Origin of the sequence: Pseudoalteromonas sp. BZB3 (genome assembly GCF_040104455.1) — a bacterium.
Lineage (GTDB): Bacteria > Pseudomonadota > Gammaproteobacteria > Enterobacterales > Alteromonadaceae > Pseudoalteromonas.
In genome coordinates, this window is sequence record NZ_JBECOS010000018.1 from 57,672 (window position 1) to 140,512 (window position 82,841).

General features: G+C 41.9%; 71 protein-coding genes (1 of these 71 only partly in view). 28 read left to right on the forward strand and 43 right to left on the reverse strand.

The window, feature by feature from the left end; all coding sequences use genetic code 11:
* The 3 genes in view from ABMY35_RS19325 to ABMY35_RS19335 are tightly spaced (each overlapping or abutting the next) and all read right to left on the reverse strand, a layout consistent with a single transcriptional unit that may run on beyond the window.
* Positions 1-644, reverse strand: partial view of an HlyD family efflux transporter periplasmic adaptor subunit gene (locus ABMY35_RS19325; protein WP_138479115.1) — the 5' portion only. The gene continues 538 nt to the left of window position 1, outside the view; only the first 644 of its 1,182 coding nucleotides appear in the window; it begins with the start codon at positions 642-644; the stop codon falls past the left edge of the window.
* Positions 637-1,635: an HlyD family efflux transporter periplasmic adaptor subunit gene (locus ABMY35_RS19330; RefSeq protein ID WP_349287714.1), complete on the reverse strand. Its 999-nt coding sequence runs from the start codon at positions 1,633-1,635 to the stop codon at positions 637-639. Before ABMY35_RS19330 ends, ABMY35_RS19325 begins: the two co-directional genes overlap by 8 nt.
* A complete protein-coding gene (locus ABMY35_RS19335) occupies positions 1,632-2,306 on the reverse strand; it encodes an ABC transporter ATP-binding protein (protein WP_349287715.1) in 675 nt (224 codons plus the stop codon). Before ABMY35_RS19335 ends, ABMY35_RS19330 begins: the two co-directional genes overlap by 4 nt.
* 243 nt (positions 2,307-2,549) lie before the next feature.
* On the opposite strand from ABMY35_RS19335, the gene ABMY35_RS19340 reads away from it, so the two are divergent.
* Positions 2,550-3,566, forward strand: coding sequence for a hypothetical protein (locus tag ABMY35_RS19340; protein WP_349287716.1), 1,017 nt, complete (start codon positions 2,550-2,552; stop codon positions 3,564-3,566).
* An 81-nt stretch (positions 3,567-3,647) separates the two neighbouring features.
* Here the strand turns inward: ABMY35_RS19340 and ABMY35_RS19345 are convergent, their stop codons facing one another.
* Together ABMY35_RS19345 and ABMY35_RS19350 are read right to left on the reverse strand one after the other, a co-directional pair.
* Positions 3,648-5,456, reverse strand: a complete 1,809-nt coding sequence (locus ABMY35_RS19345; RefSeq protein WP_349287717.1) for an alpha-amylase family glycosyl hydrolase — start codon at positions 5,454-5,456, stop codon at positions 3,648-3,650.
* 73 nt (positions 5,457-5,529) lie between these two features.
* A complete protein-coding gene (locus tag ABMY35_RS19350) occupies positions 5,530-7,167 on the reverse strand; it encodes an alpha-glucosidase family protein (protein ID WP_138566319.1) in 1,638 nt (545 codons plus the stop codon).
* Positions 7,168-7,405: 238 nt separating this feature from the next.
* Between ABMY35_RS19350 and ABMY35_RS19355 the strand changes: the two genes are divergently transcribed.
* The 5 genes from ABMY35_RS19355 to ABMY35_RS19375 all read left to right on the forward strand — a co-directional run bounded on the left by ABMY35_RS19355 (position 7,406) and on the right by ABMY35_RS19375 (position 18,341).
* Positions 7,406-9,910, forward strand: coding sequence for a TIM-barrel domain-containing protein (locus tag ABMY35_RS19355; RefSeq protein WP_349287718.1), 2,505 nt, complete (start codon positions 7,406-7,408; stop codon positions 9,908-9,910).
* Between the two features lies 1 nt (position 9,911).
* Entirely contained in the window at positions 9,912-10,892 is a 981-nt protein-coding gene (locus tag ABMY35_RS19360; protein ID WP_349287719.1) for a glucokinase, read from the forward strand.
* Between the two features lie 194 nt (positions 10,893-11,086).
* Positions 11,087-15,241 (forward strand): response regulator, encoded by a 4,155-nt coding sequence (locus ABMY35_RS19365; RefSeq protein ID WP_349287720.1) that lies wholly within the window; start codon positions 11,087-11,089, stop codon positions 15,239-15,241.
* Positions 15,242-15,457: 216 nt separating this feature from the next.
* Positions 15,458-16,942 carry an MFS transporter gene (locus ABMY35_RS19370; protein ID WP_349287721.1) on the forward strand — a complete coding sequence of 495 codons (1,485 nt, stop codon included), beginning with the start codon at positions 15,458-15,460 and terminating at the stop codon, positions 16,940-16,942.
* A gap of 304 nt (positions 16,943-17,246) precedes the next feature.
* Positions 17,247-18,341 (forward strand): cytochrome c peroxidase, encoded by a 1,095-nt coding sequence (locus ABMY35_RS19375; protein ID WP_349287722.1) that lies wholly within the window; start codon positions 17,247-17,249, stop codon positions 18,339-18,341.
* A gap of 67 nt (positions 18,342-18,408) precedes the next feature.
* Here ABMY35_RS19375 and ABMY35_RS19380 read toward each other — a convergent pair whose 3' ends face one another.
* The 4 genes from ABMY35_RS19380 to ABMY35_RS19395 form a co-directional block, all read right to left on the reverse strand.
* The gene (locus ABMY35_RS19380; RefSeq protein ID WP_349287723.1) at positions 18,409-19,422 is read right to left on the reverse strand and encodes a LacI family DNA-binding transcriptional regulator; all 1,014 of its coding nucleotides are present in this window, start codon (positions 19,420-19,422) and stop codon (positions 18,409-18,411) included.
* A 244-nt stretch (positions 19,423-19,666) separates the two neighbouring features.
* Positions 19,667-20,113: an inner membrane protein YiaA gene (yiaA, locus tag ABMY35_RS19385; RefSeq protein ID WP_349287774.1), complete on the reverse strand. Its 447-nt coding sequence runs from the start codon at positions 20,111-20,113 to the stop codon at positions 19,667-19,669.
* 211 nt (positions 20,114-20,324) lie between these two features.
* Positions 20,325-21,722 (reverse strand): alpha/beta fold hydrolase, encoded by a 1,398-nt coding sequence (locus ABMY35_RS19390; RefSeq protein ID WP_349287724.1) that lies wholly within the window; start codon positions 21,720-21,722, stop codon positions 20,325-20,327.
* Positions 21,723-21,735: 13 nt separating this feature from the next.
* Positions 21,736-22,482: a helix-turn-helix transcriptional regulator gene (locus ABMY35_RS19395; protein ID WP_349287725.1), complete on the reverse strand. Its 747-nt coding sequence runs from the start codon at positions 22,480-22,482 to the stop codon at positions 21,736-21,738.
* A 242-nt stretch (positions 22,483-22,724) separates the two neighbouring features.
* Between ABMY35_RS19395 and ABMY35_RS19400 the strand changes: the two genes are divergently transcribed.
* Positions 22,725-23,075, forward strand: coding sequence for a hypothetical protein (locus ABMY35_RS19400; protein WP_349287726.1), 351 nt, complete (start codon positions 22,725-22,727; stop codon positions 23,073-23,075).
* A 72-nt stretch (positions 23,076-23,147) separates the two neighbouring features.
* Positions 23,148-23,984, forward strand: a complete 837-nt coding sequence (locus ABMY35_RS19405; protein ID WP_349287727.1) for a DUF2145 domain-containing protein — start codon at positions 23,148-23,150, stop codon at positions 23,982-23,984.
* Positions 23,985-23,994: 10 nt separating this feature from the next.
* On the opposite strand, the gene ABMY35_RS19410 is transcribed toward ABMY35_RS19405, so the two are convergent.
* The 3 genes from ABMY35_RS19410 to ABMY35_RS19420 all read right to left on the reverse strand — a co-directional run bounded on the left by ABMY35_RS19410 (position 23,995) and on the right by ABMY35_RS19420 (position 26,963).
* Complete coding sequence (locus tag ABMY35_RS19410) at positions 23,995-24,669, reverse strand: RloB family protein (protein ID WP_349287728.1); 675 nt, start codon at positions 24,667-24,669, stop codon at positions 23,995-23,997.
* The gene (locus ABMY35_RS19415) at positions 24,659-25,927 is read right to left on the reverse strand and encodes an ATP-binding protein (protein WP_349287729.1); all 1,269 of its coding nucleotides are present in this window, start codon (positions 25,925-25,927) and stop codon (positions 24,659-24,661) included. Before ABMY35_RS19415 ends, ABMY35_RS19410 begins: the two co-directional genes overlap by 11 nt.
* Positions 25,928-26,432: 505 nt before the next feature.
* On the reverse strand, positions 26,433-26,963 hold the full coding sequence (locus tag ABMY35_RS19420; protein WP_349287730.1) for a TetR/AcrR family transcriptional regulator: 531 nt from the start codon (positions 26,961-26,963) through the stop codon (positions 26,433-26,435).
* Positions 26,964-27,045: 82 nt separating this feature from the next.
* Between ABMY35_RS19420 and ABMY35_RS19425 the strand changes: the two genes are divergently transcribed.
* The 6 genes from ABMY35_RS19425 (at position 27,046) to ABMY35_RS19450 (ending at position 33,376) form a co-directional block, all read left to right on the forward strand.
* Positions 27,046-27,699: a glutathione S-transferase family protein gene (locus ABMY35_RS19425; RefSeq protein ID WP_349287731.1), complete on the forward strand. Its 654-nt coding sequence runs from the start codon at positions 27,046-27,048 to the stop codon at positions 27,697-27,699.
* Between the two features lie 1,281 nt (positions 27,700-28,980).
* Positions 28,981-29,235 carry a helix-turn-helix transcriptional regulator gene (locus tag ABMY35_RS19430; RefSeq protein ID WP_058031874.1) on the forward strand — a complete coding sequence of 85 codons (255 nt, stop codon included), beginning with the start codon at positions 28,981-28,983 and terminating at the stop codon, positions 29,233-29,235.
* Positions 29,236-29,772, forward strand: a complete 537-nt coding sequence (locus ABMY35_RS19435) for a hypothetical protein (protein WP_349287732.1) — start codon at positions 29,236-29,238, stop codon at positions 29,770-29,772.
* Entirely contained in the window at positions 29,753-29,929 is a 177-nt protein-coding gene (locus ABMY35_RS19440) for a hypothetical protein (RefSeq protein ID WP_349287733.1), read from the forward strand. The genes ABMY35_RS19435 and ABMY35_RS19440 overlap by 20 nt, the downstream gene beginning before the upstream one ends.
* Positions 29,930-30,139: 210 nt before the next feature.
* A complete protein-coding gene (locus tag ABMY35_RS19445) occupies positions 30,140-31,516 on the forward strand; it encodes a M23 family metallopeptidase (RefSeq protein WP_349287734.1) in 1,377 nt (458 codons plus the stop codon).
* A 309-nt stretch (positions 31,517-31,825) separates the two neighbouring features.
* Entirely contained in the window at positions 31,826-33,376 is a 1,551-nt protein-coding gene (locus ABMY35_RS19450; protein ID WP_349287735.1) for a Calx-beta domain-containing protein, read from the forward strand.
* Between the two features lie 124 nt (positions 33,377-33,500).
* Here ABMY35_RS19450 and ABMY35_RS19455 read toward each other — a convergent pair whose 3' ends face one another.
* From ABMY35_RS19455 to ABMY35_RS19465, 3 genes are all read right to left on the reverse strand, one after another.
* Complete coding sequence (locus tag ABMY35_RS19455; RefSeq protein ID WP_349287736.1) at positions 33,501-35,924, reverse strand: ABC transporter permease; 2,424 nt, start codon at positions 35,922-35,924, stop codon at positions 33,501-33,503.
* On the reverse strand, positions 35,917-36,606 hold the full coding sequence (locus ABMY35_RS19460; RefSeq protein WP_349287737.1) for an ABC transporter ATP-binding protein: 690 nt from the start codon (positions 36,604-36,606) through the stop codon (positions 35,917-35,919). The genes ABMY35_RS19455 and ABMY35_RS19460 overlap by 8 nt, the downstream gene beginning before the upstream one ends.
* A 63-nt stretch (positions 36,607-36,669) precedes the next feature.
* A complete protein-coding gene (locus ABMY35_RS19465; protein WP_349287738.1) occupies positions 36,670-37,917 on the reverse strand; it encodes an HlyD family efflux transporter periplasmic adaptor subunit in 1,248 nt (415 codons plus the stop codon).
* A 177-nt stretch (positions 37,918-38,094) separates the two neighbouring features.
* Here ABMY35_RS19465 and ABMY35_RS19470 point away from each other — a divergent pair, with 177 nt between their 5' ends.
* Together ABMY35_RS19470 and ABMY35_RS19475 are read left to right on the forward strand one after the other, a co-directional pair.
* Positions 38,095-39,465 carry a sigma-54 dependent transcriptional regulator gene (locus tag ABMY35_RS19470; RefSeq protein WP_349287739.1) on the forward strand — a complete coding sequence of 457 codons (1,371 nt, stop codon included), beginning with the start codon at positions 38,095-38,097 and terminating at the stop codon, positions 39,463-39,465.
* Positions 39,398-40,759 (forward strand): ATP-binding protein, encoded by a 1,362-nt coding sequence (locus ABMY35_RS19475; RefSeq protein WP_349287740.1) that lies wholly within the window; start codon positions 39,398-39,400, stop codon positions 40,757-40,759. The genes ABMY35_RS19470 and ABMY35_RS19475 overlap by 68 nt, the downstream gene beginning before the upstream one ends.
* Positions 40,760-40,818: 59 nt before the next feature.
* Here the strand turns inward: ABMY35_RS19475 and ABMY35_RS19480 are convergent, their stop codons facing one another.
* Entirely contained in the window at positions 40,819-41,877 is a 1,059-nt protein-coding gene (locus tag ABMY35_RS19480) for a kelch repeat-containing protein (protein ID WP_349287741.1), read from the reverse strand.
* A 383-nt stretch (positions 41,878-42,260) separates the two neighbouring features.
* Here ABMY35_RS19480 and ABMY35_RS19485 point away from each other — a divergent pair, with 383 nt between their 5' ends.
* Complete coding sequence (locus tag ABMY35_RS19485) at positions 42,261-42,578, forward strand: DUF952 domain-containing protein (protein ID WP_349287742.1); 318 nt, start codon at positions 42,261-42,263, stop codon at positions 42,576-42,578.
* A 57-nt stretch (positions 42,579-42,635) separates the two neighbouring features.
* Here the strand turns inward: ABMY35_RS19485 and ABMY35_RS19490 are convergent, their stop codons facing one another.
* The 10 genes from ABMY35_RS19490 to ABMY35_RS19535 all read right to left on the reverse strand — a co-directional run bounded on the left by ABMY35_RS19490 (position 42,636) and on the right by ABMY35_RS19535 (position 54,202).
* On the reverse strand, positions 42,636-43,757 hold the full coding sequence (locus ABMY35_RS19490) for an FAD-dependent monooxygenase (RefSeq protein WP_349287743.1): 1,122 nt from the start codon (positions 43,755-43,757) through the stop codon (positions 42,636-42,638).
* 92 nt (positions 43,758-43,849) lie between these two features.
* The gene (locus ABMY35_RS19495; RefSeq protein WP_349287744.1) at positions 43,850-44,944 is read right to left on the reverse strand and encodes a DUF5700 domain-containing putative Zn-dependent protease; all 1,095 of its coding nucleotides are present in this window, start codon (positions 44,942-44,944) and stop codon (positions 43,850-43,852) included.
* 153 nt (positions 44,945-45,097) lie between these two features.
* Positions 45,098-45,562: a nuclear transport factor 2 family protein gene (locus tag ABMY35_RS19500; RefSeq protein ID WP_349287745.1), complete on the reverse strand. Its 465-nt coding sequence runs from the start codon at positions 45,560-45,562 to the stop codon at positions 45,098-45,100.
* Between the two features lie 322 nt (positions 45,563-45,884).
* The gene (locus ABMY35_RS19505) at positions 45,885-46,478 is read right to left on the reverse strand and encodes a LysE family translocator (protein ID WP_349287746.1); all 594 of its coding nucleotides are present in this window, start codon (positions 46,476-46,478) and stop codon (positions 45,885-45,887) included.
* Positions 46,479-46,608: 130 nt separating this feature from the next.
* A complete protein-coding gene (gene prpF, locus ABMY35_RS19510) occupies positions 46,609-47,781 on the reverse strand; it encodes a 2-methylaconitate cis-trans isomerase PrpF (RefSeq protein ID WP_349287747.1) in 1,173 nt (390 codons plus the stop codon).
* A 47-nt stretch (positions 47,782-47,828) separates the two neighbouring features.
* Positions 47,829-50,420 carry a Fe/S-dependent 2-methylisocitrate dehydratase AcnD gene (gene acnD / locus ABMY35_RS19515; RefSeq protein WP_349287748.1) on the reverse strand — a complete coding sequence of 864 codons (2,592 nt, stop codon included), beginning with the start codon at positions 50,418-50,420 and terminating at the stop codon, positions 47,829-47,831.
* 158 nt (positions 50,421-50,578) lie between these two features.
* Positions 50,579-51,700 carry a 2-methylcitrate synthase gene (gene prpC, locus ABMY35_RS19520; protein ID WP_349287749.1) on the reverse strand — a complete coding sequence of 374 codons (1,122 nt, stop codon included), beginning with the start codon at positions 51,698-51,700 and terminating at the stop codon, positions 50,579-50,581.
* A gap of 84 nt (positions 51,701-51,784) precedes the next feature.
* Positions 51,785-52,663 (reverse strand): methylisocitrate lyase, encoded by an 879-nt coding sequence (gene prpB, locus ABMY35_RS19525; RefSeq protein WP_058032543.1) that lies wholly within the window; start codon positions 52,661-52,663, stop codon positions 51,785-51,787.
* Between the two features lie 58 nt (positions 52,664-52,721).
* The gene (locus ABMY35_RS19530) at positions 52,722-53,381 is read right to left on the reverse strand and encodes a GntR family transcriptional regulator (RefSeq protein WP_349287750.1); all 660 of its coding nucleotides are present in this window, start codon (positions 53,379-53,381) and stop codon (positions 52,722-52,724) included.
* Between the two features lie 611 nt (positions 53,382-53,992).
* Positions 53,993-54,202, reverse strand: coding sequence for a cold-shock protein (locus tag ABMY35_RS19535; protein WP_058031834.1), 210 nt, complete (start codon positions 54,200-54,202; stop codon positions 53,993-53,995).
* Between the two features lie 473 nt (positions 54,203-54,675).
* On the opposite strand from ABMY35_RS19535, the gene ABMY35_RS19540 reads away from it, so the two are divergent.
* Positions 54,676-55,803, forward strand: coding sequence for a GNAT family N-acetyltransferase (locus ABMY35_RS19540; RefSeq protein WP_349287751.1), 1,128 nt, complete (start codon positions 54,676-54,678; stop codon positions 55,801-55,803).
* On the opposite strand, the gene ABMY35_RS19545 is transcribed toward ABMY35_RS19540, so the two are convergent.
* On the reverse strand, positions 55,783-56,373 hold the full coding sequence (locus tag ABMY35_RS19545) for a DUF938 domain-containing protein (protein ID WP_349287752.1): 591 nt from the start codon (positions 56,371-56,373) through the stop codon (positions 55,783-55,785). The genes ABMY35_RS19540 and ABMY35_RS19545 overlap by 21 nt on opposite strands.
* Before the next feature lie 194 nt (positions 56,374-56,567).
* On the opposite strand from ABMY35_RS19545, the gene ABMY35_RS19550 reads away from it, so the two are divergent.
* Entirely contained in the window at positions 56,568-56,750 is a 183-nt protein-coding gene (locus ABMY35_RS19550; protein WP_349287753.1) for a hypothetical protein, read from the forward strand.
* 272 nt (positions 56,751-57,022) lie between these two features.
* On the opposite strand, the gene ABMY35_RS19555 is transcribed toward ABMY35_RS19550, so the two are convergent.
* From ABMY35_RS19555 to ABMY35_RS19565, 3 genes are read right to left on the reverse strand one after another with little or no spacing between them, the layout of a single operon-like run.
* Positions 57,023-58,153, reverse strand: a complete 1,131-nt coding sequence (locus ABMY35_RS19555; protein ID WP_138479187.1) for a sodium ion-translocating decarboxylase subunit beta — start codon at positions 58,151-58,153, stop codon at positions 57,023-57,025.
* An 8-nt stretch (positions 58,154-58,161) separates the two neighbouring features.
* Complete coding sequence (oadA, locus tag ABMY35_RS19560) at positions 58,162-59,943, reverse strand: sodium-extruding oxaloacetate decarboxylase subunit alpha (RefSeq protein ID WP_349287754.1); 1,782 nt, start codon at positions 59,941-59,943, stop codon at positions 58,162-58,164.
* 14 nt (positions 59,944-59,957) lie between these two features.
* A complete protein-coding gene (locus tag ABMY35_RS19565; protein WP_349287755.1) occupies positions 59,958-60,194 on the reverse strand; it encodes an OadG family transporter subunit in 237 nt (78 codons plus the stop codon).
* Positions 60,195-60,634: 440 nt separating this feature from the next.
* On the opposite strand from ABMY35_RS19565, the gene ABMY35_RS19570 reads away from it, so the two are divergent.
* Complete coding sequence (locus ABMY35_RS19570) at positions 60,635-61,108, forward strand: YcxB family protein (RefSeq protein ID WP_349287756.1); 474 nt, start codon at positions 60,635-60,637, stop codon at positions 61,106-61,108.
* A 30-nt stretch (positions 61,109-61,138) separates the two neighbouring features.
* Here the strand turns inward: ABMY35_RS19570 and csrA are convergent, their stop codons facing one another.
* The 7 genes from csrA to ABMY35_RS19605 form a co-directional block, all read right to left on the reverse strand.
* Positions 61,139-61,330, reverse strand: a complete 192-nt coding sequence (csrA, locus tag ABMY35_RS19575) for a carbon storage regulator CsrA (RefSeq protein WP_058031817.1) — start codon at positions 61,328-61,330, stop codon at positions 61,139-61,141.
* A gap of 91 nt (positions 61,331-61,421) precedes the next feature.
* Positions 61,422-62,642, reverse strand: coding sequence for an aspartate kinase (locus ABMY35_RS19580; protein WP_349287757.1), 1,221 nt, complete (start codon positions 62,640-62,642; stop codon positions 61,422-61,424).
* A 14-nt stretch (positions 62,643-62,656) separates the two neighbouring features.
* Positions 62,657-65,260, reverse strand: a complete 2,604-nt coding sequence (alaS, locus tag ABMY35_RS19585) for an alanine--tRNA ligase (protein WP_349287775.1) — start codon at positions 65,258-65,260, stop codon at positions 62,657-62,659.
* A gap of 4 nt (positions 65,261-65,264) precedes the next feature.
* Complete coding sequence (locus tag ABMY35_RS19590; protein ID WP_349287758.1) at positions 65,265-65,726, reverse strand: regulatory protein RecX; 462 nt, start codon at positions 65,724-65,726, stop codon at positions 65,265-65,267.
* Positions 65,726-66,532 carry a BPSS1780 family membrane protein gene (locus tag ABMY35_RS19595; RefSeq protein WP_349287759.1) on the reverse strand — a complete coding sequence of 269 codons (807 nt, stop codon included), beginning with the start codon at positions 66,530-66,532 and terminating at the stop codon, positions 65,726-65,728. The genes ABMY35_RS19590 and ABMY35_RS19595 overlap by 1 nt, the downstream gene beginning before the upstream one ends.
* Before the next feature lie 105 nt (positions 66,533-66,637).
* Complete coding sequence (ribA, locus tag ABMY35_RS19600) at positions 66,638-67,252, reverse strand: GTP cyclohydrolase II (protein ID WP_138561732.1); 615 nt, start codon at positions 67,250-67,252, stop codon at positions 66,638-66,640.
* 71 nt (positions 67,253-67,323) lie between these two features.
* Positions 67,324-67,830 carry a DUF3087 domain-containing protein gene (locus tag ABMY35_RS19605; protein WP_349287760.1) on the reverse strand — a complete coding sequence of 169 codons (507 nt, stop codon included), beginning with the start codon at positions 67,828-67,830 and terminating at the stop codon, positions 67,324-67,326.
* Positions 67,831-67,958: 128 nt separating this feature from the next.
* On the opposite strand from ABMY35_RS19605, the gene ABMY35_RS19610 reads away from it, so the two are divergent.
* The 3 genes from ABMY35_RS19610 (at position 67,959) to ABMY35_RS19620 (ending at position 69,850) form a co-directional block, all read left to right on the forward strand.
* Entirely contained in the window at positions 67,959-68,594 is a 636-nt protein-coding gene (locus ABMY35_RS19610) for a TonB family protein (RefSeq protein WP_349287761.1), read from the forward strand.
* 115 nt (positions 68,595-68,709) lie between these two features.
* Complete coding sequence (locus ABMY35_RS19615; protein WP_349287762.1) at positions 68,710-69,261, forward strand: sigma-70 family RNA polymerase sigma factor; 552 nt, start codon at positions 68,710-68,712, stop codon at positions 69,259-69,261.
* Positions 69,251-69,850 carry a hypothetical protein gene (locus tag ABMY35_RS19620; protein WP_349287763.1) on the forward strand — a complete coding sequence of 200 codons (600 nt, stop codon included), beginning with the start codon at positions 69,251-69,253 and terminating at the stop codon, positions 69,848-69,850. The genes ABMY35_RS19615 and ABMY35_RS19620 overlap by 11 nt, the downstream gene beginning before the upstream one ends.
* Positions 69,851-69,860: 10 nt before the next feature.
* Here ABMY35_RS19620 and ABMY35_RS19625 read toward each other — a convergent pair whose 3' ends face one another.
* Positions 69,861-71,234, reverse strand: a complete 1,374-nt coding sequence (locus ABMY35_RS19625; RefSeq protein WP_349287764.1) for a Na+/H+ antiporter NhaC family protein — start codon at positions 71,232-71,234, stop codon at positions 69,861-69,863.
* Between the two features lie 252 nt (positions 71,235-71,486).
* Here ABMY35_RS19625 and ABMY35_RS19630 point away from each other — a divergent pair, with 252 nt between their 5' ends.
* The gene (locus tag ABMY35_RS19630; RefSeq protein ID WP_349287765.1) at positions 71,487-72,341 is read left to right on the forward strand and encodes a MurR/RpiR family transcriptional regulator; all 855 of its coding nucleotides are present in this window, start codon (positions 71,487-71,489) and stop codon (positions 72,339-72,341) included.
* Here the strand turns inward: ABMY35_RS19630 and ABMY35_RS19635 are convergent.
* Complete coding sequence (locus ABMY35_RS19635; protein ID WP_349287766.1) at positions 72,338-73,486, reverse strand: DUF1343 domain-containing protein; 1,149 nt, start codon at positions 73,484-73,486, stop codon at positions 72,338-72,340. The genes ABMY35_RS19630 and ABMY35_RS19635 overlap by 4 nt on opposite strands.
* A gap of 55 nt (positions 73,487-73,541) precedes the next feature.
* Here ABMY35_RS19635 and ABMY35_RS19640 point away from each other — a divergent pair, with 55 nt between their 5' ends.
* Positions 73,542-73,817: a SelT/SelW/SelH family protein gene (locus ABMY35_RS19640; RefSeq protein ID WP_349287767.1), complete on the forward strand. Its 276-nt coding sequence runs from the start codon at positions 73,542-73,544 to the stop codon at positions 73,815-73,817.
* A 21-nt stretch (positions 73,818-73,838) separates the two neighbouring features.
* On the opposite strand, the gene ABMY35_RS19645 is transcribed toward ABMY35_RS19640, so the two are convergent.
* Positions 73,839-76,742: an EAL domain-containing protein gene (locus ABMY35_RS19645; protein WP_349287768.1), complete on the reverse strand. Its 2,904-nt coding sequence runs from the start codon at positions 76,740-76,742 to the stop codon at positions 73,839-73,841.
* Positions 76,743-76,866: 124 nt separating this feature from the next.
* Here ABMY35_RS19645 and ABMY35_RS19650 point away from each other — a divergent pair, with 124 nt between their 5' ends.
* Both ABMY35_RS19650 and ABMY35_RS19655 read left to right on the forward strand, forming a co-directional pair.
* On the forward strand, positions 76,867-77,484 hold the full coding sequence (locus tag ABMY35_RS19650) for a chemotaxis protein (RefSeq protein ID WP_349287769.1): 618 nt from the start codon (positions 76,867-76,869) through the stop codon (positions 77,482-77,484).
* Positions 77,481-78,212: an MBL fold metallo-hydrolase gene (locus ABMY35_RS19655; protein WP_349287770.1), complete on the forward strand. Its 732-nt coding sequence runs from the start codon at positions 77,481-77,483 to the stop codon at positions 78,210-78,212. The genes ABMY35_RS19650 and ABMY35_RS19655 overlap by 4 nt, the downstream gene beginning before the upstream one ends.
* Before the next feature lie 99 nt (positions 78,213-78,311).
* Here the strand turns inward: ABMY35_RS19655 and ABMY35_RS19660 are convergent, their stop codons facing one another.
* From ABMY35_RS19660 to ABMY35_RS19670, 3 genes are read right to left on the reverse strand one after another with little or no spacing between them, the layout of a single operon-like run.
* Complete coding sequence (locus tag ABMY35_RS19660; protein WP_349287771.1) at positions 78,312-78,662, reverse strand: VOC family protein; 351 nt, start codon at positions 78,660-78,662, stop codon at positions 78,312-78,314.
* Positions 78,663-78,698: 36 nt separating this feature from the next.
* Positions 78,699-81,200, reverse strand: coding sequence for an FtsX-like permease family protein (locus tag ABMY35_RS19665; RefSeq protein WP_349287772.1), 2,502 nt, complete (start codon positions 81,198-81,200; stop codon positions 78,699-78,701).
* A complete protein-coding gene (locus ABMY35_RS19670) occupies positions 81,190-81,903 on the reverse strand; it encodes an ABC transporter ATP-binding protein (RefSeq protein WP_138479226.1) in 714 nt (237 codons plus the stop codon). Before ABMY35_RS19670 ends, ABMY35_RS19665 begins: the two co-directional genes overlap by 11 nt.
* Here ABMY35_RS19670 and ABMY35_RS19675 point away from each other — a divergent pair.
* A complete protein-coding gene (locus tag ABMY35_RS19675) occupies positions 81,902-82,522 on the forward strand; it encodes an arylesterase (RefSeq protein ID WP_349287773.1) in 621 nt (206 codons plus the stop codon). The genes ABMY35_RS19670 and ABMY35_RS19675 overlap by 2 nt on opposite strands.
* The last annotated feature ends 319 nt before the right edge of the window (positions 82,523-82,841 follow it).

Here is an 82,841-nt window from a genome sequence, read left to right on the forward strand (position 1 = left end):
TCCATAGGGGCTTTGACTTTAAGCCTTTCGATGTCTTGCTTTAGTGCGTCTACTTCGGCCTTCAAGCGGCCTACTTTTCCTTCAGCCAATCGAATATTGAGCTCTTTGGTTTCTTTTTGAAACGCCAGTTTTTTTTGTGCCAGCGCTAGGTCATTTTTAGCAATGGTGAAATCTATCTGCGCCTTGCGCTTATCGTTGTCTGAAAGCGAATCATCGTTAATGTCGGCTTTACGCTCAGCAATATCAAAGTTCATCTGCGCTTCGGCAAGGGCTAGTTTAAGCTCTTCTTGGTTTTTAATTTCTAGTGCTTTTTGGTTCTCAAGTTCTTTGACTGCACGATCATATTCGCTGTTTTTATCAATTAAGCGATCGCGAACAGGTTTGTCGTCAAATGCCGCGACAACCTCACCCTTTTTAACTTGCTTGTTTTCAGGTGCTAGAAACTTCACCTTGTATTGCCACATGCGAGCAATGGAAGGAGGCGCAATCAGCGACTGCTTTGCTGACTCTAGTTCACCATTGGCCTGTACAGCCAACTGAAAACTGGTTTTCTCGACAGTGTGATAATCAAATTCATCACTGCCACAGCCTGCTAATGATAAAGCGACAATACTGGCTATTACGCCTAATTTAAATTTATTCACTTTGGCCTCCTTGTAAACGCACACGCCCAGTCATACCCGGCAGTATTTTTAGCTTTTGTGTTTCATCAAATGAGAAAACAGCACGATAATAGGCGTCTTTCCCCCATTCTTTACGTTCTTCAGGTTGTGTCGATAAATTAGTTAACTTGGCTGTAATAGGTGCTTTTTGGTAGGCGTCTAGGGTCAAATTAACGCTTTGGTCAAGCGTAAGGTGCTTATAATCAATTTCATGTACCCAAGCCTCAAGGTAGAGCCCTGTCATCGCTGGAATTTCTGCAATTTTCCAGCCTGGTTGTGCCGTCGCACCCGAAAATAATTTAGAGCCATACCAAGGGTGATTTGCATATAAGATCGGGCCTTGATTGGTTGCCTTATGGGTTAAGTCGTTTAAGCGTTCTCGGTTTTCTTTTAAGTTAATTTGTAAACGTGCGATTTCAATTTCTTGTTTACGAATATTCACCTGTGCTGTGGTTTTTGCTTCAGCTAGACTGGCTTTAGCTTTGTGTTTTTGGATCACCGCTTGCTCAAGTTTGAGCTGGTTTTCTTCGTAGTCGAACACGCTGACATGACTTTTCGGCACCGCGGCATCTATCTTCGCTTTTTCAAGTAAGAGCTCTGCGCGCGTTAACGCAAATTCAGCTTCTAAAATCGCCTGCTGACCTTTATTCTGCTGCCTTTTTAATTCATCTTGCGCATTATTAAGACTCACTTCATCTTGCTCTATGGTGCTGGCGATTGAGCCGCCTTCGAAAACCACCACCACATCGCCGGGCTTCGCCACTTCGCCTTCTGGCAACATCCATTCAATTTGCACACGCCAAGTATCACTTTGTGGCGAAAAGAAAGTTTGGCTATCACCGGCCTTGATTTCACCTGTGATGAAAATGCTTTGAACATCCTCTGCATAGCTATTAGCGCTGAGCATTGAGCTTGAAAGCAACATAGCCAAACACAATGGTTTTAATGTGCATCGTTTTAAATTAGCTTTCATCGGCGGCTGTCCTCTATTTTCACACCATCTTTCATTCGGATAATACGTTTTGCATACTCGGCAATATCGTCTTCGTGAGTCACCATCACAATGGTGTGCCCTTGATGGTGTAAGTCACATAGCAGTGACATAATTTCGTGAGAGGTTTTGCTATCTAAGTTACCTGTAGGCTCATCGGCAAAAATGACTTTTGGCTCATTCACTAGGGCTCTAGCAATTGCCACCCTTTGCCTTTGACCACCCGACATTTCATTCGGTTTGTGCCCTGCTCGATGATCAAGTCCGACTTTGGCAAGCATGGCTAAGCCTTTTTGCTTAGCTTCTTCTGGTGAAGTCTCGCTGTAACGCAGTGGCAGGGTGACATTTTCAAGTGCACTCAAGCGGGTTAAAAGGTGAAAGGTTTGGAAAATAAAACCGATACGCTCGTTTCTTATTTTTGATAAGTCTTCATCGCACATATCTTGAATAGACTGACTCGACAAAAAGTATTCACCCTGTGTCGGTGTATCAAGACAGCCTAAGATGTTCATGAGGGTTGATTTTCCCGAGCCCGAAGAGCCCATAATGGCAACAAATTCGCCCTCATCAATGGAGATAGAAACATCGTTTAACGCGGTGACTCGCGTTTCCCCATTGCCATATTCGCGATATAAGTTCTTAACTTCAATCACTTGCTACAATCCTTGATTATTATTTTTATAAGATATTCACCGTATACAATGTGAACAACTGAGTCAACTATCATAAGCGACTGATTTTAGTAACAATAAATCAAACTGTACCGATTTACCAAAAGTTAACTTTATAGTAAAAAAAGCGTTACCAATGAAACATAAAATGCAAAACAATAATGGTTACATTCCAAACCTGTTTCCACTATAGTAACTTTCAGGTTACGGAAAACAGTGATTGTTATGAGAAAAAGTCTTATATTTTTAAGTGTTTGTCTACTTGCCGCCTGTAGTAAAGAAAGTAAACTTGAAGAAAGTTACTACCAGGCTGAAGTACAAAGAGATCACCAAAGCCAATATCAATTCGCGCAGCAACTTGTTGAACTCGGTGAGACATCGTGGCAACAGCGAGCACACCAACACAAAACAGCCATTGATAAAGTCACACAATCACAAGCACACCTTATCCAGCAAGATCTGATAACGGCATTTAATTTAGCCGCTGAAGCTAAGAAATTAGACAATTCAATGGTGGCCGACACTGTTCTTAAACAGATCCTCAGTGACGACGCTTTACAAAAGTTAGTTAAAAGCACCTATACCTTATTAGACAAGCACTCTGCATTAATTTCACAAGGGCAGCAATTGCTAAGTGAAGCACCAATAGAATGGAATATCATTGAGTTAAACGAATTCTTATTTCAACTAAATTCACTGATTCAAAACTCAGAAAAAACAATTGCATTATCGCCTTGGCAGCAAAGCAATCAGGTTTACCATTTAATCACATTAAACACACAGCACATTGAGCAACTCAAGTTACTGCAACAGCAGCTTTTAAACAGGGTTAAAACAGCAACCTGTGATGCGCTCTGCGCTGGCTTAAAAGCTAACCTAAAAGACGCACAGAAAAATATTAAGCTATTCGATGAAGTCGCAGTAGAAAGCATGATGGCCTTTCCATTTGAGCAACAGCTTAAAAAATCAAGAGAATGGTTAGAATTAAACAATAATATTCGCATCACACTCGAAGAAGTCGATACAGTTCTTGGCGAGCATTATAGGGCTTACTATAAATCTTTACTTAGAGCGGTCAGAGGCCCAAAACATGATCAACAATATTGGCAATTTGCCGCTGAGGATGTCGACAGAGTAAGCAATGTCGAACAAGTCGAAGACGTGAGTTTTATTGCCATCGAGCTCTCGGCGAATTTAAAAACATTCTTAGAAAACTATGAACAGCTTGCGTTTTTGAGATAGCTAACTCAGGCAATGAAAAAAAGCCCCATCAGCATAAGCAAATGGGGCTTTTTTCGGTGTGATGAATTGGCCTTTATTTGGTTAATCTAGCTGATAAACGCTAAATCCAAGACCAGCTACTTGGCCTTTCTCACCTTCAGCTGATTGATAAATCAGTTTCGCATTTTCACTCATCCCAGTCGACTTAATACTCTGAGATTTCGTGCTGGTATTAAAGATAACCGCTAGGTTTTGCTTACCTTGCTCACCCTGATACGCTCGTTTGATGGCGAATAAGCCAGGCTCATCTTGTGAGAATAGAATGCTTTGCTCACCCTGACGTAGTGCGATATGCGCTTGATATAGCTCAGCATATTCAGCAAAACGCTGATAGAACAGGTGCGATGTATCAAAGTTGTCATCAGCTGTGGTTTTATCTGTGGCTAACAGGTCATCATCGTTATAGGTTTTAACCAATGATGGCATCATGTTTTGTCTTGAATCTTGGTCGCCACCGTCACCCACAAAGCCTTGCTCATCACCGTAGTAAATAACCGGTACACCACGGCTAAAGTACATCAATGCATGGGCTAATAGAGTACGTTCAACCATTTCGCTTTCACTATAGTTAAACTCGCTGCTCTTTAAGCGATATGCAATACGGCCCATATCATGGTTACCCGTAAAGCTCACAAGGTGATTGGCATTAAAACCATCTTCATGCTTGTATAAATGATCTTTCGCGAAAAGCTTTGTCAGTTCACTTGTGCCTTTTTGATTCACCACAACCGCTTCAATACTGCCTTGCAGTGCAAAGTCGAGTACCGATGGCATTTTACCTTCAGTTAAGAAAGTACTAAGTAGTTCTGGCTCAAAGCTATACGCTTCGCCATACATCATAAAGTTGTTGATACCTAATGAAGCAGCATGATCCATCAGTGCCGGCGAGAACTGCTCCCAGAATGACATGTCTACGTGTTTTACTGTATCAATTCTAAAACCGTCAGGCTTGAACTCGGTGATCAGGTTTTTGTAGATGTCGATCATGCCATCAACCACTTTTTGTTGTGTGGTGTCGACATCGTCTAACCCTGCAAAATCACCTTTGATTGAGCTTTCGCCAGACCAATGTGAGTCACCTTGGTTGTTATACAAATCAATGTCATTTAGCCAAGCGGGTACTTTAACGTCTTCTTCGCCTTTAGGGATCAGTGGCTTGTAGCGCTCGTTTTCTGGTGTATTGCTGTCTTTAAATTGACAGCGTTCACCTTCAACCAACCATCCTAGGCCATCTTTACCATGGCACTGTTCGTATTTGATCACGTCAGCCGTGTGGTTTGTGATGATGTCAAAGTACACTTTGATATTGCGTTCGTGCGCTTGGTCAATGAAGTTTTTAAGCTCAGCGTTTGATCCCCAGTGCGGGTCAATCTCGGTAAAATCTAAAATCCAATAGCCGTGGTAACCCGATGTATCGGCTTGCATTGCACGGTTACGTAGTACTGGCGTTAACCAAATCGCGGTAATACCCATGTTATCTAGGTAAGGCAGCTTTTTAGTTAAACCTGCTAAGTCACCACCGTGATACATGCCTTTGTGAGTAACGTCTAAACCACCACGTGATAGCGCACGTTTAGTGTCGTGTTCAGCTGCGCCCATATCGTTACTCGGATCGCCATTGTAAAAACGATCAGGCAATACAAAGTAGAATACTTCATCACGAAAGTCTCGTTGCTTATATGGTGTCAGCTTAGCCGCTTTACGTTCAAACTGTTCAACGCTGGTCGCTGCAACTGCGGTATTCGCCTGCACTGCTGACTCTTTTGCCGTATTCGCTGATTGGCTACACGCTGTAAGACCTGTCGCTAACATCAGCGATAAGGCAATTTTATTCAGTGGTGATTTAAACATAGGATCTCCTTTTTATACCAATCTTCTATATTAAATAGTCTTTTTAAAGGATTGGTATCATGCTTACTTTCAATTAAGAAAGCTTTGCATAAACGCTCGCAAACGCTGGCATTTCTAAGTTGTTGTCATTCATGGTCGCAGTCACAAGTTTGTGATCTGTAATAAGTGATAGCTCACTTACGCCTAACTGCTCAAGGCTGATTGTTTGCGCTTCATTACTTAGGTTAAAACAGACTAAAAGTGTTTGGCCATTGTAGCTACGTTTAAACGCAAGAATTGGCTCTGGCGTTTCAATAAATTCAATGTCACCGTAAAGAATAGCTTCGAAGCCTTTACGCCATGCACTGAAATGACGGTAGCTATTTAGTACTGAGTTTTCATCATGTTCTTGGGTATCTACTGCGGTAGTATAATGCGCTTCAGGCACAGGTAACCAAGGTTTAGTAGTACTAAAACCTGCATTGTCTTTTTGGCTTTCCCAAGGATGTGGAGTACGGCAACCATCGCGGCCTTTGAACTGTGGCCAGAACGTAATGCCATACGGGTCTTGTAAGTCTTCGTAAGCAATTTCAGCTTCAACTAGGCCAAGCTCTTCACCTTGATAGCTACAAACGCTTCCACGCAGTGATGAAATCATCGCATACAACATTTTCGCGAGAGTAGCATTGCCTTCAGCGTTTTGTGTTCTGCCCCAACGGCTCGCAACACGAATAACATCGTGGTTCGATACAGACCAACATGGCCAACCATCCGATACGCGTGCTTCTAATGACTCTACAACTTGCTTAATGTAGCTTGCTTTAAAGTCATCTGTTAGCAGGTCAAAGCTATACCCCATGTGAAGACGCTTATCACCTTGTGTGTACTCCGCCATGGTTTTTAATGAATCTTCAGACGAGATTTCACCAAGTGCGACTGTGCCCGGGTACTTGTCTAATAGTGCGCGAATGTCTTCCATAAAGCCCAAGTTTTCATCTTGGGTATTGTTGTAATAGTGATACTGATACGCATACGGGTTCTTTGAGTCAAAACCGATATTGGTACGCAGCTCTTGCGCTTTAGGCGGGTTGTCACGTAATTGTGCATCATGGAAGCAGAAATTAATCGCATCTAAACGGAAGCCATCTACACCACGTTTTAGCCAAAACTCAATATTATCAAGGGTTGCTTGACGTACTTCTGGGTTATGGAAGTTAAGGTCTGGCTGACTGGTTAAGAAGTTGTGCAGGTAGTATTGTTGACGGCGCGGTTCCCACGTCCACGCAACACCACCAAAAATCGACATCCAGTTATTTGGCGGTGTGCCATCTGGCTTAGCATCAGCCCATACGTACCAATCAGCTTTGTCATTAGTTTTATCTTCACGACTTTCTAAGAACCAAGCATGTTGATCTGATGTATGACTTAATACTTGGTCAATCATGATCTTAATGCCACGGTCATGGGCTTTGGCGATCAGCTCATCAAAATCTGATAACTGACCAAATAGTGGATCGATATCGCGATAATCGCTGATGTCGTAACCGAAGTCTTTCATAGGAGATTTAAAGAATGGCGATACCCAAATCGCATCTACACCTAAGCTTTTGATGTAGTCTAATTTTGCGATGATACCCGGAATATCACCGATACCATCTTGGTTGGCATCATAGAAGCTGCGTGGATATACCTGATAAATAACGGCGCCGCGCCACCACATTTGTTCTTTCATTTAAAACCCCAAAGACTCTTCATCATCGCCCTACACCTCATTTTGTTCTCAGTGTCACAGCTTAGTGGCACTTAGTTTTAAAAGACCCGAGGCATAATCGGATAGTCGTTATAATATTGTCATAAAGAATACGCGTTATGATTTTTTCGTAACAGCCTTTGCATACGTATTCAGGATTTGCAGTTTTATGAATGACGCTATGATGCAATCATCAAGAAAAATGACAAAGAGGTTGGGTGTGAGTAAAGTTTTTTTGGGTATTAGCCTAGTTACAGGGCTGCTTTTAAGCCCACTCATTGCAGTACAAGCTGTTGAAAATAAGAACAATGACAAACCTTATACGATTGCATCAAAAGCGCACAAATATGTGTCTCATAGCTATCAAAATGGTGAGCTGACGGTTACCACAACACTGGGTGATGTTACCTTCTCAGCACTGAACGACAGTGCCATTGAAGCGGTATTCAATGCCAAACAAGCTGCGGTTTCGGCAAATAACCTGCCTTCTTATACCATCAGTGAAACACACCAAGACCACACCTTACTCTTTAGTCAAAAAGCTTCACAGCAAGGCAATGTGCTTGTTGGCTCAGCAGGCAATATGCGTGTCGAAATTACCACGCAGCCTTATTCAGTAAGTTACTTTAAAGGCAAACAATTACTGGTAAAAGAAGAGCAAGGCTTTTACTCAGGCACTGTGATTGAACAGCATGACAGCCAAACTCAAGTACATAAAGTACACGGTGTTCGCTTTAACTTAAATGACAGTGAGCAATTACTTGGCACAGGCGAGCGCGTATTAGGTATGGACCGCCGCGGCCATCGTTTACCTTTATACAACCGTGCGCATTATGGTTATGAAACTGAATCAATACAAATGAATTACAGCTTGCCTGCGGTGATGTCGAATAAACAATATATGTTGTTATTCGATAACAGCGCCAAAGGCTGGGTTGATTTAGCAAAGTCTGAACAAAATGTTTTACAGTTTGAAGCAGTGGCAGGGCGTAACGCTTATATTGTCGTGGCGGGTGATTCTTACCCTAAACTTATCGCCAACTTCACCGATATCAGTGGCACACAGCCCATGTTACCTCGCTGGGCGTTTGGTAACTTTGCCTCACGCTTTGGCTATCGCACACAACAAGAAGTGATGGACACAGTTGCCAAATTCAAAGCACTGAATATCCCACTCGACTCCATCATCATTGATTTATATTGGTTTGGTAAGGACATTCAGGGCCATATGGGCAACCTTGTTTGGGATAAAGGCGCGTTTCCTGAACCTGAAAGAATGCTACGCGAACTACGCGAACAAGGCATTCAACCTATTTTGATCACTGAACCATTTATTCTTTCGAGCTCAAAACGTTGGGATGATGCTGTTGCGAAAAAAGTGCTGGCAAAAGACGCCGAAGGCAAGCCAAAAACGTTTGATTTTTATTTTGGTAATACCGGTATTGTCGACGTCTTCAACGACACAGGTCGAAACTGGTTTAATAATATTTATCAAGAACTTGCTGAACAAGGTGTACAAGGTTGGTGGGGCGATTTAGGTGAACCAGAAGTACACCCGAGCGATGCATTGCACACTCTTGATAATGGCCATCAAGTGTCTGCAGATGCCATTCATAACGCCTACGGCCATCAGTGGGCAAAAATGTTATTTCAACATTTACAAACGACGCAACCTGAACAACGTCCATTTATTTTAATGCGCGCGGGTGCCGCAGGCTCTCAGCGCTACGGCATGGTGCCTTGGACTGGGGATGTAAACAGAACTTGGGGCGGATTAAAACCACAAGTTGAGTTATCACTGCAAATGGGCATGTTTGGTTTGGGCTACACGCACTCTGACTTAGGTGGTTTTGCCGGTGGTGAGCAGTTTAATAAAGAGCTGTATATCCGTTGGTTACAATACGGTGTATTCCAACCAATTTATCGCCCGCATGGCCAAGAACATATTCCATCAGAAGTAGTATTCCACGATAAAGAAACGCAAGATATTTTGCGTCAGTTCATCGAACTTAGATACCAAATGATGCCTTATAACTACACGTTAGCGTATCAAAATAGTCAATCAGGTCTACCTCTAATGCGCCCCACTTTTATGGATGACGCTGCCAACACAGACCTTTCGAACAAAGATAGCTACCTATGGGGCGACGCGTTTTTTGTACACCCAATTACCTCCGCGAATTTAAGTTCTGTTGACGTCACGCTGCCAGAAGGTGTGTGGTTTAACTACTTCACAGGAAAAAAGTTCGAAGGCGGCAAAACACATAAAGTCGAAGTAAACCTTGAGCAAATCCCTGTGTTCGTTAAAGCGGGGGCAATTGTGCCTATGGTTGAGAAGTTCCAAACCACGCAAAACTACAACTCAGGGCACCTAACCTTACATTATTGGGCCGATAGCCAAGTGCAAACAGCAACGGGTAGTATGTATGAAGACGATGGCCATACCATGAATGCCGACAAACGTGGTGAGTTTGAACTACTTAACTTCGCGGCGAAGCAGAATAATAGCCAACTGGGCATGCTGCTTATGCGTCAGGGCAAAGGCTACAAGGGCATGCCTAAAGCACGTGAGATCACCTTAAAGATCCATAACTGGCAACAGCAGCCAAAGCAGGTTAAGGTAGGCGACCAAATTATTCAATCTTATGATTGGAATAATAAAAACAGCACCTTAACGGTGAAATTTAACTGGCAGCATCAGCCACTGACACTACAGGTTCAATAACATGACAACACAACAGTCTGAGTCTTTAACCCGTATTATCGCCGACATTGGCGGCACCAATATTCGTCTTGCGATTGTCGACGAGCAAGCCGACGGCTATTACCGCAATATCAGCACCTATAAATGTGCTGATTATGCCGGTCTTGCCGAAGTATTAAAGCTGTATATCAGCGAGCAGCAATTAGAAGACAATCGCTTAAGCGCTTGTTTAGCCATTGCATGTCCGGTGGATGATGATTTGATTTCGATGACAAACCTGCCTTGGCAGTTTTCTCAATCGGCATTAAAAGAGACATTAAGGCTTGAGTCTTTAACGCTGATTAATGATTACACTGCCATTGCCATGGCTATTCCACTCTTGAGTGATGCACAAAAAGTGAAAATCGGTGATGGTGAAGCCGTTGCTGATAAACCTATTTCAGTGTGTGGTCCAGGTACAGGGTTAGGTGTTGCGAATCTTATTCCTGTAGGTGACAAATGGCATTGTGTCAGTGGCGAAGGCGGTCATGTTGATTATGCCCCTGTTGGAGAGCTCGAAATCGAAGTTTTGCGTTTCTTAAACAAGATTAAGCAGCGAGTTTCTTACGAGCAATTGCTATCGGGTTATGGTTTAGAACAGGTTTATCAAGCTATTTCTGCCATTAAACAAAACCCAAACACCGAAAAACTCTCGGCACAGCAAGTATCAGAGCGCGGTTTAAACAATGACTGTGAATACTGCAATCTAGCACTCAATGTGTTTTGTCGTGTACTCGGCGCCTTTGCAGGCAATTTGGCGCTAACATGCAACAGTGTCGGCGGGGTCTATATCGCCGGAGGCATAGTGCCGCGCTTTGTTGATTTCTTAAAATCAACGGCATTTAGAGAGCGCTTTGAAAATAAAGGTCGTTTATCACACATTCCGCGTCAAGCGCCGACTTATGTGATCACAGAAAGCCAACCGGGCCTACTGGGTGCTGCAGCTTATGCGATGCAAAGCTAGCAGCTAACAACGAAAAGCTAAGTAGAGCTCTTACTTAGCTTTTCGCTTAAGTATTTATCAAATGTTATACTTTTTTACCCCTTCCAAATTCTGCTAAATAGCTAAAAAACCTGCTAAATTTAATTAGAAATAGTCCATTTTTTAAACTAGGCTTAAATTAACCTAGCTGCCTCTAAAAATATCAAAAGCCTTTTATGGATAAACTATTTAAATTCGCGCATGCTGTTTTCGTCTTACTACTTATTATTTCAAGCAAAAGCTATGCGCAGATCCCACTGCTAACTAATGAATATTCGATAAAAAAGCTCACTGCCGAAGAAGGGTTTGTATCATCTGAAATCTACTCCATCATTCAAGATAAACAAGGGCTGATTTGGTTTGGCACCGCAGAAAATGGCGTAATGCGTTATGACGGTCGCAAGGTCACACTATTCGAATTTGACAGCATGAGTGAAAATGGCCTATCGCATAATGATGCAGGCAATCTAATGCTAGATAGAAACGGGAATATTTGGATTGGTACTTGGGGCGGCGGGGCTAATAAATATAACCCTGCGACTGGGAGATTCGACACCTATTTACATGACCCAAAACGCATCGACTCTATTTCAGCGAACCGCATTCAATCACTGCATCACGATGAAGACGGCTCAATATGGCTTGGCTCTTACGATCAAGGATTAAATCTATATCTAGGTGAAAACAAATTTTCACATGTAAAGATAGCCACAGAGAAAGCCTCAGGCTTAAGCCATAATCGAATTTGGGATATTGAAAATAATGACAAAGATGCGCTCTGGATTGCCACCAGCTTCGGTTTAAACTTATTCGACAAAAAGAATTTAACTTTTAAGTATTTTTTTCCAGATCCAACTAACCATACCCCAACAGGTGCGAACGAGATTCGCCATATTCTCAAAACTCGCAGCGACCAAATTTATATTGGCACGCAACAAGGTCCTTTTAAATTCAGCCAAGACACTAAACAATTTACGCAGCTTGGTCTGTTTAATAATGAGAGCTTAGGCCAAGTTAACTCTATGATTGAAGACCAAGAGGGATTTATTTGGTTTGTCACCAGCAAAGGCGTGTTTAGGCTCGACCCTGCCGATGATGAAATCAAGCAACTCGAATTAGAGCACAATAACGGCTTACGCATTATTTTCGAAGACAGTGGCAGAACGCTTTGGATCACCAATGAAGTACAAGGTATTTACAAGCTGGTGCCTCACCGAAAATTTAAATCAATTCAAAACCCAGAGCTTGTGGCACCAAATGGTATTTTAAGGAATACAAACGGTGACTTACTAATCGCGACATCCAATTCCGAATTATTCAAATGGCAAGTTGACTCTCAAAAACTTGAAAAGCTCTCAAATGCTATTTTTAATGAGGAAAATGGCTTTAACAACAACCGCTTGCTAGAGAGACCTGTGCTTTATTTATCTGAAGATAATTTACTCTGGATTGCGCAAGATGATGGGTTGGCAACGTTTGATCTTGTTACGCGAAATATCGAGTTAATCACCTACCCCAAAAACGATCCAGGTCACAAAGAGTTTAGAGAGATCCGCGCTCTAAGTGCCGACACATTAGGCAAAATTTGGATAGGTACATACAAAAACGGGGTTTATACCTATGACACACAACAACGAAAGTTCACACACCTAGATTCAACTTATGGCCTTACCCACCCCGAGGTACTAGAAATATTTAGAGACGATAAAGGTAATATGTGGGTAGGCACAGGCGATGGTGCGAACTTATGGCAAGAAGATATGCAGTTCTTCATGCCCTTTAAAAATAACCGTTACAACCCTGATAGCTTGCTTGGCAGTATAGTCCAAGACATACACCAAACAAGAAGTGGCGAGATATGGATTGCCACGCAAAAGGGACTAAACCTTTACCAACCTGATGCGCAAAACTTCAAACATATAAAAAAAGAAGATGGACTACCCACCAATTTAATTAGAGCCATCGCCGATGACGCTGAAGGCTATCTATGGCTGACCACAAACAAAGGGGTTTCAAAGTATTCTCCGAAAAACGACACCATTAAAAACTTTGACAGCCAAGATGGTTTGTTAGGCTTGAATTATTACCCTAATAGCCTTGTAAAGGGCAGTAATAACACCTTCTTTACCAGTAGTCAGCGTGGTATTGAGTACTTTAGCTCTACCTCTTTGACCAGTAATCAGCTTGACCCAAACCTGATATTAACTGGATTTAATGTGATGGGGCAGCCAGTTCAGCTAGATAAGCCTTACTCTTATGTCACTGACATATACTTATCTCATCTAGATTATGTATTTTCTTTCGAGTTTGCTGTTTTAGACTTTATTTCACCCAATAAAAATCAATACGCTTACAAGCTAGAGGGGTATGACGATAAGTGGATTGAGATAGGTAATCGTAATATTGCCTCATTCACCAATTTAGATGGTGGAGACTATAGGTTTATGGTCAAAGCGACTAACAATAATGGGGAATGGAGCAAAAATGTACTCACCGTAAACCTGCATGTTTCTCCACCGCTTTGGCAAACTTGGTGGGCTTATTGTATTTATGTCTTGATATTACTGACCCTTATTTTCAGCGCTATTTATTTAAGAACACGACTGCAAAAAGTTGAAATAATAAGACAGAAACAATTTGTGACTAAACTTGAGCAACAAGTCTCTGAGAAAACTGCATCACTGGAATCTCAAGCCAAAGAGCTGGCTGCTGCACTCGAGAAAGCAGAAGAGGCTACGCAATTGAAATCTGATTTTTTAGCCAATATGAGTCACGAGATCCGAACCCCCATGAATGGTGTGATTGGTATGTTGAACCTGCTTAAAGCCGGAGAACTAAACCCTGAGCACGCGCATACGGTTGATATAGCTAGAACCAGTGCCAATTCTTTGCTGACTTTAATCAATGACATTTTAGACTTTTCAAAAATCGAAGCTGATAAACTCGAATTAGAAAATATTGAATTTGATATCAGGGAGTTGATTGAATTACTTGCCGAATCCATGTCACTCAGCGCGCAAAGTAAAGGTGTTGAGATTGTGCTCGATTTAACGGAGCTTAAAACGACGGCCATTAAATCTGATCCGGGTCGGATCAGGCAAATACTGACAAACATTCTTAGTAATGCCATTAAATTTACCGAACATGGCGAAATTGTTATTGCAGCAAAACTACTAGCAACAGACTCGTCAGATACCTTCGAGTTAAACTGCCAAATCCGCGATACAGGCATTGGTATACCTAACGATAAACTCATCTCATTATTTGATGCATTTAGCCAAGTTGATGCGTCCACAACCAGAAAGTACGGTGGTACGGGCCTTGGTCTCAGTATTACAAAGCGCTTATGTCAGTTGTTAGGCGGTGATATTAGTGTCACCAGTGAAGTCAGTGTTGGAAGCTGCTTTACTATCACTTGCCTTGTAACGAGTCAAAATCAATCAATCTCAGAACAGTTCGATCTCAGACACCTAGCGTTGAAGCTGTTGCTCGTCGACGCCAATAGTTCAAGTCGTTTTGCACTGAAGAAACAACTCAACGCCTGGGGGGTAGAAGTAGCAGATTGCGTAAGTGGTGAAGCGGCGCTAAACATCTTAAAAACACAGGATATGCAAAGCACAGCATCTTTCGATATTGTGCTATTTGATAAGTATTTACCCTGTATGCAAGGCGAGTCATTTGCGAAACAGCTCAGAACCACGACTAGTTTCAGAGAAACTAAACTCGTCATGATGGGCAGGCTTAATGAGCAATATAGTCAAATACAAATTATCGAATTAGGCGTTGATGCCTATTTTTACAAACCAATTACCCAAGCCGCCTTACTAAAATCTCTCGCGGTAGCAAGCGCTGAACTTCGTCATCAGCTTGAAGCAAATAATTCACAGACTTTAAGTGTTGAACAGGCAACAGCTGCACCTAATTCAGAGTCTGATTGGACTGCCAATGTTCACCTACTGCTAGTAGAAGATAATAAAGTTAATCAACTGGTTGCATTAAAAGTTTTAAGTAATATTGGCATAAAAACAGAAGTCGCTGAGAACGGCTTACAAGCCATTGAAAAACTTTCATCATCAAATGAACCTGAACCATTCACCTTAATTTTGATGGACTGTCAAATGCCTGAAATGGACGGCTATCAAGCAACTCAAGCCATTCGTTTTGGTGAAGCTGGCGATAACAATATTGCCATTCCAATTATTGCTATGACTGCGAATGCCATGCAGGGCGACAAACAAAAATGCCTTGATGCAGGCATGAGTGACTACATCACAAAACCAATTGTAGAAGAGCAAGTCATTGAAAAGCTCAAAGAGTGGTCGTTAATATAATCAGTCTACCTCTCTAAACGATCACTTAACCTAGTGTTTTACACAATGCTGAATACGTATGCATAACATGGTGGTTGTTTCATATACTCGGTAGTATTGATTGAATGCCATATTAAATGCCATTTTTTTACGGTTTAAACTGACTAATAAGTGAATACTAATTGGTCAAAATCACCAGCCAAAATATTGGTATAAATTCAAAATAAGAGTCGTTTTATGACCAGACAACAAACACAAAACACCAAGCCAAAATTGAGCTTCTGGCAGATCTGGAATGTCAGCTTTGGTTTCTTAGGCGTACAGTTTGGCTTTGCCTTGCAAAACGCCAATGCCAGTCGGATCCTTTCAGACCTCGGCGCTGATCTTCATTCTCTTTCTCTTTTTTGGCTAGTAGCCCCTGTAATGGGCTTAATCATTCAGCCCATTGTTGGTTCAGCGTCAGATAAAACTTGGAATCGTTTAGGACGACGTAATCCGTATATTTTAGCCGGTGGTATTGCTGCAGCATTTGGTATGTTACTGATGCCAAACTCTTCAAACATTGCCACCTTTATGACACCACTCTTATTTGGTGCCATGATGTTGGCATTGATGGATGCTGCATTTAATTTGGCTTTCCAACCATTCCGCGCACTTGTGTCTGATATGGTATCTGAAGACCAACGCAACCTGGGTTATTCAATTCAGTCTTTCCTTATCAATATCGGTGCGGTTTTTGGCTCTATTTTACCTTTCTTACTGACCAATGTGATTGGGCTAGAAAACGTTGCAGATAAAGGCGAAGTTGCCCCTTCTGTGATTTGGGCTTTCTATATTGGTGCGACTGTGATGTTAGGCTCAGTGCTTTGGACTGTTCTGCGTACTAAAGAATATGCACCAGGCGAGAATGGCTTACCAGAATTAAACCAAGAAGCCGAAAAACTGCCACTTGGTGAGCGTCTTGCTGGTTTCTTCGGGCTTATGAAAACCATGCCTGAGACTATGAAACGTCTTGCTGTGGTGCAGTTTTTCTCATGGTTTGCTCTATTCATTATGTGGGTTTACACCATGCCTGCCATCACTCAACATATTTGGGGAGTAGATGCTAAATGGTTTGATCCTGACTACTTATCTCAAGTTGGTCAAGTTCCTGCGCATATTGCACAAGCTAAGGGTACTGCAGGTGACTGGGTCGGTATTATGTTCGCCGCATACTCGGTTTTTGCTGCTATCGCATCATTATTTATGGCAAAAGTTGCCAACCAAATAGGTCGTAAGCTGACTTATTCTGTCTCACTATTAGCTGGCGCCATTGGCTATATCAGTATCATTTTCTGGCAAGACAGTACGCTGACAATGGTGAACTTAGGGATCACTGAAATCGAAGTACCACAAGGTGCAGTGATGTTACTTATATCTATGATTGGTGTTGGTATGGCGTGGGCGGCCATTTTAGCCATGCCATATGCCATTCTTGCTGGTAGCTTACCGCCGAAACAAACTGGTGTGTATATGGGTATTTTCAACTTCACCATTGCCGCGCCACAAATTGTATCGGGCTTGTTTGCAGGTTGGATCTTAACCTCAGTATTTGAGAATCAAGCGATTTACATCATGATGATGGCAGGTGGTGCAATGCTGCTCGCAGCCTTAGCTGTTTACTTTGTAAAAGAAAATGGGTCGGAAACAACTGAGACCACTTCAGAGCAAGCAACAGCTTAATACGAGAATCAAAGTAACGTTTAAAAGTTAAAGTTGATTTAACTTTATCCCATGCGAAAGGCCGGTTGAAGCCAGACTTCAATCGGCTTTTTTATATCGTTATCCCTTCTCATTGAGAACCTTTGAACATTCCCCTCGTACTATTCATTAGACATTTTTTAGACTGCTATGCTTTTATCCTTTTCGCAATAAACCGGGAGCGATGGTACAACTCTCTGTAGCCATGTTTTGCTGCTTCTCCAACCGTTCACTGTTCCAATTATTAAATAAAACAGTGAACTCTGTATTTCTGCGGAAGATGTGTATGAGAAAATTATTATTACTTACTAGCTTGATAGCCCTTAGCGCATGCAATAATGACCCACCTGTTTTTATTGAAGATGATAACAACATAGGCAGCCTGCCAAGCACTCCCCCTTCACCAGAACATAATCCAACAACTGATGAAAAAGTTAAATTAGGTAAACTACTATTTTGGGACCCTATTCTATCGGGAAATAAAGATATAGCCTGTGCAAGTTGTCATCACCCAAATCATGGTTATGCTGAAAATTTAGACTTAAGTATTGGAGTGGGTGGCTCAGGTTTGTTTGAAAATAGACATGGCGGAAAGCTTATTCATCGCAACGCACCAACGATTTTAAATACCGCCTTTAATGGTATGGATGAAGACGGAGCAGTAGAGCCGCTAAATAGCCCAATGTTTTGGGATAATCGAGCCACCTCATTAGAAGAGCAAGCTTTGCTCGTTTTGCAATCAGACGTTGAAATGCGCGGTGATACTATTTCTGAAGACGAGATTATGCAGGTACTTTCAGAACGTTTAATCAATATTGCCGAATATCGCAGCCTTTCTAATGATGCATTTGGCGATGAAACTATTAACGCCGAACGTATCACACAAGCAATTGCCGCTTTTGAACGCAGTTTAATCGTCTCAAACAGCCCTTTTGACCTGTATGCACGCGGAGATGAAAACGCCTTAACCGAGCAACTAATTCGCGGTATGGATACTTTTGTTCAAGCTGGTTGCGCAGAATGTCATGGTGGTCCAATGTTCTCTGACTTTGAATTGCATCAACTTCCTGTAAAAGAAAACGCCAAGTTAGTACAACTAGGGGTTGTTGATGAAGGAAATGAGAAACGCTTTAGAGCACCATCATTGCGTAACCTTTCTTTCACAGCGCCCTACATGCATAAAGGCACAGAAGCCACATTACGTAATGCAATTCTGTTCTATGATGACATTGCCAACCCTGGAAACTCAGAAGAGCTGGCTAATTTGAATTTTGATGATGTAGATTCAGAAACACTAGATGCTATTGAGGCTTTTATTCATGCTTTGAGTGATGATAGCTTTGACACAAGAGTATTCCGCAGACAGTGCCAAGCAGCTTAAAGCCTGGTGGGAATATATAAGCATTTGTTGTGAATGTGGGGAAAAAGCCCACATTCTTATTTCTTCTTTAACAAGACTGCCTAACAATTAGCTGAGGCTCAATTAAACGGCTTTCTACCGCTTTGCCTGCTATCATATCCAGTAACGCTTCGACCAATAACTCGCCTGCGCGTTTTGTATCTTGTTTCACCGTAGAGAGAGGGGGTGAGGTAAAGTTAGCAACGGCAATATCATCAAAGCCAACGACTGCCACGTCTTCAGGAATGCTTAAACCATGCTCTTTTAAAGCTCGCATTGCACCTACCGCAATCAAATCACACGCTGCACATATTGCATCAAACTCAACGCCTGAGTCGAGCAATTTTTTCGCTGCATCATAACCTGCTTCTTCAGTATATAAAGCATTTATTTGCAGCTTATCATCTGCCTTAATACCGTACTCTTCTAGCGCTGCACAGTGGCCTTTATATCGGTCGAAAAACTCTGGCGCATGACTTGATGCTGTGCCTAAGAAAGCTAACTTTTTACGGCCTTGCTTCAATACATGTTGTGTGATTTCTTTACCACCAGCAAAATTGTCACAGCCAATTGCAGAGCCTTTGAGTTGATCTTCACCCACACCCCAGCGCACATAATGCGTGCCTTGTGCTGACAGTTTTGTTAGCTTTTCAGCAAAGTCGACATAGTCACCATAGCCCAGCAAAATGAGACCATCAGCTTTGTTACTGTCTTCAAAATCGGCATGCCAATCGTTACTGGCTTGCTGAAACGAGACTAATAAGTCATAACCTCTATCTGCACAGGCACGAGTAATGCTGCCCAGCATAGACAAAAAGAAAGGGTTAATGGCTGAACCATCATCGGTAGGGTCTTCAAAAAGTAACAAGGCTAACGTATCACTGTGTTGAGAACGCAGGTTACTGGCGTTTTTATCAACTTTGTAATTTAATTCTTTAGCAATTTTTTGCACTTTTTCGCGGGTTTCTTGGTTCACCAAAGGGCTATTGCGCAAAGCGCGCGAGACCGTTGATTGAGACACCCCAGCAAGGTAAGCGATATCGAAAGACGTTGCTTTTTTCACAAACAAAACTCGTAGTTAGACTCATGTAAGAATATACCTGAGTAGACCTTTTATGTGTAGTTAAAAGCACAGGATTGATTAGTAAAGTAAAATAAGGTTAAACAAAAGCGCGGGGGAAACCCCGCCTACAGGAAAAACCAACATCCAGCATTGATAGCTGACTGTAGGCGCGACTTTATGTCTCGCAAGTAAGTGCAAAAAAGCGTGGGGTGAACCCACGCTTTTGTAAAATAGTAATGCTTATTTATGATTGAGACTCTAGGTCAACTTCTTCTCTAACTTCATCATCACCCAATGCCATCACGTCTCGTACGTTCTTTTGCACTGTTATAGCAGCAAAACCACTCAATAAAAACGCCATGGCGTAAAAACCTTTTTCGCTCAGTAACAATTCTGCGTTTACTAGTCCCACAGTTAACAGTGCGATTGCAGATCCAGCAGCGGCCCAGCACATCATAAAATAAGGTTTTGAAATAGTGTGACCTTCCATTTTATCGCGGATGGTCTTTTGTAAAGACACGAATGAAAATAGGCCAAATAACAATACTGCTAGGTAATAACCTTTTTCATTCAATTGCATGGTGGCATTTGCTAAACCAATTAGAAATGCCGTGACACCTGCTACCAACATGGCAACGGATGCCATTCTAAATGCCTTACTTGGTTTATTGATAAGTACTTGTTTATTCATCACCTGTGTCTCCATTATTCTTGAATTCGTTACGTCTTGTAAGTGGCTTCAGTATTAGAGACATAGTCAATTTAGTAAACCCAAACTATCAAAGGTTAGTATTTAGGGACTAAAAGTATTGTTTGAATAAACTTTATTGAGGTTTTATTAAGGATGGCTCCTGACGAAGATCAGGAGCTAGTGAGTTAAAAAGCTTAAAATCACAAGATGATTACTTTAAAGTGCTCTCAATAAAACCCTGCATCTGTTCAAGCATTTGCTCGTAGTAGGGGTTAAAGGTTAAGCGCTGCAAATTAGGGGTCGTTTCTAAGTTCGCCTCTGTAAGCTCACCTAAAGTAACCGCATTGGCTGTTTTACAACTGACGAATAGTTTAGTTCCGGTTAGATGCTCGCAATTACGATAACTCCCCTGCCAACCATAATGCGGGTTACTCGGCGCATTTGTTGGGGATGTGTGTGCTATATCAAGCACATGCTTACAATACACTTGCCCCTCACACGAAAAAGTCGTGACGGTTTTTAATGAGTTAGGTAAGGCATTAAGTTGATCTTCAACGTTATTTGCATAGTAATACACAAGCTTATCTTGTGCTTGCGCTGCGCCGTTTTGTGCGTGCCAGCGAGCCAGTATGTTTACCGTTGCTTCGCTGTTGATGGTTTGGTCAACTTCGCTCGCCACCACAAAAAACGGTATATTGCGTAGCCCTTTTAACTTTTTCGGTTCGATCCGCTTCATAAGCGCATGAACTTGTGCGCCCGCATTGGCAGGGAACGACTCATACTTAGCAAAGTCAATATCTGCCGCTTCATCTAAATAGTTGGTAAACCAACTGACGTATTTCGCTGCCCACGCCATACCCGCTTTTGCTTCACTGGCTGGCGACCACAGCATTACCCCTTTAAGTTTTTGCAGCTCACTTTCGTTCAAGGTATTGTGATTTAAGTAATCAACAACCAAAGCACCGCCTGTTGAAAAACCACCTAAATACACGTTATCGAAATCGTTAAGCATGCTTTTAATGGCATACGATGCCGCTTGTCGCCAATCAGCTTGGTCAATATCAACCAAGGCTTCTGCGGATGTACCATGTCCAGGCAATAACAGAGTACGCACCGATATACCCTGCTCAACAAATGAATTGGCTAAATCATGAAATAAATATGGTGAATCCGTTAAACCATGAATAAGCAATACCGCTGCCTTTTCGTTATCGGCTTTGAGCTCAAACGGCATGATTAAGTCTACAACTTGAAGTGGCTTATTTGCATACAAGCGTTTGCTGGTTTCTGTTTTAATTGGACAAGGCATGTTTGCTTTGGGGTTTTGCGCATTAATATGCGCACGCGCAGCAGCCAAGTAATCTTGAAAAGATTTGTTTGATGCAAAGTCGAAATTGATGCGCTGAACACCGCCTTTGGCAAATCGATAAGTACCTGCTTGTTTAAATTTTTCGATTTGCGCAAGGTCGTTATTAATCGTCACACAGTTAAGCGAACTAGTGGCTTTAGTCGTAAACATATTGGCCGCAAACACATTGGCTGAGAAAGCACTCGCAGATAAAACCGCAGCACTCAGAATCGCTTTATTGAAAATAGTATTAACTGACATGGAAAGTGTCCTTCTAATCTTGTGATTTATTGCGTCTAAACTGCTCGAATAAAGTTGGTTCCCATGCTCGCATCGCGAATAAGAGCCCCATATGTTTGCGTTTAGCAATTGGCAGTGCCGAATCTTCTTGATTTAAGATCGCCGCTTCTTTAGTAAGCTGATTCAATTTACGTTGAATGATATCAATCGAAGAATTGGAATAACGACCTCGTAAATAAAAACGAAAGCTATCTTCTTCATCAAACTTACTCGCCATAAAACGATGCAACACCTCTTGTTCCATAAATCGCTCTAACGGACCGTTTTTGATCCATCTAAAATCTTGAGCGATAAGGAGTTTATAATGATTGTTAGGCAGTAGTTGTATAAGCTTGATTTTATCGAGCCGCGCAAATAAACGAATAAGCTCAAACTGGTCGATATCATATTGCTCAATAATGTCATCAAACTTCCATGCATCCCTTACACACACCGCCACCAGCAATAGCTTAGGATTATCTATCAGTTCTTGCTCTTGATCTAATGTGAGCTCAGTTAGTTGGTCTTGTTGCTTCTCGGTGATGGAAAATAAGTCAGACAAGCTAATCTGCAATAAATGACAGATCTCTTCTAAGCGCTGCAAAGTAAAGCTTTGCTGAGCAAAAATGCGTTTGATATTTGCCTCACTCATGTCGAGTTTTTCGGCAATGTCTTTGTACGTTAGCTTTTGCTGTTTAAGCAGCATTTTAAGTGTATCGCTCACCTGCGAAATTTGGCTCATAGTGTTCCTTAAAAGTTTTACCAATGGCTTTCAAAAGGCACTCAAACAGCATAAAAGTCACTGTTGCCAACAACCAAAAAAATTGAAAAAGCCTGAGTAAAGCGCCAGATAGTTTAGGATTACTATACTTAGAGTTTCTTAAATTGCTACATCTAATAACTGAGTTTACGTAATTAATCCTCTGGTCTAACTTGTAGTCAACGCAAACAAACACAGTATGTTGAATTTAAAAGGACACCACTATGAAACGCATTTCTCAACTTTTCACATTAGGTTTAATTGCATTGACGTCATTTGCATCACACGCAGAATCAGCGTCTGAACATGCCAGCAAAGGCAGCCGCCACTCAGCACTTGCTAGCGCACACAGCACAACAGCAAGTGCCCAAGTAGCCAGCGGCGTAGTCGCAGTACCTTTATTAGTTGTTGGCAGTACAGCATCAGCAAGCCAAGCAGTTGGCGAGTCACTAATCGATGCAGCGTCAGGCAAACATAAAATCGATAAGCATAAACCGCTCGAAATTACCGAGATCACCATTACCGTGGACCGCTCACCCGCAGAGCAAATGAAGAAGTCAGACAAGAAAGACTAATTAAGCGACTTAACTCAAATACCTCACAAAAGCTGTAAAGCCCCTTTACGGCTTTTAATCAAGGAGCACATTATGCGCTACTTTAAATCTCTCATTTTCACATTTACTTTGCTGCTTTCTCTAAATACCTTTGCAGGTAGTCAGCAAAATAGCGAATCTAAGTTTGCAGCCGAAGAAGTGGCTAAGTTTGCCAAATCAGTAGAAAAGTATGCAGCGAAACAGGGCGCCCGTGCGTTTATTATTGCGCGTTTAGGTCAACCAGAAAAAGACTTACCTCGCGGCTTTCAATTCACTCACACTGCTATTGCTGTTTATTCTCAGATCACGTTAGACAATGGTAACAAAGCCAAAGGCTATGCCATTTATAACCTGTATCAAAATGCCGATAACCCAGAAAAGAGTGCGTTAATGACCGATTACCCTGTCGACTTCTTCTGGGGTGTAGAGAGCCTAAAAGCTGGAATTATTATTCCTTCACCCGACTTGCAACTTCGCTTAATTGAAGCCATCGCATCAGGTAAAAATCAAGCGCTACATAACCCAAATTACTCGTTAATCTCCAACCCATTTAACAATCAATTTCAAAACTGCACAGAACACACACTGAACGTGATCAATGCTGCGATATACGAAACCGACGACATGACGCGTATTAAAGCCAATACAGAAGCCTACTTTACGCCACAGCCAGTGAAAGTCAGCCGCTTTAAATTGGCATTAGGAAATTGGTTTGCTAAAGGAGTGAGTACAGAAGACCATGGACGAAAGATTCAGACCACCAGTTTTACGAGTATTGGTCGGTATTTAAAAGAGTTTGGCTTGATGGAAGAAGCGGTGGTTTATGAGGGTGGAGAGGTTAAGGGGCTGTTTTATAAAGTCGACTTTCCTCGAAAAAAACAAAAAACTTAACCAACAAACTTTAGCTCTTTTTTATCGACATAATAAATTTCATTAGAGTATGAAAATTTGTAAAAGGTACATCAACAAAGCTTGTATTACAGTATCGTTCTAATTTTTCTGCATTTCCCAATGCTGTTTCAATGTTTTCAAAGGTTTCCTGAAAAATTTTCCTATTGCTTTTTGTGTAATTAGGAAAGTGTTGTTTTAACTCTGCCTCCACATTTTTAGCAGCTGTTTTATTTTGAGTTTTATCAAATGATTTAGTTGTATATACAAAATGAAGTAATAACCATAACTCAAAACACGGATTACTATTTATAGAAAGACACTTACTACCTTGATTTTTATTTAAGGAAGCTATTTTATTGATTGCATTATAATAGTTGGAATGCTCATCTCTATCGAATACACAGAATGCAAAGTCAAAATCTGGCTTATGCGATCTTGACTCCTCCTTTAATATTCTTTCTGCTTCCTTAACTATATTAAGAGGGTCTTGCCCTAAACCTACTAAATGAAAATTGGCACTAGATAATCTAAAGTGCTTAATACACTCTAATAGATAGTGATAGCCTGAAACTGTATCTTCGCAAACAATTAAGAACTTAGAGTAGGGCTCTTTCTTCTCGATTTCCCTACTTTTCTTTTTACTGGCCTTGGCTTTTAGCTTTCGAAATAAATCATCAGATCCCATCTACATTCCTCCACGAAATAAAAGGTAACGCGCCATATGCACCGGACAAATACTTTTCTTCTAAATTTTCATTACCTTTTCTTACCTTAAACTCGCTCAGTGAATAAAGTGCACTTTGATTTTTAGTTTTCTGCATAAACCACACCTGATCTCTTCGAAAAACAGATTGGTTCAAAATCGAGGTTTCATGAGTTGTGAAAATAAGCTGTGCATTATTTGGGTTTGTTTTCTTGCAATGAAACATCTCAACCATATGCTTGACTAACAATGGATGCAGATTTGAGTTTAACTCATCAACAAATAGAGTCTTTCCTGATTTTAAAGCATCTAACCAAGGCCCTGCGAAACTAAAAAACCTGTTAGTACCATCAGATTCTTCACTCAACTCAAATTCAACTAAATCTTCATCTTCGTCTTTTCTAAAAAACTTTGTTTCAAAAACTGTCTCACCTTGAAGTTTTTCAGCTAATTGCTCTTTCAGCTCAAGAGGTAACTCTGATGGTAGTTTATCAACATGGAACTCTTCTTTTTCAATTACAATATCATCGATTACAATATCAACATCTTGAAGTAATTCTAAGACTTTTTGTTTTTCAGATTCGATGTCGCATTGTTTTGATGTAAAACTAGAGCTCCAACCATCTACTCCTGCAATAGCAATACCTTTGTTAAACCAATCAAAAGGCTGTTTCAACTGCGCACTATTTAACTGAACAGCAGTTGTTAAAAATAAAGTATTTTCTTTTGTCGATTGAGCCCAAGCTTGCTTTTCGCCAACTAAACTTCTACCGAAATCCCATTCATAGTGGTTTCCATTCCACGCCCTCAAAAACCATTTTTGAGGTTTCTTTTTGGGATATGCAAATAAATACTCGGTTAAAATTCTAGTTTTATTATATGAGAACCCATAGAGGAAACGGGTATTATTCTCAATAAATTCTACCTCAAACTCAGTTGGGGATTCTTTAGCTTTTTTTGACAACTTATAAGGTCTATAGGGTAATTGCTTATCAATTCTCCAACTCAAAGAATTTTCAACCATCTCCCTCATTGTAGACAATGCATCTATAAAGTTACTTTTACCACTTGCATTGCCACCATAGATTGCTGATGTATTTAATAACCTTTGACTATCATTCTCACTTTTCCATTCAAACGTATTCGTTTCTACCTTTTCCTTGTAAGGTCCAGGCTCCATATCTAAGACTTGTCTAGAGTAGATAGACATATAGTTTTCTACAGCTAGTCGAATGATCATTTAATGCTCCTAAAATTCAATACACCGAAATAATTACACCTGAATGTAGAAATGTCCATAAAAATAGCAAAAAACGTTATTTAGACCGACTATTTTCATTTTTCTAGTAATTATCAGCTATAAAATATTAATTTACCAAATGTATCAGGCGTTGAGGCTATCGACTTTAAAACCAAAAATACTCTTTATTTTTCAACTCTTCCGAAAAAACCAACAGGCAACTCCCTTTCCCCTTCTATCTCGCCTGAAAATAAGCAATTGATGAGTAATGTCAGCGCATGGATGCGCTGCAAGGCTGATTTAGTCCATGGATGGACTATTCAGCCGTTTACGTTCATATCAATTGCATTATTTGAAGAAAAAGCGAGATAGAGGGGCGCCGTGGGGTTCCAAGGGGCGGTCGGCGGCAGCCGCCCCCTTGGTTGCCGTCGCCAATGCGACAAAGAGTAAAGCTGAAGGCAAATTTCAATTACCTCAGCAACAAACCAAAACTGCTCATTGCACCTTACCCCTGACAGGCAACCAATAGCTTCTCCACCAACTTTTTATCAGTCAACGACTCTGACAGAGCCACTGCACCAATCATAGTTGCAGCTTCTTTTAGTGCTTCAGCTTCTGTCAACCCTTGCGATTCAATGTATTTCACAAAGCCTTTAAACACCTTTTCGTAAGTTTCTCTAACTAATGGCTCTCGCTGTCTGATGTCTGAAATCAACAAAGCTATCGGACATTGCTGATTGTCTTTAAGAGTTGGGTCTTGCCCTTGCTGTAAGTAGTTATGTTTCAAGCTTGCAAAACCTTGGTCGCAACCTTGAGTAATGTTCTCTCTAGCTTCAAATGCAGCAACCACCAGCGCTTGGTTATATAAATCGGCTTTTGATTTAAAGTGCGCGTAAAATGCACCACGCGTCATGTTTGCTGATTTCATCACGTCATTGATCCCCACAGCATCAAAGCCCTTTGCAACAAAAAGCTTGGCGGCGCAGATCAGAATTTTCTCTTTGCTTTTAGTTTTGTGCGTAACATCCCAAGGCATAGCTATTCCTTAAAATATGATCTTGAACATATTGTCGTTGCAAATAATATCGAGTGCAACCATTCAGAAAAGGAAAGTAAAAATGAACACACTCAAGATTGTAGGTCCTGATTTTTCAACATTTGTTCGCTCAATTGAGATGGTCTGCAAATTAAAGTCATTACCCTATTCGTTGCAAAACCAGTGGCAAGGTGAAGATGTCACATTGGGCTCCGAGGGACTATTAAAGCTTCACCCTTATGGCAAGGTGCCGGTATTAATTGATGGTGATTTTATCTTGCCTGAATCTAATGCCATTGCTCGTTATCTCGATACGCTTGAAGGCCCAAGCGTGTTTGCAAGAGACCCAAAACAAGCAGCCTTAATAGATGCTTGGAGTAGCATGCTGTCGATTTATGGTTATCGTGATTTGATCTCTTTGTATGTTTTAACCTTAAAGTTTCCAGCAAATCAAGATGGAACACCTTGTTTAGAAGCTTTAGAAAAAGGAAAACAAGCAGCACAGTCAACATTGAAAATATTGACAGAAAAATATAACTCGCAAAGTAAAAAAACTAATTGGTTTTTAGGAGAGCATTTCACTTTGGTTGATGCGATCTTACTGCCTATGCTGGATTACATTCATGGTTTAGAGGGCGATTTAAACTTGCTTAACCAATACCCTGATCTTAAGCGGTATTATCAAGCTGCTTTTGACTACCCGCATTGCGCTGAGGTGTTGAGTTTTAATCGTTAGCAAATAGACGGGGAGAAGGTCTGCACAGTGCAATCTATTCTTAGAACCAACTGAGGCCCCTTTCCCCTTCCACCTCATCTGAAAATAATTCATGGATAAGTGACGAGTGAACGATGCGAAGCATCACAGCGCGAGGAAGTGGAGGCATGGATGCCGACAGGCTGATACTTCAGGGAAGAATTTCGTAGCAATTTCAAATTGAATGACTCAGCCGCCCTTTGGTTGCCGTCGCCATAAATGACGACCTACAAAACTGGCAGACTCAAAATTTGCTAAACGAAGTACACAAAACCAACAGACAGCCCCCTACCCCTTCTATATCGCCGAAATTAAACAATTGATGAGTAATGTCAGCGCATGGCGGGATTTTTGTTCCAGACAAATCCCAAGTACCTAAATCCATCTAGGCAATGCGCTGCAAGGCTGATTTAGCCCATGGGTGGGTGACGAGTGAATGAAGCGAAGCATCGCAACGCGAGGAAGTGGAGGTATGGATGACGACAGGCTGATACTTCAGGGAAGAATTTCGTAGCAATTTCAAATTGAATGACTCAGTCGCCCTTTGGTTGCCGTCGGCATAAATGAAGATCTACAAAATGCTATCAAACTCAAACTTTAACGATACTTGTTCACAAAACCAACAAACAACTCCCCTACCCCTTCTATATCGCCTGAAAGTAAGCAATTGATGAGTAATGTCAGCGCATGGCGGGATTTTTGTTCCAGACAAATCCCAAGTACCTAAATCCATCTAGGCAATGCGCTGCAAGGCTGATTTAGTACATGGACGAACTATTCAGCCGTTTACGTTCACATCAATTACTTATTTGAAGAACAAGTGAGATAGAGGGGCGCCGTGGGAGTCCAGAGGGCAGTCGGCGGCAGCCGCCCTTTGGTTGCCGTCGCCAACGCGACAAAAAGTGAAATTGAAGGTTAATTTAAAATGTCGCCATAAATGACGAGATGCTAAAAAGTTTTGAGAGAAATGTTGTTGTACATCCATGTAGCTACGCCCATCGGGTATCCATACCCTCACCTCCTCGCGCTGCGAAACTTCGTTTCGGTCACTCGTCGCCCTTGCGCGAAAGTAACTTTGCTTCGCACACACCGGTTATCATCTAAGCAGCAGCTAAACTTGTTCATTTCACCTTGCGCAAAATAACCTTACTTCGTAAGGTGTATTTTGCACGATATTTAACAAAATATATACAAATGAATAATCTCATGATAGCCTGTTCCCGTTTTTATCTATTAATTTGTTAAAACACGGATAGGGGTTGAATGAAGGAAATCGAAAGAAAGCGCAGTGCAGAAAGCTTTAAGCTTCATGTGCAACGTTCACTTCGGCAAATGCGGCAAAGTAAAGGTATGTCACAAGCGCAATTGGCTAAAAAAATGATATCCAATGTTGATCAATCTACGATAAGCAATTGGGAGTCTGGCAAAAGTGAAATGACCATGACACAACTTTTAGATGTGTTATTCATTTTCGGTGTCGACCTAGATTCTTATTTTTCGTTTTTAAGGAAAGATTAAATGGAAGCATTATCAGAATATTTAAATTATTTCACATACGCACCGTTACCCATTTTTCTTTTTTCATTATTTAAATGCTGGGAAAATATTGGTGCAAGATGGTTTCTGATTTTACTAGTTACTGTTGAATGTATTGATCTTTATAGTTATCAATATTCTATTAATTGGAATACTCATTATTATGCTTGGAGTGTTTTCGTTAGTTTCTTGTTCTATGCACCGTCTTTCTATAGAAGTAGAATAGCTCATAAGTTGTATGAGAAAACTGATTCCCAATTTTTTTTAGAGGCTTCCAAGCTTAAATTTACCCAACAAGAGGCCGCTATACTTTTAATCTTTTTTACATCGATGATAGCTAACGGTATTAGCTATGTAGAAATAATCCTATATAAATATTATATTATTGATGTTTATTATTTTAAACTATATGTGCTAGACAATTTACAATTATTTCTACATATATTTCTTTGTTTAGCTGCTCTATCATTTCAGATTAACTCAAGAAAAGGACAGAAATATGAAACAGCTAACACTTAATGAGGCAAAAACTGTAATGGGAAGTGGTGCAGGCGGAGTTAAGAGCCCAGATGCTCCAACTCGCGGTGATGAAAAAGCAGAACAATCAACCAACGCCGACGGTAGCTACCAACCAGCGACTTTACCTGTCGAAACTAATACACCTGACGAAGGTTAATTTAGTCTTCACTAATTAACTCAATCACCTAAATAAACCCTGATTTTCAGGGTTTATTTGTTTTATTCCCTCCATAAAGTCCCTACACTAAATAACCGGTTCAGCTGGCGTGCACACTGCGTGATTAGAATGCCTAAGCAGATAAAAAATCTAACTATAAAAATAAAATGAAAATACATTCGTTCAACAGCGATGTTTCAAGGAAGTAATATGGCTTTAAAAAGACTGTTATTGTTAAGCGCATTTCTAGTTGGTTGCAATGACAATAATGAACAAGCAAAACAACCTAATGCACCTCTTTCAGCACAGACAACCTCTGATACAGCTGTGGCTGAGAGCGATAAAAATACTGCCAATACTGAATTATCAGCAGAGATTAACGCTGGGCCTGAGCCGCTTGAAACTCCACCTCAAGTCACAACTTATACTTTAAAACGCGGCCAAACCATTACCCATGTTTTGAAAGAAGCCGGATTCAGTTTGTCGCAAATTTATGCGCTAGCCCGCGACATAAAGCCTCATTTTGATTTTAAGAAAATAAAATCTGGGACTCAGTTCGATGTTGTCACGCACATAATCAATACACCTGTTATAACTGCTGAAACAATGACTGATGCCGACATAAACAGCAATGACACAGCAGACACTGACACAGTAAAAGAACAAAAGCACCTTCGCTTTGCCACCAGCTATGGTGAATTAATTGAAGCCACATTAATTGATAACACTTGGCAGTTGTCGTCTATTTCAATAGAAGTGAGACAACGTCGCTTCAGTAAATCATTTGAGATCAGTCAAAGCCTTTATAAAGCAGCGAGTAAGGCAGAGACCCCTGCCAATGTGATCAAAAGTGCGATTTTAGCCATGTCTCATTTTGTCGACTTTCAACGTGAGATCAGAACTGGCGATAAGATCACATTAAACTTTAGCCAATCAAGGGTGCAGCAAGACGCACATTTATTTGAAAAGTTTAGTGCTCCACAAAAACTTGTTGCCATAGAATTTGTGAACAACAAAGACGTCTACCAGCTCTACCAGTTTGAAGACGCCTATTACTTTGCAGATGGGAAACTGGCACAAAACTTTTTAATGAAAACACCGCTCAATGGCGCACGACTTTCATCGTCTTTTGGTAAACGAAAACACCCTGTTTTAGGCTACACTCGCCAACACAAAGGCATTGATTTCAGTGCACCAACTGGTACACCTATTATGGCGGCAGGTAAAGGCAAAGTACTCAAAGCCAATTACAGCAAAAGCTTCGGTTATCGCGTCTTATTAGAGCATCATGGTGGCTATCGCACCTTGTATGCACATTTAAAAGGGTTCGCAAAAGGCATTAAAAAAGGCGCCAGTGTAAAACAAGGGCAAATCATTGGTTACTTAGGTAATACCGGTATGTCTACAACCCGTCACTTACACTATGAGGTGCATAAAAATGGCAGAGCAATCAACCCATTAACCATGAAACAACCAAGTAATATTCAGTTGAAAGGCAATGATTTAGTGGCATTTAAAACGCATATTCAAGGGGTAAATCAAAGGTATGCCGCCATTCGTAAAAGCGATACGCACATTGCCGAGTAATCGCACCGTCTAACTCAATCATAAATAACGAGACTTTAGAAAATCGAGGGCAGAATAACCTGAGCCCTCGATATATAATCACGCTCACACCATCTCCCCCCTCTGTGTTTTCACATACTCAGCTACTACGACACATCGAAAAGTAAATTGCTAAAAGCACACAAAAAACCAAAAAACCACAACCTTTTAACTATTAATTGTAAATTTAATGTTTACTTTTTACTCTTTTTATGGATTACTAATAGCTCAAAAATAAAACACTCTTTCAAGGACTGGCCAAAACTCATCTAATCTCTAGAGAGGTAAGCTATGTTAAAACCCCACCATTTAGGCACCTTGCTGATCGGCTTATGTTGCTTCATATCTGCGCAAGTTTACTCGGCAGCTTGTACTGGCAAACTCTATGGTATAAATGCAGGTCGAGGAGAAGTCGGCTTAATTTTTGATGTAAATGAGTATAGTGGTGACACATTTATTCATTCCAAAGCACTCTTTAGCTCTGCGGCATTGACTTATGCCAGCGATTTAAATCGCTTGTACTATATCAGTGCGCCTAGAGCGTATGAGTATCAGCTTGATTTATTTGGCGTTGATTTAAATAGCACAGAGTTGAAGTCTCTACCTATTTCGGCCAGTCGGCACAAATACACCCGGATTGCCTATGTAGATATGACAACCAAAACACATACTTCTCTGGCGAAAAGTAAACCTATGTACCGTTTAGCTTATAATGAGAATACCGGCTTGCTAGTTGGCTCTTACTTCAATAAGTTATACAGCATAGACCCTCATACTGGCGCGACAACTTTACTTGGCACACTCTCAGGCTACACAGAAGACAGTGAAATGTGGCGAGGCGATCTGGCTTTTAATCAAGGGCAATTATATTTGGTTACTAACTCTGCCATTTTTACCGTTAACCTTGAGTCACTAACATTAAATAAGCTTTCCTCTCATTCTATCCCAACTTTAACGGGAGCGGTATTTAATGGCGCAGGTGCTTTGATTGTTAGCCGAGATAAAAGCAATGATTATGGCAGTCTAAATAAAACCGACCTCTACCAAGTTCAACCTTATACAGGAGAGGCATGTAAAATGGCAACGCTGCCTGCACAGCTAAATGATTTAGCCGTTGATAACACTGACAGTATAGGTTGCCCTGAAACACCATTATGCCAACCTCTCACACAACCTGAAATTTCTCTTTCTGCAATTACAGCTTCGGTGAATGAAGGTGGCACGTTAGAGTTTGAAGTCACGCTTGATAGAGCAACAGGGCAAGACGTTAAAATTGATGTTTCAACGACCCCAATCACGACACCGAATAATGATTACACCTACCCAGATCAAACCGTCACGATTGCAGCCGGTGAAACCAGTTATCGTATCCAGATCCCAACCATTGATAACTCGGTATACGAAGGAAATAAACAATTCACAGTACATGTTTCTGCTGCAGAGCATGCGACAGGGAGTGCACAGCAAATAGCAACCATTGTAGAAAATGACCCGAATACCGCTGAACAATTACAAAATGCCGCTAAAAATGGTCAAGTCAACTGGGAAGGCTCAGATGGTTGCTGTCACGGCCAGCGTATTAGAGGCATTAAAGGGTATTTTCCAAATGCGCCCGCAGGCACTGTTGTTAATTTTTATATCAGTAGTCAAAAAATAGCAACGAAAACACTGTCTGGCAGCTTTGCTTATGCAGGAGACAGTCAAAGTACTTGGTGGATGAACAATGGCACGGTAGCTTGGGCAACACTGACGTATAACGGTGTGACAGTAAACGTTCATACTGGTCATAAATCTCAAATTCACAATCATCACAATGTAAACTGCGCAAACGGTTGCTGGTAAAGCGACTCCCCCACAAGTAGTGCAAAAGCAAAATGGCTTCTGGAGAGAAGCCATTTTTTTGCTGAAAGCTAAGGCCAGTTATCACTGTCTGGCTTTTTCAAATAGAAATATATCTTGATATACGCTATTCATATCGTAATGCTGTGATTGGTCGCTCTTTTGCGGCAATAGCCGATAAAGAGCCAACCGTTACCCACGCAATCACAAAGGCCAAAGTCGTTGCAACAGCAAATGGCAGTATTGATAAATCAATACGATACACAAAGCTGTTTAACCACTCTTGCATAATGAAGTAAGCAGCAGGCCAAGCAATGATGTTTGCAATCAACACCTGCTTTGAGAACTCTTTATTTATCAAGATAACAATGTCTAACACCGATGCGCCTAGCACCTTACGAATACCAATCTCTTTGGTACGGCGTTGTGTGGTGAACGATGCAAGACCAAATAGCCCTAAACATGCAATGAAAATAGCCAATAATGAGAACAGGTTGAATACAATGAACTCTCTGTCTTCCTGCTGATACATTTGGTTGAATCTATCGTCTAAGTAGTCCAATGCAATCGGCTGCTCAGGTACAAATTTACCCCATGTTTGCTCAATATAGTCGCGTACTTGTGCCGTGTCGCCTGTGTACTTAATCGACATGTTGTAACCATTGTTATGGTTAAGCAAATGATAGGTTGGTGCCACTTCCGTTTTAAGTGATGAAAAATAATAGTCTTCTGTTACACCCACTATGGTCGCTGTGCCTTCAGTGGTACGAGTGAATAATACTTTAAACTGCTTACCTACCGCTTCTTCAGGGGTATAACCCAATGTTTTAGCGGCTACGCTATTAATGACAACACTAAACTCTGGGGTTGGGTTTTCTTCTGAAGGTTGAGAAATCGCATCTGCGGTAAAGTCACGGCTAAAACCTCGACCACTCAGTAGTTTAATATTGTAAGACGAGAAATAATCTTCATCGACTGCCAGCACTGGCATAAGCTGCATCTCTTTCGTTGCAGGGTGAAGTAAGCCCATTGAATCCGTCAGCGAACCCGTAGGAAAGCGTGATGTCATAGTGACGCTGGTGATATCAGGATTTGCCAGCAACTGAGTTTTAATGGCATCGCGTTGTGGGCTGGCTTCAGTGGTCCACAAACCTCGCAAAACAAAGGTATTCGATTTGTCATAGCCAAGCTCAATATTTCTCGCATAATTTAACTGCATACTTGCAATCACGGTTGCCACAATTAAGATAATTGCCACACTAAACTGGAATACCACCAGACCTTTTCGCAATAACGCGCCGGTTTTACCTTGCGTGACTTCGCCTTTTAACACTCTGGCCGGCTTGAAGGCGCTCAAATAAAATGCTGGATATATACCCGAAATTAAACCAACCACTAGCCCTAACGACAATAAAATACTCAGAGTATTTAAGTCTAAATAGCTAAAACTCAGCGTCTTACCAATAAAATCGGCAAAAATAGGTAAAGTTGCTTCAACCAACGCAATCGCGATAAACAGGGCAATATAGCAAAGCATGATGGCTTCAATCATAAACTGAGTGACAAGACTATACTTCTTCGCACCCAGTGTTTTACGTACTCCAACTTCCTTAGCCCGTTTAGTTGCGGTTGCTGTCGATAAATTCATAAAATTAACGCATGCAATTAATAGGATCAGCGCAGCAATGATACTGAATGAGAATACAATATTAATGTCACCATTCTTTTTCATTTCACCATAAAGGTGTGAATTTAAATAGATATCAGTAATATTGATCAGAGTGTAATGGAAAATATCTCCGAGGCCTTCTCCGATATGATTTTCTAAAAACTCAGGAAAGCGTGCTTCAAGTGCTTTAATGTCCGTATTTGGCTTCAATTTGAAGTAGGTTGAATAATTGAAACTCTGATCTGTATCCCATTTAGGGTTTTGAAGAAACTCAGCAGCCGTGCCCATACTCACTATTGCTGAAAACTCTAAATGCGTTCGCTTTGGAAGATCTTTGATAATACCAGTGACTTTTAAAGGAATACGATTCGCTAAAATAAGCGTCTTATCGAGTACGTCAATACTCGAAAAATAACGACGTGCTGCAGACTCTGTTAATACAACAGTATTGGGCTGGACTAAAGCGCTTTGCTTATCTCCCTTTATCATCTCAAGAGACATAAAATTGAACACATTGGCATCAGCTAATGTTAGCCCTACATCACTAAAGTGCGTATCACCAAAACCCAAAGTAGCCCCCATTGACCGAAGACGAGTAGCTTCAGTGATTTCATCAAAATAATTCGTAAACCGCTCCGCGTTATATACAGAGCCTTGAGCAAAACTCTGAGCAGGCGAGCCTGGCACAGTCATTTTTAATGACGTACGGTAAATGTTTTGGTGATCATTAATATGCTTGTCGTAACCTAACTCAGACTCAACAAAGATTGCCATACTAATACAAATCGCCAAGCCTATGGCTAAGCCAAGAATATTAATACCTGAGTAAAGTTTTTGTTTTAACAGATTGCGATAGGCAATGATCAAATAGTTATTAAGCACAACGCACCTCCTGCATATTTTCTGACACGATATGACCGTCTAATACATTGATCACGCGGTGTGCGTAATTGGCATGGTGATCTGAGTGGGTAACCATCACAATGGTTACGCCTTCTCGATTTAATTGCGCAAGTAACTTCATGACCTCTTCACCGTTTTTGGAATCTAGGTTACCTGTTGGCTCATCGGCCAAGAGCATTTTTGGCTCTGCGACAATGGCACGTCCAACCGCGACCCTCTGCTGCTGACCACCTGAAAGTTGCTGCGGGTAATGATCTTTGCGGTGCGCAATGTCGACCTTTTCTAAAATTGCCAATACGCGCTGCTCACGCTCTTTTTTCGCTATGCCTTGGTAAACCAATGGCAGCTCAACGTTTTCAAAAACGGTTAGCTCATCAATTAAGTTAAAGCTTTGGAAGATAAAGCCAATGTTGTCTTTGCGAATGTCGGCCAGCTTATTTTCGGTAAAGCCACTGATTTCTTTGCCATCAAAAATGTATTCACCTTGGTCGATATGATCGAGCATGCCGACGATATTGAGTAGCGTTGATTTACCCGAGCCAGACTGACCCATAATGGCCACAAACTCACCTCTCTCTACGTGCAGCGAGACGCTATCAAGCGCATGTGTTTCGACTGATTCTGTGCGGAATATTTTGCTAATGTTCGTTAAGTTGATCATCTGTTTAGTCCTAATTCTTTTTTAATTTTTAAATCTTTCTAATTGTTCATTGATGACGCACGTTTACTGCGTCAGCTTTAAAGTCTGCATGTCGATAAAAGTGCTGTAGCTTGAGGTGATGACTCTGTCGCCCTCGTTTAATCCCTCTAACACTTCAATGAATTTGTTATTGCGCTGGCCTAAGCGAACTTGTTTACGAATTGCAACATCGCTACCTTCTTCGATTACAAACACCCACTTACCTGCGGTATCTTGAAAGAAACCGCCATTTGGGATCAGCTTAGCGGGTTTTGCATCAGCTAGTAGCAACTCCATTTGTAGGGTTTGGCCACGACGAATACGCTCAGGTAAGGCATCGTTAAAAGTTAAATCGACTTCAAAACGACCATTGCTTACCTCGGCATAAACTTTTGCCAGTGTCAGTGTGTAATCTTGACCTTGGTGGGTGATTTTTGCGGTTTGACCAGCAAATACACGGCCCAGATAAAATTCATCAATTAACGCGCTGACCTTGTATTCACCGACAATATCAACCTGACCTAAACGTGAACCACGCGACTTAGACTCACCCAGCTCAGCATTGAATGCGGTTAGCTGACCGTCGATTGGCGCTGTGATCACTAAGTTTTCCAGATTCTTACGGGCGAAGCTTAAGTTCTTATTTAGCTGTGCAACACTGTCTTCAAGCTGGGCAATTTGTGCAGTACGAATTAGCTCATCTTGTTCTTGCTGTTCAATTACCAAAGTGCGGCGGTCTTTTAAATATTGTGTGCGGTCAATCACAGCTTTTAATTCGTTTTGTGACACCAAGCTGTTTGCCACTAGCTTTTTATGCTGGGCTAGTTTGCGTTCACTCTGCTTAATCTCGAAATCCAGCTCTAATAAGTTGCGCTTTAGATTTAAACGGTTTTGGTCGATGGCTAAACGGGTATTGTGTAGGTTATTTAACTGCTCAGAAATTTGTGCTTCACGAGAGATCACATCTAGCTGCAAACCAGTATTACTTAAGGCTAAAATCTTATCGCCCTTTTTAACCATGGCGCCTTCTTCTACAAAGCGCTGCTCTACACGGCCCCCCTCAATGGCGTCTAAATACACTGATTTACTCGGGGTAACATTACCACGAAGTGGGATCATATCTGTAAATTCACCACCAGTGACTGTGCTTACCTTTATTTTGTCCATTTCTAGGTTGTAACGACTGCCACTACTGTTTGCGGTATTGCTTATCAAAAAATACGCGATGGCAATTACTGGCACTGCTAACCACCATGCTTTAAATGTGCGTTTTTTGCTGATCACTTTATCCATTTCTAACATCCTAATCGTTTAGATTTGTTAGATATAAGACAATTACTGTGCCAAAAACAAAAAATGATATATAACAATAACTTAAAAATTTGGATACAATTTAATACAGATAAAAGTGTAAAACTTTAAAACACTTGGTGTACGATATCGTACACTTTGAAAGTAAGGAAAGACGCCATGGCTGTAATTGATAAGTCGATTCTGGTGGTTGATGACAACGCCGAGATTTTAATTGCCACTAAGATGTTATTAAAACAACACTACAAGCATGTTGTCACGCTAGATAACCCGCACAACATCAGTGACGCCATGGAGAAAGAGTCTTTTTCTCTTATCTTACTCGATATGAATTTCACCCGAGAATCGACCTCTGGGGCTGAAGGCTTTTACTGGTTAAAGCAAATCAAAGCCATCGACGAAGACGCCGTTGTGGTGCTCTTTACTGCTTTCGGCGATATGTCGATGGCGGTGGATGCCATCAAACAAGGGGCCAGCGATTTTGTGCTTAAACCTTGGCAAAACGAAAAACTCCTGGCAACCGTTGCGAACTGTATCGACTTAAGCGCACAGCGCCAAAAAAGCAAAAAGCTGAACCAGATCGCGGCGCTGTCTTTGGCAGATCAAAATCGTCCATTTGAGAATCTCATTGCGAAAAGTCCTGCTATGGAGCAAGTGTTTACAACCCTCGAAAAAGCCGCAAAAACCGATGCCAATGTACTGATTTTAGGTGAAAGTGGCACAGGTAAAGAAGTTATCGCTCGTGAATTTCATAAGCAATCATTGCGTGCCAACGACACCTTTTTATCGGTAGATATGGGCACCATTGCCAGCTCGTTATTTGAAAGTGAGCTTTTTGGTCATGCCAAAGGGGCGTTTACCGATGCCAAAGAAAACAAACAAGGTCGCTTTGAGTTGGCCGACACAGGCACCCTCTTTTTAGATGAAATCGGGAATATTCCACTCGAATTACAAGGCAAGCTGTTAACTGCTATTCAAAACCGTGTGATCACCCCAGTTGGCGGCAGCAAAGAAATTTCGGTCGATATTCGTTTGATCACCGCGACCAACATGAATTTATACGACATGGTGCGTGAAGGCTCGTTCAGACAAGACTTGTTGTATCGCATCAATACCGTCGAGATCACACTGCCGGCACTGCGCGATAGACCGCAAGATATTCCATTGCTGATAGAGTTTTATGCTGATCTTTACTGCAAAAAATACAAACTAGGCCATAAAACGGTAAGCGATAAGGCCATGGCGCAGTTACTTGCCTATGATTGGCCGGGTAATATTCGTGAATTACAGCATTTAGTAGAACGTTCAGTGATCTTGTCAGACGGTGAACAACTGCAATTTCAGCTCATGCCCAACCAAGAGACGCAAAGCGGTGCTGCGCAGCTCGATACCTATAACCTTGCTGACATTGAACAAATGACCATAGAGCGTGCTATTGCTGACTTTAAAGGCAACATCAGCCATGCAGCTAAAGCACTCGGTATCACCCGTGCGTCGTTATATCGCAAAATGGAGAAGTACGGTGTTTAATAAAAACAGCGCGGCGGTGTTAGGTTACTTTGTCTCGGCGGTTGGTTTTGCTTGTATTGGACTCTATGGTTTTACATTCAGTCATGCCACCTTGCTCAGCATTTTGGCTTTATTTGGCTCTGCCCTATTTGCAGCCCTAACACTCAAACTTTTTGCCAAACAGCAACAGCAGTTCAACGAAGTTATCAACGCACTGAAATATCAAGACAGTAGTTTTCGCCTCAGTGAAACCCATACCCTAGGTTTACAAGAGCAGCAGATCTGCAATGACCTGATCAAAAAAGTACAAGACGACAAATTCAAGCAAGCCGAGCAAGTCGCTATTTTTGAAACCATGCTACAGCACATTGATGCAGGGGTGATCCTCATCAAAAATCAGCAAGACGTAGTAGTGTGTAACAATACGGCTAAGCGAAGCCTAGACATTCGAAGGTTTAGCGATGCGAAAGAGCTTTTAAGCGCAAAGCCCATTCTTGAACAAACCACGCAAGGTGCCAGTGTCGAAGACGATATGTTGTTTAAATATTTCGCCTTTAATTACCATAACAATCGCTACGAGCTTTGGCTGTTTACTGCCATTTCAGAGCAAATAGAAAGTACACAAATGGATTCATGGCAAAAGCTTATTCGTGTATTAATTCACGAAATTGGTAACTCTGTCGCCCCAATTTATTCGCTCTCAAACACCCTAGCGACCATCACAGAGCAGCAACTTGCAACCCAAGTAGATGACCAAGACTTAGTCGACGATTACCTGCAAAGCCTGAACGCCATTGGTATTCGCAGCCAGTCCTTACTTGGCTTTATTGAAGATTATCGTAAGCTCACACATATTCCTCATTTAGAGCTACAACCGATCTCAGTGAAAAGCCTATTTGATGATTTGAAACCACTCGTTAAACCACAGTTTGATGAGGCCAATATCGCTTTAACACTTTCGATTGAGCCCGAAAACTTAACTGTCTTAGGCGATAAAAAAATGCTTGAGCAAGTGATAGTTAACCTAATCAACAATGCGCTAGATGCCTTAAAGTTAAGTCAAAAACATGAGAAAGCTGTGAACATCACTGCGAGTATTAACCGCTATGGAAAATGCGAAATTGCCATACAAGATAACGGCGATGGCATAGAACCCAGTGCACTTGAGAAGATCTTCGTGCCTTTCTTTACCACTAAACCAAAGGGCTCTGGCATAGGCTTAGCGCTTAGTCAGCAAATTATTCATCGTCACAAAGGGCGTATAAAAGTGGCCTCTGAAGTAGATGAAGGAGCCAGTTTTACGCTGGTTTTATAATAGCTTCTAAGAAGAGCCTGAATTAAAAGCGCTAGAAAGTTTTAACGCTTTTTCTTTTATCAGTTTTCTGTTGGCTGATAAATCAAAGTGCTTGATAACGTTTCTTGCGGACCAATTTTAGCAGCACCACCGAGCACATATACTTCTCCGTTTAGACTCACTTTACCGTGGCCATGACGCGGGGTCGGTAAGGGTTCAAGCTCCTGCCATTCGTCAATGTTAGGGTCATACAAAAAGACCGAGTTAAACACTTTTCCGTCCTGCCAATAGCCCGTGTTTGAAAATGCTTCACCGCCTGAGACGATAATCTTGCCATCAATCACAGCAGCAGCAAGCCCGGCCGCGGCAATCGGTAAAGGTGCGCGAGTTTGCCAAGTTTCAGTTTGAGTATCGTACACTTCAACGGTGTTTAAGTTTTGTCGGTTTTCACCGCCAGTACGGCCACCAATCACATAAATATTATTACCAATCACCGCGCCAGCCGCTGAGGCCCGCGCAGTCGGTGCTGGCTTGGCCTTACGCCAGTATGCGTTATTCACCAGCACATAGTGGGCGTTGGTGTCGATATTTTGCTTCTCGCCTCGTTTACGGGTTTTCCCGCCAATCACATGAATGCTTTTACCGACGCTTGCATACACAGATTCAGCCAAAGGGATCGGTAAAGAAGACGCACTCATCCAGCGACTCTTTCTGCTGTCTAAACGGTACACTGAGCGTTGTGGTTGCCACGCATCCTCTTTAGGGCCGGAGAAACCACCGATGGCATAAACATAATGAATATTGCTCGTCATCCCCAAATGATGCCGAGACTCAGGTAAATCGGGTGCTTTTTCCCAAAACTGTTCTGCAGGGTTTAAAATAAAGATCTTTCTTGTTGGCCCAAGACCATAGAAACTCTCTGATTTTGATGGCACGAAGCCACCCCCAACGAATATACGATCTAAAAACACCGCTGGGTAAACCTCTTGTATGGCGACAGGAAGATCAGGTGCAGGTTGCCAAATTTGCTCCATACCAGTCGGCTCTATAGTATCGACAGCTTTCTCTTCAGCAGCAGAATAGAAACTAATCAAGCTCAATAAAACCAAAGTAATCATTCCAGCAGATAATTGTGTCATGTACATTCCTTAAAAAATGTTCTTTCAATTATACCATTCAGGGGTGTATCTAGATCAGTAACATAGCCGTCATATTTGGAGAAGATAAATGCGTCTAATCGTTGATTACTAAAGATTAGTTAAAGCTAGGTGATTTTGACAACTCAGTCTGCATAATTACAAATTAATGACTGGTTTATTCATTCAGCTCAAAACATCATAACCGAGTTTCAATATCGAATTAGAACACTGTAAAACCCCTTTACTGTTTATCTTGAAGAAACGGTTAAACAAGTGAAAGCTAAAAGTACTCGATAAATAACTGCAATCTGTAAAAGTTTTTTAATTATCGCTTTTGAGGCACTTCTTTATAATACTCAAAATAAGATTTGTTGGACTCTATTATGAAAAGTGCCATTTATTTAATTTTACCTCGAACACAAGTTGCTGATGTACTTGCTCAACCTTTTTATATCACCCCTTCAATTGAGTCTGAGGGATTTATTCACGCGTGTAGTGAATTACAAATAGACTATGTAGTTGCACGATTTTATAAAAATAAAGGGCCGCTTGCTCTTTTAAAAGTTGACCCTGATTTGATCACTGCTAAGGTGAAGTATGAAGGTGCCACGAACAACCCTGAATTGGGTCTATTTCCACATATTTATGGCCCGCTGAATACCAATGCTGTTGTTGAAGTCAGTGAGTTAAAATACCAGTAAAGCAAATAAAAAACGCGGTGTAACTCTAACCGCGTTTTTCAAAGTTAATCTATAGCTTTAATCAAGCTCATTTAACAGTTTTCGCCAACCCACAACATTAGCTGGGCCTTTCAATCGAATAATGCTATTGCGAATAAATCGACCGATTGGCGAACGTCCTAACCCTGCTAGCTTAATGATTTTATTAGACTCAGATACCGTCCAAGAGATCCGCTCAGCTCTTGCTGTTTTATAGGCCTCTAGCGCTTCATCTACTTGTTTATTACTCAAGTTATCTGCAAGACAGTTTATATCTTCTAAAGACATGCCAGCGCCTTGCTGCAGACTTGGCGGGCAACCATGTAACGCATCTCCAACTAAAACCACACGATCAAATACTGATTCTGTTTGCACTACACTCTTAAGTTGCCCAAGTACTATATGCTGTTGTTCGGTTAAGTCTTTTACACATTGCGCAACAGGCACATCATACTCTGAGAAAATATCTTGTAGTGCTTTATCACTCGGTAATGCAGCATACTGACCTTGCTCATCCATAATTTGACCATAACAATACACCTCACTGTCACTGATTGGGTAAATCATAAATGCAGAGTCATTACCCACATAGTAAGTCGGCTGTATATTGGCTTTAGGCTTTTTAGTAATAAAACGCCAGTTAGTGACTTGATGAGTCAGCAGTGATGCATTTGGTTGAACCATACCTCTTGTGGCTGAGTTAATTCCATCAGCCGCAACGACAAGGTCATACATTTTACAAGCGCCGGTATTGAAAGTCACCGACACTTCTTTATTTTCTTGGCTGAGTGCTGTTGGCCAAGTGTTTAACTTCACATCAGTTGCCATACCGTCTCTTAAAACAGACATCAGCGCATCGCGCTTCAAAGCGACAAAAGGCGCTTTATTTAAAGGCGCTTCATGTAGTGAAGCAGAGGCTAAGGTCTTGCCCGATGACAGCGCGTATTCGATTTGATCAACTTGAAAAGCAAGCTGTTTAACCTGCTCGGCCAAATCTAATTGCTTTAGCGCAAGCATGGCATTGGCAGGTAAACAAATCGCAGCGCCTTCAGAAGCCAATTCTGATGACTTTTCAATAATATCAATCTCATGATCGAGTGGCTTTAAGCGACGATACAAAGCACAACCCGCAATGCCCGCTCCAACAATTAATATGCGCATTAAATTATTCTCATAACATGTGAATTTAAGCGCAATATAACATTAGATTAGCCTGAAAAGTCATCTTATCAGCATGATTTTATGTTTACTTTTTAAAGCGATGCACGTTGACGATACACATCTACGACAGCCTGCGAAAACTGAGGCTGCTGCGTACCAAGTCGTTCGACAGCTTGATTGTAAAGATGCGGAAACGCTCTTGGCGCCACCATAGACTCAACAAGCTCTTCCTTCATGCCTGCTTTAACTATGGTTTGTGTCATATACCAGCCGACGACGTGACCCCATAAAGGTAAGCCTGCTTTTTGAAAGGTCATAAAGTCAGCATTTTCATGATCACTTGCCGCTTCGCTCATGACTTTATTTAACGCGATTACATAATTGGGCGCTTTTTTTAATTCACTCGCAAAGTAATTTTTAATTTCATCAGAAAATGGTGATTGTGCTTCTAAAAAACGTGATTTATCTATCAGGTTAGCGACCCCTTCATGTTGTAGATGATCTATGGCCCTATCGAAACCATTTCCTCTATCTAGCGGCTTTGCCAATTTGATTTTAGCACGTAGATTGTGGTGCAACTCATGGGCGCCTAGTTCAAAAGGTGCATGTAAGTCTGACAAATACCCGAGGTAAGGGTCGAGTACTACACCCACAGCACTCGCATGGGCGTTTTGTCCAAAGAAACCAAATACATATTGTGTGGCTTGCTTTGATTGAAAAGCCTTTGGGATCCATTGATTGGCTAGTGCTAATGAGCGTTCAATGGCATCAGAGCCAGTCAGCATATTTTTGTATTCATTGATCCAATCTAAGTTATTTAAAGCCGCCCTTAAATGTTTCACCTCTTGCTTTTCGAAAGCATTTAATGCGTCAAAGTGTACAGCTTTCATTGGCAGAAAGGCGATTTCGAAACGGTTTTTTAATTTTTCTTGAGTCAGATCCGAAATACTAAACACCAACTGATAGGCGTTATGAGAAAAAAGTTGCTGCCACGCTTGTTCAGATGGACTTATACCCATTTTGAGCTGATTCACGATACGAATACCATCAGCTAATGACGAAAAATCGTATTGGCTATGTGAAGATATGTGCGTGTTTACAGTTGATGAAGCGTAAACTTTACTTGGTAAAGCTGCATTGGTTAATGCCACCGTAGATAATATGGCAGCCGAGATAAGTGATTTCATTTTTGTTCCCCAGACGTTGACGCTAGGTAACTTAAACAAGTTTAAAAATGAAACAAGTTTAGCACGCTAAAAAGCCCATGTTTTGAGATAAACTGCGAGTGGTCTTTATGACTACTCGCTCAACTAAGTCTATTATAAACAAGCTTTTTATTTTTAAGTTTTAGGTTTAGCCACAAAAGTCTTATTCACGATCCGCCAAGCGTCATTAAATTTATATAACACTAAGTAATCTATGTAATGGGTTTTTGATGTTTCGAAATTCAACTTCACCATGGCCATTTGCTCATCAACAACGTCTATCGAAAGGATATGGGCATGCCAGTGATCTTTGGTTGGCTGCTTAAATATCTTGGCAAAGTCACCCAGCTTTTGACTGCGAATACTTTGCTTGCCAGTTTCTTTATCTGTCACGATAGACTTTATATGACCATTTTCTAGCTCAAAAGCTTGTGCTATTAAGCCTTCGTCTGACTCTGCAATGCCTTTAAAGTAACTGTTTACCGTTTTAACAATATTGTTATGCTCAGCATTAAAGGTGGCTTTTGCACTGCTTGCGCCAGAGAAAGACACAACGGCTGAAAACGCAATGACTTGTAGACTAGATTTTAAATTCAACATCGGTGATTCCTTGGAAGTTCTGCTCTTATACCAGTCCGCTTAACTAAGGAGTCTATTTTGAGGCAAGAAAACCTTGTTGGTAGCACCGCTCACGCATCCTGCTATCGCTGAGGTACCTACATCCATGTAGGCAAGGCAAATATTTCGTTATTTAGTTGTTCTAAATGAGAAATCTTTAACGCAGCTATCATCAGGTTTAATCCCTCAAAATGATTAAGTGTTATTGCGGATTGGTATTAGCCTCTCTCACCCTGCTTACTATGTAAACGACTAATAAGTAACAATTTGTGTGTTTCTTTCAACAAAAGCTAGGTGTGAAAACTTAAAGAAAATAAGACACGCCAATGCTCGCTAATAGTAGCGATGCAAACGCAAGCCTGAGCCATTTTGCTTGTTCGGGTTTTGCAAAAAAAGGTCTGAGTTTACTGCCAATTGCCATCCATAATCCATCAACGATAACTGCAACAATAAAGCTAACCGTAGCAGTTAACATAGCACTGTAAACAGGTGAACTTGCAGGGATCATAAAGTTTGCAAAAATAGCTAAAAACGCGGCGTAAGCTTTTGGGTTGATTAAATTTAATATAAAGCCATCTTTAAAACTTGGCGCTGCGCCTGCTCTTTGCTCAATACCGCTGGTATTACTCGCGATCTTGTACGCCACATAAATTAAGTAAGCAGTTGCGATACCTTGGCAAATGAGTTTGACCGTTGGGAATTGCTCAAACAAACTACCTAACCCCAATGCTACTAAGCTAATTGCCACCAGCAAGCCGAGTAGAATACCAGCAAGAAACCCTAAACCCTGCTTAAAGCCAAAGCTGGCACCGACACCAGCTAGGGCAAGTGGTGCTGGCCCAGGTGAGCCTAATAGAAGTGCGGTAGTGAGTGCCAGGGTGGTGATTGCTTCTATCATTTATTCCTAATCCCTTTACTTTGAAAATATAAATACGGAGTGATTCAGCCATTAAAAAAGGCCCTCTCGGGCCTTGGGAGTATCACAACTCATGAACAATTTGCTTAAATTAACTTGAGTAGGTTTTTAATTAATTCTGCGGTACGCGTACCGAACCTTCCATTAGCACTCTTGCGCTTCGGCTCATGACCGCTTTTTCAGCCAGCCATTTGCCATCAACAAGTTTTGCAGCAGCACCGACTTTTAATGTGCCTGATGGGTGACCAAAAGTGACACTTTCACGCTCACTACCACCTGCAGCCAAGTTTACTATGGTGCCAGGAATTGCAGCAGCGGTGGCAATTGCAACAGCCGCTGTGCCCATCATGGCGTGGTGAAGCTTGCCCATAGAAAGCGCACGAACACACACATCGATATCCGACTCTGCAATCGCTTTACCACTTGAGGCGGTGTAAGCCTGAGCAGGTGCAGCAAATGCGATTTTCGGCGTATGCTGACGTACTTTTGCTTCTTCGATATCTTTGATCAAACCCATTTTCACTGCGCCATGGGCACGAATGGTTTCAAAACGCTCAAGCACAGCAGCATCGCTGTTAATGGCTTCTTGTAACTCTGTGCCTGTATAACCCAAATCTTCTGCATTGAAAAATAGAGTTGGAATACCCGCGTTGATCATGGTCACAGGGAAAGTACCAATACCCGGCACTTCAAGACTGTCAATCAAGTTACCTGATGGAAACATATCGCCTTCGCCGTCAGCTGGGTCCATAAACTCAACCACGACTTCGGCTGCAGGGAAAGTCACGCCATCTAACTCAAAATCACCGGTTTCTTGCACTTCCCCATTGGTCATAGGAATGTGCGCGATGATGGTTTTTTTGATGTTTGCTTGCCAAATGCGTACAACCGCAATGCCGTTTTCAGGCACACGTTCAGCGTCAACTAGGCCGTTGCTGATTGCAAATGCGCCTACCGCAGCAGTTAAGTTGCCGCAATTTCCGCTCCAATCGATAAAAGGCTTATCAATTGCTACCTGACCAAATAGGTAATCTACATCGTGATCAGGCACATCACTTTTTGCCAGAATTACCGTTTTACTGGTGCTTGACGTTGCACCGCCCATACCATCGGTGTGTTTTGCGTATGGATCGGGACTACCAATCACGCGCAGCAATAAATTGTCACGAGCCTCGCCTGCAACTTGTACTGCAGCGGGTAAATCAGCAAGGTTAAAAAAGACCCCCTTACTGGTGCCGCCACGCATATAAGTTGCTGGTACTTTAATTTGTGGTTTGAAAGCCATTTAAAAATCCTTCAAAAGCGAATGAGAAAGCCTCATTCGCTTATTTATTAATTATTAGCTTCTAAAAAGTCTTGTGCGAATCTTTGAAGAACACCGCCAGCCGCGTAGATTGATACTTCTTCTGCAGTATCAAGACGACATAGCATAGGCACTTCTACACGCTCGCCGTTTTGACGATTAATCAATAAGGTTAACGTTGCGCCCGGGCTTGGCTCACCAATAACGTCATAGGTTTCAGTACCATCAAGACCGAGTATTTTACGGGTTGTACCGGCTTCAAATTGCAGAGGTAATACACCCATACCGATTAAGTTTGTGCGGTGAATACGCTCAAAACCTTCTGCCGCAATCACTTCAACACCCGCTAAACGCACACCTTTGGCCGCCCAGTCACGTGATGAACCCTGACCATAGTCCGCACCAGCCACAATAATCAACGGCTGCTTGCGTTCCATGTAGGTTTCGATGGCTTCCCACATGCGAGTTACTTTACCTTCTGGCTCAATACGCGCTAATGAACCTTGTTTTACCTCACCGTTTTCGTCTAACACCATTTCGTTAAACAATTTCGGGTTCGCAAAGGTTGCACGCTGCGCGGTTAAGTGGTCACCACGGTGGGTTGCATATGAGTTAAAGTCTTCTTCTGGCAGACCCATCTTCGCCAAATACTCACCGGCAGCACTGCTTGCTAAAATTGCATTTGATGGTGATAGGTGGTCGGTAGTGATATTGTCACCTAATACAGCAAGTGGACGCATGCCTTTCATGGTGCGCTCAGCTGCTAGTGCGCCTTCCCAATATGGTGGGCGGCGAATGTAGGTACTCATTTCTCGCCAGTCGTAAAGCGGATCGTTCTTCTCGCCATAATCGACGTTTAAGTCAAACATTGGCTCGTATACTTGGCGAAATTGCTCAGGCTTCACGCTTTTTGCGATAACTGCGTCGATCTCTTCATCCGTTGGCCACAAGTCTTTCAGGGTAACAGGGTTACCGTCTTGGTCATGTCCAAGGACATCTTTTTCGATGTCAAAACGAATAGTTCCTGCGATCGCGTATGCCACAACCAATGGTGGAGACGCTAAGAAAGCTTGCTTTGCATAAGGGTGAATACGGCCATCAAAGTTACGGTTACCCGACAGTACCGCTGTAGAATATAAATCGCGGTCGATGATCTCTTGTTGGATTTTCGGGTCTAACGCACCACTCATACCGTTACAAGTTGTACATGCAAATGCCACAACACCAAAACCTAATTGCTCTAACTCTGGTAATAACTCGGCATCTTCAAGATACATTTTTACCGTCTTAGAACCCGGTGCCAGAGATGACTTAACCCAAGGCTTACGAGTTAACCCTTTTGCGTTGGCATTACGTGCGAGTAGACCTGCTGCAATCACGTTGCGCGGGTTAGAAGTATTGGTGCAGCTGGTGATAGCAGCGATGATCACCGCGCCATCTGGCATTTTGCCTTCTTCGTTTTCAACTGTGCCAGCAATACCCGCTTGTGCAAGTTCTGAAGTAGATACTCGGCGGTGTGGATTTGAAGGACCTGCGATATTACGACCAACCGTTGATAAATCAAAAGTAAGAACGCGCTCGTATTCTGCAGTTTCTAGGCTGTCGGCCCAAAGGCCTGTTTCTTTTGCGTAGTTTTCAACAAGCTGCACTTGCTCGTCGTCACGACCTGTGATTTTTAAGTAATCGATGGTGTGCTGGTCGATATAGAACATCGCAGCCGTTGCACCATACTCTGGTGTCATGTTTGAGATGGTTGCACGGTCACCAAGCGTTAAGCTTGCTGCACCTTCACCGTAAAACTCTAAGTAAGCGCCGACTACTTTTTCAGCTCTTAAGAATTCAGTGATTGCGAGTACGATATCAGTTGCGGTAATGCCCGGTTGTGCTTTGCCTGTCAGTTCAACACCAACAATATCTGGTAGGCGCATATAAGAAGCACGACCTAACATGACGCTTTCGGCTTCAAGGCCACCAACACCCACTGCAATGACACCCAGTGCGTCAACGTGTGGCGTGTGACTATCGGTACCAACCAATGTGTCCGGGAATGCTACACCGTCACGGGCATGGATAACTGGCGACATTTTCTCTAGGTTGATTTGGTGCATGATGCCGTTACCCGGTTGGATAACGTCAACGTTTTTAAATGCGGTTTTTGTCCAGTTAATAAAATGGAAGCGGTCGTCGTTGCGACGGTCTTCAATGGCACGGTTTTTCTCGAACGCATCTTTTTCAAAACCAGCGTGCTCAACCGCAAGCGAGTGATCAACAATAAGCTGAGTCGAAACAACTGGATTTACTTTAGACGGATCGCCGCCTTTTGCAGCAATCGCATCACGTAAGCCAGCCAGGTCAACAAGAGCGGTTTGGCCCAAAATATCGTGACACACAACACGTGCAGGGAACCAAGGAAAATCTAAGTCGCGTTTGCGGTCAATTAACTGCGATAAGCTAGCATCTAGCTTATCAGGCTCACAACGGCGAACTAGATTCTCTGCAAGTACACGCGATGTGTAAGGGAGTGTGGCATACGCGCCTGGTTTAATAGCATCAACGGCTTCACGGGTATCGTAATAAGCAAGTTGAGAGTTAGGTAAGATTTTACGGTATTTGGTATTCATAACTTTCTGACTTATTTATCCCATCGTCTTTCAAATTACATAGGTTTTAGCTGCCTACGTGAAATATGAAATCCATAGGGTAAAAACTTAAGCACTTGTCTTAAGTTGGAGTGACGGTAGTGAGTGACAAAGTCAACCTCTGTCACTCAAACTTCAAATTAACGCTCTGAAATTGGCGTTACAGGACGTAGCTCTTCACCTGTATATTCCGCTGAAGGGCGAATAATACGGTTGTCAGCACGTTGTTCCATCACGTGTGCAGCCCAGCCCGTTAGACGAGACATTACGAAGATAGGCGTGAATAGCTTAGTCGGAATACCCATGAAGTTATAAGCTGATGCATGGAAGAAGTCAGCGTTACAGAAAAGCTTCTTCTCGCGCCACATTACCTCTTCACAACGAACTGATACAGGGTAAAGTACGTCGTCACCCACATCTGCCGCTAGCTTTTCAGACCAGCCTTTGATGATTTCGTTACGAGGATCTGATTCTGAATAAATCGCGTGACCGAAGCCCATGATCTTCTCTTTACGCTCAAGTTTACCCATCATTTCAGCTTCAGCATGATCTGGTGAAGTAAAGCCTTCGATCAGTTCCATCGCTGCTTCGTTAGCACCACCGTGTAGTGGACCACGAAGTGAACCAATCGCCCCCGTTACACATGAGTGCATGTCAGAAAGCGTTGATGCACAAACACGCGCTGTGAAGGTAGACGCATTAAACTCATGCTCTGCATAAAGAATTAAAGACACATGCATAACTTGCTCGTGTAATTCTTTTGCTTTTTCGCCATGTAGCATTGTAAGGAAGTGACCACCAATTGAATCATCATCTGTTTCAACGTCAACACGCACACCATCATGACTAAAACGGTACCAGTAACAAATGATACTTGGGAAAACGGCTAGCATGCGGTCAGTTACTTGGTCTTGCTCATCAAATGTCGCTTCACCTTCAAGGTTACCTAACATTGAACAACCCGTACGTAATACATCCATTGGGTGTGCGTCTGCTGGAATACGCTCTAGTACATCTTTAAGGGCCTGAGGCAGACCGCGCATTGCACGTAATTTGTCTTTATAAGCATCTAGCTCTGCTTGCGTTGGTAGGTGACCTTTTAAAATTAGGTGCGCCACTTCTTCAAACTGACAGTTTGCTGCCAGATCTTTTACGTCGTAACCACGGTAAGTTAGGCCAGAACCCGATTTACCTACTGTTGATAATGCTGTTTTACCCGCTACTTGTCCGCGTAGGCCTGCACCGCTTAGTACTTTTGCCATGATGTTGTCTCCTGAATTATTTTTACCTGCTGGGTATTGATATGTGCTGAGTGCAGGTTCATTGCCTGCACTTCAAAATTACTATTACTTATTTTTGCCTTCGGCAAACAACGCATCAAGCTTCTGCTCGTAGTCGTGATAGCCAAGGTAATCATAAAGATCCATACGAGTTTGCATGGTATCTATGACAGCTTTTTGATCGCCGTTTTGTAAAATGCTTTGATAAACCAGTTCAGCGGCTTTGTTCATTGCACGGAATGCACTTAGTGGATAAAGCACCATATCTACGCCCCACTCACCAAGTTCTTCTTTGTTCCAAAGCTCTGTTTTACCAAATTCTGTGATGTTCGCTAAAATTGGCACATCTAGCGCTTCGCTAAATGCACGGTAGTGCTCTTCAGTTTGTACGGCTTCTGCAAAAATGCCATCAGCACCCGCAGCAACATAAGCTTTTGCACGCTCAATCGCCGCTTCTAGGCCTTCTTGTGCGAATGAATCTGTACGCGCCATGATGAAGAAATCAGGATCGGTACGCGCATCGACTGCCGCTTTAATACGATCAACCATTTCTTCGGTTGAAACGATCTCTTTGTTTGGGCGGTGACCACAGCGTTTTTGCGCAACTTGGTCTTCCATATGCACAGCTGCTGCACCGGCTTTTTCCATATCACGAACTGTTTTTGCGATATTGAAAGCACCGCCCCAACCTGTGTCAATATCAACCATCAAAGGTAGGTCGCATGCTGAAGTAATACGTTGTACATCAGCAATAACGTCGTTTAGAGAAGTCATGCCTAAATCAGGAAGACCATAAGAGGCATTTGCAACACCGCCACCTGATAAATAAATTGCTTGGTGGCCGATTTTCTTCGCCATCATTGCGCTGTAGGCATTAATTGTGCCCACGATCTGCAGAGGTTGATTGGCTTTTAATGCATCGCGGAATTTCTTACCCGCACTGATAGTTCCTGTTGTCATCTTGATGATCTCTCTGGTTATCCTGAAAATATGTGTAAGAAGCTCACTGGTTTAGCTTGGCTTCGATATTATTTTTTGAATACATAATGTGTCTGCGCATCAACATTTCAGCCAACTCAGGGTCGCGATTACTGATGGCTTGTACTATATGTTTATGCTCGTCAAAAGCGGTACTCACACGAGGGCCCGCCATGCCTAACTGCACGCGATACATACGCACCAAGTGATATAGGCCATTGACCAACATATTAATTAAATGATTATTTTTGCTGCCGAGAATAATGCGGTAATGAAAATCTAAATCGCCCGCTTCTTGATAATAGCGCTCAGTGGTTTTGATATTTTCTGACTGGCTATTCAAGAGCATTTTCAGCTCTGTGACTTCGTCATCAGACATATTAGTTGCAGCAAGACGCGCCGCCATGCCTTCTAGTGACTCACGAACTTGGTAAAGTTCGATTAACCCCTCAGGGCTTAATGCCACCACACGTGCACCCACATTTGGCTTGCGTTCAACCAAGTTACAGCTTTCTAAACGGTTAATAGCTTCTCGGACTACTGCACGGCTTACTTCATACTTTGTCGACAACTCAGTTTCACTAAGTTTTGCTGATGCTGGGATTTCACCCTCTACAATCTCTTTTCTTAAACGAAAAAACGCTTTATCGGAGGCTGTTACAGCATTTTCATGAAAAATCGACATAGTAAATCTTAAAGCCGTGTTTAGTAAGTTGTAGACAATATAGTGGCGGTTTACGTGAACGTCAACCTAGAAATCACAAGATTGTCGACAATATTTAAATATAGTGTTTATAAGTTTGGTGAATATAGGGATGGTGAGAGTGAATAGATTAGGTTATAGGTAAAGAGGTTTTTGTTGGGGTTTAAGTTAAGAAGCTAAGTTCACTATTGAGAAATGAAATAAGTAAATTTTGTTTTGTATTACATCCATGTAGCTTCGCCCATCGGGTATCCATTCCCTCACCTCCTCGTGCTACGAAACTTTGTCTCGATCTTAATAAGAATTGAGTTGTAATACTTCCATGTAGCTTGGGTCCGGTTCGGCCATCCAAGGCCTCACACTCAACGCTAGTCTTGCTGCGCGCACTATAAACGAAAAATTTTGGATGCTGTGCTGTTTTACATCCATGTAGCATTGCCCATCGGGTATCCATACCCTCACCTCCTCGCGCTGCGAAACTTCGTTTCGGTCACTCGTCGCCCTTGCGCAAACAGCGCGAACTGCGTTCACTAGTTTGCACCACATATAAAAAAAGCAAGCTAGTGCTTGCTTTCTTGTTAAGTGATTAACACTTAAAGTACAGTGATGTTCTCAGCTTGTGGGCCTTTTTGACCTGTAGCTAATGTGAACTCTACTTTCTGACCTTCAACTAGAGTGCGGAAACCGTCACCTTTGATAGCGCTGAAGTGTGCGAAAACATCTGGACCATTTTCTTGTGCAATGAAACCAAAACCTTTTGACTCGTTAAACCACTTAACGGTACCAGTAACTGTATTAGACATAATATGCATATCCTGATCTTTAAAATTAACTATGCCCTTGTGGGCGCATAGAGCAAAAACTAGACGGTACTTAAAAACTTCAGGACGGTACTACAAGTATGACTCATACAATAACGTGGTGGAAATTTATAAACACTGACAAATTTTTGTCTATCTTCATAGTAAAGCCCTCTCATGCTAAGTCAAACGATTTTAGGTCAAAAATTGATTAATTTTTAATTACAGGTAGATCTCTTACACACCATAAGGAATACAATCATAAGTTACATTATTGTATATAAATCAACATAGTTATGATCAACCAACTAAATCGGCGGATAAATTGGCTTATGTCACAGGAGTTTCAAAGCTGAATACTTATTAAGCATACAAAGTTCTAACCTTGCTTTTTTATTTAGTGAATAAGGGCAGTTTAAGGCAAAATTAAATCTGATATCATACCATTTAAATTAGCCTTAATTTCTGTACACCCCATGACCTATCAGCACGAGTTTATAGACTCTATTTCAAATATCTCGGAGCATACTTGGAACTCACTTACAAATGAGCACGTATTTTCCAGTTATACTTGGCTCGGCGCATTGGAAATCAGTGAATGTGTAAACAAACAAACTGGCTGGCAGCCTCAGCACCTTGTCATTAAGCAAAACGATCATATAGTGGCTATCTTGCCAGGCTATTTAAAAAACCACTCTTATGGTGAGTACGTCTTTGATTGGGCATTTGCTGAAGCATACGAAAGGTACGGGCTAGATTATTATCCTAAATGGCTATGTGGTGTACCTTTTACCCCAGTGCAAGGTCCTCGCATTCTTAGCAAGCACATCACGCCTGAATTAATAAGTTATATAGAGGCAACTTTACTTGAGTTTGGTGAAAATGGTCTCAGTGGCATTCATCTTAACTTTTTATCTGAACATGCAAATTTTGCCAATACCACATTGATCCCAAGACGCAATGTGCAATTTCACTGGCAAAATAAAGGCTATCAAAGCTTCAGTGACTTTCTATCAGCGCTTAATGCTCGAAAGCGAAAGATGATCAGTAAAGAGCGATTAAAAGTACAACAACAGAGTTTAACCATTCGCTGGTTTTCTGGTGATGAGATTAATGGCGCCTTACTTGATGCCTTTTATTTAAGTTACCGTCTGACTTATTTAAAGCGCTCGGGCCATAATGGCTATTTAAATCGCGAATTTTTCGCCCTGATAATAAAAAACTTACCTCATGCTGTTCGTTTATGCTGCGCGTTCAAAGATGATGCTATTGTTGCCACTAGCCTTTATTTTGTTTCAGGCGATACCCTATACGGCCGCTATTGGGGGGCTATTGAATCCCAATATGATTCGCTTCACTTTGAGCTATGTTATTACCAAGGTATTGAACTTGCGATAAAAGAAGGCATCACCACTTTTGATGCCGGCGCGCAAGGCGAGCATAAACTCGCCCGTGGCTTTGAACCCGTTTGGCGCCACTCTTACCACACCTTGTTTAGACCTGAGTTTAAAATCGCGCTACAAGACTATTGCGAAAGAGAAGCCCAAGCCTTACAGCAGTACTTTATTGAATGTGAAGCTAAATTACCGTTTAAACACCAATAGTCGGTTATTCGCAGGCATTTCATGGTCTTGAACTAACTCAAAGCCTTGTTTCTTCACCAAAGAAACAACCCACTCTTGATCCCGAATACCACTTTGTGGGTCTCTTGCCCTTAACATGGCATCGAAGCCTTGGTTACTTTCACTGGTAAACTGTCCATTGTAGTTAAACGGGCCATAAATGAATAAATGACTTTGCGAATGACTGTGTTTAGCGGCACCAATGATTAGCTTTTCAACCAAAGACTCAGACACAATATGAAGTGTGTTCGCGGTGTAAATTGCATTGTACTTTTCATTCACAGGCCAATCATGATTTAAATCTAGGGTAATAGGCGCAATTAAATTACCCAGCTTAGCTTCGTCTAACCAAGCGTTGATCCCTTCATGATGCATGGCTTGATCTGCCGTTTGCCAAGTTATATTCGGAAGATGCTTTGCAAAATGCACAGCATGCTGCCCGGTGCCGCTTCCTATTTCTAAAATTTTTTCTTTATCTGTTAGATATGTTTGTATCTTATTCAGAATTGGAGCTTTATTGTTTTCACACGCTTGAGAATATGGCTTTGTCATGGTCTTTTTGCACTAAATTGAGGAGTTACTGCCCGTTATTGATGCAATTAATTTAAGAAATAGCAAGCGAGATCAATAAATCTTTTCTATAACTACTTAAAGTGTCTACATAAGTTTTTCTTGGTACAACTTCTGCAAAACAAACTACACAGAGATACCAATACTTCAAAGCGTGCAACTCGAGGAGAGATAAGATGAAGATTTCAGAGATCACCCAAATGCCATCTGAATTAAAGAGCCAAGGCGTCATCAAAGATAATAACGAAGAAGATTTAAAGAAAAGTAAGTCTTACAAACAAGAAGTCGCAAATCTTATGCAGCTCGAAGAACAAGAGAAAGAACATACAGAGCAAAGCTTTTTGTATGGATATAATTAACCTGAGCTCTGGATAATAAATCTATCTCCAGCGGCTACTTTCAGCGCTAACAGTGTTGAATTTACTTACAATAGGCCAGCTATTGATTCGTAAATTCGCCTTGTTATCGCTAAAAGTCTCCGGCTGCAGACTTGAAAAATTACTTATCATTTCAATATCAATACGTTAGTAAATCTCTTAACCAAAGCTCAGGTTAACTAATACAATTACGCCAAATCAAAAAAAGCGCAGCCAACGGCTGCGCATTTAGGTTGGAAGAAACTTATTACTAGCTAGCCAACAAGTGCTAGCAGAATACCTGCTGCCACGGCACTGCCAAGTACACCTGCTACATTTGGCCCCATTGCGTGCATTAACAGGAAGTTATGCGGGTTATTCTCTAGGCCCACTTTATTCACTACACGTGCCGCCATTGGTACCGCTGATACCCCTGCCGCGCCGACAAGTGGATTTATAGGATGCTTCGAGAACTTATTCATAATTTTCGCCATAAATACACCCGATGCTGTACCAATTGAGAAAGCCAAGGCACCAAGCACTAAAATACCTAACGTCTCAACAGTTAAGAATTCAGTCGCTGATAACTTAGAGCCCACAGCTAAGCCTAAGAAAATAGTCACGATATTGATAAGCTCATTCTGTGCTGTGTTACTTAATCTATCAACCACACCACACTCACGCATTAAGTTACCTAAACAAAACATACCAACCAGCGGCGATGCTGACGGTAAGAACATAATCGCTAGACCAAGTACTGCCAGTGGGAAGATAATTTTCTCACGCTTAGTCACATGGCGAAGTTGTGGCATTTCAATCTTTCTATCTTCTTCAGACGTTAGCGCACGCATGATCGGCGGCTGGATAATTGGTACTAATGCCATATAAGAATATGCAGCTACCGCAATCGCGCCCAAAAGTTCTGGTGCAAGCTTTGAGGCTAAGAAAATAGCCGTTGGACCATCTGCACCACCAATGATAGCAATTGCAGAAGCATCCTGTAGGGTAAACTCAAAGCCTGGTACAAAGTTCAGTGCAATAGCGCCAAATAATGTCGCGAAAATACCAAACTGCGCAGCAGCACCCAACAGTAACATACGTGGGTTTGCAATCAGTGCACTAAAATCAGTCATCGCGCCCACGCCCATAAATATCAACAGCGGAAAAACACCACTATCAATACCGATATAGTAAACGTAGTACAACAAGCCACCTGGCTCTGCCAAGCCTGCAACTGGAATATTCGTTAAGATTGCACCAAAACCAATTGGTACAAGGAGTAAAGGTTCAAACCCTTTTGCTATAGCAAGGTAGAGTAAACCACAGCCCACCGCCATCATGACTAGAGCTGGCACGGTAAAGTTGGCAAGGCCCGTTGCTTGCCATAAATTTAACAACCCGTCCATGTGACCTCCTATGCAAGCTCAATCATGGCATCGCCCGTTGCGACAGAGTCACCTTCAGAGACTAAGACATTTGCAACCGTACCGCTGTGCGTCGCACGCACTTCTGTTTCCATCTTCATGGCTTCCATGATCATGACTACATCGCCTTCAGCGACTGCATCACCTGCACGTACCAATAACTTAAAGATGTTACCGGCAAGCGGTGCATTGAGCGTTTCGCTCGTACTGACCGATGCTGACTGTGGAATAAGCTCACTATCTTTGACTTGTACTTCTTTTAGTTCACCACCTGGTGCAACGACAACATCATAAACTTTGCCATCAACTTGCACGCTGTAACGCTCTGTTGATTGTTTTTGTGGAGAAGCCGGTTTTGCAGCAGGCGCAGGCTTTTCAGTGGTAACTAGAGTTGGTTTCGGCTCAAATGCATCTGGATTATTTCGATTCTTAAGGAACTTAAGACCAATTTGCGGGAATAACGCATAAGTTAACACGTCATCGACTTGCTCTTCAGCCAACTCTATGTTGTCTTCTTTGGCTTTCGCAACTAGCTCAGCCTCAAGGCTATCAAGCTCAGCATCGATTAAATCAGCAGGGCGACACGTGATCGCTTCTGCGCCATCTAATACGCGTTGTTGTAACTCTGAGTCAACTTCAGCTGGGGTTGAACCATACTCACCCTTTAACACACCCGCCGTCTCTTTAGTGATGGTCTTGTAACGCTCACCAGTTAGAACATTTAGTACCGCCTGAGTACCGACGATTTGCGATGTTGGTGTCACAAGCGGAATAAAACCAAGGTCTTTACGAACAGCCGGGATCTCTTTTAGAACATCATCTAGCTTATCGCCCGCGCCTTGTTCTTTAAGCTGGTTTTCCATATTAGTTAACATACCGCCTGGTACTTGAGCGAGTAAGATACGGCCATCAACGCCTTTTAAGCTACCTTCAAACGCCGCGTATTTTTTTCTAACTTCACGGAAGTAGCTCGCAATTTCTTCAAGCTCACCAAGGTTTAAACCTGTATCACGCGCTGTGCCTTCAGTGATAGCCACCATGGTCTCTGTGGCGCTATGACCATAAGTCATACTCATAGACGAAATAGCGGTATCAAGCATATCAATGCCCGCATCGATTGCTTTTTGGTATGTCGCTGTGCTTAAACCCGTTGTCGCGTGACACTGCATGGCAATTGGCACTGACACGGTATTTTTAAGTTCAGTGATCAGTTCTTCTGCATCATAAGGCTTTAATAAGCCAGCCATATCTTTAATACAGATTGAATGACAGCCCATGGCTTCTAGTTTTTTCGCTTGATCTAGCCACATGTCTAAAGTGTGAACCGGACTCACAGTATAAGAAATGGTACCTTGCGCATGCGCTCCGACTTTAATAGCGGCTTTAATCGCAGTTTCGAGGTTTCGGACATCATTCATGGCATCGAAAATACGGAAAACATCAACACCATTATGATGTGCACGTTCTACAAATTTCTCCACCACGTCATCGGCATAATGGCGATAACCCAGTAAGTTTTGACCACGTAAAAGCATCTGCTGCTTGGTGTTTGGCATGGCTTCTTTTAAAGCGCGAATGCGATACCAAGGATCTTCGCCCAAATAACGGATACAAGAATCAAAGGTTGCACCACCCCAAGATTCAACAGACCAATAACCGGCTTTATCTAGTTTCTCTGCGATTGGTAGCATGTCTTCTAGTCGCATTCGCGTAGCAAGTAATGACTGGTGTGCGTCTCTTAAAACCAATTCAGTTAATTTTAACTTTGACATAGTGTACCCCTTTATTATTTTGATCTGTACTGAGCGATAGCTGCACTGATTGCAGCAATGTGCGCGTTAGATACCCCTGTTGATGCTGGGCGTTTAGTAGGTTGACGTTGTGGCTTTACTGGCTCATCACCACCTGCGATAAGTGATAACTTGCTTACAGCAAAAATTAAGATAGATAAGAAGGCAAAAACCCCAACCATGCCGGTAAGCATTAAGCTGGCTGCCTCTAGCAACAATGCACCTATATCCATGTTCTCCCCCTTTTTCACAACGCGCCTTGCGTCATTAATCATTTTTTATAAATATTTATTCAACATCATAACAAACGAGCTCAACTTGTAAACAATATTGTAAATTGGTAATACCAATATTAAAAGTTGAACAATAGCAACAACTTAACTGTAAAACACTGATAAAACGAATGAATTACTGAGATAAATATGAAAAATATTCAAAATAGCGCAGGTTTATTTAAATACCTTTAAATAAAAGTGATAAATAGGTTACAAAGACAAGTTTTAAAAACGGAAACAAAAAATGGTAAGACCAAGACGACACTAAACAAAACACCGTTATGATTGAATAAAAAATGTATTTTCATACTTAATGCAAGTCACATTAAAAATTTCAAATACGCATACACCATTCTTTTTTGATAAAATTGGCAGCAAATAAAGATTAATGAGTTGCTATGTATAAACACGAATTTACCCTTGATAAGCCTTACTATCAGGAGTGCTTTGATGAGTCCGAAAAATTTGGGAAAACTAACAAACCTAAATATGCGTTAGTCGGTTTTCTAACCCTGCTCGGTTTATTGTCTATTTATGGTTTAGAGAATGGCTACCTAGGAAATTTCTTAATCATTTTGGCAGTCATTGAATGCATTTCATATTACTATCGCCGTCCTTGGTGGGTTACCAGACAGATGATCAGCAGAGCAAGTGGCTCCAATGTGATTGTTGAGATTGACGAAGAAAAAATTAAAGCAGCTAACCCATACAAATCGTTTGTATTTAATTGGCAAAACATCACCAAAGTTATAAAAACAGACAGAGGTCTACTGATCTATTCACTAAAAGGTGCACAATATTTATCTTTAAGTGCATTGGATGACGAGACGGTTGAATTTATCTTAGCGCAAAAAAAAGCCACTAATGAATAGTGGCTCCTTAAATTATTCGCTAAAAGCTGATCAGATGTTACCTGTTGCAGGACCAGACTTTTCAGCCTGAATTCGCATGTAAATCTCTTCACGGTGAACTGAAACATCTTTAGGTGCATTAACACCAATACGTACCTGGTTACCTTTAACACCTAGTACAGTTACAGTTACTTCATCACCAATCATTAGGGTTTCACCCACTCGACGAGTTAGTATTAGCATTCTATTGCTCCTGTTATTCCAAAAATTAGAAGATTCCGCGTCAATTTCATTTTAATGAAAAGTTGTCATAAAAGTAAGCAAAAAAACCAATTTACTCAATACTTTCCAATAAAAATGTGCTGTGCAATGCTCTAACAGCCAATTCTAAGTACTTTTGCGGCAGCAAAGCCGAAATTTTCATTTCGGATGTTGTCACTAAGTCAGCTCTAATATTCTCGTGAGACATTGCCGTATAGAACTGTGCGATAACTTCTACATGAGACTTCAGGCCAATGCCGATTACAGACACTTTAGCCACTTCCTTATCACACGCCAATTCAACAAAACCGAGACTTTCTTGCTGGTGTGTCAAAAGCTCAATAACTTGATGATGATCATTACTGTGCACAGTAAAAGCATAGTCTATTTTATCAAGTTGGTGATTTAATTGGCTCAACATATCTACCGCAATGCCCGCATCAGCCAATACGGTGAGTAGGCTTGCAAAGATCTGTGGTTGATTTGGTAACTGCTTAAGAGTAATTAACACCTCATCTTTACTTGCAGCCACACCTGAAACTGGGGCTTTGTTCATATCTGGCTCCTCGTAAGTAATTAATGTCCCCTTTGAGTGGCAAAAGCTCGATAGCACCCTAAGTGGTAAGCGATAGTGACCCGCCGCTTCAACCGAGCGTAAGTGTAAGACTTTCGCACCAAGACTTGCCATCTCTAACATTTCATCAAAGGTAATTTGCTCAAGGCGACGTGCGTTTGGCTCAATGCGGGGATCTGTGGTGTATACACCATCTACGTCTGTGAATATCTGACATTCAGCCGCTTTTAATGCACCCGCTAACTCTACCGCGGTTGTGTCTGTGCCACCACGACCTAGCGTTGTAATATTGCCTTCCCGATCTCGCCCCTGAAAACCTGCCACAATCACGATACGGTTGTGTTCCATTTCTTGATTTAAACGGTCGGTACAGATGGACTCAATTCTTGCTTTACCAAACATGTTATCGGTTTGAATACCAATTTGATCGGCAAGTAAGCTAATTGCAGGATGTCCACGACGAATGATGGCCATAGCCAAAAGCGACGCAGTCACTTGTTCGCCAGTAGTCACCAAAACATCAAGTTCACGGCTGCTAGGACGGCTGTCAATTTCGTGTGCGAGAGAGATTAAACGATTGGTTTCACCAGACATTGCAGAGACAACGGCAACGACTTGATGACCCTGTTGTTGGGTTTTTATGATGATATCAGCGACAGCCTCAATACGCTCAATCGAGCCTACCGAGGTGCCACCAAATTTTTGAACAATTAATGCCACGAGTTACATCGCAATTATTGCGTCTTTTCGCTCACCCATGCATTAACGCTTTGCAGCGCAGCGTCAAGGTTTTCAGGCTGTGAGCCACCTGCTTGAGCCATATCTGGACGACCGCCACCTTTACCGCCCACTTTTGCTGCCATGTGATTAACTAGTTCGCCGGCTTTTACTTTGCCAACTAAATCTTTCGTCACACCTGCAATTAGACTTACTTTATCGCCATTCGCAACACCTAGCGCGATAACACCAGAACCCATCTTGTTCTTAAGGTCATCAACCATGCCGCGAAGCGCTTTCGATTCAGTACCAGCTACATTAGCAACTAATAATTTCACGCCATTTACGTCAACGGCAGATTCAATTAATGAGGCACCAGCTGCACTTGCAAGCTTGTCGTTAAGCTGAGTAACTTGCTTTTCAAGGCCTTTAGATTTCTCAATTAGGGCTGCCACTTTTTCAAGTACGTTACTTGCGTCACCTTTCACAAGCGCTGCAATCTCGCTTAGCTGTGCTTCTTGCTCAGACACATAGTTTACCGCATCTTCACCAGTTACTGCTTCGATACGACGAACGCCTGCTGCGATACCGCCTTCAGACACAATCTTGAATAGACCTATGTCACCAGCGCGCGATACGTGTGTACCACCACACAATTCGATAGAGTAATCACCGATTGACACAACGCGTACTTCATCATCATACTTCTCACCGAATAACGCCATCGCACCTTTTGCTTTCGCTTCGTCGATGTCCATTAATTCAGTTTGTAGTGCGAAGTTCTTACGGATCTCAGCGTTCACCAAGTCTTCCACTTCACGAAGTTGTGCTTTAGTCACGCCTTCAAAATGTGAGAAGTCAAAACGTAAGCGATCTGGCATCACTAATGAGCCTTTCTGTGCTACATGCTCACCAACGACTTGACGTAACGCTTCGTGTACTAAGTGAGTCGCCGTGTGGTTCTTCTTGATGTTTTCGCGACGCTCAGCATCAATATGTGCATCGGCTTTATCATTAACACCAATGCGACCAACTACTTTACCGTGGTGTGCAAATGCATTGCCTAGTTTAGTCGTGTCAGTAACAACAAACTCGCCACCCGCCACTTTCAATGAACCGGTATCACCAACCTGACCACCAGACTCTGCATAGAATGGTGTACGGTCTAATACAACAATGCCTTCTTGACCATCTTCTAGTACATTAACAGCTTCACCTTGGCTGAATAGTTCAACCACAGTACCGCTGTAGTGAGTTGCATCGTACCCTTTGAAGTCAGTCGACTTTTCAGACTTAAGCTGCTCATTGTAATCAGCACCAAACTTACCCGCTTGCTGAGCTTTCTTACGCTGAACTTCCATACACTCTTGGAAGCCTCGCTCGTCGATTGTCAAGAAACGCTCACGCGCAACATCGGCAGTTAAGTCAGCAGGAAAACCATAAGTGTCGTAAAGTTTGAATACTACGTCACCTGGGATCACATCACCTTTAAGGTCTGCTAGGTTTTCTTCAAGAATCGCCAAACCGCGGTCTAGTGTTTTACCGAACTGCTCTTCTTCAATACGTAGCACTTTTTCGATGATCTCTTGTTGCTTAGCAAGCTCTGGATACGCTTCACCCATTTCTTGAACAAGTGCTGCAACAAGCTTAAAGAAGAATGCGCCTTCTGCGCCTAGCTTGTTACCGTGGCGAACCGCACGACGAATGATACGACGCAGAACATAACCACGACCTTCGTTTGATGGCATCACCCCATCGGCAACTAAGAACGCACAAGAACGAATGTGATCGGCAACCACGCGAAGTGACTTATCTTCTAAGTCTTGCGCATTAGTTACTGCCGCAGCGGCTTTGATTAGGTTTTGGAATAAGTCGATTTCATAGTTTGAGTGAACACCTTGCAAAATTGCAGCGATACGCTCAAGACCCATACCTGTATCAACTGACTGCTTAGGTAGTGGTTCCATTGTGCCGTCAGCGTGACGGTTGTATTGCATGAATACTAGGTTCCAGATTTCGATGAAACGGTCACCATCTTCTTCAGGAGAACCCGGAGGACCACCCCAAATGTGCTCACCGTGATCATAGAAAATTTCAGAACATGGACCACAAGGACCTGTATCACCCATAGACCAGAAGTTATCAGACGTATCGATTTTGATGATACGGTCTTCAGGCACGCCCACTTCTTTTGCCCAAATGTCGAACGCTTCATCATCAGTGTGATAAACCGTTACCATCAACTTTTCTTTTGGTAACTGAACAACTTCTGTTAAGAACTGCCATGCAAACTTAATGGCGTCTTGCTTAAAGTAGTCACCGAAACTGAAGTTACCAAGCATTTCAAAGAAAGTATGGTGACGTGCAGTGTAACCTACATTTTCAAGGTCATTGTGCTTACCACCAGCACGAACACAACGCTGTGAGCTCGTCGCTCGCGTGTAAGGGCGCTTTTCGCCACCTAAAAATACGTCTTTAAATTGCACCATACCCGCATTAGTGAAAAGTAACGTTGCATCGTTACCCGGCACTAGTGAGCTTGAAGGTACAACTTGGTGTTGCTGTGTGGCAAAGTAATCTAAAAACGATTGCCTTAACTGTGCGGTAGTCATTTGCTGCATTTGATCAGTCACCTATTGTTGCTTGCATTGCAAAATTAATTTCTTCATAGCCAAATCCACGGTACATCATGTATCTCACCCGTTTGGCTTTTTCTTTATAATCGAGTTGTTTATCGCCTAAGCCATATTTTCTTTGGTAGGTCTCTAACGCTAATTCAAACCAATCTATTTCTTGTTCTTCGATTAGCGTCATCAATTGGGCCCGATCAACCCCTTTATTTGTCGCTTCGGCCAAAACACGCTTTTGACCTAAGCCTTTATTTGTTTGTCTGCGTAAAAAGCTCTCGCAGTAGCGCTTTTCATCAATATACCCTAAGGACTCACACCAGCTTAACAGCTGCTCTATGTAGTCTTCACTCGCATCTTTCATTCTCAGTTTTTGTGCGAGTTCTTTTTTTGAGTATTCTTGACGGCCTAACAGCCACAACACGTAGTTTTTTAGCTTTTGCTTTGTTTGCTCATCCATTAAGCGTCAAATCGACCTGTGTTGATTGCGCTTGATTGCGACGCTTGTTTTTCGCCCTGCCCGTTATTGTCACTGGTATCATCAGCAGGAAATATCGCCTGATATGAACAGAAAAAGCCAATATAAGCCACTGGCATGATAACCAGTAAAGGCACTAAACTTAATGGCATTGCTGCCAGTATTAATACACCGATCACCAAGCTAAATACAATAAGCGGTGCCATATTCGCTTGAAACACTTTTAATGATTGGCCAAGCGCATTGAAAATACGGTTTTCACCTTTGAAAAAGACCAAAGGTAGCGCAAAGGCAAACGCCATTAAATTCACAGCATGGGCTAATAAAAATACGCCAAGGTTGCCAATCGACAAGGTACTCATCACTTCAGCCAGTAATTGCTCATGATTATGGTTTTCTGCTGCCTGCTGCATCAGCGCGAAAGTTTCAGAAAATAAACTGTCAGCTAATAATGTCAGTAAAATCACTGCGCCCATTTGATATAAGCCAAGCCTAAATAAGTTTAAGCGACGGCCTTTGATCGAAAACGGTTTAAGTATATCGGCAAGACTGATGGTTTTACCTTGCTGCTTGCTAATGACGGCCAAATAAAAGCCGATCGTTAGAAAAGGCGCCGTAAATGCTGCAACTAATTGCAATGGAGGAAGCACCAAGGGGATCAATGCAACAACAATCATAAAAATGTACATAAACATAAAAGTCATCGGCTGGGTTTTAAAGATATTCCAACCTTGCTTTAACCACTGCAAACCCGCAGAAGCACTAAAAACATTTATCTTTGAAGACATAAAGACCTAAAAATAATCAAAACACTGGAATTATACCTATCAAAACACAAAATGCGACCATAGTAGGTCGCATTGTGCTCTCGGATACAAAAGAGGATGAAAAAGCTACTTTTTCTCAGGTACTTTTTCCATATCTAACATGTGTGAACCATGCTTCACTTTCGCTTCTAAATAATGACGATTACCGTCTTTAATGTGTGCGTGAGTGCCTACAACCTTATCAACTTCAATGCCTGCATTTTTTAACGCATTTAGTTTACGAGGGTTATTCGTCATAAGTTTAACGTGGTTTAAGCCCATCGCCTGAAGCATCAAAACAGCGTCTGAGAAATCACGCAAGTCGTCATCAAAACCCAAGTGGTTATTCGCTTCGTAGGTATTCATACCTTGCGACTGTAGAACATACGCATCGATTTTGTTGTAAAGGCCAATGCCACGACCTTCTTGGCGTAAGTATAAAATGATGCCACCCTGCTCATGCATGGTTTCGATACATTCATTTAACTGTTCACCACAATCACAACGTGAAGAATGGAATACATCTCCCGTTAAACACTCTGAGTGCATACGAATAAGAGGTACCTCATTCTTATCAGCTTCATTAAAGATCAAAGCAACATGCTCTTCACCATCTTTTAAACCATGAAACGATACAATTTCTGCAGGAATATGACTGTGCTGTCCTACATTCAGCTTCACTCTCGCTCTTACTTCTGCCACGACTTTTGCGAACCTAATAATTTAAAAATGTTATACTATCACACTTTGATAGCTTGAAATTTAGGAGCCCATTAAAACTTAGCTAAAATGCGCTCGTCGTATTTAGTAATATCCAATTCAACTTGATATTCACGCGCCAATGAATCTAATTCAGCTTGCCACATACTCAAATCTTCCATCGTGATGGTGTTGTCATCTAGCGTCCAAAGTTGCTTAGACCCAGAATAACTAAACTGCATAGCTAACATCGCATCAATATCGCCCTCTTTGGCGGCTTTTTTAATAGCCATCATCTTACGAGTGATGCGATTAAGTGCTTGCTTTAAATCCCACACATACGCAACTTCATACATAAATGGGTGCGACTTAACCTTTTTTAAAGTCAAACCTATAACAATTGAAGTCACAACCACGCCCAGTAAATTCCAATGAAAGTGACTACCATCAGGATCAGGGAACAATAAAATCAGCAGTTGTGCTATACCTAAACTGCCCACGGTGAGCGCTGCAATGCAGGCAAAAATCACTTTATTCAGATGTTTTCTATAACGCGTTTTATCAATCTCTTGTAACTGCATATCACTTCCTCGGCAAACCTATACGTATTGTACTGTGGAACGGTTGATAAAAAAATTTAAAATTTTTTCACCCCTTTTTTCTTGCTGTGTCGTTTTAGGGATAAGCAAACAAAAAAGAGGCGCTTATTATGATGACTTACACCATGCCAACTCCGGCTCAAACCATGACTAAAGTATCTGCATCTATTGTAATCGGTGCCATAGTGACCTTGGCTGCATTTGCCTTTATGGATTATTTGATCAGCAGTGAAGAAAGAGCCCCTGTTGAAGTTAAAACCCCCTTTGAATTAGAGATCATGCAAGACAGACCTGACTCTGAGGTACAAACTAAAACAAGGCCTTTACCGCCACCGCCACAACCTAAAGCACAGCCGCCAAGACCACAAACATCGGTACCGTCTGAGGTAGCTGGACCACAAATTGGTATAGGCGGCCCAGTGATAGAATTAGATCGCACGCCAATCAACACGCAAATATTTGCACCACAAGATGGCGATGCGACCCCGATTGTTAGGGTGGACCCTAAATACCCTGCCACTGCTGCTCGTGATGGCAAAGAGGGCTGGGTTGAAATGGCATTTTCAATCGATAAAGCAGGCAATGTAATTGATGCACAAGTTATTAATGCTGAGCCAAAGCGTATTTTTAATCGAGAAGCATTAAGAGCACTAAAAGGCTGGAAGTACCGTCCTAAAATGGAAAACGGTCAGGCGATAGTGCAAACAGGTTTACAAGTTGTGTTAGAGTTCAAATTGCAGCAGTAAGCGAAATACCCATCCTCAATAATTCTTTATTAAGAGGGTTGGTATAAGTTAAGTTGATTGGCTTGTCAGCGAGATAAGCCAATCAATAGGGAAAAGAACAATCGGGAAAGTGCCTATGCTGATAGCATTAAAGACATGGTTACATAAGGTTTCAACCAGCAGAGATCCACTAGAGGCGTATAAACAGACTGGCGAAGATATCTATATAGAGATTTTAATCAATACCTATAGCCAAGACCTGTTTCACTTTTTGAGTGGACAAAGCGATCGTGAACTGGCAAAAGATATTTGCCAAAAAACGTGGCTCACCGTTGTAGAAAAAAGCCATCTATACCGTGATCAGCAAACACCAAAAGCATGGCTATTCTCAATCGCTCGCAATGCTCTACTAGACGAATTTAAGAAACAGAACCGTCTATCTTCACTCGATGAGCAACACCATGAAGCTGTGAGTAACGAAACTGAAGCGGATGAAAAAAACGCACTCTATGATGCACTCCTCACTCTGCCGTTTTTGCAAAGAGAAGCGCTCAGTCTGCAATTAGAAGGCTTCAGCTTACAAGAAATTGCAACGATCACACACAGCGAAGTAGAAACCATAAAAACCAGATTACGCTACGCCAAACAAGCTTTAAAACAGCGTTTAGGAGACTCCCATGGCGAATGATGATGATTTTGATAAGACCTTGAAACAAGCTTACCAACAACTTAAGCAACAGCAGGGTTTAACGAAACAAGACCTTGAGCAGATGAAGGCCAAATGTCGCCAGCCAAAACAAAACAAATTTTGGCAACAAGCACAATGGGCAATGGCTTGTGCTGGTTTGCTATTTTTAGGTGCGTTATGGATACAACCTGAAAGTGAAAGTACCCAGGTGTACGCGCTTGACTTGACCCAGTATGAACATATAGAGCACCACAGCAAAGAAGGTGGTCAATATAAAGTCCAAGTCACTCGAAATCACACATTGCAAAGCCCTGAAAGCATACAAGCAAAGCATTCAGAATTACTCGCACAAGCGCGTTCATTCCATGGCCGTATCATTGATAACAACTCGGAGTTTTTACTAATAGCGGACTGTAAAGAAAACACTTTGCTAGAGATTGAAAAGTCATTGGTGAGAGATTTATCAGATCTCAACCTTGAAGGGCAACTTCGTCAAGGTGAACTGTTAGCCCTTACTAGCAATAAAAAAGGGCTGTTAGTAAACTTAACAACCCTTAATCAAAACCAAGGCATTTATAGCTGCCCTTAGTTCATATTGCTTAAATCATGATAAGGCTTGCTACAAAAAAACTTAACAATGCGAGTAACCCACCTACAAGCGCATAAGGTAATTGTGTTTTAACATGCGTCAATAAGTCACATCCTGATGCCAGTGCTGAAACCGCACTGGTGTCTGAGATTGGCGAGCAGTGATCACCAAAAATACCACCACTTAAAATCGCTCCGACCACCAGTGGTGCAGGCAAGCCTAATGCTTGAATGAGCGGTACACCAATTGGAATTAGAATAGCGAATGTGCCCCAAGACGTCCCCGTAGTGAATGAACTTACCGCGCCAGTCAAAAATAGAACTGGCACAATCAAATAGATAGGTAAGTATTCACCAACCAATGAAGCAACGAATTGTCCTGTACCTAGTTCTTTTAAACTCGCGCCTAAGGTCAAAGACAACAAAACAATGCTGACTAGCGGTAATAGCTCACCCATGCCTTTGAAGCCAATATCAACAAGCTGATGATGGGTAAACTGCTTGTGCGCAATTAACTGTAAATAGGCAACCATAGAGGCTAAAACCGTTGCATAAAGTACCGACTTAGAACCACTACCACTGGCGAGTTCGCCATTGCCGGTCCAAAACATAAAACCAACCATGCTGACAATTAAAGTGAGCAAAGGGATTAACATAAAACGTGCTTTACTCGCAGCAGGACCCGCATCGATTTCTAAATTTTGTTTTTCAAGTTGCTGCTCAGCTTCTTTCATTGGGCCGTGCACTTTATCGAATACAATGGTGTAAAGCACAATTAATAACGCAATAATGGCGTAAAAGTTAAAGGCCACAGAGCTCCAAAGAATGCTCACAGCCGACTGCTCAAGCTCATAGTTACTTAACAGTCCGAGTACATAAGCACCCCACCCGTTCAATAATATCAGGATGCATACAGGCGCACTGGTACTATCTATGATGTAGGCCAAACGCGCTCGACTCATTTTAAATTTATCGAACAAACCTCGTGAAACAATACCTGACGTCAACACACTCATATTTGATTCGATAAATACCGAAGTGCCAGTAAACATGGTAAGTAACCCAACTTGCCGTTTGCTTTTGGCAACCCCTAGATTCATCAATTTATTGACCGTCGCAGCGACACCACCCGATTCACGGATATAGGCCAATAGTGCGCCAATCACAATACTAAATATAAGAATTCGGCTATTTCCTGCTGACGTTACCACAGAAATGACACGTTCAACACTGTTAACAAAAGTAAGTAACCCAGACTGCCCTTGCGTATATAGCAATAAAAACTCTGAGCTTATTACCGCTAATAACAAAGCCATAATGACTTCTTTACGCCAAAACACCACCAATATAGCTATCAGCGGCGGTAAAATTGAATACCAAGACATAAATTTCCTTAAGTGCGGTTTATTATTTTCTATAAATTACTGTAATGAAGTGTAATTCGCTATGCACGATTAAACGAGTAAGCTTAAAGAGTAATATTTGAAAAACCAAGCTTTTGCGTTTTAAGAAAAAACACGTATGTGACACTTTCACCAAAAGTGGTACACTATATCGAAAATAACAACAATAAACGTACTACCTTTTTTGAGATAAACCCCTATAATAGGTACAACGTTATCCAAGAAGTAAACATCATGTCATCATTTTCGAAAATTAAAGCCTTATTGCCTCAGCTTTCTACCAGCGAAGCCAAGCTAGCAAATTTTGTTCTAGACAACGCACAGCAGATCAGAACACTATCATCTATCGAGCTTGCTCAAGCTGCAGGCGTGAGCCAATCAAGTGTCATCAAGTTTTCGCAAAAACTAGGCTATAAGGGCTTTCCTGCCTTTAAACTGGCTATCGTCGATGACCTAAACTTACAAAGCTTAAAACAGCTTAATACGAATGAGCGACTACCTACCAACAGCGACGATCCTATTGCTGATTTGGCAGCTAAACTGATCCAACATCAAACCACAGTGTTAGAAGAAACATTACAATTAAACCACAGTGAAGATCTTAATCAGGTTATTGCAAAAATTAAAAGTGCACGCAAAATTTTGATTTGTGGTATTGGTAGTAGCAATCTAGTAGCAAATGACTTTGCTCTGAAACTACAACAAATTGGCTTACCGGCGCTATCACAAGTGGATGAGATCAGTGCATCGGCTTATTTAGCAACCATGCATAAAGACGACTTGTTTATTGCGATTAGCACATCTGGCGACAGTAAGAGTATCGTGACATTAGCAGAGCAAGCTGCAAAGAATGAATGCTGTGTAGTCTCAATCTCTAAATACGGAAACAATGCATTAACTGAGCAAGCTGAATTAAACTTGTTTACTGCTTTCGAAAAAGAACCTGTAGAACATGCCGGTATTCTCACTCGTACCGCAAGCACATTGATCACCGATGTGTTATTTTTGGGCTTAACCCAGTCTCACAGTCGTTGGCAAAAGCGTGCTAGCCTTGCCACAGACAATATGCGTTCAATTCGTCACAACTAACGCTCATAAATCAAATAAGGTTGGCGGCGCAACTTAAAGTGTTTAAGTTTAGGCTGCCAGCTTTTTTCAATCTCAGTTAAAGACTGCCCTGACTGTATCGCTTTTCTTAATTTATCAGTGCCAGCCAGCTTATCCATAAACTTTGGATATTTAAAAAACACCTTATTTTCTGCCTTAAATTTATTGTAAGCGTCCACAAACCAAACTAAATCAAATTCTGTGCCTTGATGAGCTCTTAGGTCTTGACCATAAGCAACAGTGTCTTTCAGTTTTGGGTTTAGCGCAGCACCCGGTGTAGAAACGGGCGTAAATTCAAATTTACCCAGCTTCACTTCATTGTGGCCGAATACTTGAAATGGAAAATCGGTACCACGACCAACTGATACTGGTGTCGCTTCAAAGAAGCACAATGAGGGGTAAAGCGCTATAGATTGACTATTCGGCAAATTCGGACTTGGCTTAATGGGTAACTCAAACGGCTCCGATAAGTCGTAATCAGATACTGCAACCACGGTTAATTCAGGTTGATTTTCAGTGTTTAGCCATCCCTCTCCCACTATCATCTTTGCCAGCTCTCCTACTGTCATGCCGTGCAATACTGGAATTGGGTGCATACCAACAAATGATTGAAACTCAGGCTCTAAAACTGGCCCATCAATTAAGTTTATGTTCGGGTTAGGTCTATCTAGCACGATGACCTTTTTACCGGCTTCAGCGGCAGCCTCAAGTACATAATGCATGGTGCTAATATAAGTGTAAAAGCGAACGCCCACATCTTGAATATCAAAAATAATGACATCCACATCAGCCAAGTCAGTTAACTTTGGTTTTTTCGATTTTCCATATAAAGAAATAATGGGTAAACCCGTTTTACCGTCTATTTGGTCATTGATCTTTGCACCTGCATCCTGCTTTCCTCGAAAGCCATGCTCCGGAGAAAATACTTTTTTTACGTCAATTCGCTTCTCTAATAGCACATCAAGCAAGTGCTGCTCTTTTACCTGTGCTGATTGATTAACAACTAAGGCAACGCGTTTGTCTTTCATTAATGGTAAATATGTTTGCACTTGCTCAGCACCAACTTCTAGTGCTTTTAATAAAGGACTGAATAACAATATGAAGATCAATAATAGCTTGGCTTTCACAACAAAACCCTTTCAGACATAATATGTGCATCATATCAATTTGCGCTAAAAAACAATGAAAAAACCGACTATTACCATACATTACTGTGTTTTATGCCAATGGCTTCTGCGAAGCGGGTGGCTTGCCCAAGAATTACTCTCAACTTTTAGTGATGATTTACAGCAAGTCGCTATTGCACCAGCTTCTAAGGGTGTGTTTGAAATTTCCTACAATGACGAGTTAATTTGGTGTAGAAAACAAGATGGCGGTTTTCCTGAGGCAAAAGAGCTAAAACGCCGTGTCAGAGACAAACTCGACCCAAGAAGAGACTTAGGACATATAGATAAATAGCATGGCTTAAACTCAGCCTAATTAAGTCATCTTTCTGTGTATTTGGCTCATCACTGTGCCCAGCTCAACCATATTACTAATTGCATCTATGGGCATAGGCTTGGCAAAACAATACCCTTGGAGTTGGGAACAGCCCGCATCTGCTAATCGCTTGGCTTGCCCGCAATACTCAACACCTTCAGCAACGGTACTTACCCCTAAACTTTTCGCCATATTGATGATCACCACAGCTAAGTCATCTTCTTCTCTGTCATAGTTTAAGTCATCAACAAATTTTTTATCTATTTTTAGCGTGTTAAACTTCAAATGCTTAAGGTAAGTTAAACTCGAATAACCCGTGCCAAAATCGTCGATAGCGACACTAAAGCCCTTTTCTTGTAGAACCTCTAAAGACTGTCGCATCTCATCTAAGTTCGCAATCAGCGATGTTTCTGTGATTTCAAGCTCAATATTTTTAGGAGAAATTTGATAGCGATCCAGTAAGGATTCAAATTCATTCAGAAAGCTTTCATCTAACAACTGGTCAGCGGTTAAATTTACACTGAGCTGTAAATTTACTGAAGTAGTGATCCAACGTACCAAAGACGTCATAGATTTTTCTAATAACTGCAACGTGACTTTATTCATCAACCCCGCTTCTTCAGCAACAGCAATAAATTCATGGGGCCCCTTTAACTTTTCCTGAGTTTGCCAGCGAGCGAGCATTTCAAGCTTCTCCAGTGCAAAACTCTTCGCATTGACGATAGCCTGAAAGTAAGGCTCGAACTGACCATGCTTGAGACCCTGAACCAACTCAGCTTCTCGTTCTATGCGTTGCTCGACCTCTTTGTCTAGTTGGGAGTTGTAAAACTGATAATTACTTTTATTGACTTTTTTAGCTCTGTACATGGCCGTATCAGCATGCTTCATCAACATTTCAGAGTTAGTACCATCATCAGGATAAACAGCAATCCCAGCACTCAAGGTCACATTCAGTTGAATACCTTTTAACTCGTACTCCCCGCTACAAGTCAGCAGCACTTTCTCAATCACAGTATGGATATGCGCGCGCTCTTTAATGCTGTCGACTAAAATAACAAATTCATCGCCGCCCATACGCGCCACAGTATCGCAACTTCTTAGACCTCTGTTTAGCCGATGCGCAACCTCTTGTAACAGCAAGTCACCAGCATCATGACCTAAAGAGTCATTAATATTTTTGAATTTATCAAGATCAATAAAAACAACCGCAAAGGCATGTTGATTTCTATCTGCTCGTTTACAAGCTTGCGCCAACCTATCTTGTAATAACAAGCGATTGGGTAAGCCTGTTAAAGCATCATGATGAGCCAGATGATTCATTTTTCGAGTCATCATTCGAGACTCTGTGACATCTTGAAACACCATGACAGAGCCAATAATTTCACCTGATTTACTATAAATTGGTGAGATAGAGTCTTGAATAGCAAACACCAAGCCCAAGTGATTCTTAATACAAGTGAGCTCAGGCAACCCTAAGGTCGCACGCTGTCTCATACAATCATCAGTAACCCGCTCTATTGGCTCAAGTGTATCTTCGTGGAATAAAGGCATCACTTCAGAAAATTGCTTGCCCTTTACTTCTTTAGTTAGTTTCGCTAAAACCGCTTCAGCAACGGGGTTCATATAGGTAATTCGACTGGCTTTGTCGGTACAGATAACACCATCACCGATAGAGCTTAAGGTGACTTCTAACAGCTCCTTTTCTTCAGACAGCGCTTGAGTTAGCATCAACTTGTCAGAGATGTCCTGAAATGAAATGATTGTTTGCGTATGTGTGTCTTTATCATCTACCACGTCTGCAAATAGGCTTAATGACAATTTTCTTTGTGAGAAGGTCGTTAGTTTTACTTCTGGTAAATAAAAATGTGACTGCCCTTGTACCCCACATTTAAGTAAATCACTGGCATTTTCTTCGCTCAGATACTCGCTCAGATAACGCCCTTGTAAGTCTTCGAAATCACATTGCATGGCATCTAAAAATCCCTTGCTTGCATGAACAATTTGCCCTTGTTCATCAATGGTGACTAACATTACCTGACTGTACTCGAAACTATGCTGAAAACGCGCATGCTCCAATAAGACAGTTAACAAAAAGAAAGATGTACACACTGCAAGAAGCAATTCAACACTGCCATTTATACCTAAAGGCGAGATTTGCTGGGCGTGTTCCGATAGAACTATCATCGAAGAAAACAGCATCGCCAACACCACATTTAGCGAAGCAAACTGTTTGCCGTTTAACAGCAAACGACTTGCAATAAAGAGCAGCAAATTAACCAAGAAAAAACTACTTAAAGAAAATAAGGCTATCGGCATTGTCGCTAAACATACTACACATGCTAGCAGCCAAGACCTAGAAAATACTTGGCCCTCTTGCTCTTCATCATGAGACAAAATATGTGAAGCAAATAGCAATATTGAGAAGGCTTGTAGTAAATGTTCTACCTCTGATTCCATACCGATAAAATAAGCGCTTCCCTTAGATAAAGCTAACGCTACACTGACAAACGACACCACACCAATAAGGTATGCAAGCGCAAGCCGCTTTAGTCCAACACTCTTTATTTTATAGTGGCGAATTTTTCCAGCTAGGAAATAAACCTGTCCCACGATCAAGAGATGAAATGCCACATTAACAATGAGTGACTGAGGCAGAGAAAATAGCCACATGCTAACGCTAAGCAAAGTCGCTAATGCTGGAAAAATAAAACGGTTTAAGCCTTGCCAAAAACGATGAGCAATTAACAAGCAAACAACATCTGCCAAGATGATTAAGCTTGGAGAGGTAGGATCAGCTAGAGCAAAGGTTTCACCCAATAAAGCTGAACTAAAATAAACAATAAACACAATAAGAACTGTTAATACCATGTTGTTGCGATGCATCCATTCTTCCCAAATCAACATTGACCAACTTTAAGTGTTTATGATGAAGCTCAAATAATCAAGGTAACTTAGCAACTATAATAAAATCTAGAAACTTCTGAGTTTATTATCTATGCTCAATAAAAATATTCATCAGAGCGAAATAATGCTTAAAGCTGCTCAATCAACTGATGCTGTTGGGAATTTTATCCGGGTTGCCAATATCATTGCCAACTTAGATATCATCTTGACAGAGGCAAAAAACCTATCACTTACCGCTAAGAATGCGCGCGTTGTTGCGCTACGAGCTGGCGACTCGGCCTTTGGTTTTAAGCCCATTACCAATTTTATTGATGAGTTTTCAGATCAAACCATCAAAACGACTGCCGAGATCTCTACCTTATCTAATCAGCTTTTTACCTTGGCGCTTGCCGTGGTGCGATGCAGTAACTTCATAAACCATATTCAAAAAGCAAAGAGCGCCTCTAGCGATAAAACCTTAGACTCACTGCTCTCAACTGGCTGTGATGACCTTATGGTTAAGTCTAAAGCCCTAGAGCACGCAATTTTTAATTTAGAAAGCTACTTTGAAGACATACAAAAACAAATGCGAAGTGCCGAATACATTGCTGTTACGAGCCGTGTAGAAGCCTCAAATGCAGGAGATTTCAGTGAAAGCCTGCAAGGGGTTTCTGACTTTATAGCCAGTGCTGCCAAAAGAATTAAAACAGCTGTGACTGACAACCTCAGTGAAATTTCAAAATTAAGAGGAGTGATGCGTTGAAATCAACCGAACTATACTCAAGTGCGAGTCACACATGGATAGTCATGGGGCGAGATGAGAGCAAACCAGAAAAAATCATCGATACCAACCAATATCTAATAAAAAGCGCGCAAGAAGCCATCATTCTTGATCCCGGCGGCGTAGAACTTTTTTCTCCTATGTTGGCGAGCATTCTCAAGCATGTTGACCTTGAGCACGTCACCACCTTGTTTGCCTCTCACCAAGATCCTGACATTATCTCGTCACTTGGGCTTTGGGATAAAACCATTCCCAATGCCAAGCTTCATGCCCCTTGGTTATGGGAAGGCTTTATACGCCACTTTGGTATGGAAAATATTGAATACGTGCCAATTAAAGATGAAGGCGGCGAAGTCAGAGTTGGCTCTGCAACATTAAAATTTGTGCCTGCTCACTACTTGCATTCATCAGGTAACTTTAACGTTTATGACCCGCAATCAAAAATACTGATGAGCGGTGATATTGGCGCCTCTTTAGAGCATGGGGAAGTTCCTATGTTTGTTGAAGATTTTGCTGCACATGTAAAGCATATGGAGTACTTTCACCGTCGATGGATGCCATCGAATAGCGCCAAAAACAATTGGATTGCGCGAGTAAAAGAACTCGATATCGAAATGATGGCACCGCAACATGGTCGCATTTTTAAGGGTGAAGCTGTACAAGAGTTTTTGGAGTGGTTTGCCAAATTAGATGTGGGTATCGCTTCTTAGAAGCTCAGTCATACAACACATTAAAGAATATAAAACCCAAACATCAAGTTTGGGTTTTATTTTTGGGACAATTAATCGAATCGTGAATGAATGGTTTAGTTACTTATCAGACCAAATTGCCAGCTCATTACCACTGGGCTCTAAAAAGTGAAAACGTCGCCCACCGGGAAAAGCAAAAATATCTTGGCAAATTGTCCCGCCCGCCTTTTGCACTTCCTCCAAGCTGCGCTCTAGGTCTTCACTGTATATTACCACCAGTGCACTACCAGAATTAACATTCGCCATCTTGTCAGCTTGATAGAAACCGCCCTCTAAACCTGAACCACTAAAAGCAATATATTCAGGACCATAAGGGGTAAAATCCCAACCAAAGGCACGATGAAAAAACGCCTCGGTACTACCTAAATCCTTTGCCGCAAACTCAACGTAATTAATAGCATGATGTTCCATCTTTCAATTCCTTTAATAAATCAAGTAACTTACTGCTTAAGCCAATGAACGTAGCAGTTTTTGGGTATTCTGACGCATGGTTTTTGCCACCATAAAATAACCGATGAATGCCACAAAGCTCGCACCAGCTAACGGTCCTAAAATCCAAATATAAGGGTGTAAACGGCCATCGACACCAAATAGTTGCTGCTGAATAACTAGCAAAGCAATATCGCTCACCAGAGCGGCAACCACGCCAGCTATCGCACCGAGTAATAAAAACTCATACAGTGTTGCAAGTTTAATTAAACTGCCTTTAGCCCCTAAGGTTCTTAATATCACGACTTCTTGCATACGCTCAGCAAGACTTGCTTGGACTTGAGAGATAAGCACAAGCGCGCCACTAAACAATACAATCATAAGCACAAAGCCAATCGCTAATGACACTTGAGATATCATCGATTGTGCCTGTTGAATACGATTTTTAATATCAATCATGCTGATTGTTGGGTACTGCTGTAATAACTTGCTAATACCTTTGGTATGTTGCATTTCAAGCTTCGCAGCACTGAAGTAAGTGACCGGTATTTTACCAGCAAAATTAGGACTTAAGATCATCACAAAGTTTGGTTTTAGCGTGCCCCAATCTACAGTTCTGAAACTGGTTACCGTTGCCGTGAATTTTTGTTCATTAATTAAAAACTCAATTTCATCACCCAGTTTTAAATCAAGACGCTCTTTCCAGCCATCGAATACAGAGACTTCTAAGCGCTCTGAGTCGCTAAACCACTCGCCCTCTACGATTTCATTACCTTCAGGCACTTCGTCTAACCACGTTAAGTTAGGCTCACGGTTAACCCCTTGACGGGCATTATCGTCTTGCTCTTCACCTTCTTGCTTAGACACACGACGTGCAAACTCTTCACCATTCACCGCGTTTACACGCGCATTAAATACTGGGAAAAACGCTTCATGCGTGATTTGATTTTCATCGAAGTATTGCTTAATCGGCGAGATCTCGTCTTCGGCAATGTTAATTAAGAACATATTTGGCGCATCTTCCGGCACCTGCATTTGCCAATCTGAGATCATGTCGTTTTTCAGTACCACTAAAAACAGCATCAGCTTGATAGCAAGTGCAAAGGTGATCAACTGCACCGCATTGGTGTTGGCACGTTTTTGCAGTGTTGCAATTGCAAGCGACCAGCTAGAACCTGGACGAAGACCGAGTTTACGACCTGCTGCGAAAATTAGGCGAGAAATACCAAACAGCACGCCAATAACCAGTAAGGTAGATGCAAACAGCACCAGTGTTGTGATGATTTGACCGCTGAACAGCCACATTAGGACAAAAATAGTCAAAATCGACACACCAATATGCACTTTACTCAACGCAAGGCTATCGCCTAAATTACGACGTAAAACACGCAGTGGCGGAATATCGAATAAGTCTAATAACGGCTTTAACGAGAACATCAGAGCACATACAAGACCTATGAATACCGCTAATAACCAAGGCTTAGCCCCTGCTTCTGGCAATGTGGTGTCCATAAAATTGGCCAGATAATCTGCAGCAACACTTTGCAGCACAGAGCCAATAACCAGACCGATTACAATTGAAAATAACGTCACCAAAGTTAAGTGAGTAAGAAAGATTTTGCGCACTGTTGCGCGGCTACCACCTAAGGTTTTCATCATCGCCACAGGGTCGTATTGGCGCTCACAATAACGCTTGGCTGAAACCGCCATAGCCACTGCCGCCAACATAATCCCAAATAAACCAGCCAATAATAAGAAGCGCTCGGCACGGGCTAAATTCTCGCCAAGTGGCGATTGCCTATCTTTGATCCCTTGCCAGCTTTGATTCGGTTTTAGTTGCGGTTTTAACCAGGCATAGTAATCAGTTAAAGCTTGCTCAGAGCCCGAAAATAATAAGCGGTGGAATACACGACTGCCCGGCTGTACCGCTTGCGTTCTTTCGATATCAACATAGTTCAGCAAGACGCGCTTGTTACCCGCCAAAGAAAACAAAGGCGCATCAGGTTCACTCATGAGCACTTTAGCCACGGTAAATTCACCTGCACCAAGCTCAACAGTATCACCCACTTTTAAGCCCATGCTGTAAAACAAGCCTTCACTTAGCCATAAAGTGCCCGGCTCTGGTGCGCCGCGAATTGGGTAACTTTGACCTTCCAGATTATCTTTTAACTCGACTTGGCCTTTTAGTGGGTAAGCACTAGATACTGCTTTTACAGAGCCAAGCACCAGCTCGTCATTAGCAAACAACATAGAATCGAAAAACAGCATTTCTGCTGTTTCTAAGCCAAACTCTTCTGCGGTTTTTTGTACGATTGGTTCAAACTCATGGTTACTTGAAAGACGGCGATCAGCAGCAATAAAATCTGCGGTTTTTTGCTCTATGTTTAAGCCGATACGCTCCGTCACCGATGCCAAACTAAATACTGTCAGCACTGCAAGCGCAATCGCCGCAAAAATAATGCTCAGTTCACCGCGTCGAAATTCTCGAGAGAATAACTTAAACGCTAATTTAACCCACATTCGCAGTCACTCCTTCTCGAATTTGCTCCAACATACCGCCTTCGATATGAATGATACGATCACACTGCTGAGCCAATTGCTCATCATGGGTGACAAGAATAAGCGTTGTACCATTTTGTTTATTTAAATCGAACAAGAGGTTTTCAATAATATGACCGTTCTTAGTATCTAAATTAGCCGATGGCTCATCTGCAAAGAGAATTTTCGGGGTACCAATAAAGGCTCTTGCGATGGCGACACGCTGTTGCTCACCACCAGACAACTGCGATGGATAATGGCCTAGACGGTGCTCTAACCCTACTTTTTTAAGTAATTCGACGGCTTGCTCTTTGGCACTGTGATCGCCTGCAAGCTCAGCCGGTAGCATCACATTTTCAAGCGCCGTTAAGCTCTGTACTAGCATGAAAGATTGAAATACAAAGCCGACTTTTTCGGCGCGGATCCTTGCTCGCTGCTCTTCGTCTAGCTTACTTAATGCTTCACCGTCCAAATGCACATCACCGCTACTGGCAACATCAAGACCGGCCAACAAACTGAGTAAGGTAGACTTACCGGAACCCGACGCGCCGACAATCGCAACTGACTCACCGGGCTTGACAGCAAAATTGATATCACTAAGGATAGTAAGCTCACCTTCAAGGGTGTTTACGCGTTTGCTGAGTCCCTCGACATTTATAATATTCAACTGAGAAAGTACCGACATGTTAAGAGAATTCCTTAAGTTAGCTGTATTTCTTGCATTTTTACTCATTTCTTCTACGAGTTTTGCAAAAGACAAGATCATGATCATTGGAGATAGCTTAAGCGCTGGCTATGGGCTTGAACAAGAGCAAGCATGGGTTTATTTGTTACAAAATAAATATAAACAAGAACAAAGCGATATCGAAATCATCAACACCGCCATTAGCGGCCAAACAACCGACAATGCAATTTTAAAAATTGATGCATGGTTACAGGCCCACAAGCCTACTCATGTATTAGTTGAACTAGGCGGAAACGATGGTATTCGCGGCTTTCCAGTGAAAATTCTTCGTAAAAACCTCACCACCCTCGTTGAAAAAAGCCAAGCGGCTGGGGCTAAAGTCGCGGTGATGGCCATTCAAATTCCACCTAATTTAGGCCCTCGTTACACCAAGATGTTTGCAGACACATACAAAAAAGTCACAGATACGACTGACAGCTATTTAATGCCGTATTTTATGGTTGAAATCGCAACAGATAAGTTATTGATGATGCAAGATAACCTTCACCCGAATGCCGAAGCACAGCCGATTATTCGTGATTTTATGTATCGTGAATTCAATACTTGGCTTAGCAAATAACCAAATAAAAATGCCCTTAATCAATTTACTTTTTCGCAAAAAGCATGCAGCAGCAAGTTAAACGCCGTGATGAATTAGAATATAAACTTAGTAATGCTCATAAAAATCAAGAGTTAAGCCTTTTTTATCCACCTATCGTCGATGCCCAAAGCGCTTCTTGACATGGAGTTAAAGCGCTTATGCGCAGGCAGCTAAGTGATGGCTGCTTTGTGTCTTCGGTAGGATTTATTTCGGTTACTTAAGAAAGCGGGCTCATCAGTGAAATGGGCGAGTGGCTTACAAAGCAAACTTGCTATGATATTAAGTCACTTGTGACTTC

What these genes read in the sequence shown, in the direction of transcription:
- ABMY35_RS19330 (WP_349287714.1), bottom strand. Translation starts at nt 1,635, where the DNA reads ATGAAAGCTAATTTAAAACGATGCACATTAAAACCATTGTGTTTGGCT.
- ABMY35_RS19340 (WP_349287716.1), top strand. Translation starts at nt 2,550, where the DNA reads ATGAGAAAAAGTCTTATATTTTTAAGTGTTTGTCTACTTGCCGCCTGT.
- ABMY35_RS19345 (WP_349287717.1), bottom strand. Translation starts at nt 5,456, where the DNA reads ATGTTTAAATCACCACTGAATAAAATTGCCTTATCGCTGATGTTAGCG.
- ABMY35_RS19350 (WP_138566319.1), bottom strand. Translation starts at nt 7,167, where the DNA reads ATGAAAGAACAAATGTGGTGGCGCGGCGCCGTTATTTATCAGGTATAT.
- ABMY35_RS19360 (WP_349287719.1), top strand. Translation starts at nt 9,912, where the DNA reads ATGACAACACAACAGTCTGAGTCTTTAACCCGTATTATCGCCGACATT.
- ABMY35_RS19365 (WP_349287720.1), top strand. Translation starts at nt 11,087, where the DNA reads ATGGATAAACTATTTAAATTCGCGCATGCTGTTTTCGTCTTACTACTT.
- ABMY35_RS19370 (WP_349287721.1), top strand. Translation starts at nt 15,458, where the DNA reads ATGACCAGACAACAAACACAAAACACCAAGCCAAAATTGAGCTTCTGG.
- ABMY35_RS19375 (WP_349287722.1), top strand. Translation starts at nt 17,247, where the DNA reads ATGAGAAAATTATTATTACTTACTAGCTTGATAGCCCTTAGCGCATGC.
- yiaA (WP_349287774.1), bottom strand. Translation starts at nt 20,113, where the DNA reads ATGAATAAACAAGTACTTATCAATAAACCAAGTAAGGCATTTAGAATG.
- ABMY35_RS19390 (WP_349287724.1), bottom strand. Translation starts at nt 21,722, where the DNA reads ATGTCAGTTAATACTATTTTCAATAAAGCGATTCTGAGTGCTGCGGTT.
- ABMY35_RS19395 (WP_349287725.1), bottom strand. Translation starts at nt 22,482, where the DNA reads ATGAGCCAAATTTCGCAGGTGAGCGATACACTTAAAATGCTGCTTAAA.
- ABMY35_RS19400 (WP_349287726.1), top strand. Translation starts at nt 22,725, where the DNA reads ATGAAACGCATTTCTCAACTTTTCACATTAGGTTTAATTGCATTGACG.
- ABMY35_RS19405 (WP_349287727.1), top strand. Translation starts at nt 23,148, where the DNA reads ATGCGCTACTTTAAATCTCTCATTTTCACATTTACTTTGCTGCTTTCT.
- ABMY35_RS19410 (WP_349287728.1), bottom strand. Translation starts at nt 24,669, where the DNA reads ATGGGATCTGATGATTTATTTCGAAAGCTAAAAGCCAAGGCCAGTAAA.
- ABMY35_RS19415 (WP_349287729.1), bottom strand. Translation starts at nt 25,927, where the DNA reads ATGATCATTCGACTAGCTGTAGAAAACTATATGTCTATCTACTCTAGA.
- ABMY35_RS19420 (WP_349287730.1), bottom strand. Translation starts at nt 26,963, where the DNA reads ATGCCTTGGGATGTTACGCACAAAACTAAAAGCAAAGAGAAAATTCTG.
- ABMY35_RS19425 (WP_349287731.1), top strand. Translation starts at nt 27,046, where the DNA reads ATGAACACACTCAAGATTGTAGGTCCTGATTTTTCAACATTTGTTCGC.
- ABMY35_RS19430 (WP_058031874.1), top strand. Translation starts at nt 28,981, where the DNA reads ATGAAGGAAATCGAAAGAAAGCGCAGTGCAGAAAGCTTTAAGCTTCAT.
- ABMY35_RS19435 (WP_349287732.1), top strand. Translation starts at nt 29,236, where the DNA reads ATGGAAGCATTATCAGAATATTTAAATTATTTCACATACGCACCGTTA.
- ABMY35_RS19440 (WP_349287733.1), top strand. Translation starts at nt 29,753, where the DNA reads ATGAAACAGCTAACACTTAATGAGGCAAAAACTGTAATGGGAAGTGGT.
- ABMY35_RS19445 (WP_349287734.1), top strand. Translation starts at nt 30,140, where the DNA reads ATGGCTTTAAAAAGACTGTTATTGTTAAGCGCATTTCTAGTTGGTTGC.
- ABMY35_RS19450 (WP_349287735.1), top strand. Translation starts at nt 31,826, where the DNA reads ATGTTAAAACCCCACCATTTAGGCACCTTGCTGATCGGCTTATGTTGC.
- ABMY35_RS19460 (WP_349287737.1), bottom strand. Translation starts at nt 36,606, where the DNA reads ATGATCAACTTAACGAACATTAGCAAAATATTCCGCACAGAATCAGTC.
- ABMY35_RS19465 (WP_349287738.1), bottom strand. Translation starts at nt 37,917, where the DNA reads ATGGATAAAGTGATCAGCAAAAAACGCACATTTAAAGCATGGTGGTTA.
- ABMY35_RS19470 (WP_349287739.1), top strand. Translation starts at nt 38,095, where the DNA reads ATGGCTGTAATTGATAAGTCGATTCTGGTGGTTGATGACAACGCCGAG.
- ABMY35_RS19475 (WP_349287740.1), top strand. Translation starts at nt 39,398, where the DNA reads ATGCAGCTAAAGCACTCGGTATCACCCGTGCGTCGTTATATCGCAAAA.
- ABMY35_RS19480 (WP_349287741.1), bottom strand. Translation starts at nt 41,877, where the DNA reads ATGACACAATTATCTGCTGGAATGATTACTTTGGTTTTATTGAGCTTG.
- ABMY35_RS19485 (WP_349287742.1), top strand. Translation starts at nt 42,261, where the DNA reads ATGAAAAGTGCCATTTATTTAATTTTACCTCGAACACAAGTTGCTGAT.
- ABMY35_RS19490 (WP_349287743.1), bottom strand. Translation starts at nt 43,757, where the DNA reads ATGCGCATATTAATTGTTGGAGCGGGCATTGCGGGTTGTGCTTTGTAT.
- ABMY35_RS19495 (WP_349287744.1), bottom strand. Translation starts at nt 44,944, where the DNA reads ATGAAATCACTTATCTCGGCTGCCATATTATCTACGGTGGCATTAACC.
- ABMY35_RS19500 (WP_349287745.1), bottom strand. Translation starts at nt 45,562, where the DNA reads ATGTTGAATTTAAAATCTAGTCTACAAGTCATTGCGTTTTCAGCCGTT.
- ABMY35_RS19505 (WP_349287746.1), bottom strand. Translation starts at nt 46,478, where the DNA reads ATGATAGAAGCAATCACCACCCTGGCACTCACTACCGCACTTCTATTA.
- prpF (WP_349287747.1), bottom strand. Translation starts at nt 47,781, where the DNA reads ATGGCTTTCAAACCACAAATTAAAGTACCAGCAACTTATATGCGTGGC.
- acnD (WP_349287748.1), bottom strand. Translation starts at nt 50,420, where the DNA reads ATGAATACCAAATACCGTAAAATCTTACCTAACTCTCAACTTGCTTAT.
- prpC (WP_349287749.1), bottom strand. Translation starts at nt 51,700, where the DNA reads ATGGCAAAAGTACTAAGCGGTGCAGGCCTACGCGGACAAGTAGCGGGT.
- ABMY35_RS19530 (WP_349287750.1), bottom strand. Translation starts at nt 53,381, where the DNA reads ATGTCGATTTTTCATGAAAATGCTGTAACAGCCTCCGATAAAGCGTTT.
- ABMY35_RS19535 (WP_058031834.1), bottom strand. Translation starts at nt 54,202, where the DNA reads ATGTCTAATACAGTTACTGGTACCGTTAAGTGGTTTAACGAGTCAAAA.
- ABMY35_RS19540 (WP_349287751.1), top strand. Translation starts at nt 54,676, where the DNA reads ATGACCTATCAGCACGAGTTTATAGACTCTATTTCAAATATCTCGGAG.
- ABMY35_RS19545 (WP_349287752.1), bottom strand. Translation starts at nt 56,373, where the DNA reads ATGACAAAGCCATATTCTCAAGCGTGTGAAAACAATAAAGCTCCAATT.
- ABMY35_RS19550 (WP_349287753.1), top strand. Translation starts at nt 56,568, where the DNA reads ATGAAGATTTCAGAGATCACCCAAATGCCATCTGAATTAAAGAGCCAA.
- ABMY35_RS19555 (WP_138479187.1), bottom strand. Translation starts at nt 58,153, where the DNA reads ATGGACGGGTTGTTAAATTTATGGCAAGCAACGGGCCTTGCCAACTTT.
- oadA (WP_349287754.1), bottom strand. Translation starts at nt 59,943, where the DNA reads ATGTCAAAGTTAAAATTAACTGAATTGGTTTTAAGAGACGCACACCAG.
- ABMY35_RS19565 (WP_349287755.1), bottom strand. Translation starts at nt 60,194, where the DNA reads ATGGATATAGGTGCATTGTTGCTAGAGGCAGCCAGCTTAATGCTTACC.
- ABMY35_RS19570 (WP_349287756.1), top strand. Translation starts at nt 60,635, where the DNA reads ATGTATAAACACGAATTTACCCTTGATAAGCCTTACTATCAGGAGTGC.
- csrA (WP_058031817.1), bottom strand. Translation starts at nt 61,330, where the DNA reads ATGCTAATACTAACTCGTCGAGTGGGTGAAACCCTAATGATTGGTGAT.
- alaS (WP_349287775.1), bottom strand. Translation starts at nt 65,260, where the DNA reads ATGCAGCAAATGACTACCGCACAGTTAAGGCAATCGTTTTTAGATTAC.
- ABMY35_RS19590 (WP_349287758.1), bottom strand. Translation starts at nt 65,726, where the DNA reads ATGGATGAGCAAACAAAGCAAAAGCTAAAAAACTACGTGTTGTGGCTG.
- ABMY35_RS19595 (WP_349287759.1), bottom strand. Translation starts at nt 66,532, where the DNA reads ATGTCTTCAAAGATAAATGTTTTTAGTGCTTCTGCGGGTTTGCAGTGG.
- ABMY35_RS19605 (WP_349287760.1), bottom strand. Translation starts at nt 67,830, where the DNA reads ATGCAGTTACAAGAGATTGATAAAACGCGTTATAGAAAACATCTGAAT.
- ABMY35_RS19610 (WP_349287761.1), top strand. Translation starts at nt 67,959, where the DNA reads ATGATGACTTACACCATGCCAACTCCGGCTCAAACCATGACTAAAGTA.
- ABMY35_RS19615 (WP_349287762.1), top strand. Translation starts at nt 68,710, where the DNA reads ATGCTGATAGCATTAAAGACATGGTTACATAAGGTTTCAACCAGCAGA.
- ABMY35_RS19620 (WP_349287763.1), top strand. Translation starts at nt 69,251, where the DNA reads ATGGCGAATGATGATGATTTTGATAAGACCTTGAAACAAGCTTACCAA.
- ABMY35_RS19625 (WP_349287764.1), bottom strand. Translation starts at nt 71,234, where the DNA reads ATGTCTTGGTATTCAATTTTACCGCCGCTGATAGCTATATTGGTGGTG.
- ABMY35_RS19630 (WP_349287765.1), top strand. Translation starts at nt 71,487, where the DNA reads ATGTCATCATTTTCGAAAATTAAAGCCTTATTGCCTCAGCTTTCTACC.
- ABMY35_RS19640 (WP_349287767.1), top strand. Translation starts at nt 73,542, where the DNA reads ATGAAAAAACCGACTATTACCATACATTACTGTGTTTTATGCCAATGG.
- ABMY35_RS19645 (WP_349287768.1), bottom strand. Translation starts at nt 76,742, where the DNA reads ATGTTGATTTGGGAAGAATGGATGCATCGCAACAACATGGTATTAACA.
- ABMY35_RS19650 (WP_349287769.1), top strand. Translation starts at nt 76,867, where the DNA reads ATGCTTAAAGCTGCTCAATCAACTGATGCTGTTGGGAATTTTATCCGG.
- ABMY35_RS19660 (WP_349287771.1), bottom strand. Translation starts at nt 78,662, where the DNA reads ATGGAACATCATGCTATTAATTACGTTGAGTTTGCGGCAAAGGATTTA.
- ABMY35_RS19665 (WP_349287772.1), bottom strand. Translation starts at nt 81,200, where the DNA reads ATGTGGGTTAAATTAGCGTTTAAGTTATTCTCTCGAGAATTTCGACGC.
- ABMY35_RS19675 (WP_349287773.1), top strand. Translation starts at nt 81,902, where the DNA reads ATGTTAAGAGAATTCCTTAAGTTAGCTGTATTTCTTGCATTTTTACTC.
- ABMY35_RS19670 (WP_138479226.1), bottom strand. Translation starts at nt 81,903, where the DNA reads ATGTCGGTACTTTCTCAGTTGAATATTATAAATGTCGAGGGACTCAGC.